The sequence below is a fragment of the Phycicoccus mangrovi genome, assembly GCF_018729305.1.
Lineage (GTDB): Bacteria > Actinomycetota > Actinomycetes > Actinomycetales > Dermatophilaceae > Phycicoccus > Phycicoccus jejuensis.
In genome coordinates, this window is record NZ_JAHHWP010000008.1 from 110976 (window position 1) to 224145 (window position 113170).

General features: G+C 74.7%; 103 protein-coding genes, 1 tRNA gene and 1 riboswitch (2 of these 105 only partly in view). Of the genes, 53 read left to right on the forward strand and 51 right to left on the reverse strand.

Translation table 11 applies throughout. The features are described 5' to 3' along the window. On the reverse strand, positions 1-1298 hold the 5' portion of the coding sequence (locus tag KMZ30_RS05345) for a CitMHS family transporter (RefSeq protein WP_215512323.1). 151 nt of this gene lie to the left of the window's left edge; the window shows 1298 of its 1449 coding nt (coding positions 1-1298); its start codon is at positions 1296-1298; its stop codon lies beyond the left edge, outside the window. 84 nt (positions 1299-1382) lie between these two features. Between KMZ30_RS05345 and KMZ30_RS05350 the strand changes: the two genes are divergently transcribed. Then, entirely contained in the window at positions 1383-2441 is a 1059-nt protein-coding gene (locus tag KMZ30_RS05350; RefSeq protein WP_215519885.1) for a LysR family transcriptional regulator, read from the forward strand. On the opposite strand, the gene KMZ30_RS05355 is transcribed toward KMZ30_RS05350, so the two are convergent. Beyond that, positions 2371-2967: a biotin transporter BioY gene (locus KMZ30_RS05355; RefSeq protein WP_215512325.1), complete on the reverse strand. Its 597-nt coding sequence runs from the start codon at positions 2965-2967 to the stop codon at positions 2371-2373. The genes KMZ30_RS05350 and KMZ30_RS05355 overlap by 71 nt on opposite strands. Before the next feature lie 237 nt (positions 2968-3204). Continuing rightward, positions 3205-3405 carry a DUF4177 domain-containing protein gene (locus tag KMZ30_RS05360; protein ID WP_207024302.1) on the reverse strand — a complete coding sequence of 67 codons (201 nt, stop codon included), beginning with the start codon at positions 3403-3405 and terminating at the stop codon, positions 3205-3207. A 150-nt stretch (positions 3406-3555) separates the two neighbouring features. Between KMZ30_RS05360 and KMZ30_RS05365 the strand changes: the two genes are divergently transcribed. From KMZ30_RS05365 to KMZ30_RS05375, 3 genes are all read left to right on the forward strand, one after another. After that, positions 3556-5976 (forward strand): zinc dependent phospholipase C family protein, encoded by a 2421-nt coding sequence (locus KMZ30_RS05365; RefSeq protein ID WP_215512326.1) that lies wholly within the window; start codon positions 3556-3558, stop codon positions 5974-5976. Position 5977: 1 nt separating this feature from the next. Then, positions 5978-7315 (forward strand): hypothetical protein, encoded by a 1338-nt coding sequence (locus tag KMZ30_RS05370; RefSeq protein ID WP_215512327.1) that lies wholly within the window; start codon positions 5978-5980, stop codon positions 7313-7315. A gap of 102 nt (positions 7316-7417) precedes the next feature. After that, positions 7418-7708, forward strand: a complete 291-nt coding sequence (locus KMZ30_RS05375) for a hypothetical protein (protein WP_030528589.1) — start codon at positions 7418-7420, stop codon at positions 7706-7708. Positions 7709-7749: 41 nt separating this feature from the next. Here the strand turns inward: KMZ30_RS05375 and KMZ30_RS05380 are convergent, their stop codons facing one another. From KMZ30_RS05380 to KMZ30_RS05405, 6 genes are all read right to left on the reverse strand, one after another. Next, the gene (locus KMZ30_RS05380; protein ID WP_215512328.1) at positions 7750-8457 is read right to left on the reverse strand and encodes an ABC transporter permease; all 708 of its coding nucleotides are present in this window, start codon (positions 8455-8457) and stop codon (positions 7750-7752) included. Positions 8458-8461: 4 nt separating this feature from the next. Beyond that, a complete protein-coding gene (locus KMZ30_RS05385; protein WP_215512329.1) occupies positions 8462-9376 on the reverse strand; it encodes an ABC transporter ATP-binding protein in 915 nt (304 codons plus the stop codon). Continuing rightward, positions 9373-10278 (reverse strand): hypothetical protein, encoded by a 906-nt coding sequence (locus KMZ30_RS05390; RefSeq protein ID WP_215512330.1) that lies wholly within the window; start codon positions 10276-10278, stop codon positions 9373-9375. The genes KMZ30_RS05385 and KMZ30_RS05390 overlap by 4 nt, the downstream gene beginning before the upstream one ends. Further along, entirely contained in the window at positions 10271-11227 is a 957-nt protein-coding gene (locus KMZ30_RS05395) for an ABC transporter ATP-binding protein (protein WP_215512331.1), read from the reverse strand. Before KMZ30_RS05395 ends, KMZ30_RS05390 begins: the two co-directional genes overlap by 8 nt. Positions 11228-11302: 75 nt before the next feature. Continuing rightward, on the reverse strand, positions 11303-12052 hold the full coding sequence (locus tag KMZ30_RS05400) for a zinc ribbon domain-containing protein (RefSeq protein WP_215512332.1): 750 nt from the start codon (positions 12050-12052) through the stop codon (positions 11303-11305). A gap of 348 nt (positions 12053-12400) precedes the next feature. Beyond that, a complete protein-coding gene (locus KMZ30_RS05405) occupies positions 12401-13261 on the reverse strand; it encodes an SDR family oxidoreductase (protein ID WP_215512333.1) in 861 nt (286 codons plus the stop codon). Positions 13262-13402: 141 nt separating this feature from the next. Between KMZ30_RS05405 and KMZ30_RS05410 the strand changes: the two genes are divergently transcribed. Together KMZ30_RS05410 and KMZ30_RS05415 are read left to right on the forward strand one after the other, a co-directional pair. Next, entirely contained in the window at positions 13403-14011 is a 609-nt protein-coding gene (locus tag KMZ30_RS05410; protein ID WP_215512334.1) for a sulfite oxidase-like oxidoreductase, read from the forward strand. 13 nt (positions 14012-14024) lie between these two features. After that, the gene (locus tag KMZ30_RS05415; protein WP_226902040.1) at positions 14025-14777 is read left to right on the forward strand and encodes a ferredoxin reductase; all 753 of its coding nucleotides are present in this window, start codon (positions 14025-14027) and stop codon (positions 14775-14777) included. Positions 14778-14879: 102 nt separating this feature from the next. Here the strand turns inward: KMZ30_RS05415 and KMZ30_RS05420 are convergent, their stop codons facing one another. Then, positions 14880-16082 (reverse strand): GAF domain-containing protein, encoded by a 1203-nt coding sequence (locus tag KMZ30_RS05420; protein WP_226902042.1) that lies wholly within the window; start codon positions 16080-16082, stop codon positions 14880-14882. Positions 16083-16274: 192 nt separating this feature from the next. Here KMZ30_RS05420 and KMZ30_RS05425 point away from each other — a divergent pair, with 192 nt between their 5' ends. The 3 genes from KMZ30_RS05425 (at position 16275) to KMZ30_RS05435 (ending at position 20144) form a co-directional block, all read left to right on the forward strand. After that, positions 16275-18107 carry a flavin-containing monooxygenase gene (locus tag KMZ30_RS05425; RefSeq protein WP_215512335.1) on the forward strand — a complete coding sequence of 611 codons (1833 nt, stop codon included), beginning with the start codon at positions 16275-16277 and terminating at the stop codon, positions 18105-18107. Beyond that, on the forward strand, positions 18104-19159 hold the full coding sequence (locus tag KMZ30_RS05430) for a 2,3-butanediol dehydrogenase (protein ID WP_215512336.1): 1056 nt from the start codon (positions 18104-18106) through the stop codon (positions 19157-19159). The genes KMZ30_RS05425 and KMZ30_RS05430 overlap by 4 nt, the downstream gene beginning before the upstream one ends. Before the next feature lie 142 nt (positions 19160-19301). Continuing rightward, positions 19302-20144 carry an NAD(P)-dependent oxidoreductase gene (locus KMZ30_RS05435; RefSeq protein WP_308279651.1) on the forward strand — a complete coding sequence of 281 codons (843 nt, stop codon included), beginning with the start codon at positions 19302-19304 and terminating at the stop codon, positions 20142-20144. 315 nt (positions 20145-20459) lie between these two features. Here KMZ30_RS05435 and KMZ30_RS05440 read toward each other — a convergent pair whose 3' ends face one another. Further along, a complete protein-coding gene (locus KMZ30_RS05440) occupies positions 20460-21446 on the reverse strand; it encodes an aldose epimerase family protein (protein WP_215512337.1) in 987 nt (328 codons plus the stop codon). Between the two features lie 99 nt (positions 21447-21545). Between KMZ30_RS05440 and KMZ30_RS05445 the strand changes: the two genes are divergently transcribed. Then, entirely contained in the window at positions 21546-22925 is a 1380-nt protein-coding gene (locus KMZ30_RS05445) for a sensor histidine kinase (RefSeq protein ID WP_215512338.1), read from the forward strand. Here the strand turns inward: KMZ30_RS05445 and KMZ30_RS05450 are convergent. Next, the gene (locus tag KMZ30_RS05450) at positions 22894-23583 is read right to left on the reverse strand and encodes a response regulator transcription factor (protein WP_215512339.1); all 690 of its coding nucleotides are present in this window, start codon (positions 23581-23583) and stop codon (positions 22894-22896) included. The two genes, KMZ30_RS05445 and KMZ30_RS05450, sit on opposite strands and share 32 nt — an antisense overlap. Before the next feature lie 220 nt (positions 23584-23803). After that, positions 23804-24076: a DUF7218 family protein gene (locus KMZ30_RS05455; protein WP_215512340.1), complete on the reverse strand. Its 273-nt coding sequence runs from the start codon at positions 24074-24076 to the stop codon at positions 23804-23806. A gap of 145 nt (positions 24077-24221) precedes the next feature. Between KMZ30_RS05455 and gabT the strand changes: the two genes are divergently transcribed. Beyond that, a complete protein-coding gene (gene gabT, locus KMZ30_RS05460; RefSeq protein WP_207024276.1) occupies positions 24222-25556 on the forward strand; it encodes a 4-aminobutyrate--2-oxoglutarate transaminase in 1335 nt (444 codons plus the stop codon). Positions 25557-25558: 2 nt separating this feature from the next. After that, complete coding sequence (locus KMZ30_RS05465; protein ID WP_308279652.1) at positions 25559-26362, forward strand: SDR family NAD(P)-dependent oxidoreductase; 804 nt, start codon at positions 25559-25561, stop codon at positions 26360-26362. A gap of 99 nt (positions 26363-26461) precedes the next feature. On the opposite strand, the gene KMZ30_RS05470 is transcribed toward KMZ30_RS05465, so the two are convergent. Beyond that, positions 26462-26830, reverse strand: a complete 369-nt coding sequence (locus KMZ30_RS05470; protein ID WP_215512341.1) for a VOC family protein — start codon at positions 26828-26830, stop codon at positions 26462-26464. Between the two features lie 63 nt (positions 26831-26893). On the opposite strand from KMZ30_RS05470, the gene KMZ30_RS05475 reads away from it, so the two are divergent. Next, complete coding sequence (locus KMZ30_RS05475) at positions 26894-27334, forward strand: MarR family winged helix-turn-helix transcriptional regulator (protein ID WP_215512342.1); 441 nt, start codon at positions 26894-26896, stop codon at positions 27332-27334. A gap of 226 nt (positions 27335-27560) precedes the next feature. Beyond that, the gene (locus KMZ30_RS05480) at positions 27561-28907 is read left to right on the forward strand and encodes an MFS transporter (protein WP_215512343.1); all 1347 of its coding nucleotides are present in this window, start codon (positions 27561-27563) and stop codon (positions 28905-28907) included. A gap of 155 nt (positions 28908-29062) precedes the next feature. On the opposite strand, the gene KMZ30_RS05485 is transcribed toward KMZ30_RS05480, so the two are convergent. The 5 genes from KMZ30_RS05485 to KMZ30_RS05505 all read right to left on the reverse strand — a co-directional run bounded on the left by KMZ30_RS05485 (position 29063) and on the right by KMZ30_RS05505 (position 32922). Further along, entirely contained in the window at positions 29063-29584 is a 522-nt protein-coding gene (locus tag KMZ30_RS05485; protein ID WP_215512344.1) for a DUF8738 domain-containing protein, read from the reverse strand. A 63-nt stretch (positions 29585-29647) separates the two neighbouring features. Then, positions 29648-30802 (reverse strand): acyl-CoA dehydrogenase family protein, encoded by a 1155-nt coding sequence (locus KMZ30_RS05490; RefSeq protein WP_215512345.1) that lies wholly within the window; start codon positions 30800-30802, stop codon positions 29648-29650. 64 nt (positions 30803-30866) lie between these two features. Beyond that, the gene (locus tag KMZ30_RS05495; RefSeq protein WP_308279654.1) at positions 30867-31712 is read right to left on the reverse strand and encodes an SGNH/GDSL hydrolase family protein; all 846 of its coding nucleotides are present in this window, start codon (positions 31710-31712) and stop codon (positions 30867-30869) included. Then, on the reverse strand, positions 31709-32413 hold the full coding sequence (locus KMZ30_RS05500) for a uracil-DNA glycosylase (protein ID WP_215512346.1): 705 nt from the start codon (positions 32411-32413) through the stop codon (positions 31709-31711). Before KMZ30_RS05500 ends, KMZ30_RS05495 begins: the two co-directional genes overlap by 4 nt. Positions 32414-32577: 164 nt before the next feature. Next, on the reverse strand, positions 32578-32922 hold the full coding sequence (locus KMZ30_RS05505) for an ArsR/SmtB family transcription factor (RefSeq protein ID WP_372447507.1): 345 nt from the start codon (positions 32920-32922) through the stop codon (positions 32578-32580). A gap of 111 nt (positions 32923-33033) precedes the next feature. On the opposite strand from KMZ30_RS05505, the gene KMZ30_RS05510 reads away from it, so the two are divergent. The 6 genes from KMZ30_RS05510 to KMZ30_RS05535 all read left to right on the forward strand — a co-directional run bounded on the left by KMZ30_RS05510 (position 33034) and on the right by KMZ30_RS05535 (position 37671). Next, complete coding sequence (locus KMZ30_RS05510; RefSeq protein ID WP_215512348.1) at positions 33034-33510, forward strand: ArsI/CadI family heavy metal resistance metalloenzyme; 477 nt, start codon at positions 33034-33036, stop codon at positions 33508-33510. Beyond that, a complete protein-coding gene (gene arsB / locus KMZ30_RS05515; RefSeq protein WP_215512349.1) occupies positions 33507-34580 on the forward strand; it encodes an ACR3 family arsenite efflux transporter in 1074 nt (357 codons plus the stop codon). The genes KMZ30_RS05510 and arsB overlap by 4 nt, the downstream gene beginning before the upstream one ends. Continuing rightward, on the forward strand, positions 34573-34995 hold the full coding sequence (locus KMZ30_RS05520; protein ID WP_215512350.1) for an arsenate reductase ArsC: 423 nt from the start codon (positions 34573-34575) through the stop codon (positions 34993-34995). The genes arsB and KMZ30_RS05520 overlap by 8 nt, the downstream gene beginning before the upstream one ends. Before the next feature lie 159 nt (positions 34996-35154). Continuing rightward, entirely contained in the window at positions 35155-35817 is a 663-nt protein-coding gene (locus KMZ30_RS05525) for an HAD family hydrolase (RefSeq protein ID WP_215512351.1), read from the forward strand. Between the two features lie 10 nt (positions 35818-35827). Beyond that, positions 35828-37195 carry a pyridoxal phosphate-dependent decarboxylase family protein gene (locus KMZ30_RS05530; RefSeq protein WP_308279655.1) on the forward strand — a complete coding sequence of 456 codons (1368 nt, stop codon included), beginning with the start codon at positions 35828-35830 and terminating at the stop codon, positions 37193-37195. 182 nt (positions 37196-37377) lie between these two features. Further along, positions 37378-37671: a DUF3263 domain-containing protein gene (locus KMZ30_RS05535; protein ID WP_207024256.1), complete on the forward strand. Its 294-nt coding sequence runs from the start codon at positions 37378-37380 to the stop codon at positions 37669-37671. Between the two features lie 197 nt (positions 37672-37868). On the opposite strand, the gene KMZ30_RS05540 is transcribed toward KMZ30_RS05535, so the two are convergent. Genes KMZ30_RS05540 through KMZ30_RS05550 form a run of 3 tightly spaced genes read right to left on the reverse strand, consistent with a single transcriptional unit; the run spans position 37869 to position 40015 of the window. Beyond that, positions 37869-38459 carry a DUF3349 domain-containing protein gene (locus tag KMZ30_RS05540; RefSeq protein ID WP_215512352.1) on the reverse strand — a complete coding sequence of 197 codons (591 nt, stop codon included), beginning with the start codon at positions 38457-38459 and terminating at the stop codon, positions 37869-37871. Between the two features lie 8 nt (positions 38460-38467). Further along, positions 38468-38764 (reverse strand): hypothetical protein, encoded by a 297-nt coding sequence (locus KMZ30_RS05545; protein ID WP_215512353.1) that lies wholly within the window; start codon positions 38762-38764, stop codon positions 38468-38470. Between the two features lie 18 nt (positions 38765-38782). After that, positions 38783-40015, reverse strand: coding sequence for an inorganic phosphate transporter (locus KMZ30_RS05550; protein ID WP_215512354.1), 1233 nt, complete (start codon positions 40013-40015; stop codon positions 38783-38785). Between the two features lie 143 nt (positions 40016-40158). Here KMZ30_RS05550 and KMZ30_RS05555 point away from each other — a divergent pair, with 143 nt between their 5' ends. Continuing rightward, positions 40159-40626, forward strand: a complete 468-nt coding sequence (locus KMZ30_RS05555) for a hypothetical protein (protein ID WP_215512355.1) — start codon at positions 40159-40161, stop codon at positions 40624-40626. Positions 40627-40647: 21 nt separating this feature from the next. On the opposite strand, the gene KMZ30_RS05560 is transcribed toward KMZ30_RS05555, so the two are convergent. Then, positions 40648-41910: a M48 family metallopeptidase gene (locus KMZ30_RS05560; RefSeq protein WP_215512356.1), complete on the reverse strand. Its 1263-nt coding sequence runs from the start codon at positions 41908-41910 to the stop codon at positions 40648-40650. A gap of 219 nt (positions 41911-42129) precedes the next feature. On the opposite strand from KMZ30_RS05560, the gene groL reads away from it, so the two are divergent. The 5 genes from groL to KMZ30_RS05585 all read left to right on the forward strand — a co-directional run bounded on the left by groL (position 42130) and on the right by KMZ30_RS05585 (position 49658). Continuing rightward, positions 42130-43755, forward strand: coding sequence for a chaperonin GroEL (gene groL / locus KMZ30_RS05565; protein WP_215512357.1), 1626 nt, complete (start codon positions 42130-42132; stop codon positions 43753-43755). Between the two features lie 152 nt (positions 43756-43907). Continuing rightward, complete coding sequence (locus KMZ30_RS05570; protein WP_215512358.1) at positions 43908-45716, forward strand: alkaline phosphatase D family protein; 1809 nt, start codon at positions 43908-43910, stop codon at positions 45714-45716. Then, complete coding sequence (locus tag KMZ30_RS05575) at positions 45713-46504, forward strand: ABC transporter ATP-binding protein (protein ID WP_215512359.1); 792 nt, start codon at positions 45713-45715, stop codon at positions 46502-46504. Before KMZ30_RS05570 ends, KMZ30_RS05575 begins: the two co-directional genes overlap by 4 nt. A 1-nt stretch (position 46505) precedes the next feature. After that, complete coding sequence (locus tag KMZ30_RS05580; RefSeq protein ID WP_215512360.1) at positions 46506-49067, forward strand: ABC transporter permease; 2562 nt, start codon at positions 46506-46508, stop codon at positions 49065-49067. A 72-nt stretch (positions 49068-49139) separates the two neighbouring features. Beyond that, on the forward strand, positions 49140-49658 hold the full coding sequence (locus KMZ30_RS05585) for a GNAT family N-acetyltransferase (RefSeq protein ID WP_308279656.1): 519 nt from the start codon (positions 49140-49142) through the stop codon (positions 49656-49658). 3 nt (positions 49659-49661) lie between these two features. On the opposite strand, the gene KMZ30_RS22255 is transcribed toward KMZ30_RS05585, so the two are convergent. After that, positions 49662-49952, reverse strand: coding sequence for a WXG100 family type VII secretion target (locus tag KMZ30_RS22255; RefSeq protein WP_030528630.1), 291 nt, complete (start codon positions 49950-49952; stop codon positions 49662-49664). Between the two features lie 348 nt (positions 49953-50300). Between KMZ30_RS22255 and KMZ30_RS05595 the strand changes: the two genes are divergently transcribed. Further along, the gene (locus tag KMZ30_RS05595) at positions 50301-51074 is read left to right on the forward strand and encodes a DUF4031 domain-containing protein (protein ID WP_215512361.1); all 774 of its coding nucleotides are present in this window, start codon (positions 50301-50303) and stop codon (positions 51072-51074) included. Here the strand turns inward: KMZ30_RS05595 and KMZ30_RS05600 are convergent. From KMZ30_RS05600 to KMZ30_RS05625, 6 genes are all read right to left on the reverse strand, one after another. After that, complete coding sequence (locus KMZ30_RS05600) at positions 51055-51708, reverse strand: HD domain-containing protein (protein ID WP_215512362.1); 654 nt, start codon at positions 51706-51708, stop codon at positions 51055-51057. The genes KMZ30_RS05595 and KMZ30_RS05600 overlap by 20 nt on opposite strands. Positions 51709-51754: 46 nt before the next feature. After that, on the reverse strand, positions 51755-53719 hold the full coding sequence (locus KMZ30_RS05605; RefSeq protein ID WP_215512363.1) for a DUF2339 domain-containing protein: 1965 nt from the start codon (positions 53717-53719) through the stop codon (positions 51755-51757). 84 nt (positions 53720-53803) lie between these two features. After that, positions 53804-55210 (reverse strand): S1C family serine protease, encoded by a 1407-nt coding sequence (locus tag KMZ30_RS05610; protein ID WP_215512364.1) that lies wholly within the window; start codon positions 55208-55210, stop codon positions 53804-53806. A gap of 65 nt (positions 55211-55275) precedes the next feature. Continuing rightward, on the reverse strand, positions 55276-56721 hold the full coding sequence (locus KMZ30_RS05615) for a sensor histidine kinase (RefSeq protein WP_215512365.1): 1446 nt from the start codon (positions 56719-56721) through the stop codon (positions 55276-55278). Next, complete coding sequence (locus KMZ30_RS05620; RefSeq protein WP_207024231.1) at positions 56721-57434, reverse strand: response regulator transcription factor; 714 nt, start codon at positions 57432-57434, stop codon at positions 56721-56723. Before KMZ30_RS05620 ends, KMZ30_RS05615 begins: the two co-directional genes overlap by 1 nt. 74 nt (positions 57435-57508) lie before the next feature. Then, positions 57509-58252, reverse strand: coding sequence for a chromosomal replication initiator protein DnaA (locus KMZ30_RS05625; RefSeq protein WP_215512366.1), 744 nt, complete (start codon positions 58250-58252; stop codon positions 57509-57511). Positions 58253-58362: 110 nt separating this feature from the next. Between KMZ30_RS05625 and KMZ30_RS05630 the strand changes: the two genes are divergently transcribed. Further along, positions 58363-59301: a hydroxymethylglutaryl-CoA lyase gene (locus tag KMZ30_RS05630; RefSeq protein ID WP_215512367.1), complete on the forward strand. Its 939-nt coding sequence runs from the start codon at positions 58363-58365 to the stop codon at positions 59299-59301. A 16-nt stretch (positions 59302-59317) separates the two neighbouring features. Here the strand turns inward: KMZ30_RS05630 and KMZ30_RS05635 are convergent, their stop codons facing one another. Continuing rightward, on the reverse strand, positions 59318-60604 hold the full coding sequence (locus KMZ30_RS05635) for an MFS transporter (RefSeq protein ID WP_215512368.1): 1287 nt from the start codon (positions 60602-60604) through the stop codon (positions 59318-59320). A 319-nt stretch (positions 60605-60923) separates the two neighbouring features. On the opposite strand from KMZ30_RS05635, the gene KMZ30_RS05640 reads away from it, so the two are divergent. Both KMZ30_RS05640 and KMZ30_RS05645 read left to right on the forward strand, forming a co-directional pair. Continuing rightward, positions 60924-61322, forward strand: a complete 399-nt coding sequence (locus KMZ30_RS05640) for a cold-shock protein (RefSeq protein WP_030528640.1) — start codon at positions 60924-60926, stop codon at positions 61320-61322. Beyond that, a complete protein-coding gene (locus tag KMZ30_RS05645) occupies positions 61322-62068 on the forward strand; it encodes a DUF3027 domain-containing protein (RefSeq protein WP_215512369.1) in 747 nt (248 codons plus the stop codon). The genes KMZ30_RS05640 and KMZ30_RS05645 overlap by 1 nt, the downstream gene beginning before the upstream one ends. A gap of 27 nt (positions 62069-62095) precedes the next feature. Here the strand turns inward: KMZ30_RS05645 and KMZ30_RS05650 are convergent, their stop codons facing one another. Then, on the reverse strand, positions 62096-62359 hold the full coding sequence (locus KMZ30_RS05650) for a DUF2530 domain-containing protein (RefSeq protein WP_215519886.1): 264 nt from the start codon (positions 62357-62359) through the stop codon (positions 62096-62098). Positions 62360-62432: 73 nt separating this feature from the next. Between KMZ30_RS05650 and KMZ30_RS05655 the strand changes: the two genes are divergently transcribed. The 3 genes from KMZ30_RS05655 (at position 62433) to KMZ30_RS05665 (ending at position 65845) form a co-directional block, all read left to right on the forward strand. Next, positions 62433-63929 carry an NCS2 family permease gene (locus KMZ30_RS05655; RefSeq protein WP_215512371.1) on the forward strand — a complete coding sequence of 499 codons (1497 nt, stop codon included), beginning with the start codon at positions 62433-62435 and terminating at the stop codon, positions 63927-63929. A gap of 168 nt (positions 63930-64097) precedes the next feature. Continuing rightward, positions 64098-64541 (forward strand): MarR family winged helix-turn-helix transcriptional regulator, encoded by a 444-nt coding sequence (locus KMZ30_RS05660; protein WP_308279657.1) that lies wholly within the window; start codon positions 64098-64100, stop codon positions 64539-64541. After that, positions 64538-65845 (forward strand): MFS transporter, encoded by a 1308-nt coding sequence (locus tag KMZ30_RS05665; RefSeq protein WP_215512372.1) that lies wholly within the window; start codon positions 64538-64540, stop codon positions 65843-65845. Before KMZ30_RS05660 ends, KMZ30_RS05665 begins: the two co-directional genes overlap by 4 nt. A 183-nt stretch (positions 65846-66028) precedes the next feature. Here KMZ30_RS05665 and serC read toward each other — a convergent pair whose 3' ends face one another. From serC to KMZ30_RS05680, 3 genes are all read right to left on the reverse strand, one after another. Further along, positions 66029-67156, reverse strand: coding sequence for a phosphoserine transaminase (gene serC / locus KMZ30_RS05670; protein WP_215512373.1), 1128 nt, complete (start codon positions 67154-67156; stop codon positions 66029-66031). Positions 67157-67548: 392 nt separating this feature from the next. Beyond that, a complete protein-coding gene (locus KMZ30_RS05675) occupies positions 67549-68664 on the reverse strand; it encodes a citrate synthase 2 (RefSeq protein WP_215512374.1) in 1116 nt (371 codons plus the stop codon). A gap of 129 nt (positions 68665-68793) precedes the next feature. Beyond that, a complete protein-coding gene (locus tag KMZ30_RS05680) occupies positions 68794-69750 on the reverse strand; it encodes an NYN domain-containing protein (protein ID WP_226902046.1) in 957 nt (318 codons plus the stop codon). A gap of 66 nt (positions 69751-69816) precedes the next feature. Between KMZ30_RS05680 and KMZ30_RS05685 the strand changes: the two genes are divergently transcribed. Together KMZ30_RS05685 and pdxH are read left to right on the forward strand one after the other, a co-directional pair. Beyond that, positions 69817-71103: an MFS transporter gene (locus KMZ30_RS05685; protein ID WP_308279658.1), complete on the forward strand. Its 1287-nt coding sequence runs from the start codon at positions 69817-69819 to the stop codon at positions 71101-71103. Positions 71104-71182: 79 nt separating this feature from the next. After that, positions 71183-71860: a pyridoxamine 5'-phosphate oxidase gene (pdxH, locus tag KMZ30_RS05690; protein ID WP_215512375.1), complete on the forward strand. Its 678-nt coding sequence runs from the start codon at positions 71183-71185 to the stop codon at positions 71858-71860. Positions 71861-71879: 19 nt separating this feature from the next. On the opposite strand, the gene KMZ30_RS05695 is transcribed toward pdxH, so the two are convergent. The 3 genes from KMZ30_RS05695 to KMZ30_RS05705 all read right to left on the reverse strand — a co-directional run bounded on the left by KMZ30_RS05695 (position 71880) and on the right by KMZ30_RS05705 (position 74055). Next, positions 71880-72410 carry a hypothetical protein gene (locus KMZ30_RS05695; RefSeq protein ID WP_215512376.1) on the reverse strand — a complete coding sequence of 177 codons (531 nt, stop codon included), beginning with the start codon at positions 72408-72410 and terminating at the stop codon, positions 71880-71882. Positions 72411-72550: 140 nt separating this feature from the next. Further along, positions 72551-73318 carry an SDR family NAD(P)-dependent oxidoreductase gene (locus KMZ30_RS05700; protein ID WP_215512377.1) on the reverse strand — a complete coding sequence of 256 codons (768 nt, stop codon included), beginning with the start codon at positions 73316-73318 and terminating at the stop codon, positions 72551-72553. Beyond that, the gene (locus tag KMZ30_RS05705) at positions 73315-74055 is read right to left on the reverse strand and encodes a hotdog fold domain-containing protein (protein ID WP_215512378.1); all 741 of its coding nucleotides are present in this window, start codon (positions 74053-74055) and stop codon (positions 73315-73317) included. The genes KMZ30_RS05700 and KMZ30_RS05705 overlap by 4 nt, the downstream gene beginning before the upstream one ends. A 104-nt stretch (positions 74056-74159) precedes the next feature. Here KMZ30_RS05705 and KMZ30_RS05710 point away from each other — a divergent pair, with 104 nt between their 5' ends. From KMZ30_RS05710 to KMZ30_RS05740, 8 genes are all read left to right on the forward strand, one after another. Then, the gene (locus tag KMZ30_RS05710) at positions 74160-75350 is read left to right on the forward strand and encodes an MFS transporter (RefSeq protein ID WP_215512379.1); all 1191 of its coding nucleotides are present in this window, start codon (positions 74160-74162) and stop codon (positions 75348-75350) included. A gap of 59 nt (positions 75351-75409) precedes the next feature. Then, on the forward strand, positions 75410-76108 hold the full coding sequence (locus tag KMZ30_RS05715; RefSeq protein WP_215512380.1) for an iron-dependent transcriptional repressor DtxR: 699 nt from the start codon (positions 75410-75412) through the stop codon (positions 76106-76108). 118 nt (positions 76109-76226) lie between these two features. Continuing rightward, complete coding sequence (locus tag KMZ30_RS21505) at positions 76227-77015, forward strand: VldE C-terminal domain-containing protein (RefSeq protein WP_226902049.1); 789 nt, start codon at positions 76227-76229, stop codon at positions 77013-77015. A gap of 248 nt (positions 77016-77263) precedes the next feature. Continuing rightward, positions 77264-77428, forward strand: a riboswitch (cyclic di-AMP (ydaO/yuaA leader). Position 77429: 1 nt separating this feature from the next. Continuing rightward, on the forward strand, positions 77430-78227 hold the full coding sequence (locus KMZ30_RS05725) for a C40 family peptidase (protein ID WP_215512381.1): 798 nt from the start codon (positions 77430-77432) through the stop codon (positions 78225-78227). Positions 78228-78433: 206 nt separating this feature from the next. Next, positions 78434-78562: a ParB/Srx family N-terminal domain-containing protein gene (locus KMZ30_RS21510; protein ID WP_226902050.1), complete on the forward strand. Its 129-nt coding sequence runs from the start codon at positions 78434-78436 to the stop codon at positions 78560-78562. Further along, complete coding sequence (locus KMZ30_RS22260) at positions 78502-78930, forward strand: DUF3253 domain-containing protein (protein WP_308279659.1); 429 nt, start codon at positions 78502-78504, stop codon at positions 78928-78930. The genes KMZ30_RS21510 and KMZ30_RS22260 overlap by 61 nt, the downstream gene beginning before the upstream one ends. Positions 78931-79032: 102 nt before the next feature. After that, a complete protein-coding gene (locus KMZ30_RS05735; RefSeq protein WP_215512382.1) occupies positions 79033-80853 on the forward strand; it encodes an ABC transporter ATP-binding protein in 1821 nt (606 codons plus the stop codon). 56 nt (positions 80854-80909) lie between these two features. Continuing rightward, entirely contained in the window at positions 80910-82517 is a 1608-nt protein-coding gene (locus tag KMZ30_RS05740; RefSeq protein ID WP_215512383.1) for a phytoene desaturase family protein, read from the forward strand. Here the strand turns inward: KMZ30_RS05740 and KMZ30_RS05745 are convergent. Then, positions 82504-83001 carry an SRPBCC family protein gene (locus KMZ30_RS05745; RefSeq protein WP_215512384.1) on the reverse strand — a complete coding sequence of 166 codons (498 nt, stop codon included), beginning with the start codon at positions 82999-83001 and terminating at the stop codon, positions 82504-82506. The genes KMZ30_RS05740 and KMZ30_RS05745 overlap by 14 nt on opposite strands. 204 nt (positions 83002-83205) lie before the next feature. Between KMZ30_RS05745 and KMZ30_RS05750 the strand changes: the two genes are divergently transcribed. From KMZ30_RS05750 to KMZ30_RS05765, 4 genes are all read left to right on the forward strand, one after another. After that, positions 83206-83985 (forward strand): sigma-70 family RNA polymerase sigma factor, encoded by a 780-nt coding sequence (locus KMZ30_RS05750; RefSeq protein WP_215512385.1) that lies wholly within the window; start codon positions 83206-83208, stop codon positions 83983-83985. Positions 83986-84365: 380 nt separating this feature from the next. Further along, complete coding sequence (locus KMZ30_RS05755) at positions 84366-84653, forward strand: hypothetical protein (protein WP_215512386.1); 288 nt, start codon at positions 84366-84368, stop codon at positions 84651-84653. A gap of 127 nt (positions 84654-84780) precedes the next feature. Next, a complete protein-coding gene (locus tag KMZ30_RS05760; RefSeq protein WP_215512387.1) occupies positions 84781-85629 on the forward strand; it encodes an SDR family oxidoreductase in 849 nt (282 codons plus the stop codon). A 123-nt stretch (positions 85630-85752) separates the two neighbouring features. Then, the gene (locus KMZ30_RS05765) at positions 85753-86604 is read left to right on the forward strand and encodes an ANTAR domain-containing protein (protein WP_215512388.1); all 852 of its coding nucleotides are present in this window, start codon (positions 85753-85755) and stop codon (positions 86602-86604) included. A 109-nt stretch (positions 86605-86713) separates the two neighbouring features. Here KMZ30_RS05765 and KMZ30_RS05770 read toward each other — a convergent pair whose 3' ends face one another. From KMZ30_RS05770 to KMZ30_RS05800, 7 genes are all read right to left on the reverse strand, one after another. Beyond that, positions 86714-87448, reverse strand: a complete 735-nt coding sequence (locus KMZ30_RS05770) for a GAF and ANTAR domain-containing protein (RefSeq protein WP_215512389.1) — start codon at positions 87446-87448, stop codon at positions 86714-86716. 79 nt (positions 87449-87527) lie between these two features. Further along, complete coding sequence (gene ppsA / locus KMZ30_RS05775; protein ID WP_215512390.1) at positions 87528-89897, reverse strand: phosphoenolpyruvate synthase; 2370 nt, start codon at positions 89895-89897, stop codon at positions 87528-87530. Positions 89898-89989: 92 nt separating this feature from the next. After that, a complete protein-coding gene (locus KMZ30_RS05780) occupies positions 89990-90829 on the reverse strand; it encodes a pyruvate, water dikinase regulatory protein (protein ID WP_215512391.1) in 840 nt (279 codons plus the stop codon). Positions 90830-90833: 4 nt separating this feature from the next. Next, on the reverse strand, positions 90834-91487 hold the full coding sequence (locus KMZ30_RS05785) for a LutC/YkgG family protein (RefSeq protein ID WP_215512392.1): 654 nt from the start codon (positions 91485-91487) through the stop codon (positions 90834-90836). After that, a complete protein-coding gene (locus KMZ30_RS05790) occupies positions 91484-92953 on the reverse strand; it encodes a LutB/LldF family L-lactate oxidation iron-sulfur protein (protein WP_215512393.1) in 1470 nt (489 codons plus the stop codon). The genes KMZ30_RS05785 and KMZ30_RS05790 overlap by 4 nt, the downstream gene beginning before the upstream one ends. After that, entirely contained in the window at positions 92950-93720 is a 771-nt protein-coding gene (locus KMZ30_RS05795) for a (Fe-S)-binding protein (protein WP_308279662.1), read from the reverse strand. The genes KMZ30_RS05790 and KMZ30_RS05795 overlap by 4 nt, the downstream gene beginning before the upstream one ends. Next, positions 93717-95483: an L-lactate permease gene (locus KMZ30_RS05800; RefSeq protein ID WP_215512395.1), complete on the reverse strand. Its 1767-nt coding sequence runs from the start codon at positions 95481-95483 to the stop codon at positions 93717-93719. The genes KMZ30_RS05795 and KMZ30_RS05800 overlap by 4 nt, the downstream gene beginning before the upstream one ends. A 163-nt stretch (positions 95484-95646) precedes the next feature. Here KMZ30_RS05800 and KMZ30_RS05805 point away from each other — a divergent pair, with 163 nt between their 5' ends. Both KMZ30_RS05805 and KMZ30_RS05810 read left to right on the forward strand, forming a co-directional pair. Then, the gene (locus KMZ30_RS05805) at positions 95647-96387 is read left to right on the forward strand and encodes a FadR/GntR family transcriptional regulator (RefSeq protein ID WP_215512396.1); all 741 of its coding nucleotides are present in this window, start codon (positions 95647-95649) and stop codon (positions 96385-96387) included. A gap of 129 nt (positions 96388-96516) precedes the next feature. After that, complete coding sequence (locus KMZ30_RS05810; protein WP_215512397.1) at positions 96517-97269, forward strand: helix-turn-helix transcriptional regulator; 753 nt, start codon at positions 96517-96519, stop codon at positions 97267-97269. A 152-nt stretch (positions 97270-97421) separates the two neighbouring features. Here the strand turns inward: KMZ30_RS05810 and KMZ30_RS05815 are convergent, their stop codons facing one another. From KMZ30_RS05815 to KMZ30_RS05825, 3 genes are read right to left on the reverse strand one after another with little or no spacing between them, the layout of a single operon-like run. Beyond that, positions 97422-98249: a glycosyltransferase family 2 protein gene (locus KMZ30_RS05815; RefSeq protein WP_215512398.1), complete on the reverse strand. Its 828-nt coding sequence runs from the start codon at positions 98247-98249 to the stop codon at positions 97422-97424. Beyond that, a complete protein-coding gene (locus KMZ30_RS05820; protein ID WP_215512399.1) occupies positions 98246-99262 on the reverse strand; it encodes a glycosyltransferase in 1017 nt (338 codons plus the stop codon). Before KMZ30_RS05820 ends, KMZ30_RS05815 begins: the two co-directional genes overlap by 4 nt. Next, the gene (locus KMZ30_RS05825) at positions 99259-100377 is read right to left on the reverse strand and encodes a glycosyltransferase family 4 protein (RefSeq protein WP_308279663.1); all 1119 of its coding nucleotides are present in this window, start codon (positions 100375-100377) and stop codon (positions 99259-99261) included. The genes KMZ30_RS05820 and KMZ30_RS05825 overlap by 4 nt, the downstream gene beginning before the upstream one ends. Positions 100378-100604: 227 nt before the next feature. Between KMZ30_RS05825 and KMZ30_RS05830 the strand changes: the two genes are divergently transcribed. Both KMZ30_RS05830 and KMZ30_RS05835 read left to right on the forward strand, forming a co-directional pair. Beyond that, complete coding sequence (locus tag KMZ30_RS05830) at positions 100605-102785, forward strand: putative bifunctional diguanylate cyclase/phosphodiesterase (protein WP_215512400.1); 2181 nt, start codon at positions 100605-100607, stop codon at positions 102783-102785. Then, positions 102782-104986 (forward strand): GGDEF domain-containing protein, encoded by a 2205-nt coding sequence (locus tag KMZ30_RS05835; protein ID WP_215512401.1) that lies wholly within the window; start codon positions 102782-102784, stop codon positions 104984-104986. Before KMZ30_RS05830 ends, KMZ30_RS05835 begins: the two co-directional genes overlap by 4 nt. Before the next feature lie 283 nt (positions 104987-105269). On the opposite strand, the gene KMZ30_RS05840 is transcribed toward KMZ30_RS05835, so the two are convergent. Then, positions 105270-107066: a diguanylate cyclase gene (locus KMZ30_RS05840; protein ID WP_215512402.1), complete on the reverse strand. Its 1797-nt coding sequence runs from the start codon at positions 107064-107066 to the stop codon at positions 105270-105272. A 547-nt stretch (positions 107067-107613) separates the two neighbouring features. Then, a tRNA-Arg gene (locus KMZ30_RS05845) sits at positions 107614-107685 on the reverse strand. A gap of 118 nt (positions 107686-107803) precedes the next feature. On the opposite strand from KMZ30_RS05845, the gene KMZ30_RS05850 reads away from it, so the two are divergent. Both KMZ30_RS05850 and KMZ30_RS05855 read left to right on the forward strand, forming a co-directional pair. Further along, a complete protein-coding gene (locus KMZ30_RS05850; protein WP_308279664.1) occupies positions 107804-109093 on the forward strand; it encodes an MFS transporter in 1290 nt (429 codons plus the stop codon). A gap of 457 nt (positions 109094-109550) precedes the next feature. Continuing rightward, a protein-coding gene (locus tag KMZ30_RS05855) for a PDDEXK-like endonuclease domain-containing protein (protein ID WP_308279665.1) crosses the window boundary here: on the forward strand, positions 109551-113170 show its 5' portion. Its footprint extends 217 nt past the window's final position; only the first 3620 of its 3837 coding nucleotides appear in the window; its start codon is at positions 109551-109553; its stop codon lies off the right edge, out of view.

Below are 113170 nucleotides of genomic sequence, written 5' to 3' on the forward strand. Positions count from 1 at the left end.
CTGATCGGGAAGCCGGTGGTCTCCTCGCCGAGGAGCGAGGCCCGGGCGATCGCCTCGCCCGAGACGCCGAACTGCTCGCCGACGCCGATGAGGACCGGCATCACGCCGAAGTAGTAGGCGTCCGGGCCGAAGAGCAGGCTCAGCGGGACCCCGAGCACGCCGACGAGGAGGGGGAGCCCCGGCGCGAGACCGCCGGGGATCAGCGAGGCCGCGCTCGTGGCCATGGCGTCGATCATGCCCGTGCCCTCGAGGATGCCGAGGAAGACACCGGCGGCCAGCAGCGTCGTCGCCATGAGCATCGCGCCCGTGGCGTGCGCCTCGATCCGCTCGGTCTGCCGGCGCAGGCCGGGGTAGTTGACGACCAGCGCGATGACGACACCGGCCAGGAAGCAGACCTCGGGCGGTGCGATGCCGCTCACGAGGGCCGCGACGACGAGCACCGTCAGCCCGACGTCAAGCCAGAACAGGCGCGGACGGCGCAGGTCCTCCTCGGTGTCGACGTCGCCGTCGGGTGCCTCGTGCGTGGGTCGGCCGGAGCGCTCGCGGTCACCGGCCGGGGCGCCCGCGTCCCGACCGGTCGGGCCCGTGGGGCCGTCCGCGGTGCGCGCGCCGACGGCGAGCGGGGTCCGCTGCTCGGTGGCGACGGTCTCGGTGTCGACCTCGGCCGTCGTGACGTCCTCCGTGGCGAGCCGGCGCGCCTCGCGGCGGCCGAGCCACCACGCGATGACGACGACGGCGACCATGCCGGTCAGCTGCGCCGGGATGAGGGGAACCCAGAGCTCGTTGGCGTCGACCTTGACGGTCGTCGCGGCGCGCGCCGTCGGGCCACCCCACGGCAGGAGGTTCATGACCCCGGCACCGAGGCCGACGCAGGTGGTCAGCACGAGCCGGCTCATGCCGAGGCGGTCGAAGAGGGGCAGCATCGCGGGGATGGTGATGAGGAACGTCGTCGCGCCGGCGCCGTCGAGGTGGGCGGCCATCGCGAGCACGGCGGTGCCGACGCACACGGTGACCGGGGCGCTGCCGGCGAAGCGGACGATGCGGGCGATGATCGGGTCGAACATGCCGGCGTCGCGCATCAGGCCGAAGTAGACGATGGCGAAGACGAACATCGTCGTCGTCCCGACGACGCCGCCGAGGCCGTCCTTGACGAAGCCGCCGATCTCGTCGGGGCCGAAGCCCGCGGCGAGGGCGGCGGCGAGGGGGACCCCGGCGAGGGCGACGACCGCTGCGACCCGGTTGGTCAGCAGGAGGGCGAGGATGACCGCGACGGTGAGGTATCCGAGCAGGGAAAGCATCTGAGGCCTTTCTCGAGTGCTGCCCGAGGCTCTCAACCCTCGACGTTGCCCGTCCAGCACCAATGCGGCATACATTGATGCGCTGTGGGCATCAACATCGGGATCCGGCACCTGCGGGCCGTCATCGCCGTCGCCGACCACGGGACGTACACGGCGGCGGCGCAGGCCCTCGGGGTGGCGCAGTCGTCGCTCTCGCGCGCCGTCATCGAGGCCGAGCGGCGGGTCGGGGTCCGGCTGTTCGAGCGGACGACCCGGCGCGTCGAGCCGACGGTCGACGGGCGCGAGCTCGTCGAGGTGGCGCGGCGCCTCGTGGCGGAGTTCGACGCCACCCTCGCCCACGTCGAGGGCTACGTCGCCGGCACGCGCGGGGCAGTGAGCGTCGCTGCGCTGCCGTCGATCGCGGCGACCCTGCTGCCCCCCGTCCTCGCCGCCTTCCGACGGCCGCGGCCGGACGTGTCGGTCGTCGTCCGGGACGGGCTCTCGGGCGAGGTGCTGTCGATGCTGGTCCACGGCGAGGTCGACCTCGGGCTCACGGTCGCGCCTGAGCTCCCGCCGGAGCTCGTCGCGCGGACGGTCGCCGAGGACGGGTTCGCCGTGGCCGTCCCGGAGGGGCACGAGCTGGCGGAGGCGGCGGAGGTGCCGTGGTCGGCGCTCGACGGGCGGCCGCTCGTCGCGTTCGACCGGACCTCGTCCATCCGCGGCCACACCGACGCGGCCTACGCCCGGGTCGGGATCCGCCCGGGGCCGCTCACCGAGGCCCGCAACGTGGGCGCGGTCGCCGGCCTCGCCGGGGGAGGGCTCGGGGTGGCCGTCGTTCCCGGGCTGGTCCTGCCGCTCGTCGCCTTCGCCGGGCTCGTGTGGCGGCCGCTGGTCGAGCCGGTCGTCCGCCGGGAGGTCCGACTCGTCCGGCACCGGGACCGTCCGTTGTCGCGCACCGCGCGAGAGCTGATGGCGGCGCTGGCCCGGGCCTCGACGGGCGAGGTCGTGCTCCCCCCGCTCGTGTCCTGGTCCGACCCCGACGGCGCCTTCCCGGTGAGGGGAGGGCGCCGTCGCCGTGCTGTGGTGGCGGTGGTCAGTCGCGCTCGAGCGCGCCGACGAGGCGCCACGCGGCGGGGAGGGCGCCGGCGGCGAGCAGGGCCTTGAGCGCGTCGCCGAGGAGGAAGGGCACGACCCCGACGGCGACCGCGGTCGCGAGCGACATGCCGGTCGAGAGCGAGAGCCACGAGACGCCGAAGGCATAGATGGTCAGCGAGGACGCGACGGCCGCGAGCAGCTGGCGCGGCACCGAGCGGTCGTGGCCGCGACGGGCCGCGAGCCCGGCGACGGCGGCCGCGGCGAGGAAGCCGACGAGGTAGCCGCCGGTGGCACCGACCACGACGTGCGCCCCGTGCGAGCCGTCGGTGAAGACCGGCAGGCCGACGACCCCGAGGACGAGGTAGAGCGCCATGCTCGCGACCGCGCGGCCGGGGCCGAGCGCCGCGCCGACGAGGAGGACGGCGAAGGTCTGCCCGGTCACCGGCACGGGGGAGCCCGGCACGGGGACCGCCACCTGGGCGGCCAGCGCGGTGAGCAGCGCCCCGAGTCCGACGGTGACACCGGTGCGGGTCAGCGCGCGGGGCAGGACGGCCTCGGCGAGGGTCGGGCGGAACGGGGCGGCGAGGGCGGTCATCGGGTCTCCGTGTCTCGAGGGGCGGGCTGCCCCCCATCCTGCCGACCTCCGTGCGCGGCGGCGCAGCGGGGTGACCAGTGAGACACCCGGGCCCGTCGGCACTGCCGCGGCGTTCGAGGTGAAAAAAGACCCTCTCGTGGTCGGGTTTCACCTCGACCCGGCAGCATCCACCGCGTTCGAGGTGAAAGGCGACCCTCTCGTGGTCGGGTTTCACCTCGACCCGGCAGGAGGCAGCGGTCAGACCGGACGCTCGAAGGTGACGAGCAGGCCCTCGACCCCGCCGGGGCCCATCCGGCCCTTGACGTCGGCGCTCGTGATGGCCTTGAGCTGCCAGCCCTGACCCGCGTGCTCGTTGAGGACCTTCTCGAGGCGGTCGCCGGACATCTTGCCGCCGATCATCTTCTCGCGGAGCTCGACGACCTTGTACTGGTACGGCACGGTGCATCCCTTCGTCGCGGACGGACGCCTCCGACCGTAGTGGGGCGGGCACCTCTCCGCCCAGACCCTGGGTCGGCCCCGACGTATCACCGGGGGCGGTCCGCCCCTCCTCCCGCCGACGGCATCCGTCGTCGGTGGGAAGGAGCGGACATGCCCGGTTGGTACGTACACCTCGAGGCGGCGCACGACACCGCCCGGCTGCTGCGGGACGGCACCGTCCCACCCGGGTTCGCCGTCAGCGAGCCGGAGACGAGGGTCATCGGAGAGCACTGCCACACCTGGCGCAACTACCTCGCGCTCGGTGCCCTCGGCCCCGACCTCTTCTACCTGCTGCCCGACTTCAAGGACACGACGGGACAGGTCATCCGGCAGGTCGTGCAGTGGGCGCTCGACGTGTGGGAGGTCGTCGACGCGGAGTTCGTCGCGAAGTGGGAGAAGTGGATCGACCCGATCTCGACGAACAACGCGCAGCTCGCGTCGCAGCTGACCGGCGGGCTGTCGACGCAGCTGGCCCAGGTGCTCGACGAGCTGACGTCGGCGATCATGTCCGCCTTCAAGGGGCTGCTCGCCGAGATGGGCGACTGGTTCGGCGTGCTCACCTCCGGTGTGCCGCAGGGCTACGGCGACGACGCCTTCTACTGGTCGGACATGCTCCACTACCGGCGGACCTACCAGTTCCCGTTCGTCCTCTTCTCCCAGGCGCAGGTGGCGCTCGCGGCGGCGACCACCGACGACGAGCGCAAGGACGCGCAGGCGCGCATCGCCTTCGCCGTCGGCTGGATGTCCCACTGCGCCACCGACGTCACCGGCCACCCCTTCACGAACGCGAAGTCCGGCGGGCCCTACCGCGACCACTGGCAGCGCCACCACCTCGTCGAGAACCACATGGACTCCGAGAACTACGACGCCCGCCACCCCGGCCCGCTCTACGGCGAGTACGGCACGTCGGCGCTGCACTTCCGGGTCGCCTTCCGGCACCGCGACGACGCCCCCTACGACGGCCGCGACGACGCCCCCGCCTACGACCACTGGGCCGGGCTGCCCGCGTACGACGACGGCGACGGACCCACGGCCACCGCCGCCCGGCGCACCTTCTTCGACCTCGACAGCGGCCCGCTGCCGGGCCACCTCGTCGAGGGCCTCCTCGACGCGATGCACGAGGTCTACGGCGGCGACGGCCCGCACATCCTCCTGCAGGACCCGCCCTTCTCGGCGACCGACCCCGGCACCGGGCAGCCCGACGGGCGGCCCAACGAGGCCGCGATGAACCAGATGTGGGAGATCGTCTACCGCTACCTCAAGATGACCGGCAGCGACGCGATCAGCCTGCGCCTGCCCCCGCCCCCGTCGGTCTTCACCGACCACTCGTTCCCCACGCCGCCCGGCGGCGGGGGCGCCGGCATCGACGACGACCCGAGCCGTGGCGCCGACGTGGACGACGACGACTCGTTCAGCCTGCTCGACCTCCTGCTCGCCCTCTTCGCCTGGGCGGTGTACCTCGCGCAGGTGGTGCTCTGGCTGGCCACGATCCTGCCGAGCCTCATCGTCGACGTCACGACGTTCCCGGCGCGCGAGGTCGTCTACTGGGCGGTCATCGTCCCGGCCTGGAACCTCTACCTCCTCGCCCGGCGCGCCCTCGTGATGTCCGGCTTCGCGATGCCCAAGCCCGCCGAGGTCAACACCGGCCTGACGACGCTCGGGCGGCAGGGGACGTACGACATCGCCTCCGCCCTCGACGCGCCGTTCGGCCTGCCGACCGCGCCGCCGCCGGTCACCGAGCCGTCCGGCCGACTGACCTCGCACTCGGCGCACGCGCTCGACCACGCCTACCCGCGCGGCATCGTGCGCGACCTCCCGTCCGCGATCGGCCGGCCCGACCTCGCGAGCGCGCTCGGGCTGACCTCGCCGCTGCGGTACGCGGCGGACGCCCCCGGCGACGAGCTCAAGCCCTCGGAGTGGGTGGCACCGTGGCGCTATCCACTCCGCAACCAGGCGGGCGCCGGTGTGGCGCAGGAGGGTCCGGCCACGCACGTCGGTCCCTACGTCGTCGGATCCGACTCGACCGTCCTGCTCTCCGGCCTCACCGGGGACGACGGCGCCCGGGCGGACCTCGAGGCGGCGTCGAGCCCGGAGGAGACGGCCGCCGTGCTCGACGTCCGGCTCCCGCAGGACGAGAACCTCGGCGGACCGGTCGACTACGGCCTCTACCTCGTCGGCCGGATGGCCGCCGAGAGCGGCAAACCGGAGCTCTCGGTGCCGGACTTCAACCTCGACTCCGACCGCGGCTACGCCTGGCACTGCTGGGACTGGAACCGCTCGACGGTGCCCTGCGTGCCCGACATCACGCCGGTCGGCACGGAGGACTACGGCTACCGGATGCCGTGCACGTCGCCGCAGCTGTTCCACGCCGACCACGACTGCCCGACGCACCCGGGCCGCTGGTACGTCGAGACGCACGACCTCGACGTGCACTACCTCCCCGGCGCCGGGCCCCGGCGCTGCGGGAAGCCGTCCGAGCACGAGCCCGTGACCGACCTCGAGTGGCAGCGCCACCTCCGCGAGGAGCGATGAGATGACCACCACCCCCACCGGCCCGCGACGCGACGGCCGGGACGACGAGCAGCACCCGGTCCTCACCGAGAAGGAGGACGCCGCCCAGCGGGGCGCCGACCCCGCCGGCTCGGTCGGCGCCACGACGCGGCCGAGCGGCGACCTCGCCGACGGCTGGACCCCCTCGGACCACCTCGCCCGCGAGGCCGGCGAGCTCGCGGCCGAGATCGGGAGGGAGCACCGGCCCCGGCGCGAGGACGTCTACCCGTACCTCCTCGTGCGGGCGGCGAGCCCCGGCGACCGCGGGGCGCGGCCGGTCTGGCCTCCCGTCCCGTGCTGGCAGTCGCCGGACATCCTCCTCATGGACGCGGCCGCCACCGGCCCCTTCGACCCGACGCAGCTCGTCGGCAGCCCGACCGCCGGGCGCCGCTACCGGGTGTTCGTCCGGGTCTGGAACCTCGGGCTGCTGCCGGCGGTCGGGGTCCACGTGCGCGCCTGGTTCGTCGACCCCGGCTTCTTCGGAGGCGCGACCGGGCCGGCCTACACGCCGCAGCTCATCGGCGGTGCGATGGTCAACCTCGACGACCGCACCCGCCCCGGCGCCGTCGCGGTCGTCGAGCTGGACCGCACCTGGGACATCCCCGAGACGCTGACCGGCCACGAGTGCCTCCTCGCGTCCGTGTCGTGCCCCCTCGACCCGTGGTCGGGTGTGCTGGACGCCAACGCCGACCGGCACGTCGGGCAGCGCAACCTGACGATCCTCGCCGGCAGCGACGACGCCAAGCAGCTGTTGTGGACGCTGGGCTCGCGCGTCACCGGCACGCTCGAGCTGGTGCACGGCGGGGCCACGGTGGGGCCGCTGGTGCGCGGCGTGCTCGGGGACACGGAGACCGAGCTCGGGGTGCCCGAGCGGCTGCTTCCGCCGTCCCCGAGGGCGCTGCGCCACGGAGTCGCCACGCCGACCGGGCAGCACCTGGCGACGATGCTGCGCACCCGCGACGGCTGGCTGGTCGCCGACAGCGAGCGGGTCGTCGCGCTGGCGACCGAGCTCGGGCTCGTCGGCCGCGACGGCGGGAAGCCGCGCCGGGGCCGCCGCGACCCCGTCGCGCCGGACGTCGCGGGACTCGCGCAGAAGCTCGCGCCGGAGCACGCCGAGCGCCTCGGGGTGCTCGTCGACGGCGAGCCCGGCGACGCCCTGCTCGAGGGGCTGGTGCGCCTCTGGGACGTCGGCGACCTCACGGCAGGCGGACTGGCGGGGGCGCTCGCCGAGGGCGGCCCGGCCGCGCACCTGCTTCAGCTGGCGCACACCGACCCCGAGCGGCAGGAGGCCGGCGGCTACTCCCTCGTCCTCCTCGGCTGAGAAACAGCCTTCGACGGCCGGGGGATCGGTGCGGCGCAGCGCGGTTGGGGCGCCGGGTGCGGACGTAGGTTCGGGGGGTTGCCGACCGAGAGGAACCACCCGATGGATGCCGATGCCGACCGCCTGGCCGAACGGCGTGAGCACGACCTCGCCGTGCAGGAGGTCGTCGACCGGCTCGCGGAGGAGGGGCCCCACGAGGACCCCACCCTCGTCGCCGACCGGCTCGTCGAGCGCCTGACCGCCGTCGGCGTCGTCGGGATGCCCGGCCCCTGGGTCGACTCGGTCGTCACCGAGCTGATGGCCGGCAACCCCTACGTGGTCTCGCCTTTCACAGAGGAGCACGAGGACGTCCCCGAGCCCACGACGCCGGCCCGCTCCGAGGTCATCGAGTAGTAGGGCGGCCCCCGGACGACGTGCCGGCCTGAGCCGGAGCGCTACTCGTCGCCGCGCAGGGTGAACGAGCGCAGGCGGTCGCCGGCGAACCACACGGACCCGACGCTGACGACGACGGCCGCGACGACGGCGTACCCGAGCCCGGTGCCGCCCGCGTCGACGAGGTCGTCGACCGCGTGCCCGACCTCCCGGCCCCACGCGCCGACCGACAGCCACTTGACGCCGCTGAGCACCGAGCCGATGACGCCCTCCCAGAAGAGCGTGTAGAGCAGCCCGACGACGACGGCGTAGCGGGTCAGCGCGGCGAGGCCGAGGAAGAGCGCCGTGTACACCGTGCCCGCCACCACCCCGGCCGCGCCGAGGGCGAGGGCGCGCCCCGGGTGGGCGGTGTCGAGGACGAGGGCGGCGACGGCGAGCGGGAGGGCGCCCAGGGCCGTCGTCGTCAGCCAGGCGGCGGCGAACTTGCTCCGGGCGATGGTGTGCCGGCTCACCGGCTTGGCGAGCAGGTAGACGATGGAGCCGTCGTCGACCTCCGGGCCGAGCACGGCGGTGGCGGCCAGCAGCGCGACGAGCGGCAGCGCGAGCGTGTACCCGAGGCCGACGGTCGCCTCGACCCCGACGGCGTCGGAGGTGAGCAGGCGGACGACGACCGCGAGCCCGACGAGCGCCAGCGGCAGCAGGAGCAGCACGACGCCGCGCCGGCGACCGACGACGGCCTGCGCGGAGAGGGCGAAGAGCGTGCGGTTCACCGGGTCACCCCTCCACCAGGTACGAGAACACGCTCTCGAGCGAGTCATCGGTGGGGGCGAGCTCGTGCAGCCGCAGCCCCTGCTCGCGAGTGACGGCGGGCAGGCGCAGCGCGAACGCGCCGAAGTCCGCCACCGACACCGACACACCGCCGTCCGGGCGCAGCGACACCGCGACGACCGAGGGCTCGGCGATGAGGCAGGCGGCGAGGCGGCGGTCGTCGTCGGCCGAGACCACGTACTGCACGGGCCGGTCGGTCATCAGCCGCCGGATCTCGCCGAACTCGCCGGAGGCCGCGTGCCGCCCGGAGACGACGACCTCGATCTGCCGCGCGACCTGCTCGACCTCCTCGAGGATGTGCGAGCTGAACAGGACCGTGCGCCCCTCGGCTCCCATCCGGCGCAGCAGCGCCATGAGGTGCAGGCGCTGGCGCGGGTCGACACCGTTGAACGGCTCGTCGAGGAGGAGCACCGACGGGTCGTGGACGAGGGCGGAGGCGAGCTTGACCCGCTGGCGCATCCCCTTGGAGTAGGTGCCGATGCGCCGGGCCGCGGGCTCGACCATGTCGACGACCTCGAGGGCCCGCTCGGTGGCGGCGCCGGGGTCGGGCAGGCCGTGCAGCTCGGCGTTGGCGAGGACGAAGCGCCGGCCGGTGAGGTAGCCGAAGCTCACCTCGCGCTCGGGGACGAGCCCGAGCTGCCGGTAGACGTCGGTCGTGCGCCACACGGACGTGCCGTCGAGCGTCACGGTGCCGGCCGACGGCGCGAGGAAGCCCGACATGAGGGCGATGAGCGTCGTCTTGCCGGCGCCGTTCGGCCCGAGCAGCCCGGTGATGCCCGGGCCGACGCTCATCGAGATCCCGTTGACGGCGACGACGTTGCCGTACCAGCGCGAGACCTGGTCCAGGACGAGCGTGCTCATGCGCTCGCCTCCCGTCGGTAGCGCGCGACGAGGGCGCCGACGCACGCGGCCGAGAGGCCGACGAGCACGACGACGTAGGCGGCCACCATCCCCGCGCCGGTGGGCGGGGCGAGGGTGTCGGCGTCGGTCCACGCGCCCATGAGCCCGCGGTAGAGCGAGTACGGCGAGAACAGGCCGGCGACCTCGGCGACGCGGGTGCTGCCCTCGCCGTCGGCGATGCCCTGGACCGCCGTCACGACGCCGTTGGCGATGACGAGGAAGGCGATCGTCGCGACGACGGCGAACCCGCGCCGGGTCGACCACGACGCGATGATCCCGCCCACCCCGGCGAGCGAGAGCGCGAGGAGCACCGCGAGCCCGAGCGCGACCCCGGCCTCGCGGGTCTGGTCCGAGACGTCGAGCTCGGTGAGCAGCGCCGCGGCGTAGAGGATGACGACCGGCAGGAGGAGGAAGACGAGGGTGGCGAGCAGGAGCGAGAGCCAGCGCGCGACCGCGTACGCGGCCGAGGGCAGCGGCCGGGCGAGGTAGAGCGCGATCGTGCCGTGCCGCAGGTCGCGCGAGAAGAGCACCGGCGCCTGCGACGCGACGAACACGCCGAGCAGCACCTGCGTCGTCGACGCGTACTCGGCGTACCCGATGGGCAGCCGGTCGAGGCCGACGAAGGCCATGACCCCCGCGACGATGACCGCCGGCAGGAGGTTGAGCCCGAGCAGGAGGAAGGGCAGCACCTTCGAGCGGCCCGAGCGCCCGAGGCCGAAGGCGTTGCGGAAGCCGGTGAGCACGAGCGAGCGGGCGATGGCCGCGCTGCCGAGGCGCGGCCCGGTGTACGGCCGGTAGCCGAGGTCGTGGATGACGCTGCGGCCGGCGTCGTCGGTGCCGCGGGGGCTCGTCGGCTCAGCCACGGGGCACCCCCGGCTCGTCCTGGGCGTCGGCGTCCGCGGGGTCGGCGAAGACGTCCTCGAGGTGGCGGTGGTCGGCCTGCATCCGCACGAGCCCGAGGCCGAGGTCGGCGGCGGTGTCGCGGACGACGTCGCGCACGTCGCGGGGTCCCCGGTCCGCGGCGTCGACCGAGAGCAGCGACCCCCGCCGGGCCACCGGCACGCCGGCCGCGGCGAGGGCCTCGGCCATCCGCGCCTGGGCGTCGTCACCGAGCACCTCCACGAGGAGGGCGCCGGTGGCGTCGAGGAACTCGTCGGTGCGCGAGGCGCGCAGCAGGGTGCCGCCGTCGAGGACCACGACGTGGTCGCTGACCCGCTCGAGCTCGCCGAGGAGGTGGGAGGTGACGATCACGGCGATCCCGAAGTCGTGGCCGATCCGGCGGACCAGGCCGAGCATCTCGTCGCGGGCGGCGGGGTCGAGGCCGTTCGTCGGCTCGTCGAGGAGGACCAGGCGCGGGTCGTGGACGAGCGCCTGGGCGAGCTTCGCCTTCTGCTTCATGCCCGTCGAGTAGCCACCCATCGGGCGGTAGCGCTCCTCGGCGAGGCCGACGTGGCGCAGCACCTCGGCCGCGCGCTCGCGGGCGGCGACGCGTGGCAGCCCCGACATCATCCCGAGGTGGACGACGAAGTCGCTGGCGCTGACGTCCGGGGGCAGGCAGTCGTGCTCGGGGAGATAGCCGACCGCCGCCCGGACCCGGGCGCCCTCCGTGGCGACGTCGTGGCCGAGGACCTCCGCGCGCCCACCGGTCGCGGGGACGAGGCCGAGGAGGATCTTCAGGAACGTCGACTTGCCCGCGCCGTTCGCGCCGACCAGACCGGTCGTGCCGGGGCCGACGTCGAGCGTGAGGGCGTCGAGCGCGAGCACCGCACCGTAGTCCTTGGTGAGGTGCTCGGTGCGCACGACCGGCTCCACCCGCCTCACCCTAGCCCGGGGCGGTCCGGGCCCGGGTGAGGAGAGGGTGGAGGTGGTGCGTGGCTCCCGTGGAGGTCAGTTCGGGACGTCGACGTAGACGAGGGCGTCGGTGCCGCCGCGGCAGACGACCGGCGTCGTGTTCTCGCAGCGCATCTCGTACTCGCGCTTCGTCACCGGCGAGCGTGCCGTCACGGTCGCCGGCAGGTCGGCCGACGAGGCCATGAGCGCCTGCGCGGTCTCGGTGGCGAAGTCGCACGACGTCACCTCGTTGCCGCTCCACGCCGTCGCGCCGTCGACCGTGCCGCACTCCTTCGCCGTGGAGGCCCGCTCGGTGGGGGTCGGCCCGTCCGACGGAGCGTCGGACGCGGTCTCCTCGGGTGAGGGGGCCTCGTCGGTGGCCGACGCCGAGCTCGACACCGAGGGGGCGGCCACGCTCGAGTCCTCGTCGCCGTCGCTGCCGAAGAACCAGACCATCCCGGCGAGCATGAGCACACCGACGAGGGCCAGGGCCACCATCCCGAGGCAGCCCTTGCGTCGGTCGGCGGGGAGCTCGTCGGAGGCCTGTCCGCCGAGGAGGAAGGCGTCGTCGGGCTCGGCGACCGGCGCCGCCGTCGGGGCGGGCGGGACGGCGGCCGCGGCCGCGACCGGCACCGTGGCAGGTGTCGGTGGGGTCGGCGGAGCCGCCGCGACGGGCAGCTCGGTCGTCGTCGCGTCGTCGGCCGACGGGGTCGCCGGCGTCGTGTGGTCTCGCGGCAGGGTCGTGCCGCAGAGGGAGCAGAATCGGTCCGCGGGGTGTACCGCGGCGCCGCACTCGGGGCAGGTCACGGGTCTCTCCGTCCGGGGGTGGACAACCCAGCCACGATAGCCACGAGGGCGCCCGCCGCCCCAAATCGCGAGGTCAGCGGGCGCTCAGGAACAGCACGACGGGTGGGTGCCGAGGCCCCGGTGGCTTGGCACCCACCCGCCGCGTCCAGGGGGGTGACCCGGGTGGCGGTCACCGCGACGCCGGCGGACCCCGTCGTCCACCGGCGCGCCCACGCTAGGGGGAGCGCGGCGGGCCCTGGGTCAGGCGAACACCCGGAGTCGGTCAGGGTTCGGTCAGGCGGACGGGCCCGGGGCGGTGGTGGCCCGGGCCCCCCGCCGGTCGGACGGAGACGGGGGCAGGGGCCCGGCTCAGGTCGCGACCGGTTCGTGCGTCGTCGCGACGCCGGTCCTCGGGGACAGGGTCCCGGGGTCCGCGTCGTGCCACGACCACACGTCGTCACCGCGCAGGACCACGTCCGAGCCACCGTCGATCTGGACGGTCTGGCCGCAGACGTGCGTGTTCTCCTCGGAGACGAGCCAGGCGAGCAGCGAGGCGACCTGCGCGGCCTCGAGGTACCCGCCCAGCGGCATCGGCACCGCGGCGTCGAGGGCGGCGCGCCCGTCGGCCGTCGCCGTCATCGCCGCGGTCATCGGGGTGCGGACGACGCCCGGGGCGACCGCGTTGAGGGGGATGCCGGCCCCGGCCCACCCCGGCAGCGGCGCGGCCCGCCGGACCCAGCGCGACACCGCCCGCTTGCTCGAGGGGTAGATGGTCGCGGCGGCCTGCGGCCCGGCCGCCTCCAGCTCCGCGGCCAGGGCGAGCGCGCGGTCCTCGTCCCCGGCCAGGCAGGCCTCGACGAGCGGCGCGTGCACCGGCAGGAGCGTGGCCATCGACGACGTGACGACCGCGCGTGGGGCGCGGGACGAGGCGGCCAGGGCCGGGCGCAGGCCGGTCAGCAGGTCGACCGCCCCGAAGAAGTTGACCGCGACGGTCGCCGGGACCGGCAGGGCCAGACCGGCATTGGCCACGACGGCGTCGATGCGGCCGCCGGTCTCGTCGAGCACGCCCTCGACCGCGTCATCACGGCCTCGGCGCGTCGAGAGGTCGGCCACGACGTCGCCGGACGTGACGTCGACCGCGACGACGTGCTCGCCCCGACGCGTCAGCAGGGCCGCGAGCGCCTGCCCGATGCCCGACGCGGCCCCGGTCACCACGATCGTCCGAGCCATGGCAGTCCTGCCTCTCGACCGGCTCCGGGCGGGAACCCCGGGGCTCCTGCTCCGAGCCTAGGAAGATGCCGGCCGGACGGCCGGGGGACGTCTCGTGGGTCACAGTGTCTGCTGCGTCACGCGGGCTGCGACGATGGAGGCGTGGACATCGTGACCCGTGGCTTCGTCGGCCGCCGCTCCGGCGGCGACCCGCGCATCCCTCCCGGCCAGTACCTCGAGCGCGACTTCCCGGTGCTCTCGGCGGGGCCGACCCCGGTCGTCCGCCGGGAGGACTGGACCCTCCGGGTGGAGGGCGTGGACGGCAGCAGCGGCATCCTGTCGTGGGCCGACCTGCACCGCCTCCCCGTCGAGGACGTGCGCACCGACATCCACTGCGTGACGAAGTGGAGCAAGCTCGACACCTCGTGGCGCGGCGTCGACGTCGAGGCCGTGCTGGCGGCGGTCGGCGTCGGGACGCAGAACGCGACGCACGTGCTCGTCCACGCGCACGGCGGGTACACCACGAACCTGCCGCTCGCCGATCTCCGGGGCGGGCGCGCCTGGATCGCGACGGAGTACGAGGGTGCTTCTCTCGCACCGGAGCACGGCGGTCCGGCGCGGCTGCTCGTCCCGCACCTGTACTTCTGGAAGTCGGCGAAGTGGGTGAGCGGCCTGCAGCTGCTCGCGCACGACCGGCCCGGGTTCTGGGAGCAGCTCGGCTACCACGAGTACGGCGACCCGTGGCGCGAGCAGCGCTACGTCGGCGACTGAGGCCGGGGCACCGATGACCGTCGCGTGGTCCTCCCCGCCGCTGCCCATGCCCTGGTACCGCGCCCGCGTGGAGGACGCGTGGCTCGAGACCCGCACCGCCCGGACCGTCGTGCTCGACGTCCCCGGCTGGCCGGGGCACCACGCCGGGCAGCACGTCGACGTCCGGCTCACCGCCGACGACGGCTACACCGCCACCCGGACCTACTCGGTCGCCTCGGCGCCCGAGACCGGCCGGCTCGTGCTCACCGTGCAGCTCGTCACCGAGGGCGAGGTGTCGCCGTGGCTCGTCGGCGAGGCCCGCGAGGGCGACGAGCTCGAGGTGCGCGGACCCATCGGCGGCTGGTTCCGCTGGGACGAGCAGATGCCCGAGCCGGTGCTGCTCGTCGCCGGCGGCAGCGGGGTCGTGCCGCTCATGGCGATGGTCCGGCACCGCTCGCGCGTCGGGGCCGCCCAGCCCTTCCACCTCGTCTACTCGGCGCGCACGCCGGACCACGTCATCTACACCAACGAGCTCTTCGCGCTCGCCCGCACCTCGCCCGGCCTGCGGGTCGACCGGCTCTACACACGCGGCGGGCTGCCCGACGACGCGCGGGAGCCGGGGCGGCTGCGGCCGGAGGACCTGCCCGGGGTCGACGCCTTCGAGGCGCCGCCGGTCGTCTACGTCTGCGGGCCGTCGGGCTTCGTCGAGGCGGCGGCGGGCATCCTCATCGAGAAGGGCCACGACTCGGGCGCCATCCGCACCGAGCGCTTCGGCCCCTCCTCCTGAGCCGTCCCCTCCTTCCCGACTTCTTGCGAGTTCCGCCGCCCGACACGCCGCCGGACGGCGCGTCGGGCGGCGGAACTCGCAACCAGTGGGTGAAGGGGCGGGTCAGTGGGGGTCGCAGGTGAGGTGGACGCCCTCGGCGACCCGGTAGGGCGTCGCCGCGACGATGGCCCCGACGACCCGCCGCAGCCGGCTGACCTCGGCGCGCACGGTCACCTGGTGCTCCTCGTCGCCGAAAAGCGAGCGGCTGAGGGCCGCGGCCGTCAGCCCGTCCGGACCGGCCGCGGCGAGCAGCCGGACGATGGCCGCGTGCCGCGGGGTCAGCGCCGCCCGCCAGCCGCCGTCGCTCCCGCCGCTCACCTCGAGCAGCGCCTCGCCGCCGACGGTGCGCAGCGTCGCCACCAGGACGGCCGCCTGCGCGTCGGGCCGCACGAGCCAGCCCTCGCCGAGCCGCTCCGGCAGGCACAGCCCGAGCCCCGGCACGGTGAGCGGCAGGTTCTCGCGGGGGGCCGCGATGCGGTCGCGGACGAGGACGCCGCTGTGGTGCGCGACCCAACCGTCGTCGTCGACGAGGAGGACCGGGCCGTGCGTCGTCGCGAGCACGTGCTCGGCAGAGCGGCGCAGGCGCTGGAGCGACTGCTCGTGGTGGCGCCACAGCCGGGCCTCGGCGAGCTTCGTCGCGGTGTCGACGAGGGCGATGAGCGCGGGATGGAGGGTGAGCGCCGGTCCTGACACGTCGACGACGCCGAGCATCGCGCCGGTGCGGGGGTCGTGGACGGGGGAGGCGGTGCAGTACCAGGGGTGCTGCCCCTCCTCGAAGTGCTCGGCCGAGAACAGCTGTACCGGCGCCTGCTCGGCGAGCGCGGTGCCGATGGCGTTGGTGCCGACGTGGTCCTCGGTCCAGACGGCGCCCTCCGAGAAGCCGAGGGTGTCGGCGGTGCGCAGCACCCCGGGCGACCCCTCGCGCCACAGGATGATGCCGTCGGCGTCGGTGACGACGACGATGAAGCGCGACGCGTCGGCGACGGACGTCAGCACGGCCCGGATCTCGTCGACGACGAGGCGCAGCGGCGAGGCCCGGCGGCGGCGCTCGACCTCGCCGAGCGGCAGCGGGTCGCGGGCGTTGGCGTGCGTGGGGTCGAGCCCGAAGCCGAGCGTGCGGCGCCAGGAGCGGGAGACGACGGGCCGGACCGGTGCGACCGGGGCCGAGCCGCCCATCACCGCGTCGTGGACGCGGCGCAGTGCGCGGGCGTGCTGCCCGAGGTCGGTGCCCGGGGCCACGGCGCTCCCGGCGCGGTACGACGTCATCGTCGGCTCCTCACCCCCCGGCGGCGCCGCCGGGCGATGGCCACAGGCTAGCCCTCCGCGCCGACGCGCGCCCCGTCGAACCGGGTGGGGATGCAACGCGCTGCAACGCTTCACGCGGCCACCGTCCGCTTGCTGTCCTGTGCCCCATCAGCGCGCGTCGACGAGGACGCGCGGCGGACGACAGGAGCCCCCATGACCGACACCCTGGAGCGCACCACGACCGAGGAGGGGAGCGCGCCGGCCCGGGCCGACGCCTGGCTCTCCGGCTTCGAGCAGGCCCTCGCCGCGGGCGACCTCGACCGCGCCGCCGGGATGTTCGCGACGCGCAGCTTCTGGCGCGACCTCGTGTCGTTCACGTGGAACCTCACGACGGTCGAGGACCGCGACGGTGTGCGCGACCTGCTGGCCCACAACGCCGAGCGGACCGCGGCCTCGGGCTTCGCGACGAGCGAGCCCGCGACCGAGGACGGCGGCGTCGTCACGGCGTGGTTCACCTTCGAGACCTCGACCGGGCGGGGGAGCGGCCTCGTGCGCCTCGTCCAGGAGGACGGCGAGGACCGCGCCTGGACCTTCCTCACGACGCTCGACGAGCTCAAGGGCTTCGAGGAGCCGCGCGGCACCCGGCGGGTCCGCGGCGCCGAGCACGGGGCCGACCGCTCGCGCACGACGTGGAAGGAGCAGCGCCAGCAGGAGGCCGAGTCGCTCGGCTCGACGACGCAGCCCTACGTGCTCGTCGTCGGCGGCGGCCAGGGCGGCATCGCCCTCGGGGCACGGCTGCGGCAGCTCGGCGTCCCGAGCCTCGTCCTCGACAAGCACCCGCGGCCGGGCGACCAGTGGCGCGGGCGCTACAAGTCGCTCTGCCTGCACGACCCGGTCTGGTACGACCACCTGCCGTACGTCAAGTTCCCCGACAACTGGCCGGTCTTCGCCCCGAAGGACAAGATCGGCGACTGGCTCGAGTCCTACGTCAAGGTCATGGAGGTGCCGTACTGGTCGAGCACCGAGGCCAAGAGCGCGACGTGGAACGGCGAGGCCGGCGAGTGGGTCGTCGAGGTCGAGAAGGAGGGGCAGCCGCTGACGCTGCGCCCGACGCACCTCGTCTTCGCGACGGGCATGAGCGGCAAGGCGCGGATGCCCGAGGTCGAGGGGATGGACGTCTTCCGCGGCGACGTGCACCACTCCTCGCGGCACCCCGGACCGGACGCCTACCGCGGCAAGAAGGCGGTCGTCATCGGCAGCAACAACAGCGCCTTCGACATCTGTGGGGCCCTGTGGGAGAACGACGCCGACGTCACGATGGTGCAGCGCAGCTCGACGCACATCGTCAAGTCCGACAGCCTCATGGAGTACGGGCTCGGTGACCTCTACTCCGAGCGGGCGCTCGCGGCGGGGGTGACGACCGAGAAGGCCGACATGATCTTCGCGTCGCTGCCCTACCGGATCCTCCACGAGTTCCAGATCCCCGCCTACGAGAAGATGGCCGAGGTCGACAAGGACTTCTACGACCGCCTCGAGAAGGCCGGCTTCTGGCTCGACTGGGGTGACGACGGCTCCGGCCTCTTCATGAAGTACCTGCGGCGCGGGTCCGGCTACTACATCGACGTCGGCGCCGCCGACCTCGTGGCCAACGGCGACGTCAAGCTCGCCCACGGCCAGGTCGTGCGCCTCACCGAGGACGCGGTCGTGCTCGACGACGGCACCGAGCTGCCCGCCGACCTCGTCGTCTTCGCCACCGGTTACAACTCGATGAACGGCTGGGTCGCCGACCTCATCGACCAGGAGACGGCCGACCGGCTCGGCAAGTGCTGGGGCCTCGGCTCGGACACGACGAAGGACCCCGGGCCCTGGGAGGGCGAGCAGCGCAACATGTGGAAGCCGACCCAGGTGCCGAACCTGTGGATGCACGGCGGCAACCTCCACCAGTCGCGCCACTACTCGCAGTTCCTCGCCCTGCAGCTCAAGGCGCGCTTCGAGGGCCTCGACACGCCCGTGTACCGGCTGCAGGAGGTGAACCACACGTCATGAGGGCCGCCCGCTTCCACGCCCGCGGCGACATCCGCGTCGACGACGTCCCCGAGCCGGCGACCCGGCCGGGCACCGTCAAGGTCGAGGTCGAGTGGTGCGGCATCTGCGGCACCGACCTGCACGAGTACCTCGACGGCCCGATCTTCGCGCCGACGGCCGAGGCGCCGCACCCGCTGACCGGCGAGTCGGCCCCGATCACGCTCGGCCACGAGTTCGCCGGCGTCGTCGCCGAGCTCGGCGAGGGCGTGACCGACCTCGCCGTCGGGGACCGGGTCGTCGTCGAGCCGTACATCATCTGCGGACGGTGCGACGCGTGCCGGCAGGGTCGCTACAACGTCTGCGCGACACTGGGGTTCGTCGGTCTCTCGGGCTACGGCGGTGGCTTCAGCCAGTTCGTCGTCGCCGAGCGCCGCTGGGTCCATCCGCTCGGGGAGCTCGGGACGGACGTGGGCGCGCTCATCGAGCCGCTCGCCGTCGCGTACCACGCGGTCCGGCTCTCGGGCGCGCAGCCGCAGCACTCCGCCCTCGTGTTCGGCGCCGGGCCGATCGGCCTCGTGACGACGGCCTGCCTCAAGGCGGTCGGGGTCGAGGAGGTGCTCGTCGTCGAGCCGGCGCGCGCCCGCAAGGAGAAGGCGCTCGTCGCCGGGGCCGACCGCGTCGTCGACCCGCGGGACGTCGACGTCGTCGAGGCGGTCATGGAGATCACGGACGGCCGCGGCGCCGACGTGTCCTTCGAGTGCGCCGGCATCGACCAGGTGCTCGCGACGGCCATCCGCTCGACCCGCGCCGGCGGCCGCTGCGTCAACGTCGCGATCTGGGGCCACGAGGCCTCCGTCGCGATGAACGACCTCGTCTTCCGCGAGGTCGACGTGCTCGGCAGCCTCGCCTACTGCGACGACCACCCGGCGACCATCGCCATGGTCCGCGACGGCAAGGTCGACCCGTACCAGTTCATCACCGGGCGGATCGACCTCGGCGACATCGTCGAGCAGGGCTTCCGGCAGCTCGTCGACAACAAGGAGGAGAACGTCAAGATCCTCGTCCACCCCTGATCGGGAGGGCGCGCCGGACCGCGCCCCCCGACGCCGCCGCCCGTGGCCGGTCCCTCCCCGGCCGCGGGCGGTGTGCGCGGTGGCAGGGTGGGAGCCGGCGCCACCGACTGGTCGGCGCCACCACGGACGATGGAGGAACGACGTGCGGGTCGCGGTGCTGGGGACGGGGATCATGGGCAGCGGGATGGTCCGCAGCCTGCTGCGCGAGGGGCACGAGGTCGTGGCCTGGAACCGTACGGCGGAGCGCGCCGGGCCGCTCGCCGGCGACGGCGCGACCGTGGCCGGCTCGTTGGCCGAGGCCGCGGACGGCGCCGACGTCGTCGTGACGATGCTCTTCGACGCGGACGCCACCGTCGAGGTCGGCCGGGAGCTCGTCGCGCACCTCGGCGAGGACGCCGTCTGGCTGCAGTGCGGCACGGTCGGCGTCGAGGGGGCCGCGCGGGTGGCCGAGGTCGGTGGCGGGCGGGTGCTCGACGCGCCGGTGCTCGGCACGCGCAAGCCGGCCGAGGAGGGAGCGCTGGTGGTGCTCGTGTCCGGCCCGGAGGCGTTGCGGCAGAAGGTGGCTCCGGTGCTCGAGGCCATCGGTTCGCGCTCGGTCGTGGCCGGTGACGAGGTCGGGGCGGCGAGCGCGCTCAAGCTCGCGTGCAACGCGTGGGTGGCCCTGCTGACGGCGGGGACGGCACAGTCGCTCGCCCTCGCCGGCGCGCTCGGGGTCGACCCCGCGCTGTTCCTCGAGGCCATCGACGGCGGCCCGGTCTTCGCTCCCTACGCGAAGGTCAAGGGCGGGGCGATGCTCGCGGAGGACTGGACGCCCTCGTTCGAGGTCGACGGGGTCGTCAAGGACCTCGGCCTCATGGTCTCGGCCGGCGCGGCGGCCGGCTTCCCGACCGAGCTGCTCCACGTCCTGCACGAGCTCTTCGCGCAGGCGTCCGGGGCCGGGCACGGGGCCGACGACATGGCCGCGGTCCGCACCGTCTTCCCCTGACCCGACGCGCCGCGCGACCGTGCGCAAACCGACGAATGTGTCGATTGATGCACGGTCCAGGGGTCGCCGGCGTGCAGAAACTGACGAATGTGTCGATTGCTGCACGGTGGAGGGGTCGCCGGCGTGCAGGAACTGACGAATGTGTCGATTGATGCACGGTCGAGGGGCAGCCGGCGTGCAGGAACTGACGAATGTGTCGATTGATGCACGGTCCAGGGGCTGCCGGCGTGCAGGAACTGACGAATGTGTCGATTGCTGCACGGTCCAGGGGTCGCCGGCGTGCAGAAACTGACACATTCGTCAGTTGGTGCACGCTCAGGAGCGGCCGACGCGCCAGGTGGTCCGGGCCTCGAACACCTCGCCGGGTCGCAGCGTCGCGTCGGGGAAGGCCGGATGGTGCGGCGCGTCCGGGAAGCCCTGCGTCTCGAGCGCCACGCCCGCGGACCGGCGCAGCGGATCGCCGTCGAGGCCGGTCAGCGACCCGTCGAAGTGCGCCCCGGTGTAGACCTGCACCGCCGGGCGGTCGGTGTGCACCTCGACCCACCGGCCGCTCGCCCCGACGAGCCGGGCGGCCCGCCGCATCCCGGCCCCGTCGACGACGAGGTTGTGGTCGAGGCCGCCGCCGCGCACGAGCTGCTCGTCGTCGAGGGCCAGGACGTCACCGATGCGGCGCGCCTGCCGCAGGTCGAACGGTGTGCCGTCGACCGGCAGCACCTCGCCCGTCGGCAGCAGGTCCGGGCCGACCGGGGTGAAGGACGACGCGTCGACCTCGAGCCGGTGGTCGAGGACGTCCGGGCCGTCGTCGAGCGCGAAGTAGGCGTGGTTGGTCATCCCGAGGTAGGTGGCGGCCGTGGTCGTCGCGTGGTGGTGCAGCCGCACCTCGTCATCGGTGACCTCGTACGTCACCCGCGCGGTCACCACGCCGGGAAGCCCCTGGTCGCCGTCCGGGCTGACGAGGCCGAGCACGACCCGGTCCGGCGCCTCCTCGAGGACCTCCCAGGGGCGCCGGTCCCATCCGTCCGGCCCGCCGTGCAGCGCGTTGGCGCCGTCGTTCGGCGGGACGTGGTGCTCGGCGCCGTCGACGACGAGCCGGCCGCCGCCCAGCCGGTTCGTGAAGCGGCCGACCGTCGCGCCGAGGTAGCCGCCGTCCCGGGCGTAGGTGCCGGGGTCGTGGTGGCCGAGGACGAGGTCGACCGGGCCGCCGTCGTCGAGGACCAGCCGGCGCACGGCGGCCCCGGCGGGGACGACCTCGAGGGCCAGCCGGCCGCTGCGCAGGACGAGGGTGCGGGAGGGAGCGCTCACGACGCCATCCTGCCGGGTGCGGCGCTTCCTGAGAGGCGGGTGGGTCGGGCCGTGGCTCCGGCCGGGCGGGGCGTCGGCGCCCCCGCCTAGACTCGCCGCATGCGCGTCCGGCTCGGCCTGAGGAGCCGCATCCTCGCCCTGACCATGCCGGTCGTCCTGCTCATCAGCGCCGCGCTCGCCGGCATCGTCTACCTCTCGCTCGGCCAGGTCCTCGAGGCCTCCGCCCGCGACGTCGCGCGCGCCGAGGTGGTCGAGCTGCGCGCCGACCTCGCGGTGCACGGCGTGAGCGACCTCATCGGCACCCACGCCGTCGTCGACGGCAACCGCGTCGTCCAGGTCGTCGACCCGCGCACCCGCGAGGTGGTCGCCGCCACCGGCGGCGCCCCCACGACGCCCCTCCTGCGTGTCGAGCCCGACGGTGACGCGGTGCGCGTCGAGAAGGTCAGCGACGTCCGGGGCCTGCCCGAGGGGGCCTGGGTCGTGGCCACCACCGACGCGGTCTCGCCCGAGAACGAGCACTACACGCTGCTCGTGGGGGTGCCCACCCGCGTCGAGGTCACCGCGCTCGGGCAGTCCACCGAGTTCGCCTTCATCGGCGCGGTCGGGCTCATCGCCCTCCTCGGCGCGGTCACCACGTTCGCCGTCGGCCAGGCCCTGCGCCCCGTCGAGCGGATGCGCGACCAGGTCGAGGCCGTCGCCGCCTCGGGCGCCCCGCCGGCCCCCGGCCCGGCGCTGGAGGTCCCGGCGGGCCGCGACGAGCTCGCCCGCCTCGCCGAGACGATGAACCACCTCCTCGAGCGGATGCACACCGCCGACGCCTCGCGCCGCGCGTTCGTGGCCGACGCCGGCCACGAGCTGCGCAGCCCGCTCGCGACGATCCGCGTGCTCCTCGACCGGCTCGCCGAGGAGCGGCCGAGCACCGACCGGCAGGCGACCGCGGCCCGCGCGTCCGCCGAGGTCGACCGCCTGGCCGTCCTCGTCGAGGACCTGCTGACCCTCGCCTCCGCCGACGAGCACGCGATGGTCCTGCACCGGACCGAGATCGACCTCGACGACGTCGTCCTCGCCGAGACCGGGGCACTGCGGGCGCGGGGGATGCCCGTCTCGGTCGCCGTCGAGCCGGTGCGCCTCGAGGGCGACCCCGCGCGGCTCGGGCGGGTCGTGCGCAACCTCCTCGAGAACGCGGAGCGCCACCGCAACGAGGTCGTCCGCGTGCGCCTGGGCCACGACGGCGAGGCGGCCGTGCTCACCGTCGACAACGACGGCCCGCCCATCGAGCCGGCCGACCGCGACCGCGTCTTCAACCGGTTCGTGCGCCTCGACGACTCGCGTACTCGCGGCACGGGCGGCACCGGCCTCGGTCTGGCCATCGTCGCCGAGGTCGTCGCGGCGCACGACGGCACGGTCGAGGCCACCGAGAGCCCCGAGGGGTGGTGCCGCTTCGCGGTCAGGCTCCCGGTGCAGGCTCCGTCGGGTTGAGCCGGTAGCCGAGGCCGCGCACGGTCTCGATGACCTTGGTGTCGAAGGGCGCGTCGATCTTCCGGCGCAGGTAGCCGATGTAGACCTCGACGACGTTGTCGGCGCCCGGGTAGTCGGAGTCCCACACGTTCTCGAGGATCTCGGCCTTGCTCTGGACCAGCCCGACCTTGCGCATCAGGTGGTGCAGGAGCGCGTACTCGCGGGCGGTCAGCTGGATCTCCTGCCCCTCGCGCGTCACCCGCCGGGTCGTGGGGTCGAGGCTGAGCGGCCCGGCCTGGAGGGCCACCGGCCGCTCGGGCGCGCCGCGCCGGGCCAGGGCCTGGAGCCGGGCGAGGAGGACGGGGGTGCTGAAGGGCTTGGTGACGTAGTCGTCGGCGCCGAGCTCGAAGGCGTCCGTCTGGTCGAACTCGCCGTCCTTGGCGGTGAGCATGAGGACGGGCGTCCACACCTTCTGGTGGCGCAGGTGCTTGAGGACGTCGTACCCGTTCATCCCCGGCAGCATGATGTCGAGGACGAGCGCGTCGTACTGGCCGGCGAGCCCGAGCCGCAGGCCCTCCATCCCGTCCTCGGCATGGTCGACGACCCAGCCGGCCTCGCGCAGGGCGTCGCCCAGCGCTGCGGCCAGGGGTTTCTCGTCCTCGACGAGGAGCAGCCTCATCGCGTCTCCCTCCGTGCGGTCGTCGTGCTGCGGGACCCTACCCCTCGCGTGTCATCGGAGGCTCCGGACGTCAGGTACAGTACTCGGGTCCGGTCGGCCGAGAGGCGCTCCGGACCTCGGACCGGCGTCCGGGAGCTGCGAACCCCCTGCACGCAGCTCCCGGGCGTCTTCCGTTGTGGCGGAATTCTTTTCGTCAGTCGTGGAGTGGCTGCCCGGCGGGTCAGTGGTCGCGCAGCGCCTCGATGAGCTCGTCCTTGGACATCGACGAGCGACCCTCGACCTCGAGCTCCCGGGCGCGCTCCTGGAGCTCCTCCTTCGTCCACTCCTCGTAGGCCGGGGAGGAGCCCCCCTTGTGCCCCACGGCGGAGCGCGAGGTGTTGGCGGCGGCGTTGGCGATGCGCGCCGACTTCTCCTTGCTGTTGCCCTCGTCCCGCAGCTTCTCGTAGAGCTCGGGGTCCTTGACCGAGGGTCCGGGGTCCTTGCGTGCGGGCACGGCCGCCTCCTTCGTCGGTGGTCCGTCGTTCCTACCCCCTCCCGGCCCCGGTCACGCTCCCGGCGCGGAACCGCCCCTCGCGCGCCCCGTGGGACGACGGATTCCGCGGGTTTCGGCAGCGATTTCGCGCGGTTAGGATGCCGCCATGATCGAGCAGCAGCGGATCCTCGCGACCGCCATCCCCGGCCCGCGCTCCCAGGAGCTCCAGGCGCGCAAGACGGCCGCGGTCGCCTCCGGCGTCGGCACCGGCCTGCCGGTCTACGTGACGGACGGCGCGGGCGGCATCATCCGCGACGTCGACGGCAACCAGCTCATCGACCTCGGCTCCGGCATCGCCGTGACGACCGTCGGCAACGGCAACCAGCGGGTCGTCGACGCCGTGACCGAGCAGATCGCCCGGTTCACGCACACCTGCTTCATGGTGACGCCGTACCAGCCCTACCTCGAGGTCTGCGAGAAGCTCAACGCGCTGACCCCCGGTGACCACGAGAAGCGCTCGGCCCTGTTCAACTCCGGCGCCGAGGCCGTCGAGAACGCCGTGAAGATCGCCCGGCACGCCACCGGCCGCCAGGCCGTCGTCGTCTTCGAGCACGGCTACCACGGCCGGACCAACCTGACGATGGGCATGACCGCGAAGAACATGCCCTACAAGCACCGCTTCGGCCCGTTCGCGCCCGAGGTCTACCGCGTGCCGATGGCCTACCCGTACCGGTGGGCCGGCGGCCCCGAGCGCTGCGCCGAGGAGGCGCTGCGCACGGTGACCGACATGATCCACGCGCAGGTCGGCGAGGAGAACACCGCCGCCGTCGTCATCGAGCCGATCCAGGGCGAGGGTGGCTTCATCGTCCCGCCGGAGGGCTTCCTGCCGGGCCTGGCCGAGTACTGCCGCGAGCACGGCATCGTCTTCGTCGCCGACGAGGTGCAGTCCGGGTTCTGCCGTACCGGCGACTGGTTCGCCAGCGACCACGAGGGCGTCGTCCCCGACCTCATCACGACGGCGAAGGGCATCGCCGGCGGCATGCCGCTCGCGGCGGTCACCGGCCGCGCCGACCTCATGGATGCCGTCCACGGCGGCGGCCTCGGCGGCACCTACGGGGGCAACCCGGTCGCCTGCGCGGCGGCGCTCGCGAGCATCGAGTCGATGGAGGTCGACGACCTCGCCGGCCGGGCGCGCAGCATCGGCAAGATCCTCGGCGACCGGCTCGGCTCGCTCGCCGAGAAGCACCCCGAAATCGGCGACGTCCGCGGCCGCGGCGCGATGATGGCGATGGAGCTCGTCACCGACCCCGCCACGAAGGAGCCCGCGGCCGCCCTCGCCGCCGCCGTCAACAAGGGCTGCCACGAGCGCGGCGTCGTCACGCTGACCTGCGGCACCTACGGCAACGTCTTCCGCTTCCTGCCGCCGCTATCGATCGGCGACGACCTGCTCCACGAGGCGATGGACGTCTTGGAGGAGTCGATGGGCGCGGCGCTGGCCTGAGCGTGGCCATCCCTCTGCCCGCCGCGTTCGACCTCTCCGGGCGCACGGCGCTCGTCACCGGTGCCGGCTCGTCGACCGGCATCGGGATGGCGTGCGCGCGCCTGCTCGCCGAGTGCGGCGCCCGGGTCGTCGTCGGTGCCACCACCGACCGGGCGCACGAGCGGGCCGCCGAGCTGCGGGCCGAGGGCCACGACGCGGCCGGGGTCGTGGCCGACCTCACGACGCCGGACGGCGCCGGGCTGGCCGTCGCCGCCGCGCTGGAGCTCGGCGGCGGGCTCGACGTGCTCGTCAACAACGCCGGGATGGTCTCGGTGGCCTCCGGCGGCGACTACCTCGGCGGCGACCTCGAGGGCACGCCGCCCGACCGGTGGTCGGCCTCGATCGCGCGCAACCTCGACACCGCCTACCTCGTGACGCGGGCCGCCCTGCCGCACCTGCGCCGCAGCGGGTCGGGGCGCGTCGTCATGGTGTCGTCGACCGCCGGGCCGGTCATGGCGCTGCGCTCGGACGTCGCCTACGCCGCGGCCAAGGCCGGGGTCGTCGGGCTGGCGCGGGCCGTGGCCGTCGACGAGGCCGTGCACGGCGTCACGGCCAACGCCGTCGCGCCGGGGTGGATCGCCACGGGGTCGCAGACCCCGTCCGAGGAGCGCGAGGGGCACCTCGTGCCCGCCGGTCGCTCGGGGACGGCGCAGGAGGTGGCGGCGGCGGTCGCGTTCCTCGCGAGCCCGGGTGCGGCCTACGTCACCGGTCAGCTGCTCGTCGTGGACGGCGGCAACGGGGTGGCCGAGGAGCGCCTGCCCCGCTGAGCGACGTCGTGCCGGGCGCCGCCGGGGTTCCTGCCGGGTGCGCACGCAGCTGCCGGCGCATCCGGCAAGAACCCCGGCGCCGTCGGTGGACGACGGGCGTCAGGCGCGGTCGTGGAGCGTCACGTGGTAGCCGTCCGGGTCCGCGAAGGTGAACGTGCGCCCGAACGGTCCGTCGACGGGCGCGGCCACGACGGGGTGACCGTCCGCGACGAGCGCGTCGTGGATGTCCTGGACGTCGGTGGCGTGCAGCCACACCGCCGTGCCCACGCCCGGGCGCTGGCCCGCCGCGAGGTCGGTGCCCGGCACGACGTCGCGCAGCGCGAACGCGATCGGCCGGGTCTCGAAGACGACCGCGTGCGGCGGACCGGCGGGGGAGGGGACGAGGCCGAGGTAGGTCTCGTAGAACGCCTGCGAGGCGTCGAGGTCGCGGACCTGGAGCGAGACGAAGTCGGGGCCGGTGACGGACATGGGTTCCTCCTGCGGTTTAGTGTCAGTTTTCTGACACGTCGCACTGTATGTCAGACTTCTGACATGAGTCCAGAGCGCGACGGCGTCGACCTCGACACCTCGGTCGGGTACCTGCTCAAGGTGGCCTCGAGCGCCCTGCGCGCCGCGATGGAGCAGGCGCTGCGGCCGCTCGGGATGACGGTCACCCACTACTCGACGCTCGAGCTGCTCGCCCAGCGCCCGGGCCTGTCCGGCGCCGAGCTCGCTCGCGGCACGTTCGTCACGCGGCAGTCGATGCACGTCCTGCTGCAGTCGCTCGAGGAGCTGGGGCACGTCAGGCGGCCGCAGGAGGCCGAGATCGGGAGGACGCTGCCGGCGACCCTCACGCCGCTGGGGCGCCGGCGCCTCGCCCTGGCGAGCGCCGCCGTCCGGGAGGTCGAGCGGACGATGCTCGGCGGACTCTCCGAGAGCGAGCGGGCGGAGACGTTGCGCCTCCTGCGCTCGATGGCCGACGCCCTGCGCTGACCCCGCACGTGCGGGCTTTTCGTGGTCGGGCGGGGGTTCGGACAGCGACAACCCCGCACGTGCGGGCTTTTCGTGGTCCGGCCCACGTTCTGACGGCGACAACCCGGCACGTGCGGGATTTTCGTGGTCGGGGAGGGCTTCCGACAGCGACAACCCCGCACGTGCGGGCTCTCCGCGGACCGGTAGGGCGGTCGGGAGGAGGCGCCGGCGCTCGTAGAATCGGCGGGTGACCCGCCCCGTCCTGCGCCAGGTGCACACGATCGGCAAGCGGCGGGCCTGGGCGATCTGGGTCGTCGGCCTGTCGGTGTACGTGCTCGCGGTCTTCCACCGCACCTCGCTCGGCGTCGCCGGCCTGCTCGCGGCCGAGCGCTTCGACATCTCCGCGGCCCAGCTGTCGACCTTCACCGTCGTCCAGCTCGCGGTGTATGCGGCGATGCAGATCCCGGTCGGGGTGCTCCTGGACCGCTTCGGCTCCAAGAAGCTCATGCTCACCGGCCTGCTGCTCATGTCCGGCGGGCAGCTGTGGTTCGCGGTCGCCGGCTCCTTCGAGGTCGGCGTGGCCGCGCGCGTCATGCTCGGCGCGGGCGACGCGATGGTCTTCACGTCCCTGCTGCGCCTCGTCGCCGTGTGGTTCCGCGTCAAGCAGGCGCCGTTCGTCACCCAGCTGACCGGCATGATCGGCCAGCTCGGGGCCGTCGCCGCCGCCACCCCGCTCGCCGCGGCCCTGGCCACCTTCGGGTGGACGAGGTCGTTCGCGACCGCCGGCGGCGTCGGGCTCCTGCTGTCCGTCGGCCTCCTCGCCGTCGTCAAGGACTCGCCCTACCGGGGCGAGGCGGTCGAGAAGATCAAGGTCCGCGCGCTCGCGAAGACCCTCGCCGAGGTCTGGGGCAACCCCGGGACGCGCCTCGGCCTCTGGGTGCACTTCTCGTCGCAGTTCGGCGCGACGGTCTTCACGATGCTCTGGGGCTTCCCCTTCCTCGTCGCCGAGGGGATGACCCAGCAGGCCGCCTCCCTCGTCCTCGTCGCGATGACGGTCACCGCGATGGCCGCCGGGCCGGTCGTCGCCGCCTTCACCGCCCGGATGCCCTACCGCCGCTCACAGCTCGTGCTCGGCATCGTCGGCGTCATCGCCACGACCTGGGCCGTCGTCCTGCTCTGGCCGGGGCCGGCGCCCACGTGGCTGCTCTACGTCCTCGCGGTCGTCACCGCCTTCGGCGGCCCGGGGTCGATGGTGGGCTTCGACCTCGCCCGGACCTTCCACCCGTCCTCGCGGCTCGGTCGCGCGACCGGTGTCGTCAACATCGGCGGGTTCACGGCGTCGCTGCTGGCCATCGCTCTCATCGGCGTCGTCCTCGACCACCTCGCGCCGGGTGGCCCGGAGGACTACACGCTCGACGACTTCCGCATCGCGATGTCGGTGCAGTTCCTCTTCTGGGGGCTCGGCGCCGTGCAGCTCGTCCGCTACCGGCGGCGCAGCCTGCGGCACATCGAGGAGGTCAACCCCGTCGCGCTCGACCGGCTGCGCGAGGGCGAGACCCTGCTGCCCGGCATCTCGCGCGACCTCGACGGCTGAGCCCTCCGACGGCCGACGCCCGCCGCTCGTTCGACGGTCACGCGCCCGCCGCGTGTCGGACCCACCACGGACACCGGCGCCTGCCTACCGTTGACCACGGACCGGGCCACGTATGAGATGGCCCGGTCCGCCCGCGTCCGGGGGAGGTGGCGGCGTCAGCCCGCCGTGCGGGGGCTGTAGGTGCCGCTGGGGGTGGCGCAGTAGGTGAAGGAGCCGCCCTGGCGGGCGTGGTACTCCATCGTGCGCTGGTCGACGCGCAGGAGCAGGAGCTCGCCCTCGACCGTCATCTGCGTGTAGGCCATGCCCTTCTGCGGGCAGCCGAGCGAGCCGTCGGCCCACGTGACCGGCATGTAGCCACCGATGCGCACGTCGCCCGCGACGATGCCGGCGCGGCCGGCTGCGTCCTGCATCGCGGCCTTGACCTCGGGCCGGTCGGCGAGCCCGGCGGGGACCTCACCGTCCGCGGGCGGCGGGACGGTCGGCCCGCTCGACGGGTCGGGGCCGCTGGGGCTCGTCGTCGGGTCGGGGGAGGGCGTGGTCGCCGGGGGCGGGGTGGTGGCGCCGGTGGTGCTGCCCGTCGCGGAGGGGGTGGTGTCCCCTCCGGGGGCGGTGGCGCTGCCGCAGGCGGCGAGCAGGGTGGCGGTCAGGGCCGCGGTGACGACGAGGGGGAGGCGCACGAGGGTTCCTTCCGGTGGAGGTCCAGAGGTGGGACGCGCCGGGCGGGCGACGGGTTCCGCCGCTCAGCGCAGGACGTGCCGGCCGATGACGAGCCGCTGGATCTGGTTGGTGCCCTCGAAGATCTGGGTCACCTTGGCCTCGCGCATGAACCGCTCGGCCGGGAAGTCCTGGGTGTAGCCGGCGCCGCCGAGCACCTGGACGGCGTCGGTCGTCACCCTCATCGCCGCGTCGGTGGCGACCAGCTTGGCGACGGCGGCCTCCTTGCTGAAGGCGCGCCCGGCGTCCTTGAGGCGGGCCGCGTGCAGGTAGGTCGCGCGGGCGCTCGTCACCGCGGCCTCCATGTCGGCGAGGAGGAACGACAGACCCTGGAACTCGCCGATGGCGCGTCCGAACTGCTTGCGCTCCTTGGCGTACGACGCGGCGAGGTCCAGCGCGCCCTGTGCGAGACCGGTGCTCGCGGCGGCGATGCCCAACCGGCCTGCGTCGAGGGCGGACAGCGCGATGGCCATCCCCTGGCCCTCGTCACCGATGCGCCGGTCGGCCGCGACGCGGACGTCGTCGAACATCACCTCGCGGACGGTGTCGCAGTGCAGGCCCATCTTCTTCTCCGGCGTGCCGAACGACAGGCCCTCGGCGTCGGCCGGTACGACGAAGCACGACAGGCCGCGGCCGCCGTCGTCGGAGGTGCGGGCGAAGGTCGTGTAGTAGTCGGCGTGCCCGGCGTGGCTGATCCACGCCTTGCGGCCGCGCAGGACGTAGGAGTCGCCGTCGCGCGTCGCGCGGGTCGTCATCGACGCGATGTCGGAGCCGGCGAGCGGCTCCGAGAGGCAGTAGGCGCCGAGCTGCGACCCCGAGAGCATCCCCGGCAGCAGGGCGGCCTGCTGCTCCGCCGTGCCGAACGCGGTGACCGGGTAGGCCGTCAGCGAGTGGACCGAGACGCCGACGGCGACGCTCATCCAGGCGCTCGCGACCTCCTCGACGACCTGGAGGTAGACCTCGTACGGCTGCCCGTAGCCGCCGTGCTCCTCGGGGTGGGGGAGCGAGAGCAGCCCCGCCTCGCCGAGCGTGCGGAAGACCTCGGTCGGGAACTGCTCGCCGGTGGCGGCGGCGCGCTCGGCCTCGTCGACCTGCGGTCGCAGGGTCTTGTCGCAGATCTCGCGGGTCAGGTCGATGAGGTCCTGACCCTCCTCGGTCGGCATCAGCCTCGTCGCAGCCATTCCCCGAGGGTAACGAGGTGGTTGGACGTCCAACAAAACCCGGGACGGACCGACCGCCCCGCCGTCAGAGGACCGGCGGCCGGTGCGGGGCCGGGGCCTCGTCCGGGTCGCGGAAGCGGAGCAGCTCCGGGCGCTTGGCACTGCGGGCGTCGCCGGACGACGTGCCGCGCACACGGCGCTCGACCCACGGGGCGGCGTGCGTGCGCACCCACTCGGCGTGCTGGCGCAGCTCGTCGGAGCGCGAGGTCCGGTCGGCGGGCGGCAGGGGGGTGGTCCAGTCGGCGGTGTCGGTCTCGTGGCCGAGCGCCGTGAGGGCGGCCAGCGCGACGCGGCGGTGGCCCTCGGTCGTCAGGTGGATGCGGTCCTCCGACCACATCCGCCAGTCGCGCAGCGCCCGGATCCCCCAGAGGTTGAGGACGTGGCAGCCGTGGTCCTGCGCGATCGTGAAGATGTTCGCGGCGTGGACGGCGTGCCGGCCCCGCAGGGCGCGGAAGAGGCCGGCGTCGCGGGTGTCGGTGGGCGTGGCGAGCAGGACGTCGGCACCGGCGGCGCGCAGGCGCACGACGGCGTCCTCGAGGCGGGAGGCGAGGTCGTCGAGGTCGACGCTGGGGCGCAGCAGGTCGTTGCCGCCGCCGACCATCGAGACGAGGTCGGGGGACATCCGCAGGGCGGCGTCGAGCTGCGGGCCGACGACGTCCGAGAGCGTGCGCCCGCGCACCGCGAGGTTGGCGTACCCGAAGGGCAGGTGCTCGGCCTCGGCGACGTCGTCGAGGGCGTGCGCGAGCCGGTCGGCCCAGCCGACGAAGGCGTCGGGGCGGTCGGGGTCGGGGTCCGACATCCCTTCCGTGAAGGAGTCGCCGATGGCGACGTAGCGGGTCCAGACCCGGCGCTCTGCGGGGTGGGTGGTCACGTGAGCCTCCAGTCGACCGGCGCGGCGCCGGCCTCGGTGAGCAGGGCGTTGGCGCGCGAGAACGGGCGCGAGCCGAAGAACCCGCCGTGCGCCGACAGCGGGCTCGGGTGGGCGGACTCCAGGCAGGGGATGTCCGCACCGGTCAGGTGCGGCGCGAGCGAGCGGGCGTCGCGGCCCCAGAGGATCGCGACGAGGGGTCCGCCGCGCTCGGTCAGCGCCTCGATGGCCCGGCCGGTCACCTCCTCCCAGCCGCGTCCGCGGTGGCTGGCCGGCTTGCCGGGGGTCACGGTGAGGACGCGGTTGAGGAGGAGGACGCCCTGGTCGGCCCACGGCGTGAGGTCGCCGGTCTCGGGGCGGGGCAGGCCGAGGTCGGTCTCCATCTCCTTGTAGATGTTGACGAGGCTCTTGGGCACGGGGCGCACGTCGGGTTCGACGGAGAACGACAGGCCCATCGCGTGCCCGGGCGTCGGGTAGGGGTCCTGGCCGACGACGAGGACGCGGACGGCGTCGAGCGGCTGCTGGAAGGCGCGCAGGACGTGCGGCCCGCCGGGCAGGTAGCCGCGGCCCGCGGCGACCTCGGTCCGGAGGAACTCGCCGAGCCGCGCGACGGTGTCCTCGACCGGGGCCAGCGCCCGCGCCCACGAGGGGTGGACCAGCTCGTGCAGCGGCCGGGCGGGGCTCGGGGAGGGCGCGGAGGACATCGGCCCCACGCTAGTACGCGCCGGTCCGCGGCCCGCCGGGAGCACCCGGCCGCCCCCCCGCGCCGGCCTTTCCCCACTGATTGCGAGTTCCGCCGCTCGACACGCCCTCGGACGGCGCGTCGAGCGGCGGAACTCGCAAGAAGTCGGGTGGTGGTGAGGGTGGGTCAGGCGAGGATGCCGCGGACCTCGGCGAGGCGTTCCGGCACGAGGCGGTACCAGGCCCACGAGCCGCGGCGCTCGCGCTCGAGCAGGCCGGCGTCGGTCAGCACCTTGAGGTGGTGCGACACCGTCGGCTGGGCGAGCCCCACGAGGTCGGTGAGGTCGCAGACGCACGCCTCGCCGGCCTCGGTCGCGCGGATGGCGCTGACCAGCCGCAGGCGCACGGGGTCGGCGACGGCCTTGAGCAGGCTCGCGCTGCGCTCGGCGTCCGCGCGCGACATGCCGCCGTCGACGCCGATGCCGCAGCAGGCGCCGGTGGCGCTCGTGAGGGGCAGCTCGCGGACCGGCACGGGGGACCTCCAAGATCGACGGACCCCTATATTGACACACGTCGATGCCATGGTCCACGCTGTCCCCATCGACGTCCGTCGATGCCAGCCCTCTCCCGGAAGGTGGCCCCCATGACCGCCGGCCCCGCCACGCCGCCCACCGGCCGCGTGCAGCTCGCCCTCAACGTCAGCGACCTCGAGGCGTCGGTCACGTTCTACTCGGCGATGTTCGGGGTGCCTCCGCACAAGCGTCGCCCGGGGTACGCCAACTTCGCCGTCGAGCAGCCGCCGCTCAAGCTCGTCCTCATCGAGACGACCGAGGCCACGCGCGGCACCGGCGCCGCCGGCGCGCTCAACCACCTCGGGGTCGAGGTCGGCTCGACCGACGAGGTCGCCGCGGCACGCGAGCGGTTCTCGGCCGCGGGGCTCGCGGCCTTCGACGAGGACGACACGACGTGCTGCTACGCCCTCCAGGACAAGGTGTGGGTCCACGACCCCGCCGGCGCCCCGTGGGAGGTCTACACCGTCAAGGACGAGAACCCGGTCGACGGTCGGCCCGCGACGGCCAGCCTCGAGGTGCTCGGCGCCGAGGGGGCCTGCTGCCCGTGACGGCCCCCACCGACGCCCCGGCCCCCGCCCCCGCGGGCGCCACCCGGCTGTCGACCCTCGACCGGCTGCTCCCGCTGTGGATCGGCCTCGCGATGGTCGCCGGGCTCCTGCTCGGGCGCCTCGTCCCCGGCCTCGGCGAGGGGTTGTCGGCCGTCGAGGTCGACGGCGTCTCGCTGCCGATCGCCCTCGGCCTGCTCGTCATGATGTACCCGGTGCTGGCCAAGGTCCGCTACGACCGGCTCGACACGGTGACCGGCGACCGGCGGATGCTCGTCGCGAGCCTCGTCCTCAACTGGGTGCTCGGCCCGGCGCTGATGTTCACGCTCGCGTGGCTGCTGCTGCCCGACCTGCCCGAGTACCGCACCGGGCTCGTGGTCGTCGGGCTCGCGCGCTGCATCGCGATGGTCGTCATCTGGAACGACCTCGCCTGCGGCGACCGCGAGGCCGCGGCCGTGCTCGTCGCGCTCAACTCGGTCTTCCAGGTGGTCGCGTTCGCCGGCCTCGGCTGGTTCTACCTGTCGGTGCTGCCGGGATGGCTCGGCCTCCAGCAGACCGCCCTCGACGTCTCGGCCTGGGACATCGCGCGGTCGGTGCTGGTCTTCCTCGGCATCCCGCTCGTGCTCGGCTACCTCTCCCGCCGGCTCGGCGAGCAGCGGTGGGGGAGAGTCACCTACGAGCGCTCGTTCCTGCCGCGCATCGGACCGTGGGCGCTGTACGGACTGCTCTTCACGATCGTCGTGCTGTTCGCACTGCAGGGCGAGCAGGTCACGAGCCGGCCGCTCGACGTCGTCCGCATCGCGCTGCCCCTCCTCGCCTACTTCGTCCTCATGTGGGGCGGCGGGTTCGTGCTGGGCAGGGGCCTCGGCCTCGGCTACGCGCGGACGACGACCCTCGCGTTCACCGCGGCCGGCAACAACTTCGAGCTGGCCATCGCCGTCGCGATCGCGACCTTCGGCGCGACCTCCGGGCAGGCGCTCGCGGGCGTCGTCGGCCCCCTCATCGAGGTGCCCGTGCTCGTCGGGCTCGTCTACGTCTCGCTCGCCCTCCGGAAGGGGTTCTCCCGTGGCTGACCGCCCGTCCGTCCTGTTCGTCTGCGTCCACAACGCCGGCCGCTCCCAGATGGCCGCCGCCTGGCTGCACCACCTGTCGGGCGGGGCCGTCGAGGTCCGCTCGGCGGGCAGCGCCCCCGGCGACGCCGTCAACCCGGTCGCCGTCGAGGCGATGCGCGAGGTCGGCATCGACATCGCCGCCGAGCGCCCGAAGGTCCTCACGCCCGAGGCGGTGCAGGCGTCCGACGTCGTCGTGACGATGGGCTGCGGCGACACCTGCCCGTTCTTCCCGGGCACGCGCTACGAGGACTGGGTGCTCGACGACCCGGCCGGCCAGGGCATCGGGATGGTGCGCGGCGTGCGGGACGAGATCCGGACGCGGGTGCTCGCGCTCCTCGACGAGCTCGGCGTCCCGGCCGCCGCTCCGTCCCACTGACTGCGAGTTCCGCCGCTCGACACGCCCGGAACGGCGCGTCGAGCGGTGGAACTCGCAAGAAGTCGGGAAGGGGGCTGCGGGAGGACGACTCTCGACGGCGTCGGCGGTCGGGGGTGGACCGCCGTCCGGCCCGCGACGCCGCCCCGTCAGACTGGACCGGTGACCGCGACCCCGCCCTGGCCGACCGTCCTCTTCGACCTCGACGGCACCCTCGCCGACACCATCCCGCTCATCGTCGCCTCCTACCAGCACGCCTTCCGGGCGGTGCTCGGCGAGGAGGTCGAGGAGACGCGGGCGCGCGCGTGGATCGGCCGGCCGCTGCTCGAGGCGCTGCTCGAGGAGAGCCCCGAGCACGGCCACGCCCTCGACGCGACCTACCGCGAGTGGAACCTCGCGAACACCGGCCGGCTCATCCGCCGCTACGACGGCGTCCCCGAGCTGCTCGAGGCCCTGCACGCGGCCGGCGTCACGACCGCCGTCGTCACCTCGAAGCGGCAGGAGACCGCCCGGCTCGCGCTCGAGGGCGTCGGCATCGACCACCTCGTCGAGGTCGTCGCCGGCCTCGAGGACACCGACCGGCACAAGCCCGCCCCCGACCCCCTGCTGCGCGGCGCGACCGTGCTCGGGGTCGACCCGGCACGCTGCGTCTACGTCGGCGACGCGACGGTCGACGTGCAGGCCGCGCAGGCCGCCGGGATGGACTCCGTCGCCGTCACGTGGGGCGCCGGGGACCGTGCGGCGCTGGCGGCCCAGGGCCCGACGGCGCTCGTCGACGAGGTCGCCGACCTGCGGGCGCTCCTGCTCGGGCGCCCGGCCTCCTAGACTCCGGCCCGTGCACCCCACCACCCCCTACTCCCCGAACGCCCACGAGGAGCTCGCGGCCCTCCTCGACGCCGTCACCGCGTACGCCGAGGAACGCATCCGGATGGAGCCGCCGCTGGACCGCGTGCGGACCCAGGAGGACCTCGACGCCGCGCTCGGCCGCACCGTCACCGCGGGCGGACTCGGCGGCCCCGAGGCGATGCGGATCTTCACCGACGAGCTCGCGCCCGCCTGCCTGTCGGTCGACCACCCGCGCTACCTCTCCTTCATCCCGTGCGCGCCGAGCGACGCCTCGGTCGTCTTCGACCTCGTCGTCGGCGCCTCGTCGATCTACGCCGGGTCGTGGCTCGAGGGGTCCGGGGCGGTGTGGGCCGAGAACCAGGCCCTGCGCTGGGTCGCCGACCTCGTCGGCATGCCCGAGGGCGCCGGTGGCGTGTTCGTGCCCGGCGGCACGATCGGCAACCTGTCGGCGCTCGTCGCCGCCCGCGCGACCGCCCGCCACCGCGCAGCGGCCGGGCAGCGCCCGTGGCGGGTGGCGGCCACCGCCGGGGCGCACAGCTCCATCGCGTCGGCGTGCGAGGTGATGGACGCCGAGCTCGTCGGGGTGCCGGCCGACGACGCCGGACGGCTCACCGGCTCCGCGCTGCGCCGCGTCATCGAGGAGCAGGGCCCGGAGACGTTCTTCGCGGTCGTCGCGACCGCCGGCACGACGAACTTCGGCATCGTCGACGACCTCGCGTCGGTCGCGGAGGTCTGCCGCGAGCACGGCATCTGGTTCCACGTCGACGGTGCCTACGGCGGCGCCGGGCTCGCCGCCCCGTCGGTGCGCGACCTCTACGCCGGCATCGAGCACTGCGACTCCTTCATCGTCGACCCGCACAAGTGGCTCTTCGCGCCCTTCGACTGCTGCGCGCTGCTGTACCGCGAGCCGGCGCTGGCCCGCGCGGCGCACACCCAGAAGGCCGGCTACCTCGACGTCCTCACCGAGGCGCCCGACTGGAACCCGACCGACTACTCGGTCGGGCTGACCCGCCGGGCGCGCGGCCTGCCGTTCTGGTTCTCCCTCGTCGTCAACGGCACGGACGCGTACACGGCCGCCGTCGAGCGGACCCTCGACGTCGCCCGCTACGCCGAGGCCGAGATCGCGCGCCGCCCGGAGCTCGAGCTCGTCCGCGAGCGCGACCTCTCGGTCGTCGTCTTCCGGCGCGTCGGCTGGTCGGCCGCCGACTACCAGGCGTGGTCGGACCGGATGCTCGCCGACGAGTTCGCGTTCGTCGTGCCGACGACGCACGACGGCGAGACCCTGGCCCGCTTCGCCGTCGTCAACCCGGCGACGACCGAGGACGACATCCGGGCCATCCTCGACACGATGGCCTGACCGGTCGGTCGGGTCGATCGGGTCCGCTGGGGGCCGTGGGTCACGTGTGACTCGTGAGTCGGCCCGCGTGGGAGGTGTCCAGCCGACACGCCGCGGGACGCGCCGAGCGGAATGACACGGGTGTCATTTCGCGGCTACAGTGAGGGCCGAAGCCACACGCGACGAAGGGTCGAGAACACACCGTGAGTGCCGCCTCCGAACAGGTCACCCCTGCCGTCAGCGCCTCGGACCTCTCCGAGCGCGACCGGGAGGTGCTCGCCTTCGAGCGGCAGTGGTGGAAGTACGCCGGCTCCAAGGAGACGGCCATCAAGGAGCTCTTCGACATGAGCTCGACGCGGTACTACCAGGTGCTCAACGGGCTCATCGACAACCCCGTGGCCCTCGCGCACGACCCGATGCTCGTCAAGCGCCTGCGGCGCCTGCGGGCCAGCCGCCAGCGCGCCCGCTCGGCCCGCCGCCTCGGCATGGAGCCCTGAGCCGGGAGGCCCCCAGAACCAGAGATGCCCGTCCGTGAGGGAAGCCGGACGGGCATCTCTGCTGTCCGGCCCCTCCCGCGCAGCGCCGTCCCACCCGGCAGCCGCCTCGTCCCACCCGTCGAGCGAACAGGACACGCCGCGTGCGCGGGGGCGCAGGCGGCGTGTTCTGTTCACTCGACGGGGTGAGGGCCCGGGCGTCAGGGGAGGTCGGGGTCGGGGAACTCGACCGGCCAGCCCTTCTTGGCCAGCTGGTCGCGGACCCGGCGCAGGTCCTTGTCGCTGGGGTCGGCGTGCGTGTACTCGGTGATGGCGGCGGCGATGTCCGACGGCCCGGCGGGGCTGACGTCGGCCCGGCGCAGCGCCTTGGCGACCTTCTTGACCTCGGAGCGGGTCAGGCGGCGCTCGAGGAGCGCGAGCAACGGGACGTAGTCGTGCTCCGGCACACCGCCGGGGTAGCCCTCGCGCAGCCAGTTGACGATGCGGGCGAGCGGGCTGCCCTCGCGCGGCGGGGCCTCGTCCTCCTCCTCGTCCATGCCACCGAGCGGCCAGCCGCCGAGGACGAGCTTGGCGCTGACCTGGCGGACCTGCTCGTCCTCGGGGACGAGGGCACGGACGGCCTTGCGCGAGAGCAGCTTCTCGACGGCCAGCTTGCGCAGGACGTCGTGCGCCGCGTGGGTGCCCAGCTGCTCCTGGAGGACCGCGCCGAGGGCGGCCGCCTCGGCATCCGGGACGCCGTCGGGGAAACCGGCCCGGATGTGGGCGATCACCGAGTGCGACAGCTGCGGCATGGCGGGACTCACTTCTTGTCGACGATGGTCGGGAACACGTGCTCGAAGCTCACGGCCTTCCCGAAGCCGCTCGCGACGATGAGCACGAGGCCGAGCACGACCCCGCCGACGATGATCGCGACGAGCAGCCCGGCGAGGACCCGTCCGAGCGGCGAGTACCGCACGCTACCGTCCGGGGCCTCGTCGGCGCCGACGACGAGCGCCCGCATGGCGAGGGCGTAGATCACGGGCAGGCCGGCCCCGAAGAGCAGGCCGACGACGAGGACGTTGCCGGCGCCCTCGAGGGCGAGCTGAATGCTGCGCATGGTGGTCCGTCCTCCCGGTCAGCGGGTCGGGGTCTTGGTGGGGGCGGGGGTGGTCGCGGCCGGGTCGCCGCCCGCGGCGCCCCACTCCTCGGTCACGTTGTGGGCCCCGACGTGCTCGCGCTTGGAGCGCAGGTACATGAACAGGGACGCCGCGCAGAGGATCGCGAAGACGAGCAGCGCACCGGGGGCCCCGCCGAGCGTGTGCCCGACCCACCACATGAGGGCGCCCATCCCGGCGGCGATGGGGAAGGTCAGCGCCCAGGCGACGACCATCCGGCCGGCGGTCGACCAGCGCACGTGCGTGCCGCGCCCGAGGCCGCCGCCGAGGACCGAGCCGGTCGCGACGTGGGTCGTCGAGAGGGCGAACCCGAGGTGGCTCGAGGCGAGGAGGACGGCCGCGGTGGCGCCGTCGCTCGAGAGGCCCTGGCGCGGCGTGATGTCGACCAGGCCCTTGCCGAGGGTGCGGATGATCCGCCAGCCGCCGATGTAGGTGCCGAGGGCGATGGCCGTCGCGGCGCTCACCTTGACCCAGATCGGGACGGCGTCGGTGCGGTCCCAGTGGCCGCTGGCGATGAGGGCGAGCGTCATGACGCCCATCGTCTTCTGGGCGTCGTTCGTGCCGTGCGCGAGGGAGACGAGGGACGCGCTGCCGATCTGGCCCCAGCGGAAGTAGCGCTCGTTGAGCCGGTGCATGACCGACGCCGTGATGCGGTGCACGAGCCAGCACCCGATGAACGCGACGACGAGCGCGACCGCGGGGGAGAGCAGCGAGGGCAGGAGGATCTTCCCGACGACGCCGTCGAGCTTGGTGCCGTCGCCGGTCCACTTGACGCCCGCGAGGCCCAGGCCCGCGGCGCCGGCGCCGGTCAGCCCGCCGAGGAGGGCGTGCGACGAGCTCGAGGGCAGCCCGAGCAGCCAGGTGAAGAGGTTCCAGACGATGCCGCCGACGAGGCCGGCGAGCACGATGAGCAGCAGCGCCTCACCGCCGTCGGTCAGGAGCTCGGGCCGGGGGGCCCCGCTCTTGTCCTGGATCTTGATGACGGCGTTCGACACGGTGAGGGCGACCTCGACGGAGAGGAAGGCGCCGACGAGGTTGAGCACCGCGCTGAGCCCGACCGCCACCTTGGGCGCGAGGGCCCCGGTGGAGATCGAGGCCGCCATCGCGTTGGCCGTGTCGTGGAAGCCGTTCGTGAAGTCGAAGGCCAGGGCCGTCACGATGACGAGCACGAGGATGAGGGTCGCTGCGTCCACGAGGCACCAGTGTGGGGCGGCAACCCTCGCTTCACCAAGACGGGGGCCGTCGTTCACCCGTTGTTCACCCGGGGTGCGGCGACTGCTGCGGCTCACGGGGCGTGTGGGGCGCGCCGCGGCGCACGCTTTGTCAGGATGGGGCGATGAACGACCTGGACTGGAGCACCCCGGACGGCCTCGCCGCGATCCGCGCGCACCTCGTCGAGCGCATCGACGGATGGCAGGAGCCGGCCGCCCACGCGGTGGGGCTGTCACCGGCCTCCTCGACGCCGGACTGGCTCTTCCCGCACGTCACGGCGGCGCCCGGCGGCCGGCCCGCCCTCGCGACGGTCGTCCTCGCGACGGTGCTCGGCCACGACGGCTCGACCGCCACCCTGCCCCTGTCGCGCTCGGACCTGGCGGCCGCCGTCGAGTCGCTCGAGCCGGCCGAGGCGTGCACGGACCTCCCGCACCCCAACCTCGCCGCCTGGCGCGAGGTGCTCGCCGAGCTCGACGGCAACCCGGCCCGCGAGGCGGTGGCCGTCTTCGTCGCCGACCTCGAGGACCCGGTGGCCTCGGAGGCCGACGCCTCGCTGCGCGTCCACCTCGACGGGGCCGACCCCGCACTCTGACCCCGGAGCGGCCCGGGCCGCTCAGAACCGGCCGTGGACGAGCTCCTCGGCGAAGCGGCGGGTCAACGGCTCGCGCAGGCGTCGCAGCTCGGTGTCGGTGCGCTCGAGGAGCGCGGTGTCGAGCGCCGTCGGCGCCGCGTCGGGCATCCGCGCGACGAGGTCGAGCCGCAGGGCCGTCGGTGGGTGGGTGTCGTCGACCCGGTGGTGCGTGAGGACGCTCCCGCGACGGCGACGCTCGAGCTCGCGGGTCGTGGGCCGCGGCGCGGCCTCGAGGGCCGGCCAGGGGTCGGCGCGCGTGCGGGCCGCCACCTGGGCCGCCGTGAGACCTCGCGGGGTCCCGAGGAGGGAGACGAGCCCGCCGGCCACCGCGCGGGGACCGGCGGCGCGGGCCGCGAGCCGGTCGGCGACGTACTCGGCGTGCTGGGACCAGGCCGCGTCGAGGCGGCCGAGGAGGACCACGAGCCCGATCACCGGGGCGGCGAGGACGCGCTGGACGACGCCGCCGAGCGCGCTCGACGCGCTGACGAGGAGGCTGTCGTGATCACCCGTGTCCCCGGGCCACAGGACGGTGGCCGCCCGCCCGAGCACCGAGAGCGCGGCCCCGACGACCCGGCCGGCGGCCGTGTCGTGCGAGCGGAGGTGACCGAGCTCGTGCGCCAGCACGCCGACGCGCTCGTCCGGGTCGAGCGCGGCCCAGAGCGGCAGGCCGAGGACGAGGGCCTGGCGGCGGCCCCAGCCGAGCGAGATGACGTACGCGTTCCAGTCGGTCTCGAGCCCGAGGACGGCCGGGGGCCGCACACCGACCTCGTCGGCCAGCCGGTGCACGAGCGCGTGGAGGGCCGGCGCCTCGTCGGCGGTGACGACGACCACCTTGGGGTCCAGGCGGGTGGGGCGGGGGAGGAGCTCCCACGCGAGGAGCGTGAGGAACGCCAGCACGCCGACGCGCCACCACCCCGTGAGCGACAGCGCCCATCCGACGAGTGCGGCGACGAGGACGGCCGCGACGACGAGCACGCCGACCGACAGGACGAGCGCGGCCCGGCGGCTGGGGGCCGCGCGCACCGAGCCGGGGTCGGCGGCCAGCCGGCCGTGCAGCTGCTCGGCCGCCCGTCGCAGCGGCCGCTCCAGACGACGCGCGAGCAGCCCGACCGGCGGGGCGCCCTCGGCCGCCACGCCCCAGTCGCACGCCGGGCACCAGCGCGGCATCGCCGGCTCCACCTCGAGCGGCGTCGCGCACCGCGGGCAGGCGCGGTCGGTCGTGGTCGCGTGCGTCCCCTCCGTCACCGCCCGATCGTGGCACGGGCGCGGACCCGGCGGGCAGCGTTTGCACTCTCCCGGTGAGAGTGCCAATAATGACCATTAGCACTCTCATCATGAGAGTGACAGAACAGACCGGTCCGGTGAGGGCAGGTGCGCCGACGGTGACGTGAGCCGCGGCCCCGGCCCGTCCGTCGCGGGCACCGCCCGGTCCCACCATCGATTCGCGTGGGAGGAACCACCCGAATGGCCAAGATCATCGCTTTCGACGAGGAGGCACGCCGCGGTCTCGAGCGGGGCATGAACACCCTCGCCGACGCCGTCAAGGTGACCCTCGGTCCGAAGGGCCGCAACGTCGTCCTGGAGAAGAAGTGGGGCGCCCCCACGATCACCAACGACGGTGTCTCGATCGCCAAGGAGATCGAGCTCGACGACCCGTACGAGAAGATCGGCGCCGAGCTGGTCAAGGAGGTCGCGAAGAAGACCGACGACGTCGCCGGTGACGGCACGACGACGGCCACCGTCCTCGCCCAGGCGCTCGTCCGCGAGGGCCTGCGCAACGTCGCCGCCGGGGCCAACCCGATGGCGCTCAAGCGCGGCATCGAGAAGGCCGTCCGCGCCGTCTCCGACGAGCTGCTCGCCAGCGCCAAGGACGTCGAGACCAAGGAGCAGATCGCTGCCACGGCCTCGATCTCCGCTGCTGACCCCCAGATCGGCGAGATGATCGCCGAGGCCATGGACAAGGTCGGCAAGGAGGGCGTCATCACCGTCGAGGAGAGCAACACCTTCGGCCTCGAGCTCGAGCTCACCGAGGGCATGCGCTTCGACAAGGGCTACATCAGCCACTACTTCGTCACCGACACCGAGCGCATGGAGGCCGTGCTCGAGGACCCGTACGTCCTCATCGCGAACTCCAAGATCGGCTCGATCAAGGACCTGCTGCCCCTCCTCGAGAAGGTCATGCAGTCCGGCAAGCCGCTCCTCGTCATCTCCGAGGACGTCGACGGCGAGGCCCTGAGCACGCTCGTGGTCAACAAGATCCGCGGCACCTTCAAGTCCGTCGCCGTCAAGGCCCCGGGCTTCGGCGACCGCCGCAAGGCCATGCTCGGCGACATCGCCATCCTCACCGGTGGCCAGGTCATCTCCGAGGAGGTCGGCCTCAAGCTCGACAGCGCGGACCTCTCGCTCCTCGGCCGCGCCCGCAAGGTCGTCGTCACCAAGGACGAGACGACGATCGTCGAGGGTGCCGGTGACAACGACCAGATCCAGGGTCGTGTCAACCAGATCCGCGCCGAGATCGAGAAGACCGACTCGGACTACGACCGCGAGAAGCTCCAGGAGCGCCTCGCCAAGCTCGCCGGCGGCGTCGCCGTCATCAAGGCGGGCGCGGCCACCGAGGTCGAGCTCAAGGAGCGCAAGCACCGCATCGAGGACGCCGTCCGCAACGCGAAGGCCGCCGTCGAGGAGGGCATCGTCGCCGGTGGTGGCGTCGCCCTCATCCAGGCCGGGGCCAAGGCGTTCGCCTCCCTCGACCTCCAGGGTGACGAGGCCACCGGGGCGAACATCGTCAAGGTCGCCATCGAGGCGCCGCTCAAGCAGATCGCGGTCAACGCCGGTCTCGAGGGCGGGGTCGTCGCGGAGAAGGTCAGCAACCTCGAGTCGGGCTTCGGCCTCAACGCCGCCACCGGTGAGTACGTCGACCTCGTGTCGGCGGGCGTCATCGACCCGGCGAAGGTCACCCGCTCGGCGCTGCAGAACGCGGCGTCCATCGCGGCGCTGTTCCTCACGACCGAGGCCGTCATCGCCGACAAGCCCGAGAAGGCCGCTCCGGCCATGCCGGGCGGCGACGACATGGGCGGCATGGGCTTCTGAGCCCCTGACGCACCACGCTTCACGACCGACGGGCGGTCCTCCTCCGGGAGGGCCGCCCGTCGGCGTCCCACCCCCTGCTCCGGGTGGGACAGGGGTCGGGCCGGGGTGATCACCCACAGCCGCCGCCCAGCCTGGGACGGCAGGATGAGGTCATGAGCCACCCCGAGCCCGGTGAGGCCCACCCCCTCGTCCTCGGCCCGCTGCTCCGCCACGTCGACGACGTCTCGGCGACGATCTGGGTCCGCACCGCCGCGGCCGCCACGGTCACCGTCGTGCGCGACGGGCGCCGGTGGAGCGCGCCGACCTTCCGCGTCCACGGGTCGCACTACGCCCTCGTCGTCTGCGACGGCCTCGAGCCCGGCACCGACGACCCGTACGAGCTGCTCGTCGACGACGAGCGCGTCTGGCCCCTCGACGGCGCACCGCCGAGCCGCATCCGCACCCTCGACCCCGACCGGATGCCGCACTTCGCCTTCGGCTCCTGCCGCACGACGGGCACGCACGACGACGAGGGGGTGCGGCGGCACGGCGTCGACGCCCTGCGCAGCCTCGCCGTGACGCTGCGCGACGTGCCGGAGGCCGGCTGGCCCGACCTGCTCGTCCTCCTCGGCGACCAGGTGTACGCCGACACCACGCCCCACCCCGAGCTCGAGGACTTCATGCGCGCGCGGCGCAGCCTCGACGAGCCGCCGTACGAGGAGATCAAGGACTACGCGGAGTACGACGAGCTCTACCGGATCACGTGGGTCGAGCCGGTCATCCGCTGGCTGCTCTCGACCGTGCCGTCGGCGATGATCTTCGACGACCACGACATCCGCGACGACTGGAACACCTCGTGGTCCTGGCGCCGCGAGATGCGGGCGACGACGTGGTGGCAGGAGCGCATCGTCTCCGGCCTCGCGTCGTACTGGGTGCACCAGCACATCGGCAACCTCTCGCCCGCCGAGCTCGCGCAGGAGGAGGCGTTCCGGCTCGTCCTCGGGCACGCCGCCGACCACGCGGCGCGCGGCACGAGCGCCGTCGACGACGAGCTCGACCTCACGGAGACGCTCGACGCGCTGGCCGCCCGGGCCGACGCCGAGCCCGAGACCTACCGCTGGAGCCACGTGCGCGAGCTCGGCGACTGCCTGCTCGTCGTCCTCGACTCCCGCGCCGCGCGCCACCTCGAGCCGGACCGCCGCTCGATGCTCGACCCGACCGAGACGGAGTGGCTCGACGCGACGCTGCGCGGCGGGTACCGGCACGTCTTCGTCGGCACGTCCCTGCCGTTCCTCCTGCCGCCCGGCCTGCACGACTTCGAGGCCATCGACGAGGCGGTGGCGCAGGGGGCCTACGGGCGCCGGGCGGCGCACGCGGCCGAACGCGTGCGCCGGGTCGTCGACCTCGAGCACTGGGCCGCGTTCAACACCGGCTTCGACGAGGTCTTCGAGATGGTGATGGACCTCGCGCGCGGAAACCGCGGGCCGGCCCCCGACACCGTCACCTTCCTCTCCGGGGACGTCCACAACTCCTACCTCGCGGAGGTCACGGACGCGGCCGGCCACGGCGCGCGCTCCCGCATCGTCCAGGCGGTGTGTTCGCCGATCCGCAACCCGATGCCGCGCGGGGTGCGCGTCGTCATCTCGATGCTCACCCGCTCCCTCGTGCGGCCGATGCGCCTCCTGGCGTCGGCCTCGCGCCGCGTGCCCGACCCCGCGTACCCGTGGACGGTCACCGAGGGACCGTGGTTCGACAACAACGTCGCCCTGTGCCGGGTGCTGCCGGACGGGCTCGACCTCACGTGGGTGACCGGGATGGTCGAGGGCGCCGACCACGACCACCCGTGGCTGCGCGAGGTCTGGTCGGTGCACCTCCACGCCCAGTGGGCCGTGACGGCGCGGGCCACCGACGACGGGCCCTCGGACCACCGGGTGGTCCCCGCGGGGGCCGCCTCGACGGCGTCGCCTAGCGTGGCCCCATGAGCGTCGCCGAGTCCCAGCCCGGCCCGGCCGGCGCGTCCGCCGCCCCGCCGGCCCGTCCGCCCGCCGCCCGCGTCGAGAACCTCTCGAAGGTCTACGGCTCGGGCGACACCCGCGTCGTCGCGCTCGACGACGTCACGCTCGACCTGCACGCCGGCGAGTTCACGGCGATCATGGGCCGCTCCGGCTCGGGCAAGTCGACCCTGATGCACTGCGCCGCAGGCCTGGACGCCGCGACCGCGGGGCACGTGTACCTCGGCGACGTCGACCTCACGACCCTCAAGGAGCGCCGTCTCACCGAGCTGCGGCGCGACCGCATCGGCTTCGTGTTCCAGGCGTTCAACCTCGTGCCGACGCTCACGGCGGAGGAGAACATCGTCCTCCCGCTCGCCATCGCCGGGCGCAAGCCGGACCAGGCGTGGTTCGACGAGGTCGTCGACACGGTCGGGCTGCGCACCCGCCTCGGGCACCGGCCGGGCGAGCTGTCCGGCGGACAGCAGCAGCGGGTCGCCTGCGCCCGGGCGCTCGTCGGCCGCCCCGACGTCGTCTTCGCCGACGAGCCGACCGGCAACCTCGACTCCGCCTCCGGCGCCGAGGTGCTCGGCTTCCTGCGCCGCTCGGTCGACACGCACGGGCAGACCGTCGTCATGGTCACGCACGACCCCGGCGCCGCGAGCTGGACCGACCGTGTCGTCTTCCTCGCCGACGGCCACGTCGTCGGCGAGCTGCGGGAGCCGACGCCCGAGGCGGTCCTCGACCGGATGGCGCGACTGGCCGAGTCGGAGGCCTGAGGTGCTGCGCGCGACGCTGCGCGGCATCCTCGCGCACAAGGTGCGGCTGCTGCTCAGCGGTGTCGCGGTCGTGCTCGGGGTGGCCTTCGTCGCCGGGTCCTACGTCTTCACCGACACCCTCGACCGCGCGTTCACGGGGCTGACGAGCGGCGCGGTGGGCGACGTCATCGTCCGTCCCGGCAGCGCCGACGAGTCCGGCGGCGGGGGTGGTCCGCTCGGTGCGGCCGCGGTGCGCACCGTGCCCGAGGACCTCGTCACCACGCTCGCCGGGGTGCCGGGTGCCGCCCGGGCGGACGGGCGCGTCACGACCTTCGGCACGTTCGTCGTCGACCGGCAGGGCAAGCTCGTCGGCGGCGGCGGGCCGCCCGGGATCGGCGTCTCGTACAGCTCCGGCCCGGCGGCCAACGGGACGCCGTCGGCCACCCTCGTCAGCGGTCGCTTCCCGGCCGCGTCCGGCGAGATCGTGCTCGACGCCACGTCCGCGCAGCGCTCCGGCTGGCTCATCGGCGACACCGTCCCGCTGCTCACCGCGGGGGCGCAGCCGCGCATCGAGGCGACCCTCGTCGGCACCGCCGAGTTCGGCGGCAGCTCGCTCGTCGGGGCCAGCGTCGTGATGTTCGACGCGCGGCAGGCGCAGCAGCTCTTCCTCGACGGCGGCACCGGCTGGTCGACCGTCTGGGTGACGGCCGCCGCCGGCACGACGCAGGACCAGCTGCTGCGCTCGGTGCAGGCCGTCCTGCCCGAGGGCTTCCGCGCCGACACCGGCGACGCCACCTCGGCGCGCGCCGCGACCCGCATCGACGAGGCGCTGTCGTTCGTCACGACCTTCCTGCTCGTCTTCGCCGGGGTCGCCCTCACCGTCGGGGCGTTCCTCATCGTCAACACGTTCTCGATCCTCGTCGCGCAACGCAGCCGCGAGCTCGCGCTGCTGCGCGCCATCGGCGCCAGCCGGCGGCAGGTGGCGCGCTCGGTGCTCGTCGAGGCCGGCATCGTCGGGCTCGTGGGTTCGGCGCTCGGCGTCGGGCTCGGCGTGCTCCTCGCCATCGGCATCCGGGCGGTGTTCGGGCGGGTGGGGCTCGACCTCGGGTCGACTCCGCTCGTCCTCGAGGCCCGGACGGTCGTCGTCGCGCTGGCCGTCGGGGTGCTCGTCACCGTGGTGTCGGCGTACCTGCCGGCGCGGCGTGCGGGGCGGGTGCCGCCGGTCGCCGCGATGCGGGACGACGCCGTCCTCGCCGAGGGTGGCCTGCGCTGGCGGGTCGCCGTCGGCGCGCTGCTCCTCCTCGCCGGCGTGGTCGGCATCGTCGGGGGCCTGCTCGGATGGGGCAGCGAACCGACCTACGTCCTCGGGGTCGGCACCTTCGGGGTGCTCGTCGGGACGGCCCTGCTCAGCCCGGTGCTCGGCCGGCCGGTGCTCGGCGTCCTCGGGGCCCTCTACCGCCGGGCCTTCGGCGCGGTCGGCCGGATGGCCGAGCAGAACGCGCGCCGCAACCCCCGGCGCACCGGGGCCACGGCGTCCGCGCTGATGATCGGCGTCTCGCTCGTCACCCTCATGTCGGTGCTCGGCGCCTCGGCGAAGGCCAGCCTCGACAAGTCGCTCGCCGAGGACATCGTGGCGGACTACGTCGTCTCGAGCGTCGTCGGCCAGGGCTTCTCGGCCGCCATCACCGACGCGGTCGAGAAGGTGCCGGGCGTCGATGAGGTCGTCCGGGTGCGCGGCGCCCGGGTCGAGGTCGCCGGGGACCGCGAGTTCGCGACCGGGGTCGACCCGGCCGGGGTCGTGCGGGTGGCCCGCCCGGACGTGACGGCCGGCTCGCTCGAGGCGCTGCGCGACGGCGACGTCGCGCTCTCGACGAGCCAGGCGGCCGACCTCGGCCTGCGGGTGGGGGACACGGTGACGACGACCTTCGCGGGTGCGGAGGTCGAGGGCCGTGTCGTCGCCACCTACGAGCCGGACGCCGTGCTGCAGTCCGACGTCACCCTCACGCTCGGCACCTTCGACGAGCTCGGGGTGCCGCCGACGGACCGGACCGCCTTCGTCGTCGCGCAGCCCGGGACCGACCGGCCCGCGCTGAAGAAGGCGCTGGACGCCACAGTGGCCGACCTGCCGCTCGTGGGCGTCGCCGACCAGGCGGAGTTCGCCGCCGAGCAGCGCAAGCCGATCGACCAGCTGCTGTTCATCGTCTACGCCCTGCTCGGGCTGGCCGTCGTCATCGCCGTCCTCGGGATCGTCAACACGCTCGCGCTGTCGGTCGTCGAGCGCGTGCGCGAGATCGGGCTGCTCCGCGCGGTCGGCCTCAGCCGCCGCCAGCTGCGCACGATGCTGCGCCTGGAGTCCGTGGCCATCGCCGTGCTCGGGGCGGTGCTCGGGGTCGTGCTGGGCCTGGTCTTCGCGGTCGCGCTGCAGCGCTCCCTCGCGGACGACGGCATCGACGTGCTGTCCGTCCCGTGGCTCCAGCTCGTCGGTTTCGTCGCGCTCGCCGCCGTCGTCGGGGTCCTCGCCGCCGTCTGGCCCGGCCGCCGGGCCGCCCGCCTCGACGTCCTGCGCGCGATCGCGACCGAGTGACGCCGCCGATCCCCCTCCCGCCGGTGACGCCACCCGCCGGCGGCGGACCCGACCGCGGGTAGCGTCACCGTCGTGGACGAACCCACCGAGCTGCCCCACCGACTCGTGCTGCGCGACGACGTCGTGACGCTCGAACGGGCGCGTGCCACCGACGTGCCCGTGGTCGTGGCGCTGCTGCGGGACGACGCCATCGGCGCCGGCCGGGAGGCGTCCCCGGAGGCCGCCGGCGACGAACACCTCGCCCCCTACCGCGAGGCCTTCGCCGCCGTCGACGCCGACCCGAACCAGCTGCTCGTCGTCGCCCGGGACCCCGACGGCGAGGTCGTCGGCACGCTGCAGCTGACGCTGCTCCACGGGCTCTCCCGGGGCGGGGCGACCCGCCTGCAGGTCGAGGCCGTCCGGGTCGCGGCCGGCCGCCGCGGGTCCGGCCTCGGACGCGCGCTGCTCACCTGGGCCGCCGCGTACGGTCGCGCCCGCGGGGCCGTGCTCGCGCAGCTGACGACCGACCTGCGCCGCGAGGACGCCCGCCGCTTCTACGAGGACCTCGGCTGGGTGCACTCCCACGCGGGGCTCAAGCTCGACCTGCGCTGAGGGTCACGAGAACATCCGCACCGCCTGGGCCTCGACCTCGGCGTACTGGGCGCCGGCGGCGCCGAGCACCCGCCCGATCGAGTCGAGCGACTCGCGGACCTGCTGCTGGGTGCCGCGCCACTGCTCGACGACGCCCTGGAACTGCGCCGACGCGCTGCCGGTCCACGCGTCCTGGAGGCCGACGAGCCGCGCGGTCATCGCGGCGACCTGCCCCTCGACCTCGGCGGAGATGCGGGCCACGTCGCCGGCGGCGGCGGTGATGCGGTCGGTGTCGACCTGGAACTGTGCGGACACGAGGACCCCCTGGGGCTGGTGGGCGACCCGGTGGTCACCCGCTGCCTGAACGCTAGGTCGGCCGGCCGACCCGGCCGCGGAGTTTTCCACAGGCCCGCCGCGCGGCGGCGCGCCGCACCCGGTCCGGGCCGGGCGGGGGGTGGGCCGGGGCGGGGGGTGGCCTGGCGCGCATCGCGTCGCCGTGGCCCGGGACAGGGGTTCGTCCACGAGACCCCGGCTCGGAGGTCTTGTCTCGTGGACATTTCGGGGTGACCCCGAAAAGGTGAGGCGGGAGGGGACTGGGGGTCGGGAGGGGGCTGGGGCGTCCGAAGGGGGCGGGGCGCCGGGGCCGGGGCCTACGATCGGCGGGTGGCCGTCCTCATCGATCCTCCGCGGGTCGAGGCGCACGGCCGGCGCTGGTCGCACCTCGTGAGCGACACGAGCCTCGCGGAGCTGCACGCCTTCGCCCGCCGGGTCGGCATCCCGGCGCGCGGGTTCGAGGGCGACCACTACGACGTCCCCGAGGAGCGCTACGCGGCGGTCGTGGCGGCCGGCGCCGAGCCCACGGACGCCCGTGAGCTGCTGCGCCGCCTCGTGGCGAGCGGCCTGCGGATGCAGAAGCGGCGCGGCGACAAGGGCGTGGCCCGGGTCACCGGCGTGCGCCTGCCCGGGGTCGTCGTGGACGTCGACCTCATCCGCTCGTCGCGTGACGCGACGCCGGACCGGGTCTTCGCCGCGCTCGTCCTCGTCCACGACGCAGCGGGCGACCTCGCGGTCGTGCGGTCGGTGTGGCGGGACGAGTGGGGTGCGCCGGGCGGCGGCCGCGAAGCCGGGGAGTCGGTACGCGAGAACGCGGTCCGCGAGGTGCACGAGGAGACCGGGCTGCTCCTCGACCCCGCCGCGCTGCGGCCGGTCGGCTACGAGCGCTTCCGTGGGGTCGAGGGGGAGGGGCCGTGGACGCGCGGCTCCGACCTGCTCCAGCTCTTCGAGACGCACCTGACGACCACCCGGCCGACGCTCTCCTCGGCGCACGACGACACCTCCGACCGCCGCTGGGTGACCCCGGCCGAGCTGGAAGGGCTCTGCGGCGCGACGTTCTGGTGGCCGCTCGTCGAGGCGGTGCTCAGCCGGCCAGCCGGGTGAGCTCGCGCGCGAGGTTCTCGCGCGCCACGGGCTCCCACTCGCGCCGGGCGTGGGCCGACCGGTAGACGTGCGGGCGCACGAGGAACGGCCGCAGCACGGCGGACCGCGCGGCGGCGTACTCGGCCACCGGGACGTGCGCGTACTCCTCGCGCACCTGACGGCAGTACTCGTCGAACCGCGCTGTCGGAGAGGCGAGGATCCACAGGTCGGCGTCGTGCAGGGTGACCCGCGCGAGGTCCGCCCCGGCCCCCTCGACGTCGTGGTCGAGCGTGTCGAGGACCAGGGTGACGACCCGGTCGACGAGGGCCGGGTCGGCGCCCAGGGCGCCCAGCTCACGAGCGGCGAGGTCCGCGCTCCGGCGCTCGTCGTCACCGCCCCGACCCTCGTACACCGCGTCGTGGAACCAGGCGGCCAGCACGACCGCTGACCGGTCCGCCCGGCGGGCGCGCCCCCGTCGCGCGAGGAGGTCGGCGGCGGCGAGGACCTCGGCGAGATGGGCGAGGTCGTGGTAGCGGCGGTGGGGCTCGCTCCACCGACCCAGGAGGTCGACGCCGAGGCGGTCGACGGCGGCGCGGTCCGCGCCGGGGACGGCGTCGGCGCAGTCGGCAACCCACCGTCGGTGCAGCCCGCTCACCCGCTCACTCTGGCAGACCGGCGGGCGTCGGTCACGCGTCCCCCGGTCACGTCCGCGGACGCGCGCGCTCCCAGGTGCGGGCGTAGCGGCTGCCCGTCGCGAGGAGCAGCAGCCCGGTGGCGATGAAGGCCACCGACCGGACGACGCCGTCGAGGGCCGCGAGGTCGAACAGGAAGAGCTTGGCGACGGCGACGGCGCTGAGGAGCAGGCCGCTGCGCAGCACGAGGTCGGACCCCGGCGGGCGCTCGAGCGAGCGCAGGAGGAGGCCGGCGGCGGCGGCCATCCAGACGACGGTGGCGACGGCGTGCCCGGCGGTGAAGCCGGTCTCGGCTGTGCCGAGGCGTACCCCGGCCAGCGTGCCGACGCTCACGAGCGCGGTGGCGGTGGCGGCCAGGCCCACGGTCCACGCCACGACTGCCGCGAACCGGCGGACCGGCTCGGCGACACCACGGACGGCGCACGCGGCCCACCACGCGAGGACGGCGACCGCCCCCGCGAGCACGCTCGTCAGGAAGCCCGCGGCGAGGTCGTGCCCGGCGGCCAGGCGGACGGTCACCACCGCGAGCGCGTCCGGCAGCCAGGCGAGGACGCCCAGCGCCCCCACGCCGGCGCCGAGGCCGAGCGCGATCCGGGAGCGGGTCGCGCCGGCGACCGCGAGGTGGGCCAGCGCGAGGACGAGGAGCCCGCTGCGTACGAACCCGTCGGGGGCGCCGGAGAGCACCGCCAGCACCGCGCCGACGCTGCCGGCGGTGGCGGTCGTCACGAGCAGGTGCGGCGCGACCCGGCCGAGGGGCGCCCGGCCCAGGGCGGTCGCCGCGAGCAGCAGCACCGCCCCGACGGCGCCGTGGACGAGGGCGCGCGGGGTCGGGGACAGGGCGGCCGTGGCGGCGAGCGCGCCCGTCGCGACGACCGCCAGCGCGGCGCTCGAGGCGATGTCGTCGGCGTCGCGGCGCACGGAGAGCGCCGAGGTGACGACGGTGGCGGCGAGCACGACCAGCCCGACGGCGACGAGGGGCGCCGCGCCCGGGCGGCCGGCGGTGGCCGCCGCCCCGGCGAGGAGCGCGAGGGTGACGGGGACGACCCGGACGAGCGTGAGCCACGGCGTCGTGCGGCCGTGGCCGGCCCACCACCCGACGGCGGCGAGCACGGCGAGGACGGCGGTGAGCACCCAGTCGGCGCGGCCGGCGACGACCGGCGCGAAGAGCCCGCCACCGCCGACGAGGAGCACGGCGAGCAGCTCGCTGCCCCAGCGGCGTGCGACGACCGACCCGAGCGCGCTCACCGCGAGGCAGAGGACGACGCCGACGGAGGCCGGGAGCCATGCGTAGAGCGCGGTGACGGCGACGACGTCGAGGTAGGCGACGGCCGCGCCGGTGGCGACGAGCGCCACGGGCGCGCTCCCCGCGGGAGAACCCCGGTCGCGGTCGCGCGCCCCTCCGCGCACGCCGAGACCACCGAGCAGTCCTGCGAGGAGCGCGCCCGCGGTGACCCGGGCGCCGGGGCCGAACCAGCCGTGCCGGACGGCCAGCACGAGGAGCATGGCGACCCCGGAGAGCGTGACGACGGCGCCGGAGACCGCGAGCACGCGGGTCACGGCGCCCTCGCGCCGGTACCAGGGCTCGAGCGGCTCGGCCGGCCCGAGGCGGCCGACGGGCGCCGGCCCGACGGGCGGCGCCTGCGGCAGCGGACCCGGCACCGGACCGGACGACGTCGACCCTGCAGACGACGCCGGCCGACCCGGTGCTCCGGCGACCGCCGGGACGGGGACTCCCTGGTGTCCCGTCCCGGCGGCCCGGTGCGGGGTGCCGCCCTGCGCGGCTCCCGCGGCCCCGCCCTGCGCGGGGCCTCCCGACCGGACGGCGGCCGACGCCGTGCGGGGGGTGGTCGTGACGACCGGCTGCTGCTCGAGCTCGCGCCGGAGGCGGGCCAGGCCGTTGCCGACGGTGTGCATACGCTGCATCGCGTCGGCGAACTCGACCTCGAGGCGTGCCACGTCGTCCCGGTGCGTCATGCCGTCCAGCCTCCCGGCGGACGCCGTCGGGGCGCCTGAGCACCGGTACTCAGCCGGGCCCGGGCGCCGCGAGGGGCCGGTGGGTCAGCCCTGGCTGCTGGACGACGCCGCGAGGGTCGCGCGCACCTGCGTGCTCGCGCCGTCGCGCAGGACCGTCAGGGTGACGGTGCTGCCGACCGACTGCTCGCGGACGTAGCCGATGAGCGACTCCGCGCCGTCGACCGGGTCACCGTCGACCGCCACGATGACGTCGCCCTGGCGCAGGCCGGCCTTCTCGGCGGGCGTGCCGGGCTCGACCTTCGTCACCTCGGCACCCGAGCGGGTGGCCGAGCCGTCCGAGGCGGTGCCGTCCTGCGGGTAGACCCCGAGGTAGGCGTGCTGCGCCTTGCCGGTGTCGATGAGCTGCTTGGCGATCGACTGCACCTCGGTCACCGGGATGGCGAAGCCGATGCCGATGCTGCCCGACTGGCCCCCGGAGGACTGGCCGAGCGAGGCGATCGAGGAGTTGATGCCGACCAGCCGTCCCGAGGCGTCGACGAGCGCGCCGCCGCTGTTGCCGGGGTTGATCGCCGCCGAGGTCTGGATCGCGTTGGTCACGACCGGCTCGGCCTGCGTCTGCTGCTGGAAGCCGCCGTTGAAGGGGTTCTGCTGCTGCTGCTGGGGCTCCTCGGCCTGCGTGCTGACCGGACGGTTGAGCGCGCTGACGATGCCCGTCGTCACGGTGCCGGCGAGACCGAGGGGGTTGCCGACCGCCATGACCGGGTCGCCGACCGCGAGGGCGTCCGAGTCACCCATCGAGATGGGCGTGAGGTCGTCGGGGGCGTTGTCGATGGTGATGACCGCGAGGTCGGTCGAGGGGTCCGTGCCGCGCACCTGCGCCGAGAACGTGCGGCCGTCGGCGAGGGTCACCTGGAGCTTCTGCGCGCCGGCGACGACGTGGTTGTTCGTCACGACGTGCGCGTTGCCGTCGATGATGACGCCCGAGCCCTGCGCCTCGCCGTTCGCGAGCTGCGCGGTGATGGCGACGACGCTCGGCGAGACCGCCTTGGCCGTGGCCGTCCAGTTCGGCGCGGACGCGTCGGCCTGCTGCACGGGCGCGGGGTCCGTGCCGCGACCCGACTGGGAGGTGGACACCGTCGACGTCGTCGAGGTGTCGTCCATCAGCCGGGTCGCGGCCAGGGTGCCGCCGGAGGACAGGACGGCGGCAAGGACCGCGACGCCGACGATCTCCGCGCCACGGCGACGACCGGACCCGCGGGAGGGGACGCCCGAGGGTCCGGCACCCCCGGCCGGCCCGAACGGCCCCGACGGAGGGGGAGGGGCCATCGGACCGGTCGGGGTGCTCTGGGGGTACCCGGTGGGGACCGGGGTGGTCGGCGAGCCCTCGCCCGTCGGCTGCGTCGCGGTGGTGGTGCCACCGTGCGGGGTGTACCACTGCGGGGCGGTCCACGGGCCGGGGTTCTCCGGGGTGCGGGGCTGCTGGTCGTTCATCGCCGACGGGTCTCCTTCTGCTCGACTGGTCCCCACTCAACGCCCCCGAGGTGGGCGTGCGCTGGTCAGTGGCTGGGAGTCCGCTGTGCGAACCGGACGACGAACGTCGCGCCGCCACCGGGCGTCTCGGCGACGCCGACGCGGCCGTGGTGGCTCGCGACGATGGCGGCGACGATGGCCAGGCCGAGGCCGGTGCCGCCCCCGCCGGTGCGCCCGCGCGAGGGGTCGGCGCGGTAGAAGCGCTCGAAGACCTTCGTCGAGATCTCCGGCGGCACGCCGTGCCCGTGGTCGCGGACCTCGAGGCTCGGCACGCCGTCGTTGAGGCCCACGGCGACCTCGACGGGGGTGCCCTCGGGTGTGTGCCGCAGGGCGTTCGCGACGAGGTTGGTGACGACCTGGCGCAGCCGAGGCTCGGAGCCGCGGACGACGCAGGGCTCGACGCCGCCCGCGAAGCCGACGAGCTGGATGCGCCGCTCGGGTGCCCGGGCGCGCGCGTCCGCGACCGTGTCGGCGGCGAGCACCGTGAGGTCGACGTCGGTGTGCTCGACCTCGGGCTCCTCGTCGAGGCGCGCGAGGGTCAGCAGGTCCTCGACGAGCGCGCTCATCCGGCCGGACTCGGCCTCGATGCGCTCCATCGCCGACCCGACGGCCTCGGGGTCGCGCACGGCGCCCTGGCGGTACAGCTGCGCGTAGCCGCCGACGGTCGCGAGCGGGGTGCGCAGCTCGTGCGAGGCGTCGGCGACGAACTGGCGCATCCGCTCCTCGCTGGCCTCGCGGACGGCGAAGGAGGTCTCGACCTGCGCGAGCATCGCGTTGAGGCTGCGCGCGAGCGAGGTGACCTCGTCGTCGGCCTGCCGGACGGGGATGCGCTGGGTGAGGTCGCCCTCGGCGATGGCGGCCGCCGTGTCCTCGATGCGGCGCAGCGGACGGAACGCGCGTCGGACCGCGAAGTGCCCGAGGACCAGCGAGAGCACGAGGGCGATGGTGCCGATGAGGGCGGTGGAGACCAGGAGGCGGGTGACGGTGTGCGACACCGGTTCCAGTGGCACCCCCACCGCCACGACGGCGTCGCTGCCGGTGACCCGGGCGGCGATGAAGCGCCACGTCAGCCGGTCGTTCTTCGAGCCGACGGTGAACGGGGTCTGGGTGCGGACCCGGGGGTCGGACACGGAGAGCGAGGGCAGGAGCGGCTCGGCGTACTTGCCCACCGGCGGGCGGACCGCCGTGAAGGTCGGGGTCTGGATCGCGAAGGCGTAGCTCGTCGGCAGGGCGTCGTCCGAACGGCTCTGGAGGTCGGAGATCGCCTGGGTCGCGACCGGGCTGAGGACGCTGCGCAGCTCGGCGTCGACCCGGGCGTCGAGGTCGCTCTTGAGCAGGTAGGCCGTGACCATGCTCGTGAGGATGAGCGCCGCGCCGACGAGGACACCGACGATGAGCAGGAGGCGGGTGCGCAGCGGCACCGCCTCCAGCCGGCCGACGACGCGCGCCACCGACCGGGAGGGGGACGCCATCAGGTCTGCGGGGGCAGCCGCAGGACGTACCCGACGCCGCGCTTGGTGTGGATGAGCGGCGGCGCGCCCTCGACGTCGATCTTGCGACGGAGGTAGGAGATGTAGGACTCGACGATGCCGGACTCGCCCCGGAAGTCGTAGTCCCACACGTGGTCGAGGATCTGCGCCTTCGAGAGCACCCGGTTCGGGTTGAGCATGAGGTAGCGCAGCAGCTTGAACTCGGTCGGGCTCGTCTCGATGACGCGCGTGCCCCGGCGGACCTCGTGGCTGTCCTCGTCGAGCTCCAGGTCCTCGAAGCGCAGGACCGGGCGGTCCTCGTCGACGTCACCCCGGGTGCGGCGCAGGACCGCCCGGATGCGCGCGACGACCTCCTCGAGGCTGAACGGCTTCGTGACGTAGTCGTCGCCGCCGACGGTCAGGCCCTTGATCTTGTCGTCGACCGAGTCGCGCGCGGTGACGAAGACGATGGGGAGGCGCCGGCCCTGGTCGCGCAGCCGGCGGGTGACGGTGAAGCCGTCCATGTCCGGGAGCATGACGTCGAGGACGCACAGGTCCGGCTGATGGTCGTCGGCGACCTTGAGGGCCTCCGAGCCGCTCGCGGCGGTGGCGACGTCGAAGCCGGCGTACCGCAACGAGGTGGCGAGGAGCTCGCGGATGTTCGGCTCGTCCTCGACGACGAGGAGCCGGGCCTCGGGGGGCTGCGTGGCTGTCACGCCTCCCAGTCTCGACCCCGAGTCTGGGAGTCCGCTGGACGTCGGCTGCACAGGAGCCGACCGGGCGTGGCGCGTCAGGTGCCGGTGAACGCGCCGTTGCCGTCGCCGGCGACGACGGCAAAGGCGATGAGGCCGGCGACCGCGAGGACGCCGAGGCCCATCGCCACCGCGTACGAGATCCAGCCCCAGCGCGACATCTTCCGGGACCCCGCGGGGTCGGAGGACTGCTTCGTCAGGGCGACGATGCCGAAGACCAGCGCGGGGACGAAGACGACCCCGACGCAGAAGCCGATGGTGATGAGCGTGGTCAGGCCCGAGACGATCGTCAGGACGATCGCGCTCGTGTTGTTGGTCGGCGCCGCGTAGGGGGAGCCGGCGCCGTACGCCGGGGGCCCGCCGTAGGGGGAGGCCGCTCCGTAGGAGGGCACGGAGGCCCCCGGGGCGGGCGGCGGGGGGTAGGTGCCGTCCGCGCTCGGGGCACCGTACGGGTCGGCCGGAGCGGCGTAGGGGTTCGCCGGGGCGCCGTCGGGGTGCGCCGACGGGGACGCGGGGGCGGCGTACGGGTCCGGGCCCGACGGCGGGGTGTCCTCCCGGGCCTCGCCGTAGGCGGGCAGGTCGTACGACGGCGTGGAGTAGGTGGGCTGCTCGTAGGCCGGCGGGGCCGGCGGGGCCGGCGGGGCCGGCGGGGTGAAGGGACGCGTGGCCTCGGGTCCGACGACCTGCGTGTCGTCCGGGCCGGGCTCGGGCCGGGAGGACTCGAAGGAGTCGGGGAGCGGCGGGGGCGCGGTCGGGTCCCGGTGGTCGTCGCTGCTGCTCACGGTGTCTGGGGTCCCCTCCGGGTCGGTGGCGGCCGCCGATCGGCCGCCGCGCACGAGGATAGAGGGCGGGCGGCATCTCCCGTGGCGGTCCGGCGTGTCAGGATCGCGGGGTGAGCCGTGCACTGCCGCAGGTCGAACCGGACCCCTCCCTCCCGGAGCGGGTGACGGTCTACGAGGTCGGGCCCCGGGACGGGCTGCAGAACGAGTCGGCCGTCGTCCCGGCCGCCGTCAAGGCCGAGTTCGTGCGGCGCCTGCTCGCCGCGGGCCTCACGACGGTCGAGACCACGTCGTTCGTCGACCCGCGGTGGGTGCCGCAGCTCGCCGACGCCGAGGAGGTCCTCGGGCTGCTCGGTGACGAGGGGCGCGAGGCACGCCGGCCGGTGCTCGTCCCCAACGTCCGGGGCCTGGACCGGGCGCTGGCCGCCGGGGTCGGCGCCGTCGCGATCTTCGGCAGCGCGACCGAGACCTTCGCCCGCAAGAACCTCAACCGCTCGCTCGAGGAGTCGGTCGCGATGTTCGCGCCCGTCGTCGAGCGGGCCCGGGCCGAGGGCCTGTGGGTGCGCGCCTACGTGTCGATGTGCTTCGGCGACCCGTGGGAGGGGCCGGTGCCGGTGGCCCAGGTCGTCGACGCCTGCCGACGCCTCATGGACCTCGGCTGCGACCAGCTGTCGGTCGGCGACACCATCGGGGTGGGCACCGTCGGCCACGTGCACCGGCTGCTCGAGGGGCTCGACGCGGCCGGCATCGGGCCGGAGCGCACCGGGGTGCACTTCCACGACACCTACGGTCAGGCGCTCGCGAACACGCTCGCCGCGCTGCGCGACGGCGTCACCGTCGTCGACGCCTCGACCGGCGGCCTCGGCGGCTGCCCGTACGCGAAGTCGGCGACGGGCAACCTCGCGACGGAGGACCTCGTGTGGACCCTCGAGGGCGCCGGCGTCGAGACGGGCGTCGACCTCGACGCGCTCGTCGAGACCTCGGCCTGGATGGCGGGGGTGCTCGGGCGCCCCTCGCCCTCGCGCGTCGTCAAGGCGCTGACCGGCGGCTGAGCCGCGCCGCGCCGGCTCAGCGCGGCCGGACCCCGTTGACCTCGGGGGAGATCTGCCGCTCGAGGGCCAGGGCGAGTGCCGCGACGACGGCGAGGCAGACGAGCAGGACGGCGACGAACACCCCGGCCAGCCGGCGGTCGAGCAGCCAGCCGGCGGCCACCGGCGCGGTGATGGCGCCGACCTGGAAGGCCATCCCCGACACCGCGTTGTAGCGGCCGCGGTCGTGGTCGCTCGCGAGGTCGTTGACGATGGCGGGCACGGTCGGCTGGAGGAGGGTCTCGCCGAGCCCGAAGAAGACGTGGAAGACGATGACGCCCGCGGCCGCCGCGAGCGTGCCGGCGACCAGGCCGGTGGCGCCGAGCAGCGCCCAGGCGAGCGCCCAGAGGACGACGAGGCCGAGGAAGACGCGGGTGCGGCGACGGCCGTCGATGCGGCGCAGGACGAGGAACTGCATGAGCACGATGACGGCGGTGTTCGCCGCGAACGCGAACCCGATCGTGCGGGTCGAGACCTCGCTGACCTGCCGGGCGAAGGCGGGGAAGCCGGCCTCCATCTGCCCGTAGCCGACGAAGCTCGAGAGGAACGTCAGCGCGGTGAGCCAGAGGACGGCCGGGCGGCGCAGGATCGCGAGGTAGCCGGTGCCGCCCTCGCCCTCGGCCGCGGGGAGCGGCCGACCGGCCACGGCGCGCAGCGGGCCGAGCAGGAGCGCGACGGGCACGAGCACGCAGACGGCGTCGACGACGAAGATCGCGCTGAAGGTGCCGGGGCGCGAGACGTCGGCGAGGAAGCCGCTGACGACGCCCCCGATGCCGATGCCGAGGTTGACCAGCGCGAAGTTGATGCCGAAGTACTGCGTGCGCAGGCGGCCCTCGACGATGCTCGCGATCATCGCGTTGAAGGCCGGCCAGCCGACACCGAAGCTGATGCCGAGGAGCACGACCGCGACGGTGAGGCCGGTGACGGTGGTCGCGAAGGCCATGACGAGGGCGCCGAGCACCTGCGCGAGCAGCCCGGCGATGACGACCGGGCGGGCGCCGAGCCGGTCGGTGATGACGCCGACGGGCGCCGTGACGACGACCGCGACGCCGGCGATGAGGCCCATGAGCAGGCCGGTGACCGAGAGCGGGACGCCGCGGACCTCGTGCATGTAGATGGCCGTGAACGGCAGCGTCATCCCACGACCGAGCGTGGAGATGGCGGTCGTCGACAGCAGCCAGCGCCCGGCCGGGGGCAGCGCCGCCCAGAAGCGGCGCACGGTCAGGTGCGCGTCGTCGGCGGCGGTTGAGGCGGCGGTCTCGGGCACCGGGACACGCTCCCACGGGCCGCCGACACCCCGCGACCGGGTTCTGCCCGCCCGCGCGCGCTCCGTCCTCTCCGCCCCGCCGGGGTCGTCACGGGCGTCACCTGCGTATCGGGTCACCCGATACGGGCGCGCTGTACCCGGGAACGGTTGTCGGGGGAAGCGCAGCGGTATCGGGTCACCCGATACGCGTGGGACTCGGGGTGGGTCCGGGGTGGGCGGGGCGAGAACCCGGCAGCGCGGTGTCGGCCCCAGCGGTTAGCCTTGGTCGTGGTGCCCGCTCCCGGGTGCCCCGCGTGACGACCGATGGATGAGGTGGACCGTGCCGACTGGCAAGGTGAAGTTCTTCGACGCCGAGAAGGGCTTCGGATTCGTGTCCGGCGACGCCGGCGAGGGGGACGTGTTCGTCCCGGCGTCCGCCCTGCCCGCCGACGTCCAGGGCCTCAAGGGCGGTCAGCGCATCGAGTTCAGCATCGCCGAGGGCCGCCGCGGCGCCCAGGCGATGGCCGTGCGCGTCCTCGACCCCGCCCCGTCGGTCGCGACCAACCGCCGCGTCCGCGACCGCAAGCCGGCCGACGAGATGGTGGTCATCGTCGAGGACGTCATCAAGCTCCTCGACAACGTCTCGGAGTCGCTGCGCCGCGGGCACTACCCGGACAAGCAGCACGGCAACAAGGTCGCCCAGGTCCTGCGGGCCGTCGCCGGCGACCTCGAGCTCTGATGGCGCCCGCCACCGCGGTCCGTCCGGACGCCACCCTCCGGGGCGCCGTCGACGTCGCCCGCGAGGCGCTGACCGGCATCGCCGAGCCCGGCACCGTCGGCGACCACCTCGGGATGGAGATGGTCGACGAGCGCCTCGCGACGCACTACTTCGCCTGCGACGCCGCCGCCTACCGCGGCTGGCGCTGGGCCGTGTCGGTCGCGCGCGTCGCCCGCTCCAAGACCGTCACCGTCTGCGAGACCGACCTCGTCCCCGGCGAGGGCGCGCTGCTCAGCCCCGAGTGGCTGCCCTACGCCTCGCGCCTCGCGCCCGGCGACCTGGGCCCGGGAGACGTCACCCCGTACGTCGACGCCGACCCGCACCTCGAGGCCGGCTGGGAGGCCACCGGCGACGAGGACGTCGACGCCGCCGCGCAGTGGGAGCTCGGCCTCGGCCGGGTCCGCGTGCTCTCGGCCGAGGGCCGCGAGGTCGCGGCCCAGCGCTGGTACGACGGCGACAACGGCCCCGCCGCGCCGGTCGCGGTCAAGGCGCCGATGCCCTGCTCGTCCTGTGGCTACTTCCTGCCGATGGCCGGCGCCCTGCGCACGGTCTTCGGCGTCTGCGCCAACGAGTGGTCGCCCTCCGACGGCAAGGTCGTCAGCCTCGACCACGGCTGCGGGGCGCACTCCGAGGCCGACGTCGAGGCCCCGCCCGCCGAGCGGGTGTCCGCGCCGATCCTCGACGACAACGCGCTCGACGTCAGCTGACGTCGCGCCACGACGCCGCCGGCCGCCTCAGGCGCCGGCGGCGTCGTGGCGCCCGCGGCGGACGTACCACCACGCGAACGCGCCGAGCGCGAGGCCGGTGACGCAGGCCCACGGCCACCACGAGCGCTCGCCGGTGTGCAGCGCCGGGACGAGCAGGGTGACGACGAGGGCGAGCGTCCACACGCCGGAGCCCACGAGCACGAGGGTGCGGGTCGGGACGTCCGGCGGGTCGACCGGGGCGGAGCGCCCGAGGAGGGCGGGATCCGGGGCTCGCGTGGGCTCGTCGGTCACGGCGCCAGCGTAGCGATCTCGCCGTCACACCCCCGAAACCCGTGGTGGTCCCGGCGCCACTAGCCTGCTCGCCATGGCCGAGACCACGACCACCGCCGACGCGGGCCCCACGCACCCGGGCTTCCTCGAGCGGTTCTTCCACATCCACCAGCGCGGCTCCACCGTGGGTCGCGAGGTCCGCGGTGGCGTCGCCACCTTCTTCACGATGGCGTACATCGTCGTCCTCAACCCGCTGATCCTCGGCTACGTCCAGGACGCCGACGGCAAGTTCCTCGGCGGGGGTGACGCGCCGAACCTCGCCGCCATCGCGGCGGGCACCGCGCTCGTCGCGGGCGTGCTGACGATCCTCATGGGCGTCGTCGCGAACTTCCCGCTCGCGCTGGCCACCGGCCTCGGCCTCAACGCCTTCGTGGCCTACGCGATCGCGAGCAAGATGACGTGGGCCGACGCGATGGGCCTCGTGGTCCTCGAGGGCATCGTCATCCTCGTCCTCGTGCTCACCGGGTTCCGGCAGGCGGTCTTCCACGCCGTGCCGGCCCAGCTGAAGACCGCGATCTCGGTGGGCATCGGCCTGTTCATCGCGCTCATCGGCCTCGTCGACGCGGGTTTCGTGCGGCGCACCGGCGCGGGCACGGTGCCGGTCGAGCTCGGCGTCGGCGGGCAGCTCGCCGGCTGGCCGACGCTCGTCTTCGCGCTCGGCGTGGTCCTCATCGTCGCCCTGTGGGTGCGCAAGGTCCGCGGCGCGATCATCATCTCGATCATCGCGATGACCGTCGTCGCCTTCGTCGTCGAGGCGATCGCCAAGGTCGGGCCCACCGTCGTCGGGCAGAACGCGGACGGGACGAACAAGATCAACCCGCTCGGCTGGAACCTCAACGTCCCGTCCTGGCCCGAGGTCGTCGACCCGATCAACTTCGGGACGCTCGGCGAGTTCAACCTGCTCGGCTCCTTCGAGCGGGTCGGCGTCGTCGCGGCGGTGCTGCTGATCTTCACCCTCATGCTCGCCGACTTCTTCGACACGATGGGCACGATGACGGCCATCGGCGCCGAGGCCGGCCTGCTCGACGAGGAGGGCAACCCGCCCAACACCCAGCGCATCCTCGTCGTCGACTCCGTCGCCGCCGCGGCGGGTGGTGCCGCCGGCGTCTCGTCGAACACCTCGTACATCGAGTCGGCGTCCGGTGTGGGCGAGGGCGCGCGCACCGGACTGGCGTCGGTCGTCACGGGCGTGCTGTTCCTCGTCGCGGTCGTCTTCGCCCCGCTCGTCAAGATCATCCCCAACGAGGCGGCCGTCCCCGCGCTCGTGCTCGTCGGCTTCCTCATGATGCAGCAGGTCAAGGAGATCGCCTGGGACGACGTCGAGATCGCCATCCCGGCCTTCCTGACGATCATCCTCATGCCGTTCACCTACTCGATCACGGCCGGCATCGGTGCGGGCTTCGTCGTCTACGTGCTCATCAAGGTCGTGCGCGGCAAGGTCCGCCAGGTCCACCCGATGATGTGGCTGACGGCGCTGCTCTTCGTCGTCTACTTCTTCATCGAGCCGATCACCGAGGTCGTCGCCGGCTGACCCCCGAGCCGCACCCGAGGCGCCCGTCCCGCACCCCGCGGGGCGGGCGCCTCGACGTCCGGCGGGCTTCCCCGCGGCTGCGACCCCACGGCACCCGGCACGGTGGAATAGTTAGCCACGGTAATGAGTTGTGCTAACTACTGATGACGACCACCGCTGGAGAACCCCGTGCCCGCACCCGCCCCGACGATGACCCGCACGCAGAAGGACCGACTGACGAGCGACCTGCGCATGGTCTGCATGCGCATCTCGCGCCGGGTGCGCTTCGAGAGCTCGACCGACCTGGCGCCGCACCAGTTCTCCGCGCTCGTGCGCCTCGAGGACGGCCCGCGGACGCCGAAGGAGGTCGCCGAGATCGAGCAGGTGTCGGCGCCCAGCATGAGCCGCACGGTCAACGGGCTGGTCGAGCGCGGGCTCGTGGCCCGCGCGGACGACCCCACGGACGGCCGGCAGGTCATCCTCTCGCTGACCAAGGAGGGGCGCCGGGCCATCCGCGAGACCCGCAGGCGCCGCGACCAGTGGCTGGCGACGCGCCTGGAGCGGCTGACCGACGACGAGCGGGCGCTCCTCGCCGACGCGACCGCGCTGCTCGAACGGTTGGCCGCCGAATGAGCCCCACCTTCACCTCGCTCGAGATCCGCAACTACCGGCTGTGGTTCCTCGGCGGCTTCGTCTCCAACGTCGGCACCTGGATCGGTCGCGTCGGCCAGGACTGGCTCGTCCTCACCGTGCTGACCGCCGGCTCGGCGACGGCGCTCGGCATCGTCACCGGCCTGCAGTTCCTGCCGTTCCTGCTGCTGGCGCCGTGGACCGGGCTCATCGCCGACCGCTTCTCGCGGCGCAGGATCCTCCTCGTGACCCAGAGCATGCTCGCGCTGACGAGCCTCGTCCTCGGGGTGCTCGCCGTGACGGGCGCCGCCCAGCTGTGGCACGTCTACGCCATCGCCCTCGTGCAGGGCGTGACGACGGCCATCGACAACCCGGCGCGGCAGGTCATCGTCTCCGAGATGGTCCCGCCCGAGAAGCTCTCGAACGCGGTCGCGCTCAACTCGGCGTCCTTCAACGCCGGCCGGCTCATCGGGCCGGGCGCCGCGGGTCTCATCATCGCGTGGTGGGGCACCGGCGAGGCGCTGCTGCTCAACACCCTGACCTTCGTCTTCGTGCTCGCGGCGCTCGCGTTGCTCAACGTCTCGCAGCTGCGCTCGCCGCGCCGGGCCAAGGGGCGCGGGGGCATCCGCGAGGGCTTCGCGTACGTCAAGCAGCGCCGCGACATCCAGCTCGTCATGCTGCTCGTCTTCGTGCTGGGGACGTTCGGGATGAACTTCCAGATCACGATGGCGCTCATGGCGACCAAGGTCTTCGACAAGGGCGCCGGGGAGTTCGGGCTGCTCGGGTCGATCATGGCCGTCGGGTCGCTGACCGCCGCGCTGCTCTCGGCCCGGCGCAAGGAGCCGCGCCTGCGGGTCCTGCTCCTCGCGCTCGTCGGGTTCACGCTCTCGGCGACGGCGGCCGCTTCGGCGCCGTCGTACTGGCTGTTCGCGCTGGCGCTCGTGCCGGTCGGGCTCACCGCCCTCACGGCGATGACGACGGCCAACGCGATGGTCCAGACCCGCGTGGCCCCGGAGATGCGCGGGCGGGTCATGGCCCTCTACATGGCGATCTTCATGGGCGGCACGCCGGCCGGCGCCCCGCTCATCGGCTGGATCTCGGAGCAGTTCGGCCCGCGCTGGACCATCGGCATCGGGGCGGTCGCGGTCGGCCTGGCCCTGGTCGGTGTCTCGTTCTGGCTGGCCCGGGCGGAGAATGTGCGGGTGAGCTACGAGTCGCAGCGCCGCCCGCGCGTCAGCGTCACCACGGTGCCGAGCGCCGAGGACCGGGACGACAGCCGCGTGCCTCTGCCGGAGCCGGCGCGATGACGCCGCTGTTCCGCCGTCGGATGACGCTGGGGGTGCTCGCGGTCCTCGTCGTCGTCGCGGTCGTCTACGCCGTCGCGGGGCGCTGAGGGCCCGCCCGCCACTCCGGCAGCACGACGCCGCCCCGGCACCGTCCTCGTGGACGGGCCGGGGCGGCGCGTGTGCTGACCCGGGCCGGGCTCGACGTCAGGCGAGGCGCTCGACGACGTGCTCGACCGAGGCGATGAGGCGGCTCACGTCGTCCGGCTCGACCGCGGGGAAGCAGGCGACGCGGAGCTGGTTGCGGCCGAGCTTGCGGTAGGGCTCGACGTCGACGACGCCGTTGGCGCGCAACGTCTTCGCGACCGCGGAGGCGTCGACCGCGTCGTCGAAGTCGATCGTCGCGACGACGCGGCTGCGGTGCTCGGGGTCGGTGACGTAGGGGCTCGTGTAGTCGGTCCGCTCGGCCCACTCGTAGAGACGGCCGCTGGAGTCGGCGGTGCGACCCGTGGCCCAGTCGAGGCCACCGTTCTCGTTGAGCCACTCGACCTGGTTGGCGAGCATGGCGAGGGTCGCGACGGCCGGGGTGTTGTAGGTCTGGTCCTTGCGCGAGTTGTCGATCGCGGTCGGGAGGCTGAAGAAGTCGGGCACCCAGCGGCCGGACGCGGCGATCTCGTCGACCCGGGCGAGCGCCGCGGGCGAGAAGAGGCCGAGCCAGAGGCCGCCGTCGGAGGCGAAGGACTTCTGCGGGGCGAAGTAGTAGACGTCGGCCTGCGAGACGTCGACCGGGAGGCCACCCGCGCCGGAGGTGGCGTCGACGAGGAGGAGCGCGTCGTCGTCCGCGCCCTCGACCCGGCGGACCGGCGCCATGACGCCGGTGCTCGTCTCGTTGTGCGCCCACGCGTAGGTGTCGACGCCCGGCTCGGCGACCGGGTCGGGACGGCTGCCGGGCTCGCTCGTGATGATCGTCGGGTCGCCGAGGAAGGGCGCCTTCTTCGTCACCGAGCCGAACTTGCTCGAGAACTCGCCGAACGCGAGGTGCTGCGCGCGGTCGCGGACGAGGCCGAAGGCGGCGATGTCCCAGAACGCCGTCGAGCCACCGTTGCCGAGGACGACCTCGTAGCCCTCGGGGAGGTCGAAGAAGGTCGCGAGGCCCTCACGGACGGACCTGACGAGGTTCTTGACCGGGGCCTGGCGGTGCGAGGTGCCGAGGACGGTGCGACCGATGGCGGACAGCGCCTCCACCTGCGCCGGGCGGACCTTCGAGGGTCCGGACCCGAAGCGACCGTCGAGGGGCAGCAGGTCGGCGGGGATGGTGATCGGGGCGTCGCTCACGTGTCGTCTCCGTGGTCGGTGCCGGTGTGGGCCGGCGGGTTCCGCCCGGTGGTCCCGGGCGCGGGTCCTCGGCGGGGCGGCGGACCGGCACGGGCACGGGCGCCACGGACCGAGGATGGCCGGGCCGGCATCGTCGACGGACCACGACCGCGGCCCATCCTCACAGCCCGTGACCGGATGGCGGACGTCGGGTCCATCAGGTGAGAGGAACGCCACGCACCCTGTCGAGGATCCGACCGCGACAACCCCGCACGTGCGGGCTCGTCGCGGGTCGGAGGGCTCCGGGACAGCGATAACCCCGCACGTGCGGGGGCGGGGCGGGGGTGGGGAGAGCGCCGGAAGACGGCGGCGGCCCCGGCACGGGGCCGGGGGCGCCGCCGTGGTGCGGGAGGTCAGTCCTTGGCGCGGTAGCCCGTGACGTCCGAGAGGGGGCGCTCGCCGGGGCCGACGTAGCGCGAGCTCGGGCGGATGAGCCGCCCGGTGCGCTTCTGCTCGAGGATGTGCGCCGACCAGCCCGCCGTGCGCGCCGCCACGAACAGCGGCGTCATCATGTCGCCCGGCACCTCGGCGAAGTCGAGGAGCACCGCGGCCCAGAAGTCGACGTTGGTCTCCATCCGGCGCTCGGGGTAGCGCTCGGCGAGCTCGGCGATCGCTGCCTTCTCGAGCTCGAGGGCCACCTCGTAGCGCGGGGCGCCGAGCCGCTTGCAGGTGTCGCGGAGCACGGCGGCGCGCGGGTCGTAGGCCCGGTACACCCGGTGCCCGAAGCCCATGAGGCGCTCCTTGCGGTCGAAGACGCCCTTGACGTACTTGACCGCGTCGCCCATCTCCTCGACGCCCTCGATCATGTGCTGCGCCCGGCTCGGGGCGCCGCCGTGCAGCGGCCCCGACAGGGCGCCGATCGCGCCGGAGAGGCAGGCGGCCACGTCGGCGCCGGTCGAGGCGATGACGCGCGCGGTGAAGGTCGAGGCGTTGACGCCGTGCTCCGCCGCTGAGATGAAGTAGGCGTCGATGGCCTCGACGTGCTTGGGGTCCGGCTCGCCGCGCCAGCGGATCATGAACCGCTCGGGGATGGTGCGGCCCTTGTCGACCTCGGACTGCGGCACCATCGGGCGGCCCTGGCCGTGGGCGGACTGGCCGATGAACGAGATCGCCATGACCGAGGCGCGGGCGAGGTCGTCGCGGGCCTGCGCGTCGTCGATGTCGAGGAGCGGCTTGAAGCCCCAGACCGTCGCCAGCTGGGCGATGGCCGACTGGACGTCGACCCGGATGTCCCCCGTGTGGACCGGGAGCGGGAAGGGCTCGGCGGGCGGCAGGCCCGGGTCCATCTCGCCGTCGACGAGGAGCCCCCACACCTGCCCGAAGGACACGGTGCCGACGAGGTCGTTGATGTCGACCCCGCGGTAGCGCAGCGCCCCGCCCTCCTTGTCGGGCTCGGCGATCTCGCTCTCGAAGGCGATGACGCCCTCGAGTCCGGGATAGAAGTTCGGGTCGTCCGTGGTGCTGGGCATCGAATCCCCGTTCGCTCGTCGTCCTTGTCGGGCTGGCCCATTGTGCACGGCGGGGTGCCCGGGCCGGACCGGTTGGACCGGTCGGTGGGACGGTGTCGTCGGCGGCCGGTCGTGCGGCCCGCCGAACGGTCAGCCGGCGCGGGGGTCGCGCACCGCCATGTCGGGGGAGCCGGCGTCGCGGATCTCGAAGAGCTCCGAGGCCTCGATGAGCTTGCTCAGCTTCGCGTAGCCGTAGTTGCGCGAGTCGAACGAGGACTGGTTGGAGATGCGCTGGCCGACCGTGCCGATCTTCGCCCAGCCCGAGTCGTCGGCCGCGCTCTCGACCGCACGGCGCAGCAGCGCGACGAGCCGGTTGTCGCCGCGCAGCTGGGCGCGGGTCGCGCGCTCGGGGGGCGGGTTGCCGTTCTTCGCGCTCGCGCGGGTCGCCTTCGCCGGGGCCTTGGCCGCCTTCGTCGCCTTGCTCGCGGTCCGGCGGGGGGCGTCCGCGTCGTCGTCCGCGACCGTGGCGACGGTGGCCTTCCCGGCGGTGGTCGCCTTCTTCGTCGCCCGGCGGGGGCTGCGGGTGCTCGTGGCCTCGGTGGTCGCCTCGTCCGTGCTGTCGGCGACGTCGGTGGTGTCGGTGGCGTCGGTCGCGTCCGCCTGGCCGCTCGGGGCCGAGAGCCGGTCGAGGACGAGGAAGCGGGTGCAGGCGCTCTGGAACGGCGCCGGCGTCTTGGAGTCCCCGAACCCGTAGACCGCGACCCCGTGCTCGCGCAGGTGCATGACGAGGGGCGTGAAGTCGGAGTCCGACGAGACGATGGCGAAGGCATCCGGCCGCTGCGTGTGGAGGATCTCGACCGCGTCGACCGCGAGGGCCATGTCGCTGGCGTTCTTGCCCTTCGAGGGGTCGAACTGCTGCATCGGCCGGATCGCGTTCTCGTGGAGGATCTCCTGCCAGCCCTTGAGCTCGGACTTGGTCCAGTTGCCGTAGGCGCGGCGGATGGTCGTCTCGCCGAGGCCCGCCAGCTCGTTGAGGATGACGTCGAGCCGGCGGGCGCGGGCGTTGTCGGCGTCGATGAGCAGCGCGATCCGCGCGTCGTCCGTCATGGTCGCGAGGCTACGCGGGCGCACCGCGCGGCGGGGCCGGTCCGTCCCGTGGGGGATGATGCGCCGGTGCTGCGCTCCCTCCTCCCGGACCTCACCCCCTTCCGGGAGAACCGGGACTACCGGCGGCTCTGGACCGGGTTCACGCTGTCGAACGTCGGCTCGCAGATGGCGGTCGTGGCGGTCGGGCTGCAGGTCTACGACCTCACGGGCTCGACGGCCTCGGTGGGCCTCGTCGGGCTCTTCGCGCTCGTCCCGCTCGTCGTCATGGGCCTCTACGGCGGCGCGCTCGCCGACCACCACGACCGCCGGCTCGTCGGCCTCGTCGCGACGCTGGTCGCCAGCGCGACGAGCCTCGTCGCCGCCGCCCAGGCGTGGGCCGGCAACACGTCGGTCTGGCTGCTCTACGGCATCGTGGCGGTCTGGAACGGCGCCTTCGCCGTCTCGTCGCCGGCGCGCACGAGCATCTACCCACGCATCCTCGAGCCGGCGCAGCTGCCCGCCGCCAACGCGCTGTCGGTCTTCGCGATGAACACGGCGATGACGGCCGGGCCGCTGCTCGCCGGCGTGCTCGTGGACCGGGGCGGCTACCGGTTGGCCTACACCGCCGACGCCGTGCTCACCCTCGCCGCGGTGACCAGCCTCTGGCGGCTGCACCCGATCCCGCCCGACCGCTCCGACGCCGGGGACGACGGGCCGCGGCGGGTGGGGCTGCGCTCGGTGCTCGACGGGTTCGGGTTCCTGCGCACGGCCCCCAACGTGCGGATGACCTTCGTCGCCGACATCGCCGCGATGCTCCTCGCGCAGCCGCGCGTGCTCTTCCCGGCGGCCGGGGCGGTGATCCTCGGCGGCGGCGCCACGACGGTCGGGGCGCTGTACGCGGCGACCGCCGTCGGCGGCATCCTCGCGATGACGCTCTCGGGGCGGCTCGGCGGCGTGCGCCGGCAGGGCCTGGCCATCATGGTGAGCGTCGCCGGCTGGGGCGTCGGCATCAGCGGGCTCGGCGTCGCGCTCCTGGCCGCCGACGGGCTCGTGTCGCGCGAGCACGCGCTGCTCCTGGCCCTCGCGGCGATGGCGGTCGCCGGCGCCGCCGACGCGGTGAGCGCCGTCTTCCGGACGACGATCCTCCAGTCCGCGGCGCCCGACCGGATGCGCGGTCGGCTGCAGGGCGTCTTCATCGTCGTCGTGGCCGGTGGCCCGCGGCTCGGCGAGCTCGCCGGGGGCGGGGTGGCCGAGCGCGTCGGCGAGGGGTGGACCGCCGTGGGCGGCGGGCTCGCGTGCGTCGCCGCCGTCGTGCTGCTGTCGGTGTGGCAGCCCGGGTTCCTGCGCTACGACGCGCGGCGGCCGACGCCCTGAGCGGTCCGGCCTGTACGGGGGGACGGCGGTCGTGCGCAGGGCCGCTCGGGCCGGGGGTGGCCGGTCCTAGGGTGGCGGCATGGACCCACGACGCATCGACTACACGGGTGACGGGCTCGCCGAGGAGCAGCTGCTGGAGACCCCCTACGCCCAGGTGAGCGCCTGGGTCGACGACGCGGTCCGGCGCTCGGACGAGCAGGGCGACGTCGTCGAGCCGCTGGCCGCCTCCGTCGCGACCGTCGACTCGACGGGGCACCCCAACGTCCGGACCGTGCTCCTGCGCTTCCTCGACGAGCAGGGGCCCGGGTTCGTCACGGCCCTGACCTCGACCAAGGGCCGCGAGCTGACGGCCACCCCGTACGCGGCCGCCGGGCTGACGTGGGCCGCGATGTACCGCGCGGTCCGGTTCCGGGGGCGGGCGGTCCAGCTCGAGCGCGACGCGGTCGAGGAGTACTGGGCCTCACGGCCGTGGGGCTCGCGCATCTCGGCGTGGGCGTCGGACCAGTCGCGCCCGGTCGGCTCGCGCGAGGACCTCGAGGCCGCCTACCGCGCGCGGGCCGAGGAGTTCCCCGACCACGGCTCGCCCGACGACGTGCCGCTGCCCGACTTCTGGGGCGGCTTCCGCATCGTGTGCGACGAGGTGGAGCTGTGGGCCGGCCGCCGCAACCGGCTGCACGACCGCATCGTCTACACCCGCGTCGGCGAGGGCGACCTGTCGGACGCCGCGTCGTGGGAGGTCTCGCGCCGCCAGCCGTGACCCGGGGGTGCGTCGGGTCTCAGTGGCGCGCGCGGACGGCCGTGAGGAACCCGGCGGCCTTGCGGCGCACCGACGCCGAGCGGTGGGTGGTCTGCACCTCGAGCAGGGCGACGACGTCGTCGGTGGGGACGTGCCCGTCGCGGTGCAGCCCGACGAGCGTGGTCATCGACTGTGCCGCGACGATCCAGTCGACGTCGGCGGTCCGCAGCCGGTCGGTGAGCCAGCGGACCGCCCGCGCCCGCTGGTCGTCGTCGAGGTCGAGGAGCGCGAGCAGCTGGGCGACGTGCCACTGGACGGACGGCTGCTCGCTGCGCGCCAGGTCGTCGAGGACGTGGGGGAGGTACGGCTGCCCGAGGGCCGGCCGTCCGCGGACGAGCTTCTCGAACGTGTCGACGGCGCGCATCCGCACCCACGGGTCGTCGTGGGAGATGCACGCGACGAGCTCGTCGAGGCGCGCGGGGTCGGCGCGCAGGAGGGTGAGCACCTCGCCGGCGCGGCCGAGCGAGTTCGAGCGACCCCCGACGGAGAGCACCTCGGCGAACGGCTCCACGCCGCCGAGCGTAGGGCCGGGTGGGCTGTGCGGGGGAAGGGCGCGCCTCACCCGGGAACGGTTCCGGGGTGAGGCGCGGCCGTATCGGGTGACCCGATACGCGAGAGGCGCGAGGGACGGGTGGGGTGGGGCCGGCCGGGTCAGGAGGGGACGCGGTGCACCTTGTGCGGCGCGGCCTGGGCGCGGGGCTTGATGACGAGGAGGTCGACGTTGACGTGCGCCGGCCGGGTCGCGACCCACGCGACGGCGTCGGCGACGTCCTCGGCGACGAGCGGGCCGGGGACGCCCTCGTAGACCTTGTCGGCGCGCTCCCGGTCGCCGTCGAAGCGGGTGAGCGAGAACTCCTCGGTGTGCACCATGCCGGGCGCGACGAGGGTGATGCGCACCGGCTGGTCGACGAGCTCGAGCCGCAGCGTCTCGGTCATCACGTGGACCCCGTGCTTGGCGACGGTGTACCCGCCGCCGCCCTCGTAGGCGACGAGCCCGGCGACCGAGCCGACGTTGACGACGACGCCCTCGCCGGCCGCGACGAGTGCGGGCAGCAGCGCCTTGGTCACCTGCAGCGTGCCGAGGACGTTCGTGTCGTACATCCGCCGCCACTTCTCGACGTCCGCGGCGGCGACGGGCTCCAGGCCGAGGGCGCCCCCGGCGTTGTTGACGAGGACCGCGACCCGGTCTCCGGCGGCCTGCGCGAGCCGCTCGACGTCGGCGGGGACGGTGACGTCGCAGGCGACCGCGACGCCGTCGAGCTCGGCGGCGAGCGCCTCGACCCGCTCGGCGCGGCGCGCGGCGCAGACGACCCGGAAGCCGTCGGCGGCCAGCCGCCGGGCGGTGGCGGCGCCGATGCCGCTGCTCGCTCCGGTGACGACGGCGACGGGGCGCTCGCGCCCGGTGGACGAGGTGCTCACGGCTGCTCCTTCGGGCGGACGGACGCGGGGTCGACGGCGACCCAGGTGGCCTCGGCGCGGCCGAGCATCTCGCCGTCCGGGGCGTGGAGGGTGCTGGCCGACCAGTGCCGGCGGCCCTCGGCGCCGCGCTGCCAGGCGGTGACGACGAGCCGCTCGCCCGGCGCCGGCACGCGCCAGACGCGGGCGGTCATCGTCCCGAGGACCATCGGCCGCCCGGCGATGCCGGCCGACCAGCCACCGGGGCAGTCGAGCGCGGCCCAGACGACGGCGCGGTCGACGTCGTCCGGCACGGTCCACGGGGCCGCGTAGCGGCCGGTGCCGTCGTCGAGCGGGCCGGGACGCAGCCGCAGGCCGTCGCACTCGGCCCGGCCGGGGCCGCAGGAGAAGCAGGTGGGGAAGGGGTGGTCGGTCGCGCCCTCGTAGCGGGCCTGCGCCGCCTCGGCCTCCTCCGGGGAGGCGGGGGAGGGCACGGGCTCGTCCAGCTCGGGCACCGCGGTGCCGGTCGCGACGAGGACGTCGCCGTCGAGCAGGCGCAGCACGGAGGTGCCGGTCAGCGGGTCCGGGTCGTCGCCGACGACGGCCATCGGCCGGTCCAGGGGCGGCGGCGCGGACAGGCGTACGCTCACGGCGGGCAGGGCGCCGGAGGTGCGGACGTGCGCGGCGAGCGAGCCGCTCACCCACCCGCCGTTCCCGGACTCGGGGGGCCCGCAGAAACGGCGGGGGACGGTCAGCTCCACCCGGTCAACGTACCCACGCCCCCGCGGGCCGTCCTGTTGCGTGCGTCACGCGGACGTGGTTGTCTCGATGTAAACAATCTTGATGTCGAGAGACAGGAGGGCGGATGGGCGACGCGGAGTTCTCGCTGCGCCGGATCGCCGTGCCCGCGTTCGGGCCGACGGCCCTGTGGTCGGTCGGCATCGGCGCGGTCCTGCCGGTCATCGCTCTCAGCGCCCGCGACCTCGGGGCCTCGGTCTCGGTGGCGGCGCTGTTCGTCGGCATCGGCACGGTCTCCGAGCTCGTCTCGGCGGTCCCCGCCGGCGTCGTCGTCGACCGCCTGGGGGAGCGGCGGGCCCTCGTGCTCGCCGGGCTCGCCGACGCGGCCGCCTCCCTGCTCGCGCTGCTCGCCCCGTCGCTGTGGGTCCTCGCGCTCGCCGTCGTGCTCACCGGGCCGACCGGTGCCGTCTTCCTCCTCGCCCGCCAGTCCTTCCTCACCGCCGCCGCGCCGGTCCACCTCCGGGCCCGGGCGATGTCGACGCTCGGCGGGGTCGCGCGGATCGGGCTGTTCGTCGGGCCGTTCATCGGTGCGCCCCTCGTCGCGGTCTTCTCGCCCCAGGCGGCCTTCGGGGTCGCGGTGGCGGGCGGGCTGGCCGCGGCGGCGCTCGCGGCCGCCTCCCCGGACCTCGGGGCGCACGGCCCCGGACCGGGCGACGCGGCGAGGGTCGACCGGGTGCCGGTCCGCGAGGTCGCCCGGCGGCACCGGGCCGTCCTGCTCACCGTCGGGGTCGGGGTGCTGGCGATCGGCCTCGCGCGCTCCTCGCGGGTCGTCGTCGTCCCGCTCTGGGCCGAGCACGTCGGGCTCACCGCGGCGCAGACCTCCCTCGTCTTCGGGGTCGCCGGCCTCGTCGAGGTCCTCCTCTTCTACCCGGCGGGCTCGCTGATGGACCGCTGCGGGCGCATCTGGGTCGCCCTCCCCGTCACGGTGCTCCTCGGGATCGGCCTGCTCGTCCTCCCGCTGACGAGCACGCTCCTCGCCGTGGGGGCGGTGGCCGTCGTCATGGCGGTCGGCAACGGCCTGGGGTCCGGCATCGTCATGACCCTCGGCGCCGACGCCGCGCCGGAACAGGGGCGTGCGCCCTTCCTCGGCCTCTGGCGGCTCCTCTCGCTCGTCGGGCACAACGGCGCCTCGATCGTCGTCGGGGCGCTCGCGGCGGTCGCGTCCATCGGGGCCGCGAGCGTCACCGTCGGGGTCCTCACCGTGGCCGGCGGGGCGTGGCTCCTGCGCTGGCTCCCGCGCTACGAGCCCGAGCGCTGAGCCCACGGGCCCGGTGCGTGCGGACGGGCCCGACGGCGGGTGAGATTAGGCTTGCCTGCGTGACCGACCTCATCGACACCACGGAGATGTACCTCCGCACCATCTTCGAGCTCGAGGAGGAGGGCATCACACCGCTGCGGGCCCGGATCGCCGAGCGCCTCGGCCACTCGGGACCGACGGTGTCGCAGACCGTCGCCCGGATGGAGCGCGACGGCCTGCTCGCGGTCGCCGGCGACCGGCACCTCGAGCTGAGCGAGCACGGCCGCCTCCTCGCGACCCGCGTCATGCGCAAGCACCGGATCGCCGAGCGCCTCCTCGTCGACGTCATCGGCCTCGAGTGGGAGTACGTCCACGACGAGGCGTGCCGTTGGGAGCACGTGATGTCCGACCGCGTCGAGCGCAAGATCCTCGCGATCCTCCCCGACCACCTCGAGTCGCCCTACGGCAACCCGATCCCCGGCCTCGACGAGCTCGGCGAGACCGGCGACGTCGTCGACTTCCGCTCCGGCCTGCGCACGCTCGACGAGGTCGCCGGCGCCGAGACGCAGGCGGTCGTCGTGCGGCGCATCGGCGAGCCCGTCCAGGTCGACCACGAGGCGTTGTCCCTGCTCACGAGTGCCGGACTGCTTCCGGGACAGCCCGCGCGGGTGCGCCGTGACGGCACCCGCGTCGTCGTCTTCCGCGAGGGTGCCGAGGAGGCCACCGGGGTCTCGCTGCCGGTCGACATCGCGGGCCACGTCTTCGTCGCGCCGGCCTGACCGGGCGGACCCCTCGCGCTCGTCCGACCGGCCCCCGCGCGTTACCGAAACGTGACTTCGCGCGATGCCTCACGTACGGTGGCCGCTGAGCCGTACCCGCCCCGGAAGTAGATCTGCTGTGTCCTCACCCTCTCGTCCCCCTGGTCGTCGCCGTGCGCCCGGCCGCGTCAAGCGCCTGCCCGACGGGTTCACCCGCGTCGGCGCGTCCTGGGCGGCCAAGTCCGCCGCCGGGCTCTGCGTCGTCGGCGGCGCCGCCGTCGCACTGACCGTGCCGGCCGACCTCGCCGGCGCCGAGACCGAGCCCACCGCGGCCGTCGCCGCCGTCGACGCGGGGGTCGCGGCCGCCGTCGCCGACCGCTCGGCCGACGCCCCCGCCGCCCGCTCCGCGCGCCGCGAGGCCGCGCCCGCCGCCGTCGCCCCCGAGGGCGCCGCGCCGGTGCGCCCCGACGCCCTCGGCGTGGCCGGGATCAAGGCCGTCGCCAAGCCGAAGCCGAAGCCCAAGCCGGAGCCCGTCGCGTCGGCCGACGCCCCGGCGGGCGCGCAGGCCCCCGCCGCCGGCTCGTGGGACGGCGCCGTCTCCTCCAAGTGCACGAACATCGGCCTCATCCCGGACGCCGTGCGCCTGTGCTCGGCGGTCGACGCCGCGCTCAGCCCCTCGGTCATCGGGGGCCGCCGTGCGACCGCCGACGAGCACGGCACCGGCCAGGCCATCGACTTCATGACGAGCGGGGCGCAGGGCGACGCGATCGCCGCCTACGTCCAGGCCCACGTCAGCGAGTTCAACGTCAAGTACCTCATCTGGCAGCAGCGCTACTGGGCGCCGGGCGAGGGCTGGCGCCTCATGGAGGACCGTGGCTCGCCCACGCAGAACCACTTCGACCACGTCCACGTGACGGTCAACTACTGATCGTCGCGCGCTGCGCGAGCTCGACCACGGCGTCCCCGGTCCGTCCGGGGGCGCCGTGGTGCGTTCCGTGGCCACGCCCGACCGACATCGTTGTCATCGGTGGTGCACGAGCCCAAGAACAGCCTGAGAGGACACTCCGTCACCTTTTTGTGACCTTCCCGTGACCGCTGTTATGGTCGACGCGGTCGCCGACCCGGACGACGACCACCGCCGACGGGCCCGCCGAGTCCTGCCCCCGTCGAAGGGTCAACTCTCACGAGCCGCTGGCAGGAGCGGGGGAACCACTTGCGGCGTCACGACCCCGGTCGAGGCGCCTTGGGGTGAAGCCGGAACGGTCCGACGAGGACCGCGACGGCCGGGCAACCTCAGCCCGAACCCGACAGCTCACCTCGTAGGCATCTGAGAGGTCCATCCGTGTCCGAGCACACCCACGGCCGGCATCGCCAGGCCGCGCGCTACAACCCCGTCTCCGAGCTGTCGACGATCGTCAAGGCCGCCGGCGAGACCGGGGCCCGCGTCTCCGCCGTCCTCGCCGCCTCCGGTGGTCTCGTCGCCACCTTCGCGCTCCCGGCCCACGCCGCCGGTGCCCGCACGGAGGCCGCCGCCACCCACAGCACGACGACCGCCGCCGCTCCCGCCGCGTCGCTGCGCGCCGCGGCCGCCGCCCCGGCCGTCGTCGCCCCGGCCGTGGCCGCGCCCGCCGCCAAGCCGACCGCGACCTTCGGCGTCGCCGGGGTCAAGGCCGTCGCCAAGCCGAAGCCCAAGCCGAAGCCGAAGCCGGTCGTCCAGGCCGCCGCTCCCGCGACGTCCACCGCGGCCCGCTCCGAGAGCGGCGCGAGCCGCTCCGCGCAGCGTGCCCCCGTCGCGAACGTCGCGCAGTCGGCCAGCGGCGTCGTCAACATCGCCCGCACGCTCCTCGGCATCCCGTACGTCTACGGCGGCACGACGACCGCCGGGTTCGACTGCTCGGGTTTCACCTCGTACGTCTTCGCCAAGGCCGGCGTCTCGCTCCCGCGCACCGCGGCGGCGCAGCAGGCCGCGGCGACGCCGGTCAGCAGCCCGCAGCCGGGCGACCTCGTGTTCTTCGGCTCCCCGGCCTGGCACGTCGGCATCTACACCGGCAACGGGATGATGATCGACTCGCCGAAGCCCGGCAAGTCCACCTCCGAGCGGGCGATCTTCTCCGGGGTCAGCGGCTACGGCCGCTTCTGACCCACCCACGACCTCGGCGCCCCGGACATCCCTGCCCGTCCGGGGCGCCGTGCCGTGCCCGCACCCCTCGGCCACGTCGGGCCCGGTGCCGGGGCCATCTCGCGGTGCCGGCCCGATCTCGCCACGCCGGTCTGGTCTCGCCACGCCGACCTGATCCCGCGGCGCCCGGGCGGTCGCGCGAGGCCGCCCGCGCGTACGGTGCCGGGATGGCCCCCGACCGCGACGACGTCGAGCGCACCCACGACGGGCGCTACGTCGTCGTCGACGGTCGTCGGTGGCGGGCCACCGACCCCGGCATCCCGACACGCTGCGGGCCGAGCTCGTCGCCGAGCTGATGTCCGCCCGCCGCGCCGTGCGCACGGAGGGCGACGCCGCGCGCCATCGGGTGCAGGACGCCAAGGTGGCGCTCGGCGAGCGCGGTGAGCCCTGGTGGGACGAGCCGTCCGCCGACGGGCTGGCCGACCGGATGGCGGCGACGGCCCGGGTCCTCCTGCGACACCGGCCCGAGGGGACGACCTGCCCGAGCGAGGTCGCCCGGGTCGTCGGCGGGGAGGCCTGGCGGCCGCTGACCGCGCGGGTGCGGGCCCTGGTGCACGACCGCTCCGGGGACGGCGAGCTCGAGGTGCTGCAGCGCGGGGAGCCGGTCGACCGGGACGCCCGGGGGCCGGTCCGCATCGGCCGGGGCCCGCGCTTCCCGGGCTGACCGCCCGACCCCGGTCCCGGCGCCCCGGCGACGGACGGCGTGGGCGTCCGGACAGGGCGTCCGACCACTCGGTTAGGGTGCCCTTACCCGTGCGGCCGGTCCGTGCGCCCTGCCCCGACCCGCGAGGACCCGTTGCCCGAGCTGCCCGCCCCTCCCACCCGTCCGCTCGCCGCGCTCTGGGGGCGCTACCGCCGCCACCGCGGCCGGTTCGTGCTCGCGGTCGCGGTCTCGACGGTCAACAAGATCGCCGACGTCGTGCCCGAGCTGCTCATCGGGGCCGCCGTCGACGTGGTCGTGCGCGGCGACGCCTCGTTCGTCGGGGAGCTGCTCGGTGTCGAGTCGCGCCAGGCGCAGCTGGTCTGGCTGGCGGTCGTCAACGCCGTGGTCTGGGTCGTCGAGTCGGCGAGCGAGTACGTCGCCGCGCTGCTCTTCCGGGGCCTCTCGCAGGCCGTCGAGCACGACCTGCGGGTCGACGCCTACGACCACGCGCAGCGCCTCGACCTGCGCTGGCACGAGGGCCGGGCCTCGGGCGCGACGCTGGCCACCGTCAACGACGACGTCAACCAGCTCGAGCGCCTGCTCGACGTCGGCTTCCCGGCCATCTGGCAGACGGCGCTCAACGTCGTCGTCGTCGGGGTGGTGTTCGCGGTCGCGTCGTGGCAGCTGCTGCTCCTCGCGTTCCTCCCCATCCCCGTCATCGTCGTCGCCTCGTTGCGCTACCAGCGGGTCCTCGAGCCGTACTACCTGACGGTGCGCGAGGGGGTGGCGCGCCTGTCGGGGGTGCTGTCGGCCAACCTCGGCGGGCTCGCGACGATCAAGGCGTTCACGGCCGAGGCGCGCGAGCGGGACCGGGTGCGGGAGGCGTCCGCGGCCTACCGCGACGCCAACGTCGAGACGATCCGCCGGTCGGCGGCCTTCGTCCCGCTCGTCCGGATGGCGATCCTCGCCGGCTTCACGTGCACGCTGCTCGTCGGCGGCCTCTCGGTGCTCGACGGCGGGCTGGCGGTCGGCCTCTACTCCGTCCTCGTGTTCATGACCCAGCGGCTGCTCTGGCCCCTCACGGAGGTCGCGACCGTGCTCGACCTCTACCAGCGGGGCCGCGCCTCGACCGCCCGTATCCTCGCCCTGCTCGCCGTCCCGGTCGAGGTCGACGAGGGCGAGCACGAGCTCGCTCGGCCCGTCCGCGGCGAGCTGGAGCTGCGGGGCGTCCGGGCGGGCTACGCCGACGGGCCGGACGTCCTCCACGGCATCGACCTGCGCGTCCCGGCCGGCGAGACCCACGCACTCGTCGGGACGACCGGGTCGGGCAAGTCGACCATCCTGCGGCTGCTGCTGCGCTTCGACGACCCGCGCGCGGGCGTGGTGCTCGTCGACGGGGTCGACGTGCGCGGCCTCACGTGGGCCTCGCTGCGCGGCTCGATCGGGTACGTCGCGCAGGAGGTCCACCTGTTCGCGGGCTCCGTCGCCGAGAACCTCGAGTACTCGCGCCCCGGGGCGACGCGCGCGCAGCTCGAGCAGGCGGTGCGGCACGCTGCCGCCGACGACGTGGTCGGCCGGCTGCCCGGGGGCCTCGACGGCGAGGTCGGCGAGCGGGGGCTCACGCTCTCCGGCGGCCAGCGCCAGCGGCTCGCCCTCGCGCGGGCGCTGCTGCGCGAGCCGGCCGTCCTCCTCCTCGACGAGGCGACGAGCGCCGTCGACACCGAGACGGAGGCGGCCATCCAGCGCTCGGTGCGGGAGGCCAGTGCCGGGCGGACCGCGCTCGTCGTGGCCCACCGGCTCTCGACGGTGCGGCATGCCGACCGGATCTGGGTGATCGACGCGGGCCGGGTCGCCGAGTCGGGCACGCACGACGAGCTCGTGGCCGCCGGTGGGCGCTACGCGGCGCTCTGGGCGGTCCAGACCGGCGAGGCGGCGCTGCCGTGACGACCCGGGGCGGCGCGCGGAGTTTTCCGGGCACCGGTGACGGGTAGCGCCCCGAGGTGGACACCTGTGACGCCGTCGTCGTCGGGGCCGGGCCGAACGGGCTCGTCGCCGCCATCGCCCTCGCCGACGCCGGCTGGGACGTCCTGCTCCTCGAGGGGCAGGACGAGCTCGGCGGCGCCGTCAAGAGCACCGAGGTCCTGGCGCCCGGGGTGGTCACCGACCTCTTCAGCGCCTTCTACCCCCTCGCGGCCGCGAGCCCGGTCATCCGCGACCTCGGCCTGGAGTCCCACGGGCTGACGTGGCGCCGCTCGCCGGACGTCCTCGCGCACGTGCTGGCCGACGGCCGGTGCGCCGTCATGCACGACGACCCCGACGGCACCGCCGCCCGGCTCGACGAGGACGCTCCGGGTGACGGCGAGGCTTGGCTGCGGATGGTGCGGCAGTGGCAGCGGCTGCGCGACCCGCTGCTCGACGCCCTCTTCACGACCTTCCCACCGGTGCGCCCCGGGGTGCGGCTGGCGCGCGCGCTCGGCGCCGCGGAGGCCCTCGACCTCGTCCGCCGCCTCGCGCTGCCGGTGCGCCGGCTCGCTGCCGAGGAGTTCCGGGGGACGGACGCGGGGCTGCTGCTCTCGGGCAACGCCGCGCACACCGACGTGCCGCCGGACGCCGCCGGCAGCGCGCTCTACGGCTGGCTGCTCAGCATGCTCGGCCAGGACGTCGGCTACCCCGTGCCGGAGGGTGGCGCGGGCCGGCTCTCCGGGGCGATGGCCGCGCGCTTCCGGGCCGCCGGCGGTCGGGTGATGACGGGGGCCGCCGTCGAGCGGGTCGAGCTGCGCGGCCGGCGCGCGACCGGTGTCGTGCTGGCCGACGGGCGCCGGGTGCGGGCCCGCCGGGCGGTCGTCGCCGACGTCTCGGCTCCCGCCCTCTTCGGCCGGATGCTCCCCGCCGGGGCGCTGCACCCCCGGCTGCGCGCGCGGCTCGAGCGCTTCGAGTGGGACCCCTCGACCCTCAAGCTGAACTGGGCTCTCTCGCAGCCGGTCCCCTGGGCGGCGGAAGGGGCGCGGCAGGCCGGCACGGTGCACCTCGGGGTCGACGCCGACGGCCTCGTCGAGTCGTCGGCCGCACTGACGACCGGTCGCCTGCCGTCGCCGCCGTTCGTGCTCTTCGGCCAGATGGGCGTCGCCGACCCGACGCGCTGCCCGCCCGGCACCGAGACCGCCTGGGGCTACACGCACCTGCCGCGCTCGCTCGGCGACGACGCCGCGGCCGTCGCCGCGCAGGTCGAGGCGGTCGAGGACGCCGTCGAGGCGGTGGCCCCCGGCTTCCGCGACGCCGTCACGGCGCGCCTCGTCCAGACCCCGCTGGACCTCCAGGCGGCGGACGCCAACCTCGACCTCGGGGCCCTCAACGGCGGGTCCTCGGCCCTGCACCACCAGCTGTTCCTGCGACCGGTCCCGGGCCTCGGCCGGCCCGAGACGCCGGTCGACCGGCTCTACCTCGCGTCCGCCTCGGCCCACCCCGGGGGCGGGGTGCACGGGGCGTGCGGGTGGAACGCGGCCCGGGCGGCGCTCGACGCGCAGGGGCCGGTCGGTGCCGCGCGACGCGCGCTGACCCGCACCGTCTGGCACCGGGTGCTCGGGCCGGAGCGGGTCAGCCCCCGCTGACCGCCCGCCTCGGGTGCGGCCGGCCGGAGGGGTCGCGCCGCTCGGCGAGCAGCGCCAGCCGGCGCAGCGACTCGACGTTGCGCGGGTGGATGGCCGCCTGCCGCAGCGGCACCGGGAGGACCCGGGACGGGCCGCTCACGACGTCCTCGCGCAGGCTCACGCGGGTGCCGTCACCCGTGGCGGACAGCTCGATGAGCACGTGCGCCTCTCCGAGCGGCCAGCCACGGGCCCGGAGCAGGAGCATCCGGCCGGGCTCGCAGTCCTCGACGGCCGTGTGGTCCGAGAGCAGCGCCGGCCAGATCCCGACGCTGTGCTCGATGCGGGTGCCGACGGCCGGCCAGCCGGGGTCGACCGCACGCACCCGCGCGGCGCCGACCACCCAGGTCGGGTACGCCCACCCGTCGGCGAGCACGGCCCACAGGTCCTCGGGTCGCGCGGCGACGGTGTGGTGGACGGGGGGCCGGTGGGCGGCGGGGGTCGTCATGCGCTGGGCGGTACCCCTGACCTCTCGCCGGAAACACCGATGGGGAGCCCTGCCCTGCGGGCGGGCTCCCGGAGCCGGTCGAGAACTCCGTGTCACCAAACCCCCGTCCGGGGCCCATCCGTGACACGGTCGTGTTCTCGGTCCAGACCCGGCCGCGTCGCGGGTCAGACAGAGTGCCCTCCTTCTCCCTGATGGAGGACAGTCATGTCCAGGACCCCCCGATCCACCCAGCCGAGCGAGCGCGACCAGGTCGTCGACGGCCTGCTCTGCCGCGTCGCCGCGTCGTCGCACCGCGACGAGCAGCGTCGCCTGCGTGCCCAGGTCGTCGAAGAGATGCTTCCGCTCGCCGACGGTCTGGCTCATCGCTACTCCGGGCGGGGCATCGAGCGGGACGACCTCGAGCAGGTCGCCCGGACGGCCCTCGTCGCGGCCGTGGACCGCTACCACCCCGACTCCGGGGCGGGTTTCGTCGCGTTCGCCGTCCCGACGATCGCCGGCGAGCTCAAGCGCCACTTCCGGGACTGCGGCTGGGTCGTGCGGCCGCCCCGTCGCGTGCAGGAGCTGAGGGCCGAGGTCGTCGTGGCCGAGGAGAGCCTGCGCCACCGGCTCGGACGCGAGGCGACGGTCGCCGAGGTCGCGGAGCTGATGGAGTGCGAGCCTGCCGACGTCGAGTCGGCGCGGCTGTGCGGCAGCGGTTTCCGCCCGGCATCGCTCGATGCCCCGGTACTGGCCGGCGGGACGGAGGGCGACCGGCTGGCCGACCTCGGGGACTTCTACCACCGTTTCGAGCTGCACACCGACCTGCGGCTGGCCCTGGACTCGCTCGGGGAGCGGGACCGCCGGGTGGTGCGGCTGCGCTTCGTGGAGGAGCTGACGCAGTCGGAGATCGGGTCGATGCTCGGGGTCAGCCAGATGCAGGTGTCGCGCATCCTGTCGCGCATCCTGCGCCAGCTGCGGGGGAGCCTGGACGTCGTCGCCGCCTGACGGCACGGGAGCCCGGCCCGGGCTGCGAGGGCCGGGGACCGGCTGAGAGCCGCGGGTGGAGGTGTGTGGTCCCGGGATCCATGCGCCGAGGAAGGTTTCCCTTGCCGCGCGCAAGCGGTGCTTGCGGGTGGAAGGGAAACCTTGCGAGGCCCGAGGAGAGGTTGCACGGGGAAGGGACACCTTGCCGAGAGCAAGGACTGGTTGCGGGTGGACGGGAAACCCTGCCGGGCGGAAGGGAAACCTTGCCGACCGTGAGGATCTCGGGGGAGAAGTGTTTCCGTCCCTCCCTCCGGGGTACCTGCTGGGCGCACGCCGGTGCGGAGCCGGGGGCGTCGTGAGGAGGACGACATCGAGACGATGACGACGACGGTGGGGGCGGCATGAGCGCCGCCGCCCGGCTCAGCGACGTGGGAGCCGCCTCGTGCCGCCGCTGCGGCCGCCTGGTGGCGATGCTCCGCGCTGAGGTGCCCCTGGTCCCGCGCGCCTCACCGTCGCTCTACTGGGCCGACTCGATGCGCGAGTGTCGCTGCGAGGCAACCCTGCTCCCGCGACCGGCGTCGCTGCCGTCCTCGATCCGCGTGCGCCTTCGAGAGGTGGTCGCCGCCTCGGCCGGGGCCCGACCCTGGGAACAGCTCGTGACCCGCGAGCCGCTCGAGATCCTCGTCTGAGGCCACCCCGGCCGGACCGGCCGCGGCGGGGCGGACGCGTCCGGTCGGGGTGTGACGCGACGCGCGACGGGTAGTGGCAGGCCGTGCCGCCGAGCCCGGCGGTGCCCCCCGAGCCAGGAGCATCCCGATGAGCGAGATCCCCGCCCAGGAGCAGGAGTGGCCGGGCACGACCTCCGCGCTCGACCCCCGGCCGGACCACGGCGAGACGTCGTGGGTGGGGCGCGACCGGCTCGTCGGCAAGCGCGTCCTCGTGACCGGCGGCGACTCCGGCATCGGTCGGGCCGTCGCCGTCACCTTCGCGCACGAGGGCGCGACCCTCCTCGTCACGCACCTGCCCGAGGAGGGCGAGGAGGCGCGCGAGACGGTCGCCGCGGTGGAGGCGGCCGGCGGCCGGGCGGTCGCCGTCGAGGCCGACCTGCGCACCCACGCCGCGGTCGTCGAGGTCGTCGACCGGGTACGCGCCGAGCTCGGTGGCCTCGACGTGCTCGTGAGCAACGCGGCCTTCCAGATGACGCACGACGGCCTCGAGGACTTCCCGCCCGAGCAGGTCGAGCGCACCTTCGCCACGAACGTCTTCGCGACCTTCTGGCTGGTGCGTGAGCTGGCGCGCGACCTCGAGGAGTCGCAGGGCTCGGTCGTCGTCACGACCTCCGTGCAGGCCTACCAGCCGGGCGAGAACCTCCTCGACTACGCGGCGACGAAGGCCGCCCTCACCAACCTCGTCGTCAACCTCGCGCAGGAGCTCGGCCCGCGGGGGATCCGCGTCAACGCGGTCGCCCCCGGACCGATCTGGACCCCGCTCATCCCCGCGACGATGCGGGCCGACGACGTCGAGGGATTCGGCACGCAGACGCCGCTCGGACGGGTGGGCCAGCCGGTGGAGGTGGCGGCGGCGTTCGTCTTCCTCGCCTCGGACGAGGCGAGCTACGTGTCCGGGACGGTACTCGGGGTGACCGGCGGCAAGCCGGTGTTCTGACCCCCGTGCCGAGCCCGGGGCCGCGGGCGTCGGGTCCTGTCGGTGCGCTCGCCTACGCTGTCCGGCGAGCGTGGCGGGTCCAACCCACGGCCCAGCCGCGCCGGCCACACCCGGCAGGACCCGATGCCCCGTCCCACCGTGCACGAGCCCCACGACCCGCACCACCGCACCGACCCGCACCACCCCCGTCCGACGCCGTCGCCGACCCCGCCCGCCCTCGCGACCCTCTTTCCCGGCCAGGACCGGGCCTCGACCCTCGCGCGCCGGGTGGACTGGGCGGCGACGCCCCTGGGCGACCCCGACGGCTGGCCCCCGGAGCTGACGGCGGCCGTCCGCACCGTGCTGCCGGCCACGGTCCCGATGCTCCTGTGCTGGGGCGAGGACCTGGTGCAGCTGCACAACGACGCCTTCCGCGAGCTCTGCGGGCCCGAGGACCCCGACGTGATGGGACGCCGTGCGTCCGACGCGCGCCCGCCGGTGTGGTCCGCGCTGCGTCCGCGGGTGCGACGCGTGCTCGCCGAGGGGGTCGCGGTCCACGAGGACGCGCTGCCGCTGGTGCTCGACCGCCACGGCCGGCCCGAGCAGGTGTTCTGGTGCTGCTCCGTCAGCCCCGTGCGGTCCGCGGTGGGTGGGGTGCTGGGAATCCTCGTCGTGGCCATTGACGTGACGGCGCTCACCCGTGAGCGGTCCCGCTCCGCCGTGCTGCAGGAGCTCGTGGACGAGCAGGGACGTCACGTCACCGAGGCCGAGACCCGGGCCGACCACCTCGCCGTCGCCCTCCGGAGCAACCGCACCATCGGGATGGCCATCGGGGTGCTCATGGCCCGGCGGCGGCTGCCGGCCGAGGGCGCCTTCGAGCTGCTGCGCCGGCTGAGCACGACCCGCAACCGCAAGCTGCGTGACCTCGCCGAGGAGGTCGTGCACACGGGCGACCTCCCGGCCGCCGCCGACGGGCGGACCGGTCGGTCGCACTGACGGGTGGCCACCCGCCCCGGCCGCTGCTTGACCCGGCGGGTGGCCACCCTGTCGATGACCTGCCCGGACGGGGCCGGGCGCAAACGTGGGGAAGGGTGACCGTTCGACGTCAGGGGAGGTCGCCGGTGTCGCCCACCTCGCTCGCGAGGTCCCGGATCTTGCGGTTCGCGGCCTGGCTGGCGACCCGCAGCATCGCGAAGGCCTCCTCGCGCGTCACCCGGTGGCGGGCCATGAGGACGCCCACGGCCACCCCGATCTCCCGGTTGCTGTCGAGCGCCCGCACGAGGTTCTCGGAGCGCTCGTGGGCGAGGTACGCGGCGACGAGCAGCGAGCACTGGGTGGCGAGCAGCAGCGCCTGGCGCAGCGACTCGGCCCCGAACGCGTCCTCGCGCGTGGAGTAGAGGTTGAGGGCGGCCACCGTGTCGGTGCCGTCGACGAGCGTCAGGCGCTGGGCCAGGACGCTGCCGACGCCCACCTCGGCGTGGACCCGACGCCCGTACTCGGGCCACCGGTCGTCCTCGTGGACGCGGCGGGTGAGGAAGACGTGGTCCTCGACGACGGCGTCGACGCACGGGCCGGACCCGATGTCGTACTGCACCTGGTCGGCGGCCAGGGCCTCGTCGTGCGAGGTCGCGAGCGTGGTCAGCGACTCCGAGCGCATCGCCGTGATGCTGCACCACTCCGCCCCGGGGACGACCTCGACCCCCCGGCGCACCAGCTCGCCGAGCAGGCGGCGCGTCCCGAGGCCGTCCGGCCGGAGGCGGCCCTCCTCCAGGAGGTCCGAGACGAACTCGAGCACGTCGGCGCCACCGATGCGGGGGGAGCGGGCGGTCGGGGGTGTCATCGGGTCCTCCGCGGGTGCGTCGACGGGTGCAGCCTCCGTTCTACCGGGTCCGCGCGCCGCCGGGGGCCCGCGGGTCGGCTCAGCCGCGCTTGGCCAGACGCAGCCAGGTGTCGACGACGGTGTCGGGGTTGAGGGACATCGACTCGATGCCCTCGTCGACGAGCCACTCGGCGAGGTCCGGGTGGTCCGAGGGCCCCTGGCCGCAGATGCCGACGTACTTGCCCCGCTCGCGGCAGGCGCGGATGGCCATCGACAGCAGGGCCTTGACCGCCGGGTCGCGCTCGTCGAAGGAGCCCGCGACGAGCGAGGAGTCGCGGTCGACGCCGAGCGTCAGCTGCGTGAGGTCGTTGGACCCGATCGAGAAGCCGTCGACGTGGTCGAGGAACGCGTGGGCGTTGACGGCGTTCGAGGGCAGCTCGCACATCATGACGACCTGGAGGTCGTTCTTCCCCCGCTCGAGGCCGTGCTGGGCGAGCAGCGCGATGACGCCCTCGGCCTCGGCGACGGTGCGCACGAACGGGATCATGATCTTGACGTTGGTCAGGCCCATCTCGTCGCGGACGTGGCGCAGCGCCTCGCACTCCATCGCGAAGCACTCGGCGAAGTCGGCCGAGAGGTAGCGCGCCGCGCCGCGGTACCCGAGCATCGGGTTCTCCTCGTGCGGCTCGTAGCGCTCGCCGCCGAGGAGGCCGGCGTACTCGTTGGACTTGAAGTCCGACAGGCGCACGATGACCGGCTCGGGCGCGAAGGCGGCCGCGAGCATCGCGACGCCCTCGGCGAGGCGCTGGACGAAGTACTCGCGCGGGCCGGCGTAGGCGGCGATGCGCTCCTCGATCTCCTGCTTGACGCCCGGCTCCTGGTCGTCGAGCTCGAGCAGCGCGCGCGGGTGGATGCCGATCTGCCGGTTGACGATGAACTCGGTGCGCGCCAAGCCGATTCCGCGGTGGGGCAGGCGCGAGAACTCGAAGGCCTGCTCGGGCGTGCCGACGTTCATCATGATCTTCGTCGGGATCTCGGGCATCTCGTCGAGCGTGGTCTCGGAGACGGTGAACTCGCGCAGGCCGTCGTAGACGAAACCGGTGTCGCCCTCGGCGCACGAGACGGTGACCTCGCGGCCGTCGGCGAGCTCGTGGGTGGCGGTGCCCGTGCCGACGACCGCGGGGATGCCGAGCTCGCGGGCGATGATCGCCGCGTGGCAGGTGCGGCCACCGCGGTTGGTGACGATGGCGCTGGCGCGCTTCATGATCGGCTCCCAGTCGGGGTCGGTCATGTCCGCGACGAGGACCTCGCCGGGCTGGAAGTCGTGCATCGCCCCGATGTCGGTGAGGACGCGCACGGACCCGGCGCCGATCTTCTGGCCGATGGCGCGACCCTCGACGACGACCGGGCCCCGCTCCTCGAGCCGGAAGCGCTGCTGCACCCCGCCGGCCGCGCGCGACTTGACGGTCTCGGGGCGCGCCTGGAGGACGTAGAGCTTCCCGTCGACGCCGTCGCGGCCCCACTCGATGTCCATCGGGCGGCCGTAGTGCTCCTCGATCCGCAGGGCGGTGCGCGCGAGCTCGGTCACCTCGTCGTCGGTCAGGCTGAGGCGGCGCTGCTCGGTCTCGTCGACGGGCACGAACTCGGTGGTCCGGCCGACCGTCGCGTCCTGCGTGTAGACCATCTTCGTGGCCTTGGCGCCGACGCCGCGCTTGAGGATCGCCGGGCGGTCGGCACGCAGCGCGGGCTTGTGGACGTAGAACTCGTCGGGGTTGACCGCGCCCTGGACGACGCCCTCGCCGAGGCCGTAGGCGCTCGTGATGAAGACGGCGTCCTCGAAGCCCGACTCGGTGTCGATGGTGAACATGACGCCCGAGGCACCGATGTCGGAGCGGACCATCCGCTGGACCCCTGCGGAGAGGGCGACGACGTCGTGGTCGAAGTCGCTGTGCACCCGGTAGGCGATCGCGCGGTCGTTGTAGAGCGAGGCGAAGACGAGGCGGATGGCGTGCAGGACGTTGTCGATGCCGCGGACGTTGAGGAAGGTCTCCTGCTGGCCGGCGAACGACGCGTCCGGCAGGTCCTCGGCCGTGGCGCTGGAGCGGACGGCGAAGCTCGCCTCGTCGCCGGCCTCGCCGGCCAGCCGCTCGTACGCGGCGCGGATGTCGCGGTCGAGGTCCTCGGGGAAGGGCTGCGCCTCGACGGCCTCGCGGATCTCGCGGCCGACCTCGGCCAGGCGCCGCGTGTCGTCGACGTCGAGGTCGGCGAGCAGGCCGGAGATGCGCTCGGCGAGCCCGGTCTCGCCGAGGAAGGCTCGGTAGGCGTCGGCGGTCGTGGCAAAGCCGTCGGGGACGGCGACGCCGGCGGCCGACAGGTGCTGGACCATCTCGCCGAGCGAGGCGTTCTTGCCGCCCACGGACTCGACGTCGTCGAGGCCGAGCTCGCGGAACCAGCGGACGGTGGTGGTCATGGCGGGGGTCCTTCCGGGACGGGACGCGCGGGGTGGGGCGGTGGTCGTGCGGGTGGCCGGGGTGTCGGCGAGGGACAGGATGGCAGCCCGGGTCAGCCGGAGCCCTTGAGCTGGCGCGTGTGCATGATCACGGCCGCCATCTCCTCGACCGACATCCCGGCGGAGTTGATGACCGGCAGCCGGTGCGCCCGGTAGAGCCCGTCGGCCCGCTTGAGCTCCCACGTGCACTGCTGGAGCGAGGCGTAGGGGGAGTCGGGCCGGCGCTCGCTGCGCACCTGGCTGAGGCGCGCCGGCGTGGAGGTCAGGGCGACGCAGCGGTCGAGGTAGGGGCGCACCGCCTCGGGCAGCTCGCTGGAGCGCAGGTCCTCGTCGACGAGCGGGTAGTTGGCGACCTTCACCCCGTGCTGCAGGGCGAGGTAGAGCGAGGTCGGCGTCTTGCCGCAGCGGGACGGCGCGACGAGGATCAGCTCCGCGTGCTGGAGGTTGCGCAGGCTCGCGCCGTCGTCGTGCTCGAGCGAGAAGTCGATGGCCTTCATCCGCCGCTCGTAGCGGTGGATGTCGCCGAGCCCGTGCAGGGCCGGCACCTTGGGGCTGGCGTTGACGTGGAGGACCCGCTCGACGATGTCGAGGTGGCTGCCGAAGAGGTCGATGAACGCGCAACGGGTGCCGCGCAGGACGTCGCGCAGCTCGGCGTCGGCGACGCTCGAGAAGACGATGGGCGTCGTCGACTCGGTGACCGCGGCGTCGAGCTCCTCGACCACCCGGTGGGCCTGCTCGACGGTCGTGATGAACGGGATCTTCCGCCGCACGAAGTCGACGGTCGGGAACTGGTTGATGATGAGGTTCCCCAGCGTCTCGGCCGAGATGCCGGTGCCGCCGGCCAGGAAGAACACCGGTGTGGGGGAAGCCTGCTCGTCGTCGGCAGCAGTCATCCGGTCAGACCTCCTCGTCGACGAGCACGACGACGAGGGTACGCGGTCCATGGACGCCCTCGACACGCTCGAGCTCGATGTCACTCGTCGCGCTCGGGCCGCTGACCCACGTGAGGGGCCGCGCGTGGCCGGCCTCGGGGCGTAGCCGCCCGACCGCCTCGGGGACGTCGTGGACGACCTGCCCGCCGCGCACGACGCAGACGTGCACGTCGGGCACGAGGGTGAGGGCGCGGCGTCCCTGGTCCGGACCGTGGTCGAGGACGACCGTGCCGGTCACGGCGATGCCCACCGCCGCCGCGGTGACGACGGCGTCGACCGCGTCGAGCTCGGCGTCGACCGCGACCTCGGCCTCGTCGAGCACGCGGACGACGTGCGCCGCCGCGTCCCGCCACGCGGGGTCGAGCCCGGTGGGCAGGACGGCTGTGGCACAACCCTGTTGCCGTAGGGCCTCCGCCACGGCGCTGGCCACCCCAGGCGCCGCCACCCGGACGACCTGCGCGCGGTAGTCGGCGACGTTCTCGGCGAAGAGGTCGAGGGTGGCCGCCCGCCCGGGGGAGGTCTCCTCGACGACGGCGGTCGGGCCACGGTCGGCCGGCGTCGTCACGACGTCGGCGGTGGCGCCGCGCACCCGCGCGAGGATCTCGTCGCGCGCGCTCATCGGGACCCCTCCCCGCGCTCGCGGGCCCACCACTGCCGGAAGGTCTCGGTCGGTGGGGTCGGCACGTCCCGGGCGTCGGTCCACGCACCGAGCCCCGGCACCGACCGCACCGTGCGGTCACCGATGACGCGGCCCGCGGCCGTGGCCGCCTTCTGCGCCGCGGCGAGCCGCTTCGGGTCCGAGAGCACCCACGCGGCGGCGGCCATCGCGGCCGACTCGGCGGTGCGGCCCTCCTGCTCGACGACCCGCCCGCGCAGCTCGACGAGCAGCTCGGGGATGTCGATGCGCACGGGGCAGGCGTCGAAGCACGCGCCGCAGAGGCTCGAGGCGTAGGGCAGCGACTTGTCGACCTCGCTCGTCGTGCCGCGCAGCTGGGGGTTGAGGACGGCGCCGATCGGGCCCGGGTACACGGAGCCGTAGGCGTGCCCGCCGGTGCGCTCGTAGACGGGGCAGACGTTGAGGCAGGCCGAGCACCGGATGCAGCGCAGCGCCTGGCGGCCGACGCGGTCGGCGAGGACGTGGCTGCGGCCGTTGTCGAGGAGGACGACGTGCACGTCCTGCGGCCCGTCGCCGTCGTGGGCGCCGCTCCACATCGTCGTGTAGGGGTTCATCCGCTCGCCCGTGCTCGAGCGGGGGAGCAGCTGCAGCATCGGCGCGAGGTCGTCCCACCGGGGCAGGACCTTCTCGATGCCGACGACGGAGACGAGCGTCTCGGGCAGGGTCAGGCACATCCGGCCGTTGCCCTCGGACTCGACGACGACGAGCGTGCCGGTCTCGGCGACGGCGAAGTTGGCCCCCGAGACGGCGACCTTCGCGCGGAGGAACTTCTCGCGCAGGTGCAACCGCGCGGCCTCGGCGAGGCGGGCGGGCTCGTCGGTGAGGTCCTCCGGCGCCGGGCGGCCGACCGCGGCCATCTCGCGGCGGAAGATGTCGCGGACCTCGCTGCGGTTGCGGTGGATGGCCGGCACGAGGATGTGGCTCGGGCGGTCGTGCCCGAGCTGGACGATGAGCTCGGCGAGGTCGGTCTCCCAGGCGTCGACCCCGGCGGCCTCGAGGGCCTCGTTGAGCTCGATCTCCTGGGTGGCCATCGACTTGACCTTGACGACCTCGTCGACCTGCTTCTCCCGGACGATGCCGAGGACGATCGCGTTGGCCTCGGCGGCGTCCCGCGCCCAGTGCACGGTCGCGCCGTTCGCGGTGAGGCTCGCCTCGAGCTGCTCGAGGTAGTCGCCGAGGTGGGCGAGCGCCTCGTCCTTGGCCTCGGCGCCGGCGACGCGCAGCGCCTCCCACTCGGGCACCTCGGCGACGACGCGGGCCCGCTTGTCGCGGATCGTGTGCGTCGCATGCCTGAGGTTGCGACGCTGCTGGGTGTTGGCCAGCGCCTCGCGAGCGGCCGTCGGGAACTTCGGCATGCCCACGAAGACCGGCGAGGTCTGCTGGACGGGGCCGGGAGTGGTCGTGGTCATGCCGGGTCCTCCTCGGTCGAGGCGAGGACCTCGGCCAGGTGCAGGTGGCGGACGCCGGCGCGCTGCCGGCCGAGGATGCCCCCGATGTGGGCGAGGCAGGAGTTGTCGCCGGCGACGAGCACCTCGGCGCCGGTGCCGACGACGGCCCGCGCCTTGTCGGAGCCCATCGCGACCGACACGTCGGCGTTCTTCATCGCGAAGGTGCCGCCGAACCCGCAGCACTCGGTGGCGCCGGGCAGCTCGACGAGGTCGATGCCGCGCACGGCCCGCAGGAGCTGCAGCGGCCGGTCACCGACCCGCAGCATCCGCAGCGAGTGGCAGGTCGGGTGGTAGGTGACGCGGTGCGGGAACCACGCGCCGACGTCGGTGACGCCGAGGACGTCGACGAGCAGCTCCGAGAGCTCGAGCACCTTGGGGACGGTGTGCTCCACGCGGCTCGCGAGGCGGTCGTCACCGGCGAGCTCGACGATGCCGCGGTGCTGGTGGCGCACCGAGCCGACGCACGACCCGGACGGCGCGACGACCGCGTCGTAGCCCTCGAAGACGTCGACGAAGCGGCGCACCAGCGGCAGTGCCTTCGCGCCGTAGCCGGTGTTGGTGAGCATCTGGCCGCAGCAGGTCTGCGCCTCGGGGAACTCGACGGTGCAGCCGAGCCGCTCGAGCAGCCGGACGGTGGCCTTGAGCGTGTCGGGCCACATCGTGTCGTTGAAGCAGGTGGCGAACAGCGCGACCCGCAAGTCGGTGCCGGGGCGGGCGGGCGCGCTCACGGGAGCATCCACGCGAGGACGGTCGACTGCAGGCCCACGAGGAGGCACATCGCGAGGATCAGGCCGACGCTCCATGGCAGGACCCTACGGAGGATGTCGGCCTCGCGCCCGAGCAGACCCACGCTGGTCGCGGCGATCGTCAGGTTCTGGGGGCTGATCATCTTGCCGACGACCCCGCCGGAGGTGTTCGAGGCGACGAGGAGCGTCGGGTCGATGCCCGCCGTCTGGGCGGCGCTCTGCTGGAGCGTGGCGAAGAGGGCGTTGGCGCTCGTGTCGGACCCGGTGACGGCGGTGCCAATCCAGCCGAGGGTCGGGCTGAGGTAGGCGAACAGGGCGCCGGTGCCGGCGATCCAGGTGCCGATGACGATGGTCTGTCCCGAGAAGTTCATGACGTAGGCGAGGGCGAGCATCGAGGCGACGGTGAGGAAGGCCCAGCGCATCCGGTGCGCGACGGCCCACGCCTCGGCGGCCCAGCCGCGCATCCCGACGGCGTAGACGGCCGCGACGACCAGCGAGCAGAGCAGGAGCATCGCGCCGGGCGAGCTGAGCCACGGCAGCGTGTAGGTCGTGGCCGCGCTCGGGGTGCCCTTGAGGGTGAGGACCTCGCCGGACAGGCCCGGCCAGGGGACCTTGACGTCGGTGCCGACGAGCCAGGTCTTGACCGGGGCGACGAGCTTCGCGACGCCGAAGACGACGATGACGAGGAGGTAGGGGAGCAGGGCCATCGTGATGCGGCCCGGGGTGAGGTCGCGCGAGCGGCTCGCGAGGGCGTCGGCCGAGACCGCGTGGGCGTCGGCGGGCGGGGCGGCGGTGGTGGACGACCCCGGGCCGGCGCCGACGGAGGCGAGCTCGCGCTCACGCTCGACCTGCATCGTCTCGAGGGCGGTCTCGCGGCCCTGCGGGCGCCACACCTTGAGGAAGAGGACGGCGGCCGCGAGGCCGGCGAGCGAGGCGATGATGTCGGTCAGCTCGACCGAGACGTAGGTCGCGGCGAACCACTGCGCGACCGCGAAGGTGAGGCCGACGACGACCGCGACCGGCCAGGTCTCGCGCACCCCGCGGCGCCCGCCGGCCATGAGGACGAGCAGGAGCGGGACGAACGCGGCGAGCACCGGGGTCTGGTGCCCGACGTAGGCGCCGATCTCGTGGTACGGGATGCCGGTGAGGGTGCCCGCGGTGATGATCGGGGTGCCGACGGCGCCGAACGCGACGGGTGCGGTGTTCGCGAGGAGGACGACCGCGGCGGCCCGCAGCGGCGAGAACCCGAGGGCCATGAGCATGACGCCGGTGATGGCGACGGGGGCGCCGAAGCCGGCGAGCGCCTCGAGCAGGCCGCCGAAGCAGAAGGCGATGATGATCGCCTGGATGCGCGGGTCGTCGCTGATGAGGTGGAAGGTCGCGCGCAGGTCCTCGAAGCGGCCCGAGCGCACCGTCACCTGGTAGAGCAGGATCGCCGTGAAGACGATCCACATGATCGGGAAGAGGCCGAAGGCGGCGCCTTGCGTGGCCGAGAGCGCCGCGAGGTGCACGGGCATCCCGAAGCCGAGCCACGCGACGACCACCGCGACCGCGACCGCGGTGAGGCCGGCCCAGTGGGCCTTCCAGCGCAGGACCCCGAGGGTGACGAAGACCGTCACGAGGGGGAGGAGCGCGACGAGCGCGGAGAGGGTGAGGCTGCCGCCCACCGGGGTGAGCTCCGGTCGGAACTGCGTCGGGACGGCCAGGGCCGCCGCCGGTCCTGTCGTCGTCACTGTCAGGGTCATCGGGTCCTCCGGTCGCACGTCTCTGGGCGGGGATCCCGAATGGTCAGACCATTCGGGATGCGACGACGGTAGGGGCGCAGACGTGGCGCTGTCAATGGTCTGACCATTATTGGTCCGACCATTCGGCGTGTCGTGCGGCGCGGCGTGGCATCCTGAGCGCGTGATGAGCGCCGCCGCCCCCCTGCCGGGCCCCGAGACGAGCGGGCTGCGGGCCTTCGAGCTCGTCCTGCGCTGGGTCGACGAGCGGATCCTCGGGGGCGACCTCGAGGTCGGTGACCACCTGCCGGCCGAGCGCGACCTAGCCGCGCAGCTGGGCGTCAGCCGCGCCGCGGTGCGCGAGGCCGTGCGCACGCTGCAGGCCCAGGGCGTGGTGCGCTCCTCGGTCGGGGCGGGGTCGGCCGGCGGCACGACCCTGACTGCCGTGCCGAGCGGAGCCCTCGGCCGGCTGCTGCGGCTGCACGTCGCGCTCGCGGCGTTCCCGCTGCCCGACGTCGTCGAGGTCCGCATCGCACTGGAGCGCCTGAGCGTCCGGCTGGCGGCCACCCACGCGGCGCCCGAGGACCTCGCGGCGATGCGGGCGCTGCTCGACGAGATGGCCGACCTCGGCATCGACCGGGCCCGCTTCAACGACTGCGACACCGCCTTCCACGTCGCGCTCGCCGAGGCGGCCGGCAACGCGCTGGCGCGCGACCTCACCTCGGCGATCCGCGAGTCGATGCGCCTGCCCATCCTCGACCGCTTCCGCAGCGTCGAGGTGTGGGATGACCTCGCGCCCGTGCTCCGGGGCGACCACGAGGAGATCTTCGAGGCGGTCGCTGCCGGCGACGGAGACGCGGCCGCGACGCTGACCGAGCAGCACATCCGCTCCGCGTGGGTCGCCCTCTCGGCCCACTCACCCGCCTGACCCCCCGAGGCCCCCCACCGCGAACGTGTGTGAACAACCTCGGCATGCCGACGTTCTTCACACACGTTCGCGGAGGGGCGGGCACGGCATACTCGCGGGTAGCCCACGAGGAGCGGACGGGAGGCGGCGATGAGCGGCAGACAGTGGCCGGTGTCGCGCTTCGCGCCCTCGCAGCGGGCCGCCGTCACGGACGCCGGCATGGCGCTGTGGGCCGAGCGGACCCGGTTGTGCCGTGAGCTCGAGGCGGGGGCGAGCACCGAGTGCCGCATCGGCGCCGTCGGCAACGACGTCAACGAGTGGCTGACCGCCGAGGCCGGGACCTGGCGCCACCTGCTGTCGGTGCGCCCGACGGCGACCCCGGCCCAGCTGCGGATGAGCCTGCCCGGCAACCGCGCGCTCGTGGAGCGTGGCCTCGAGATGGTCAGCGTCTTCGACTACGAGCGGCTCGACGACGAGTGTCGCCGGATGCTCGTCGCCGAGCCCGTCGGCGACTACCTCTTCGCGGTCGCCGACATCCAGATGAAGGTCATCGACCACGAGCGCGTCCTCCTCGAGGGGCCGACCGTCGACGGGCAGTTCTCGGTCATCGACGTGCGCTCCCCGCAGGTGCTCGAGCGGGCGATGAGCTACTGGAACGCGGTCCTCGCCTCCGCCTTCGGGTGCGGCACCGAGCGGGCCGAGGACGTCCACCTGAGCGAGCGGCAGGAGCGGGTCGTCGCCCTCATGCAGCAGGGCATGACGGACGAGGCCGTGGCCCGCCACCTCCGGGTCAGCGTCCGCACCGTGCGCTCCGAGGTCGCCCGCATCCTCGAGACCCTCGAGGTGCGCTCGCGGTTCTCGGCGGGGTTCCGTCTCGGACGCGGCGAGGCGCGCACCGACTGAGCGGCCCCACCGGGCCGCGCCTGCAGGTTGCTGCAACGGGGCTGACAGCGTCCCCCGGGCCGGGTGACCATACCGACGGCCCCACCCCAGACCGACCCCGCGGGTGGAGGGGCCCGCGCGGGTCGGTACACCACCCGCGCCGGCGGCCGCGGTCAGGGGAGGGTGACCCAGCGGCCGTCGGTCTCTCGGGCCACGAGCCCGAGGTCCCGGAACTGCTCGAGCCACCCGGTCATCGGCCACCACCCCCACACCTGCGCGAACCGGTTGGCGTTGAGCACGATGTCCTCGACGTGCTGGACGGGCGGGCTCGGGCTCGGGTGCCACTGGTGCACGGCCCCGGCGCCGCCGACGAAGAGCAGGTGGCCCCCTGCGCGGGCCAGGCGCTGGCCGACGTCGGTGTCCTCGGCCCCGTAGCCGACGTAGCCCTCGTCGAAGCCGCCGAGCGCCGCGAGGTCGCCCGCGGTGCAGGCGAAGGAGAGGGACCAGAAGAGCGTGACGTCGTCGACGACGCGGACCTCCTGCGCGCCGAGCTCCGGCCGGGCCGGGTGGTGGCGCGGCGGCTGCGGACCCTCGCGCGGGTCGGGCTCGTAGGCCACGTCCCCGCAGAGGAGCACGGGGCCGTCGGACGGGTCGAGCGACCCCAGCAGCTCGCCGTACCGGGCGACGAGGCCGTCCGAGGGGACGCAGTCGACGTCGAGGAGGACGAGGTGCTCGGCCCCGGCCGCGACCGCCGTGGCGACGCCGAGGTTGCGCGCGGCCGCGAGCGGCAGGCGCCCACGCGTTCGATCGATGCTCGCGTGGCGGACGTCCCATCCGGGCGGCGCCGCGCCGTCGACGACACCACGGACCTCGTCGTCGTCCATCGCGACGACGACGAGGACGTCGGGCCGTCGCGTCTGGCGGCGCAGGCCGGCCAGCTGCCCTCGCAGGTGGTCGTGGCGACCGTGGACGATCGTCACGACCGCGAGCCGCGCGCTCACGACGCGACCCCCGCGGCCGGGACGGCGTCCGGGGTCGCGGCGAGCGCGTCGAGCCACGCCGCCGCGTCCTGCGCGGCGCGGCCCGTGCTCCACCGCTCCCACGCCGCGCCGCCCCGCCGCACGGCGTCGTCGAGCAGGCCGGGCCAGCGGTCGGTGGGCGGCCAGCCGACGTGCCCCGTGGCCACCCCGAGCCGCTGCACCGCCCGCACCGTCGCCTCCTGCTCCCCGAACGGGCGCTGCTGCGAGACGACGACGGCCGGCGCGCGGGCGGCGGCGACGTCGGCCACCGCGTTCTGCCCGGCGTGCGTGACGACGACGTCGGCGGTGCACAGCTCGCGCCACAGGTCGGGGGAGGGGTCGGCCGGGCTGCGCTCGGTCCACTCCCAGGCGGGGGTGGCGGCCCGTGCCGCCGCGACCGCGCCGGCGTCGGTGTCGCGGCCGCCCGCACCCCACACGACGAGCACGCGCCGCCGGCCGTCGGGGCTCGGGCCATCGACCCGAGGCCGTCCGTCGAACCGCGAGAGACCGCCCACGGTGTGCAGCTTGTCGCTCCAGCGTCGCGGCCAGCCGGCGTCGTGCGCCCCCTGCGGCCACGGCGCGAGCAGGCCCTGGGCGAGGTCGTAGGCGGTGAGGTGCGCGCGGTCGGTGCGGTCACCGGGCAGCGCCACGACGACGACCGGCACCCCGCAGAGCCGCACGGCCAGGGCCGCCTCGACCGACACGTCCGTGACGACGAGGCGGGGACGGGCACGGGCGACCCACGCCGTGAGCGCAGCCGCCCGCTCACGGACCCCGCTGTGGTGCAACGGAGCCCAGTGCAGGACGCCGCCGGCGTCGAGGTCGTCGCCGGTCGCCGGGTCGTCGTCCGCCGGGAGCCCCACCCAGCGGTCCTCGAACCCGGGCGGGGCCGGCAGGGTGCTCAGGCCGACCACGGGCGAGCGCAGGTGGGCCGCGACGGACGTCATCCGGGTCAGGTGCCCGCGGCCGTGGTGGTGGACGTAGTAGCCGATCACGCGGCGCCGCTCAGCGGCAGCATCGCCTCGTAGACCGCGAGGTAGTCCTCGACCATCCGGTCCACCGAGCAGTGCCGGACGGCGTGCTCCCGGCACCGCCGGCGGTCGAGGCCGACCGCCTCCGCGACGGCCCGCCCCGCGGCGGCGACGTCGTCGGCCGGCACGAGCCGGCCCACGTCCGGGGTGACGAACTCCGGCAGACCTCCGCGGGCGAACGCGACGACCGGTGTGCCGCAGGCGAGGGACTCGGCCGCGACGAGTCCGTAGGGCTCGTCCCAGGCGGGAGTGACGAGGGTGGCGGCGCTGGAGCCGAACAGCTCGACGAGCTCGTCCGTGCCGAGGTGCCCGAGCAGCTCGACGTCACCGCCGAGCCGCGGGCGCACCATCGCCCGCACGTACTCCGGGTCACCGACCGGCCCGGCCAGCCGCAGCGGCCGACCGGCCGCCCGCGCGGCGTCGATGGCCAGGTGCGGCGCCTTCTCGGGGACGAGGCGTCCGGCCCAGGCCAGGGCGTCACCGCCCGGCCCCGGCGTCCAGCGCCGGACGTCGACCCCGTTGGGCACCACGTCGGCGGCCGTCACGTGGCTCCACGCGGCGCGGGTGTGGTCGCTGACCGCGACGAACCGCGAGCGGTCGTCCGCGGCGAGGGCGATCGCCGGCTCCAGCCACGGGGTGGGCGGGGTGTGCAGCGTCGTCACCATCGGGGCGCGCGCGGCGGCGGCCATCGCGACGGGGAGGTGGTGGAGGCTGTTGTTGTGCACGACGTCGACGTCGTCGCGGCGCTGCAGCTCGAGCATCAGCTGGAGGTAGGCGTGGTGCTCGGTCAGCCACGTCTCGGGGGGCATGGCGACGTCGCGGCGCGCCGTGTCGCTCAGCTGGAGCGGGCGGGTGGCGAGCTCGCGGGCGTCGAGGCGCGGGTCGCTGCCCGGGCCGGCGAAGACGGTCACCTCGACCCCGCGCTCGCGCAGGCCGCGGCACAGGTTCCAGGTGAGCGACTCCAGCCCGCCGGCGAACGGCTCGGCCAGCGGGAAGCGGGAGGAGGCGACGACGACGACGTGCAGGGGGTCGTCGAGCCGGCGGGGGACGATCGTGGGGGTGGGTCGGACGACGTCCACCCTCCACCTCCTGATCGACCGGCTCCGTGACCTCCGGCCGCCGACGGCGGGCGGCCGCACCGGTCCTACCCCGGAGGAGACCCGGCAAACCTGCCCGCGGTGCGGACGGTCGGGCAGACCGCCTCGGTCGAACGGCCAGTGTCGGCCCCGTCGGTTCGCCACCGGCACCGGTCGGTCCCTAGCGTCGTCGTGGGGTCCGAACCGCGGACACCAGACCAGGAGCTCTGATGAACCGCGACGGCCGCACCCGGCTGCGCTCGACGGCCACCGTCGTGGGCACGCTGCTCGTCGTCGTGCTCGAGATGGCCTTCCTCACCGGGGTCTGGCACCTCGGGGACGGCGTCCAGCGCCAGCGCGAGGCCGCGTCCGCGTTCTCCGCCGTCGCCACGTCGGTGGCGAGTGGTTCGGCCACCCCGGATGCCCTGGCCCGCACGGTCGACGGGCTCGCGCGGGCCGGCGTGGACCTCACCCCCGGCTCCGTCGGTGCGACGGCCGTCGCCGCGGCCCGGGCGCTCGAGACCGCTCCCGGCGACGCGGGCGCCCTGGCGTCACTGCGCGCCGCGGACGCCGCTCTCGCGGAGGAGCTCGCCGAGGCGAGCAGCGGCCGCGCCTGGCTGGCCTTCGCCATCCACGCCGGCCTCCTCGTCGGCGTCTCCATCGGCTGGTTCGCGTGGTTCCGCCGCATCGTCGACCGGCACCGGCGGCTGGAGCGCGAGCTGACGGCCCAGCGGGTCGTCGACCAGCGCGAGCGGCGCCTGCTGGCGCTGGTCCAGAACAGCGCCGACCTCATCGTCGTCATCGAGGCCGACGCGACGATCTCGTTCGTCAGCCCGTCCGCCCCGGCCGTCATCGGCCGCACGCCCGACGAGCTCGTCGGGCAGCACGTCAAGGACCTCGTCGGCGACGAGGCGCCGACCCTGCTCGCCCTCCTCACCGACGGACGGCACGGGGACCAGGCGGTCCGGCTGCGGCTCACCCGCGCCGACGGGCGCACCATCGTCGGCGAGGGCACGCTGACCAACCTGCTGGGTGAGTCGACCGTCGAGGCGTGGCTGCTCACCCTGCGTGACGTCACCGAGCAGCACGAGCTCGCCGAGCAGCTCTCGCACCAGGCCTTCCACGACGCCCTGACCGGGCTCGCCAACCGCGCCCTGTTCGCTGACCGGCTCGAGCACGCCATCTCCCGCCGCGAGGGCACCCTCGCCGTGATGTTCCTCGACCTCGACGACTTCAAGCAGGTCAACGACACCCGCGGGCACTCCGTCGGAGACCGGCTCCTCGTCGTCGTCACCGACCGCCTCCGCTCCGTGCTGCGCTCCCGCGACACCGCGGCCCGGCTCGGTGGCGACGAGTTCGCCGTCCTCATGGAGGAGACGGACCGCGCCGCGGCCGAGCAGATGGGCCAGCGCATCCTCGAGGTGCTCGCGCAGCCGGTCTCGATCGACGGGGTGTCCTGGTCGGTCAAGGCCAGCCTCGGCATCGCCCTCGCCGACACCCGCAGCTCGACCGCGGAGGACGCCCTGCGCGAGGCCGACGTCGCGATGTACTGGGCCAAGGAGCAGGGCAAGGGCACGCTGCGCGTCTTCGACGCCGCCCAGCACGCGGTGACCCTCGACCGGCTGACCCTCCAGAACGAGCTCGTCGAGGCCATCGAGACCGGCGGCCTGCTCCTGCACTTCCAGCCGACGGTCAACCTGCGCACCCGCCAGGTGACCGGCTTCGAGGCGCTCGTGCGCTGGCAGCACCCGTCGCGGGGCTTCCTGCCGCCGAACGAGTTCATCCCCGCCGCCGAGGAGTCCGGCGCGATCGTCGCCCTCGGGTCGTGGGTGCTCGCCGAGGCCTGCCGCGCCGCCGTCGAGCTCCAGGCCCCGGGGACCCGCGTGACGATGGCCGTCAACGTCTCCGCCCAGCAGCTCGCCAAGCCCGACTTCGCCGCCGAGGTCGCCGGCGTCCTCGCCCGCACCGGCCTCGACCCGACCCTCCTCGTCCTCGAGATCACCGAGTCGGTGCTCCTCGACGACATCGTGTCCGCGGCGGGCTCCCTCCACGGCCTGCGCGACCTCGGGGTGTCCATCGCCATCGACGACTTCGGCACCGGGTACAGCTCGCTGTCCTACCTCTCGCAGCTGCCCGTCGACATCCTCAAGGTGGACAAGAGCTTCATCGACGACATCGTCGACGACCGCCACGCCGCGACCGTCACCCTGGCCATCCTCGAGATGAGCCGCTCGCTCAGCATGACGACCGTCGCCGAGGGCGTCGAGACCGCCGAGCAGGCGGCCTGGCTCGAGGAGCAGGAGTGCGGCCGCGGCCAGGGCTACCTCTGGTCGCGTCCCGTGCCCTTCACCGAGGCGAAGGCGCTCGTCCCGGGCGGCGCCCCGCGCGTCGACGAGGTGCGGGTCGGGTGACCCCCCGGTCGGCGCGGCAGGGGGACGCCGCCGACGAGGTCCACGGGGCGCGGGGGAGCGGTCCGCGCGCCGTCGCGGGCCCGCGGAAGCGGCCGACGGGCGCGGCGCCGACCGCGCCGATGCCCACGGCGCTGCGCGCGGCGCTGCTCGGGCTGCTGGGCCTGTGCGGGGCCTACTTCGTCGTGCCGGACGGGACGGTGCGCGACGTCGGCAACAGCGCCGTCGGGATCCTCGCGATGGTCCTCGCCCTCGTCGGCGCCCGGCGCCTCACCGCCCGTCGTCGCGGCTGGCTCGTCGTCCTGGCCGGGTACTCGCTCTGGGTCGCGGGCGACGCGCTGTTCACGGTCGAGCAGAGCTACCTCCACCTCACGAGCTACCCGCTGACCAGCGACGTCCTCTACCTCTCCGGCTACGTCGTCCTCACCGTCGGCCTGCTGCGGCTGGTCCGCGGCCGGCAGCGCGGGATGGACCCGACCCCGATCCTCGAGGCGCTCATCGTCGCCGCGGGCTTCGGCACGGTCGTCGGGACCTTCCTCGTGGCGCCGATCGCCGTGGACTCCACGACCTCGGTGCTCGGCCGGCTCGTCGCCACGGCCTACCCCGTCGGCGACGTCGTCCTCGTCGGGGTGCTGGTCCGGCTGTGGACCTCGGTCGGCTCGCGCAACCCGGCCTTCCGGTTCCTCATGCTGAGCATGGCCGCGACGACCGCCGCCGACCTCGTGTGGAACGCCTTCGCCCTCGTCGACCCCCTGGCGACCACGCCGCGCTGGCTCGACGTGCTGTGGCTGCTCGGCTACGTCGCGGCCGCGGCCGCCGCGTGCTCGCCGTCCGGGGCGGCGCTCGTCGGCGGCGACACCCGCTCCACGCCGGCGGCGTCCGTCGGCCGACGGCTCGCGGCGCTCGGGGGCGCGGCGGCGCTGCCCGGCATCACGCTCCTCGTGGTCGGCACGCTCGGCCTCGACATCCCGTGGGGCGTCGTCGGCGCGGGCTGCATCGTCCTGTCGCTGCTCGTCGTCGTCCGCATCGCCGTCCTCGTCCGCGTCGTCGAGGAGCAGGCGGTGCAGCTCTCCGCGCTCGCGCGCAGCGACGGACTCACCGGTGCGCCGAACCGTCGGTCGTGGGACCACGAGCTCGGGCGCGCGGTGCACCGGGCCGAGGAGGAGGGTGGGCCGCTGACCGTGGCCCTCGTCGACCTCGACCACTTCAAGCGCTACAACGACCGGCTCGGGCACCAGGCCGGCGACCGGCTGCTGCGCGAGGCCGTCGCGGCGTGGAGCGCGCTCCTCGAGCCCGGCGAGCTCCTCGCACGCTACGGCGGGGAGGAGTTCGGGCTGCTCCTGCCGGGCGCCGACCCGGACGAGGTGGTCCGGCGGCTCGAGGCGATGCAGGCCGCGACCCCCGACGGCCAGCGGTTCTCGGCCGGGGTCGCGACCTGGGAGCCGGGCGCCCAGCCGGGCACCGTCGTCGAGCGGGCCGACCGGGCGCTCTACGACGCCAAGCACGCCGGCCGCGGGTGCGTGCGCGTCGCAGGCGCCGGACTCGAGGGCACGACCCCGCCGGTGCGCATCGCCCTCCAGCCGGTCGTCGACCTGCACGCCGGCGACCCCATCGGCCACGAGGCGCTCAGCCGCTTCGCCGAGGGCGACCCGGAGTCCGTCTTCGCCGCGGCCCACCGCCTCGGCGACGGGTCGCTGCTCGAGGCGTCGGCGATCGCGGCGGCCCTGCGCCGGCGGCCGGCGCGAGGGTACCTCTCGGTCAACGTCAGCGTCGGCGCGCTCATCAGCGAGGCGGTCGCCGCCGTGCTCCCCGCGGACCTCACGGGACTCGTCATCGAGATCACCGAGCAGACCGACGTCGAGGAGTGGGACCGGGTGCGCGAGGTCGTGGCCGACTGCCGCGCGCGCGGCGCCATCATCGCGGTCGACGACTGGGGCAAGGGGTACTCGACGGTCGAGCGCTTCATGCGGCTGCGGCCCGAGGTCGTCAAGCTCGACCGCGGGCTGCTCGACGACCTCGACGACCCGGACCGCCAGCACGACCTGCGCACCCTCGTCGGCTGGGCCGAGAGCATGGGGTCGACCGTCTGCGCCGAGGGCGTCGAGACCGCCCGGCAGTGGGACACGCTGCGCTCGCTCGGGGTGCGCTTCGGTCAGGGGTACCTCTTCGGCCGGCCCACGCCCGAGCCCGCCGTCACCGACTGACTGCCCATCCACCCCGTCGGCGCCTGACCTCCCGTCCGGTCCGCCGGTCACCGGCCACCCACCCCAGCCGGCCCGAACGCGACTTATTGCCCATCCGCCACCTCGCAGGCCCTCCTGGAGGGGTCGGGAGGTGGCAGATGGGCAATCAGTCACGCCGATGTCCCCGAAGTGCGCAGAGGGAGCGGGGCCCGGGAGCCCCGGCGTGGACGGGGACGCGTCTGCCGGGCCCCGGAGCGCCGTCGTGGACGGGGACGCGTCTGCCGGGGAGGGGGAGGGGAGGGCGTCAGGCCGTCGCGGAGAGGGGCGCCGACGGCTGGGCGGCCGGCTCGACGGGGCGCCAGGTGCGGGTCTTGTTGCCCCCGGTGCGCTTCGCGGAGTACATCGCCGAGTCGGCGAGCACCTCCACGTCGATGCCCGCGGCGAGGGCCTGACCGAACGTGGCGACGCCGATGCTCGCGGTGACGGCGCACCCCAGCTCGACGCGCGTCGCGTGGCCGTGCTTCTCGACGACGTCGACGAGCGACCACGCGACGGCCTCGGCGGCGGCGAGGTCGGCCTCCGGGAGGAGCACCTCGAACTCGTCACCCCCACGGCGCCCGACGGTCCCCTGGCCGCCGACGGCCCGGCGCAGCACGCGCGCGACGTCCGCGAGGAGGACGTCGCCGGCGGAGTGACCGCGGGTGTCGTTGACCTGCTTGAAGTGGTCGAGGTCGATGAGCAGCAGCGCGCCGCGCTCCCGCGCCCGGGGGGTCTGGCGGTGGCAGGCGATGAGGGTGTCGAGCTGGCGGCGGTTGGGCAGCCCGGTCAGGTCGTCGTGCGCGGCGTCGTGCGCGTGCCGCTGCTCGATGAGCCGTCGCTCGGAGACGTCGACGAGGTTGACGAGGACGACGAGGTCGCCGTCCGGTCCGGGCACCGCGCGGGCGCTGCAGGAGAGCACGATCGGCTGCTGGGCGTGGTCACGGGCGGTCCACTCGGCCTGGACCAGCTCGCCGCCGGCCGCGACGGCCTGCGCGAGGATGGTGGCGAAGCCGGGCTCGGTGCCCTCGTCGAGACTGTCGCCGCGGATCCCGACGAGGTCCGCGGGGTCGCGTCGCAGGATCTCGCCGACCGCCTGGTTGGCCTGCAGGACCAGGCCCTCCGGACGCACGACGAGCAGCCCGCTCGGGGCGTAGGCGATGAGGCGGTCGGACCACTGGTGCTCCTGGCGCACGTTCCCGACGAGGGAGCGCAGCTCGGCGCGGTAGGTGCCGAGGACCAGGGCCAGGAAGGCGACGAGCATCATGTAGCCCTGGAGGACGAGCGCCTGCGTGTGGGGGTCGCGGATCTCGCCGAAGGGGCCGCCGGCGCCGGTCATCAGCCGGACCAGGGGGAGCACGGCGACGACCGCCCCGTCGAGGGCGGTCAGCGGGAGGGGCAGGCGGACACCCGCCCACACGAGCAGGCCGAGCGGGATGAAGGCCAGCGGCAGCGTCTGGCCCGGCCCGAAGACCCACCAGGCGACGGCGCCGGTCGCCCCGAGGATGGCCGTGGCCTCGACGCCCTGGCGCACGCCGGGGAGCGTGTGGTGCCGGCGGGTGCCGAGGGTCGCGCCGACGACGACGACCACCGACGCGAGGTTGCGCAGGTACATCGCGATGCCGACGGCGAGGGAGGCCTCGCGCCCCTCGATGAGGAGGGCGGCCAGCCCGCAGGCGGACGTCGCGAGGATCGCCACGCTCGTCGAGAGCACGAGCCGGTTGAGCTCCGAGAGGCGGCGGACGGTCCCGCGACGCTCGTGCCGCGGCGCCACGGCGCGGTAGACGAGGGTGGTGAAGAGGCCGAGGAGGAGGTTGCCGAGCCCGAGCAGGGCGCCGGGCAGGAGGTCGAAGCCGGTGAGGACGTTGCCGACGGTCGCCGCGACCCCGGTCAGGGCCACGGCGGTCGTGAGCTCGCGCACGGAGACGGTCCGCAGCGCCCACAGCACGCCCACGCCGGCCGCCGGCCAGAAGAGGGCCAGCTGCGTCTCGGGCTGGGCCGTCGCGCGACCCACGGCGATGGCCACGCAGTACACCGCGAGGAAGCCGACCGTCCGGCGCAGCACAGGACCTCCTCGACGTGGGCCCGCGCGGTCGGCGAGCCGTGGCGGATGACCCATCGGCACCGGCCGGTCGAACTTGACCACGGCGTCGTCCGGTCGTCGAAGCATGGCCGAACGGCCGGGATCCCCGGGGGTGACGCGGGACGGACGGCGCAGGCCGCCCGGTCCCCGTGGGTCAGGCCGCGACCGGCTCGTCCGGCCACGGCTCGCGGGAGGGGAACGGCAGGATCTCGGCCCAGCCGAGGACAGGGGTGTGCGGGTGCTGGCTCGGGGTCATGTCTCCACGATGCCCCGCGCGGGCGGTGCCGTCCGGCGGGAACCTCAGGCCTCGCTCACGGTTCCGTCAAGGTTGCCGACGACGTCGCGTGGCGCGTGCTGGCGCACCCGGCAGGAACCGCCGGTGTCGGGGGTGCCCAAGGCAGAGCCGGCGTCAAGTGCCCCCGGCAGGAGCCGACGTCGCCGTCCGCTCGTTCCTCGCGGCCGGCTCCGGCTCCCGTCATCCGCCCGGACGGCACTCAGGCCGGTTGCGCTTCGCGCGACCGGCCCTGAGTGCCCCCGGCAGGATTCGAACCTGCGACACCTTCTTTAGGAGAGAAGTGCTCTTCCCCTGAGCTACGAGGGCGGGAAGACCGCGCACAGCCTACGGGGCGCGACCGGGGGTCGGCGCGCGCGGCCGGTGTCGGCCCGGCGCGTGCGCCGTCCGGCGCGTGCGCCGTCCGGCGCGACGGCATACTGCGCTCGTGACCGACGGCCTGCAGACCCACGACCGCGCGACCCTGCAGCGCCGCACCGTCACGACGCTCGTCGGCTCGCAGGTGCTCGGCGGCGTCGGGCTGTCCGCCGGGATCGCCGTCGGCGCCCTCCTCGCCGAGCAGGTCAGCGGCTCGGCGCGCTTCGCCGGCCTCGGCGGCACCTTCCAGGTCCTCGGCTCCGCGCTCGTCGCCATCCCGATGGCGCGTGTCATGGCCGCCCGCGGCCGGCGGCCGGGCCTCGTCCTCGGGTACGCGCTGGCGGCGGCCGGCGCGGTCGGGCTCATCACCGCGGGGATCATCGGCAGCTTCCCGCTCCTGCTCGTCTCCAGCCTGGCGTTCGGCGGGGCGACGACCGCGAACAGCCAGAGCCGCTACGCCGCCGCCGACCTCGCGCCGCCCGACCGCCGGGCCCGCGACCTGAGCATCGTCGTGTGGGCCACCACCCTCGGCAGCGTCCTCGGCCCGAACCTCGTCGGCCCGAGCGCCCCGATCGCCGACGCCCTCGGCCTGCCGCGGCTCACCGGCCCGTTCGTCTTCTCGCTCGTCGGGCTGCTGCTGGCCATCGTCGTCGTGCTCGTGCGCCTGCGCCCGGACCCGCTCCTGCTCTCGCGCCGCCTCGCGCTCGACGAGGGGGGCGAGCCCGGGGAGCCGACCCACGGCTCGGTGACCCGCGGGCTGCGCGTCGCCTTCGCCCACCCCGTCGCGCGCCTCGGGCTGCTGACCCTCGCCCTCGGGCACGGCGTCATGGTCTCGGTCATGGTGATGACGCCGTTGCACATGTCCCACGGGCACGCCGAGCTGACCGTCATCGGGCTCGTCATCAGCATCCACATCATCGGGATGTACGCCTTCTCGCCGCTCACCGGCCTCGCCGTGGACCGCGTCGGCGGCCGCGTCGTCGCGCTCGTCGGGTCCGGCATCCTCGGCGCGGCGACGCTGCTCGCCTCGGTGTCGCCGATGGGGGAGTCCTCGACCCTCGTCGCCGGGCTCTTCCTCCTCGGCCTCGGCTGGTCCTGCACCCTCGTCGCGGGATCCACCCTGCTGACCTCGGCCGTGCCCGCCGCCGAGCGGCCCGGGGTCCAGGGCGCGTCCGACCTGCTCATGGGCCTCGCGGCCGGCGGCGGGGGCGCCGTGGCCGGCGTCATCGTCGACCGGGTCGGTTTCCAGGCCCTCGCGCTGACCTCCCTCGGTTTCGCCATGGTCATCGGCCTCGTAGCGGTCGCGACCCGCGTCCCCGCCGACCCGCTCGACGGGGACGGCCGGCCCGTCCCCGCCTGACGTCGGAACCCCCGCCGGGGCGCGCAGCCCGACTGCGGCGGCGGACGCGCGGCGGCGGACGGCTTCACCCGGGAGACGGTGCCCGTCCGCCCGCTGTCGTTCGCGTCCTCCTGCGGCGCAACCATGACGAGCGGTCGGCTGCGTCCGGTGGTGACGCACGGGAGCCGCTCGTCCCGCTCGCTCCGAGAGGTGATGCAGGGGAGCCGCTCATCCCACTTGCTTCGAGATGCGGAGCGACCAACAGCGGGCCGCGGACCCCTCCGGAGACGGGCCGTCGGGATCGGTTCGAGGTGAAGACCAACCCCCTCGTGGTCGGGTTTCACCTCGACCCGGGTGAGGGCTTCCGGGGTCGAGGTGAAGGTCGACCTTCGCGTGGTCGGGTTTCACCTCGACCGGGGTGGGGCCGCCGGCGCCGCGCCTCCCGGACGCGTCGGCGGCGCGTTGTTAGCCTGCTGGGGTGACTGCGAGCGGACCGGTGCGCGACGCACGGCCCGACCGACGGGTCGGCGCCGCCGACGCGTCCCACGACGACGAACCCCGGGGAGGGCACCTGAGCATCGCCCCGGACCCCGCCACCGTCCGGGCCCAGCGCGTCGCCGACGCGCGGGCCCGCTGGACCCGCCAGCTCGTCGAGCTCGGCGGCCCCAACACGCTGCTCTGGTACCGGGACCTCCCCGTCGGCACCCTCGACCTCTCCTCCGCGCACCTCGGGGCCCGCAGCGGCCTCCTCGGCGGGCGCGCGACGCGGCTGTCGGAGCTGGTCCGCGAGCCGCACGCCCTCGACGACGCCCGCACCCGGCTCGGGCGCATCCACGACACCGCGACCGAGATCGAGCGCGAGCACGCCGTGCGCACCTGCTTCCTCGGGGTCGGGATGGCGTCCTGGACGGTCGTGCTCGACGACGGACGCGTCGTGCCGCGCCAGCCCGGCGCCCCGGTCTTCCTGCGCGCGCTCGCCACCCGCCCCGCCGACCCGCGCCGCCACGACTGGGTGCTCGAGCCCGGTGACGAGCTCGAGGTCAACCCGGCGCTCGTCAACTACCTCGCGTCCGAGCACGGCATCACCCTCGACACCGACCGGCTCGAGCAGCTGGCCACGGCCGGCGGGTCGCTCGACCCCTACCCGGCGTACGCCGCGCTCGCGGACGCCTGCCGTGCGGTGCGCGACCTCTCCGTCGACCCGCGGGTCGTCATCAGCACCTTCCCGTACCACAAGGCCCCGCTCGTGGCCGACCTCGCGGCGCACGGCGACGCCCTCGCCGAGCACGACGTCGTCGCCGCCCTCGCCGGTGTGCCGGACGCCCTGCCCGCCGTCGCGGTCGGGGCCGCCGAGAGCAGCCGGGGCCCGGTCGAGGACTTCCTCGTGCTCGATGCGGACGCCACGCAGCGCGAGGCCGTCGAGGCCGTCCGGGGCGGCTCGCACCTGCTGCTCCACGCGCCGCCCGGCACCGGTGCGTCGCAGACCGTCGCCAACGTCGCGGCAGCGCTCGCGGCCGACGGGCGGCGCGTCCTCGTCGTCTCCCCGAAGCGGACGGCCCTCGACGCGGTGCGGGACCGCCTGACCGATGTCGGGCTGGGTGAGCTCGTGCTCGACCTCGCCGGGGGTGGGCACACGCGTCGGGCCGTCGTGCGCTCGCTCGTCGACGGGCTCGACCGCGCGGTCGAGCGCGTCACGGGTCCGCCGTCGTCCGCGCGCCGCGCCGCGCCCGGCCCCGAGGGCAGCGAGTCGCGCCGGGAGCGCGCCGAGGCCGCGGCCCTCCTCGACACGCACCTGCGCGCACTGCACGGCCACCGCGACCCGTGGGGCGTGACCCTGCACCAGGTGCAGGAGGAGGTGAGCCGGCACGCCCTGCTCGAGGACGCCCCGCGCTCACGGGTGCGGCTCACGGGCGCCGAGCTCGGCCGGCTCGACCGCGAGACGCTCGCCGAGGCCGGCGACATCCTCACCCGGGTCGCGACCCTCGCGGCGTGGGACGGCGACGGCGCCGACGACCCGTGGTTCGGTGCCGACCTGCGCACGCCCGAGGCGGCCGAGGAGGCCCGCGAGCGCGTCGAGCGCCTCGCCACCGGGCTGGTCCACGACACCCGGCGCACTCTCGCCGACGTCTTCCGCGGGGTGCACCTGCCCGCGGCGCCGACCGTGCTCGACTGGGACCGCGTGCTCGCGACCGTCGGCCAGGTCCGCGACACCCTCGAGGTCTTCCGTCCCGAGGTCTTCGACATCCCGCTCGACGACCTCGTCGCGGCGACCGCGACGCGGAGCGAGCGCCGGGCCTCCGACAGCGACCTCGGCGCGATCGAGCGCTGGAGGGTACGGCGCCAGGCCCGCGCGCTGCTGCGCCCCGGCCGCCCGCCGGCCGACCTGCACGCCGCCCTGCGTGAGGCCGAGCTGCAGCGCCACGCCTGGCGCGAGCTCGCCGGGTCGGGCGGGCGCCCCGAGATCCCCGTCGACCTGGACCGCGCCCGCGCCGCGCACGACGCCCTCGTCGAGGACGCGTCGTGGGTCGACGACCGCCTGCCCCACGAGGACGACGAGCTCGACCTCGTCGAGCTCGACCTCCCGACCCTCGCGACCCGGATGGACCGCCTCCACGCGGCCGCCGGCCGGCTCGACGCGGCGCCGGACATCCGCCTCGGTCTGGACCTGCTCGGGCAGCTCGGCCTCACCGCGCTCGTCGAGGACCTGCGCGCGCGGGCCGTGCCGGCCGACCGGGTCCGCACCGAGCTGGCCTGGGTGTGGTGGTGCTCGATCGCCGACGAGCTGTCGGCGCACGACCCGGCCCTGCGGGACTTCGACGCGACCCGCCTCTCGGCCGCGGTCTCGACCCTCGTCGACTCCGACCGGGTCGCCCTCGAGGGCCAGGTACCCCGCGTCCTCGACGCCGTCGCCCGACGCGTCGCCGAGGTGCGCCGCGCCCGCCCCGACGAGGAGACGCGGCTGCGGGCCGAGGTGGCCAGGGCCCGGCGGCCCGCGGCGCTGCCCGATCTTCTGGCCTCCGTCGGCCACCTCGCGACCGCCGTCCGGCCGGTGTGGCTCGCCAGCCCGCTGGCCGTCCCGTCCGTGCTGCCCCCCGGCGAGTGCGTCGACGTCGTCGTGGTCGACGAGGCCTCGCTCGTGGCGCCCGCCGAGGCCGTCGCGGCGATCGTCCGAGCCCGCCACGTGGTGCTCGTCGGCGACGCCCAGCAGCTGCCCCCGGTGCCGTTCGTCGTGTCCGCCGGCGTGGACGTGCCCGACGAGTCCGAGCCCGAGTCGGTGCTCGACCTGCTCGAGGACGTCCTGCCGACCCGCCGGCTCTCGTGGCAGTACGGCGCGATGGAGGAGCGGCTCGTCGCGTTCGTCGACTCCGAGATGCACGACGGCTCGCTCGTCACCTTCCCCGCCACCGGGACGGGGGCGGTCCTGCACCACGAGCTCGTCGAGGGGCACGGCGTCGTCGCCGAGGGGGAGGCCGCCGTCGAGTCGACGCCGGCCGAGGTCGAGCGGGTCGTCGGGCTCGTCCTCGACCACGCGCGCCGGCGCCCCGACCGCTCGCTCGTCGTCATCGCGCTCGGGCCGGGCCACCGTCGGCTCGTCGAGGAGGCCGTCCGCCGGGCCGTCGACGGCCTCGACGACGCCACCGCCGCGTTCTTCGACCCCGGTCGCCGCGAGGCCTTCTCGGTCCGGGACGCCGACCACGTCCAGGGCGAGACCTGGGACGACGTTGTCCTCACCGTCGGCTTCGGCAAGACCCCGCACGGCCGGGTCCTGCACCGCTTCGGGCCGGTCGGCACCGACACCGGCCACCGTCGGCTCGCGGTCGCGCTGACCCGCGCCCGCCGCAGCCTCACCGTCGTCTCGTCGATCACCGCGGACGACCTCGACCCGGACCGGCTGCGCACCTCCGGCGCCCGGATGCTCCGGACCGTCCTCGAGCACGTCGAGGCCCACGCCGGCGAGGAGGGCGTCGTCCCGTCCGGCGCCGCGACCTCGCTGGTGCTCGCGGACCTGGCCCGCCGGCTGCGGGCGCACGGCCTGGTCGTCCACGAGGGGGTCGGCACGTCCGCGCTGCCCGTCGAGCTCGCGGTCGAGGACCCCAC

Excerpts from the sequence above, each read along its gene's own strand:
- KMZ30_RS05355 (WP_215512325.1), bottom strand. The coding sequence starts at position 2,967 with ATGACCGCCCTCGCCGCCCCGTTCCGCCCGACCCTCGCCGAGGCCGTC.
- KMZ30_RS05365 (WP_215512326.1), top strand. The coding sequence starts at position 3,556 with ATGCCCGGTTGGTACGTACACCTCGAGGCGGCGCACGACACCGCCCGG.
- KMZ30_RS05370 (WP_215512327.1), top strand. The coding sequence starts at position 5,978 with ATGACCACCACCCCCACCGGCCCGCGACGCGACGGCCGGGACGACGAG.
- KMZ30_RS05375 (WP_030528589.1), top strand. The coding sequence starts at position 7,418 with ATGGATGCCGATGCCGACCGCCTGGCCGAACGGCGTGAGCACGACCTC.
- KMZ30_RS05385 (WP_215512329.1), bottom strand. The coding sequence starts at position 9,376 with ATGAGCACGCTCGTCCTGGACCAGGTCTCGCGCTGGTACGGCAACGTC.
- KMZ30_RS05405 (WP_215512333.1), bottom strand. The coding sequence starts at position 13,261 with ATGGCTCGGACGATCGTGGTGACCGGGGCCGCGTCGGGCATCGGGCAG.
- KMZ30_RS05415 (WP_226902040.1), top strand. The coding sequence starts at position 14,025 with ATGACCGTCGCGTGGTCCTCCCCGCCGCTGCCCATGCCCTGGTACCGC.
- KMZ30_RS05420 (WP_226902042.1), bottom strand. The coding sequence starts at position 16,082 with ATGACGTCGTACCGCGCCGGGAGCGCCGTGGCCCCGGGCACCGACCTC.
- KMZ30_RS05425 (WP_215512335.1), top strand. The coding sequence starts at position 16,275 with ATGACCGACACCCTGGAGCGCACCACGACCGAGGAGGGGAGCGCGCCG.
- KMZ30_RS05430 (WP_215512336.1), top strand. The coding sequence starts at position 18,104 with ATGAGGGCCGCCCGCTTCCACGCCCGCGGCGACATCCGCGTCGACGAC.
- KMZ30_RS05445 (WP_215512338.1), top strand. The coding sequence starts at position 21,546 with ATGCGCGTCCGGCTCGGCCTGAGGAGCCGCATCCTCGCCCTGACCATG.
- KMZ30_RS05450 (WP_215512339.1), bottom strand. The coding sequence starts at position 23,583 with ATGAGGCTGCTCCTCGTCGAGGACGAGAAACCCCTGGCCGCAGCGCTG.
- gabT (WP_207024276.1), top strand. The coding sequence starts at position 24,222 with ATGATCGAGCAGCAGCGGATCCTCGCGACCGCCATCCCCGGCCCGCGC.
- KMZ30_RS05470 (WP_215512341.1), bottom strand. The coding sequence starts at position 26,830 with ATGTCCGTCACCGGCCCCGACTTCGTCTCGCTCCAGGTCCGCGACCTC.
- KMZ30_RS05475 (WP_215512342.1), top strand. The coding sequence starts at position 26,894 with ATGAGTCCAGAGCGCGACGGCGTCGACCTCGACACCTCGGTCGGGTAC.
- KMZ30_RS05490 (WP_215512345.1), bottom strand. The coding sequence starts at position 30,802 with ATGGCTGCGACGAGGCTGATGCCGACCGAGGAGGGTCAGGACCTCATC.
- KMZ30_RS05500 (WP_215512346.1), bottom strand. The coding sequence starts at position 32,413 with ATGTCCTCCGCGCCCTCCCCGAGCCCCGCCCGGCCGCTGCACGAGCTG.
- KMZ30_RS05510 (WP_215512348.1), top strand. The coding sequence starts at position 33,034 with ATGACCGCCGGCCCCGCCACGCCGCCCACCGGCCGCGTGCAGCTCGCC.
- KMZ30_RS05540 (WP_215512352.1), bottom strand. The coding sequence starts at position 38,459 with ATGCCGCAGCTGTCGCACTCGGTGATCGCCCACATCCGGGCCGGTTTC.
- KMZ30_RS05545 (WP_215512353.1), bottom strand. The coding sequence starts at position 38,764 with ATGCGCAGCATTCAGCTCGCCCTCGAGGGCGCCGGCAACGTCCTCGTC.
- KMZ30_RS05555 (WP_215512355.1), top strand. The coding sequence starts at position 40,159 with ATGAACGACCTGGACTGGAGCACCCCGGACGGCCTCGCCGCGATCCGC.
- groL (WP_215512357.1), top strand. The coding sequence starts at position 42,130 with ATGGCCAAGATCATCGCTTTCGACGAGGAGGCACGCCGCGGTCTCGAG.
- KMZ30_RS05570 (WP_215512358.1), top strand. The coding sequence starts at position 43,908 with ATGAGCCACCCCGAGCCCGGTGAGGCCCACCCCCTCGTCCTCGGCCCG.
- KMZ30_RS05575 (WP_215512359.1), top strand. The coding sequence starts at position 45,713 with ATGAGCGTCGCCGAGTCCCAGCCCGGCCCGGCCGGCGCGTCCGCCGCC.
- KMZ30_RS05605 (WP_215512363.1), bottom strand. The coding sequence starts at position 53,719 with ATGACGCACCGGGACGACGTGGCACGCCTCGAGGTCGAGTTCGCCGAC.
- KMZ30_RS05610 (WP_215512364.1), bottom strand. The coding sequence starts at position 55,210 with ATGAACGACCAGCAGCCCCGCACCCCGGAGAACCCCGGCCCGTGGACC.
- KMZ30_RS05615 (WP_215512365.1), bottom strand. The coding sequence starts at position 56,721 with ATGGCGTCCCCCTCCCGGTCGGTGGCGCGCGTCGTCGGCCGGCTGGAG.
- KMZ30_RS05645 (WP_215512369.1), top strand. The coding sequence starts at position 61,322 with ATGGCGCCCGCCACCGCGGTCCGTCCGGACGCCACCCTCCGGGGCGCC.
- KMZ30_RS05655 (WP_215512371.1), top strand. The coding sequence starts at position 62,433 with ATGGCCGAGACCACGACCACCGCCGACGCGGGCCCCACGCACCCGGGC.
- KMZ30_RS05665 (WP_215512372.1), top strand. The coding sequence starts at position 64,538 with ATGAGCCCCACCTTCACCTCGCTCGAGATCCGCAACTACCGGCTGTGG.
- KMZ30_RS05675 (WP_215512374.1), bottom strand. The coding sequence starts at position 68,664 with ATGCCCAGCACCACGGACGACCCGAACTTCTATCCCGGACTCGAGGGC.
- KMZ30_RS05680 (WP_226902046.1), bottom strand. The coding sequence starts at position 69,750 with ATGACGGACGACGCGCGGATCGCGCTGCTCATCGACGCCGACAACGCC.
- pdxH (WP_215512375.1), top strand. The coding sequence starts at position 71,183 with ATGGACCCACGACGCATCGACTACACGGGTGACGGGCTCGCCGAGGAG.
- KMZ30_RS05710 (WP_215512379.1), top strand. The coding sequence starts at position 74,160 with ATGGGCGACGCGGAGTTCTCGCTGCGCCGGATCGCCGTGCCCGCGTTC.
- KMZ30_RS21510 (WP_226902050.1), top strand. The coding sequence starts at position 78,434 with ATGGCCCCCGACCGCGACGACGTCGAGCGCACCCACGACGGGCGCTAC.
- KMZ30_RS05745 (WP_215512384.1), bottom strand. The coding sequence starts at position 83,001 with ATGACGACCCCCGCCGCCCACCGGCCCCCCGTCCACCACACCGTCGCC.
- KMZ30_RS05750 (WP_215512385.1), top strand. The coding sequence starts at position 83,206 with ATGTCCAGGACCCCCCGATCCACCCAGCCGAGCGAGCGCGACCAGGTC.
- KMZ30_RS05755 (WP_215512386.1), top strand. The coding sequence starts at position 84,366 with ATGAGCGCCGCCGCCCGGCTCAGCGACGTGGGAGCCGCCTCGTGCCGC.
- KMZ30_RS05760 (WP_215512387.1), top strand. The coding sequence starts at position 84,781 with ATGAGCGAGATCCCCGCCCAGGAGCAGGAGTGGCCGGGCACGACCTCC.
- KMZ30_RS05765 (WP_215512388.1), top strand. The coding sequence starts at position 85,753 with ATGCCCCGTCCCACCGTGCACGAGCCCCACGACCCGCACCACCGCACC.
- KMZ30_RS05770 (WP_215512389.1), bottom strand. The coding sequence starts at position 87,448 with ATGACACCCCCGACCGCCCGCTCCCCCCGCATCGGTGGCGCCGACGTG.
- ppsA (WP_215512390.1), bottom strand. The coding sequence starts at position 89,897 with ATGACCACCACCGTCCGCTGGTTCCGCGAGCTCGGCCTCGACGACGTC.
- KMZ30_RS05780 (WP_215512391.1), bottom strand. The coding sequence starts at position 90,829 with ATGACTGCTGCCGACGACGAGCAGGCTTCCCCCACACCGGTGTTCTTC.
- KMZ30_RS05785 (WP_215512392.1), bottom strand. The coding sequence starts at position 91,487 with ATGAGCGCGCGCGACGAGATCCTCGCGCGGGTGCGCGGCGCCACCGCC.
- KMZ30_RS05790 (WP_215512393.1), bottom strand. The coding sequence starts at position 92,953 with ATGACCACGACCACTCCCGGCCCCGTCCAGCAGACCTCGCCGGTCTTC.
- KMZ30_RS05800 (WP_215512395.1), bottom strand. The coding sequence starts at position 95,483 with ATGACCCTGACAGTGACGACGACAGGACCGGCGGCGGCCCTGGCCGTC.
- KMZ30_RS05805 (WP_215512396.1), top strand. The coding sequence starts at position 95,647 with ATGAGCGCCGCCGCCCCCCTGCCGGGCCCCGAGACGAGCGGGCTGCGG.
- KMZ30_RS05810 (WP_215512397.1), top strand. The coding sequence starts at position 96,517 with ATGAGCGGCAGACAGTGGCCGGTGTCGCGCTTCGCGCCCTCGCAGCGG.
- KMZ30_RS05830 (WP_215512400.1), top strand. The coding sequence starts at position 100,605 with ATGAACCGCGACGGCCGCACCCGGCTGCGCTCGACGGCCACCGTCGTG.